General features: G+C 70.2%; 102 protein-coding genes, 2 tRNA genes and 2 pseudogenes (2 of these 106 only partly in view). 43 read left to right on the top strand and 63 right to left on the bottom strand.

Annotation, left to right across the window (positions count from 1 at the left end):
- The 3 genes from ACZ7OY_RS00930 to ACZ7OY_RS00920 form a co-directional block, all read left to right on the top strand.
- Positions 1 to 39, top strand: partial view of a Gfo/Idh/MocA family protein gene (locus ACZ7OY_RS00930; protein WP_471909413.1) — the 3' end only. 1,029 nt of this gene lie to the left of the window's left edge; only the last 39 of its 1,068 coding nucleotides appear in the window; the start codon falls outside the window, past its left edge; its stop codon occupies positions 37 to 39.
- The gene (locus ACZ7OY_RS00925) at positions 39 to 539 is read left to right on the top strand and encodes a heme-degrading domain-containing protein (RefSeq protein ID WP_471909412.1); all 501 of its coding nucleotides are present in this window, start codon (positions 39 to 41) and stop codon (positions 537 to 539) included. Before ACZ7OY_RS00930 ends, ACZ7OY_RS00925 begins: the two co-directional genes overlap by 1 nt.
- Before the next feature lie 98 nt (positions 540 to 637).
- Positions 638 to 1,522 (top strand): LLM class F420-dependent oxidoreductase, encoded by an 885-nt coding sequence (locus ACZ7OY_RS00920; RefSeq protein ID WP_471909411.1) that lies wholly within the window; start codon positions 638 to 640, stop codon positions 1,520 to 1,522.
- Positions 1,523 to 1,625: 103 nt separating this feature from the next.
- Here the strand turns inward: ACZ7OY_RS00920 and ACZ7OY_RS00915 are convergent, their stop codons facing one another.
- The 4 genes from ACZ7OY_RS00915 to ACZ7OY_RS00900 form a co-directional block, all read right to left on the bottom strand.
- Positions 1,626 to 2,495, bottom strand: coding sequence for a fumarylacetoacetate hydrolase family protein (locus ACZ7OY_RS00915; protein WP_351600300.1), 870 nt, complete (start codon positions 2,493 to 2,495; stop codon positions 1,626 to 1,628).
- A gap of 163 nt (positions 2,496 to 2,658) precedes the next feature.
- Complete coding sequence (locus ACZ7OY_RS00910; RefSeq protein WP_471909410.1) at positions 2,659 to 3,402, bottom strand: YidC/Oxa1 family membrane protein insertase; 744 nt, start codon at positions 3,400 to 3,402, stop codon at positions 2,659 to 2,661.
- A gap of 142 nt (positions 3,403 to 3,544) precedes the next feature.
- Positions 3,545 to 3,856 carry a DUF6412 domain-containing protein gene (locus ACZ7OY_RS00905; protein WP_351600304.1) on the bottom strand — a complete coding sequence of 104 codons (312 nt, stop codon included), beginning with the start codon at positions 3,854 to 3,856 and terminating at the stop codon, positions 3,545 to 3,547.
- Positions 3,857 to 4,011: 155 nt separating this feature from the next.
- Positions 4,012 to 4,584: a winged helix-turn-helix transcriptional regulator gene (locus ACZ7OY_RS00900; protein WP_471909409.1), complete on the bottom strand. Its 573-nt coding sequence runs from the start codon at positions 4,582 to 4,584 to the stop codon at positions 4,012 to 4,014.
- A gap of 126 nt (positions 4,585 to 4,710) precedes the next feature.
- Here ACZ7OY_RS00900 and ACZ7OY_RS00895 point away from each other — a divergent pair, with 126 nt between their 5' ends.
- Entirely contained in the window at positions 4,711 to 6,117 is a 1,407-nt protein-coding gene (locus tag ACZ7OY_RS00895) for an MFS transporter (protein WP_471909408.1), read from the top strand.
- Here the strand turns inward: ACZ7OY_RS00895 and ACZ7OY_RS00890 are convergent.
- The gene (locus ACZ7OY_RS00890) at positions 6,095 to 6,874 is read right to left on the bottom strand and encodes a class E sortase (RefSeq protein WP_471910339.1); all 780 of its coding nucleotides are present in this window, start codon (positions 6,872 to 6,874) and stop codon (positions 6,095 to 6,097) included. The two genes, ACZ7OY_RS00895 and ACZ7OY_RS00890, sit on opposite strands and share 23 nt — an antisense overlap.
- A 421-nt stretch (positions 6,875 to 7,295) precedes the next feature.
- Here ACZ7OY_RS00890 and ACZ7OY_RS00885 point away from each other — a divergent pair, with 421 nt between their 5' ends.
- The 8 genes from ACZ7OY_RS00885 to ACZ7OY_RS00850 all read left to right on the top strand — a co-directional run bounded on the left by ACZ7OY_RS00885 (position 7,296) and on the right by ACZ7OY_RS00850 (position 19,115).
- On the top strand, positions 7,296 to 8,546 hold the full coding sequence (locus tag ACZ7OY_RS00885) for a cytochrome P450 (protein WP_471909407.1): 1,251 nt from the start codon (positions 7,296 to 7,298) through the stop codon (positions 8,544 to 8,546).
- A gap of 182 nt (positions 8,547 to 8,728) precedes the next feature.
- Positions 8,729 to 10,204 (top strand): glycoside hydrolase, encoded by a 1,476-nt coding sequence (locus ACZ7OY_RS00880; protein ID WP_471909406.1) that lies wholly within the window; start codon positions 8,729 to 8,731, stop codon positions 10,202 to 10,204.
- A gap of 80 nt (positions 10,205 to 10,284) precedes the next feature.
- On the top strand, positions 10,285 to 11,304 hold the full coding sequence (locus tag ACZ7OY_RS00875) for a hypothetical protein (protein ID WP_471909405.1): 1,020 nt from the start codon (positions 10,285 to 10,287) through the stop codon (positions 11,302 to 11,304).
- 186 nt (positions 11,305 to 11,490) lie between these two features.
- Entirely contained in the window at positions 11,491 to 13,071 is a 1,581-nt protein-coding gene (locus tag ACZ7OY_RS00870) for an ATP-binding protein (protein ID WP_471909404.1), read from the top strand.
- 120 nt (positions 13,072 to 13,191) lie between these two features.
- Positions 13,192 to 16,080 (top strand): Z1 domain-containing protein, encoded by a 2,889-nt coding sequence (locus tag ACZ7OY_RS00865; protein ID WP_471910338.1) that lies wholly within the window; start codon positions 13,192 to 13,194, stop codon positions 16,078 to 16,080.
- Positions 16,081 to 16,134: 54 nt separating this feature from the next.
- Positions 16,135 to 16,545, top strand: coding sequence for a very short patch repair endonuclease (locus tag ACZ7OY_RS00860; RefSeq protein WP_471910337.1), 411 nt, complete (start codon positions 16,135 to 16,137; stop codon positions 16,543 to 16,545).
- Positions 16,533 to 17,516: a DNA cytosine methyltransferase gene (locus ACZ7OY_RS00855; protein ID WP_471909403.1), complete on the top strand. Its 984-nt coding sequence runs from the start codon at positions 16,533 to 16,535 to the stop codon at positions 17,514 to 17,516. Before ACZ7OY_RS00860 ends, ACZ7OY_RS00855 begins: the two co-directional genes overlap by 13 nt.
- A 45-nt stretch (positions 17,517 to 17,561) precedes the next feature.
- Positions 17,562 to 19,115: a DNA cytosine methyltransferase gene (locus ACZ7OY_RS00850; RefSeq protein WP_471909402.1), complete on the top strand. Its 1,554-nt coding sequence runs from the start codon at positions 17,562 to 17,564 to the stop codon at positions 19,113 to 19,115.
- Positions 19,116 to 19,125: 10 nt separating this feature from the next.
- Here the strand turns inward: ACZ7OY_RS00850 and ACZ7OY_RS00845 are convergent, their stop codons facing one another.
- The 3 genes from ACZ7OY_RS00845 to ACZ7OY_RS00835 are packed head-to-tail and all read right to left on the bottom strand — an operon-like array spanning position 19,126 to position 23,144.
- A complete protein-coding gene (locus tag ACZ7OY_RS00845; RefSeq protein WP_471909401.1) occupies positions 19,126 to 20,004 on the bottom strand; it encodes a DUF6339 family protein in 879 nt (292 codons plus the stop codon).
- Positions 20,001 to 20,996: a hypothetical protein gene (locus ACZ7OY_RS00840; protein WP_471909400.1), complete on the bottom strand. Its 996-nt coding sequence runs from the start codon at positions 20,994 to 20,996 to the stop codon at positions 20,001 to 20,003. Before ACZ7OY_RS00840 ends, ACZ7OY_RS00845 begins: the two co-directional genes overlap by 4 nt.
- A 3-nt stretch (positions 20,997 to 20,999) precedes the next feature.
- On the bottom strand, positions 21,000 to 23,144 hold the full coding sequence (locus tag ACZ7OY_RS00835; RefSeq protein ID WP_471909399.1) for a helix-turn-helix domain-containing protein: 2,145 nt from the start codon (positions 23,142 to 23,144) through the stop codon (positions 21,000 to 21,002).
- Between the two features lie 423 nt (positions 23,145 to 23,567).
- On the opposite strand from ACZ7OY_RS00835, the gene ACZ7OY_RS00830 reads away from it, so the two are divergent.
- From ACZ7OY_RS00830 to drmB, 5 genes are all read left to right on the top strand, one after another.
- Positions 23,568 to 23,774 (top strand): hypothetical protein, encoded by a 207-nt coding sequence (locus ACZ7OY_RS00830; RefSeq protein ID WP_471909398.1) that lies wholly within the window; start codon positions 23,568 to 23,570, stop codon positions 23,772 to 23,774.
- 149 nt (positions 23,775 to 23,923) lie between these two features.
- Positions 23,924 to 28,669 (top strand): DEAD/DEAH box helicase, encoded by a 4,746-nt coding sequence (locus ACZ7OY_RS00825; protein WP_471909397.1) that lies wholly within the window; start codon positions 23,924 to 23,926, stop codon positions 28,667 to 28,669.
- The gene (locus tag ACZ7OY_RS00820) at positions 28,666 to 30,570 is read left to right on the top strand and encodes a UvrD-helicase domain-containing protein (RefSeq protein WP_471909396.1); all 1,905 of its coding nucleotides are present in this window, start codon (positions 28,666 to 28,668) and stop codon (positions 30,568 to 30,570) included. Before ACZ7OY_RS00825 ends, ACZ7OY_RS00820 begins: the two co-directional genes overlap by 4 nt.
- On the top strand, positions 30,567 to 33,821 hold the full coding sequence (locus ACZ7OY_RS00815; RefSeq protein ID WP_471909395.1) for a helicase-related protein: 3,255 nt from the start codon (positions 30,567 to 30,569) through the stop codon (positions 33,819 to 33,821). Before ACZ7OY_RS00820 ends, ACZ7OY_RS00815 begins: the two co-directional genes overlap by 4 nt.
- Complete coding sequence (drmB, locus tag ACZ7OY_RS00810; protein WP_471909394.1) at positions 33,818 to 35,683, top strand: DrmB family protein; 1,866 nt, start codon at positions 33,818 to 33,820, stop codon at positions 35,681 to 35,683. Before ACZ7OY_RS00815 ends, drmB begins: the two co-directional genes overlap by 4 nt.
- Positions 35,684 to 35,873: 190 nt before the next feature.
- On the opposite strand, the pseudogene ACZ7OY_RS00805 reads toward drmB, so the two are convergent.
- Positions 35,874 to 36,407: pseudogene (locus tag ACZ7OY_RS00805) on the bottom strand (ATP-binding protein); the annotation flags it as partial.
- A gap of 69 nt (positions 36,408 to 36,476) precedes the next feature.
- Between ACZ7OY_RS00805 and ACZ7OY_RS00800 the strand changes: the two are divergent.
- From ACZ7OY_RS00800 to ACZ7OY_RS00780, 5 genes and pseudogenes are all read left to right on the top strand, one after another.
- Positions 36,477 to 36,995 (top strand): annotated as a pseudogene (locus tag ACZ7OY_RS00800) (DUF5753 domain-containing protein); the annotation flags it as partial.
- A 2-nt stretch (positions 36,996 to 36,997) separates the two neighbouring features.
- Positions 36,998 to 37,222 (top strand): DUF397 domain-containing protein, encoded by a 225-nt coding sequence (locus tag ACZ7OY_RS00795; protein WP_471910336.1) that lies wholly within the window; start codon positions 36,998 to 37,000, stop codon positions 37,220 to 37,222.
- 42 nt (positions 37,223 to 37,264) lie between these two features.
- On the top strand, positions 37,265 to 37,567 hold the full coding sequence (locus ACZ7OY_RS00790; protein WP_385523958.1) for a hypothetical protein: 303 nt from the start codon (positions 37,265 to 37,267) through the stop codon (positions 37,565 to 37,567).
- 230 nt (positions 37,568 to 37,797) lie between these two features.
- The gene (locus tag ACZ7OY_RS00785; protein ID WP_471909393.1) at positions 37,798 to 38,247 is read left to right on the top strand and encodes a hypothetical protein; all 450 of its coding nucleotides are present in this window, start codon (positions 37,798 to 37,800) and stop codon (positions 38,245 to 38,247) included.
- Between the two features lie 116 nt (positions 38,248 to 38,363).
- Positions 38,364 to 38,873 carry a levansucrase gene (locus ACZ7OY_RS00780; RefSeq protein ID WP_471909392.1) on the top strand — a complete coding sequence of 170 codons (510 nt, stop codon included), beginning with the start codon at positions 38,364 to 38,366 and terminating at the stop codon, positions 38,871 to 38,873.
- A 125-nt stretch (positions 38,874 to 38,998) separates the two neighbouring features.
- Here the strand turns inward: ACZ7OY_RS00780 and ACZ7OY_RS00775 are convergent, their stop codons facing one another.
- The gene (locus ACZ7OY_RS00775) at positions 38,999 to 40,351 is read right to left on the bottom strand and encodes a DUF445 domain-containing protein (RefSeq protein WP_471909391.1); all 1,353 of its coding nucleotides are present in this window, start codon (positions 40,349 to 40,351) and stop codon (positions 38,999 to 39,001) included.
- A 254-nt stretch (positions 40,352 to 40,605) separates the two neighbouring features.
- Here ACZ7OY_RS00775 and ACZ7OY_RS00770 point away from each other — a divergent pair, with 254 nt between their 5' ends.
- A complete protein-coding gene (locus ACZ7OY_RS00770; protein WP_471909390.1) occupies positions 40,606 to 41,937 on the top strand; it encodes an SGNH/GDSL hydrolase family protein in 1,332 nt (443 codons plus the stop codon).
- Between the two features lie 148 nt (positions 41,938 to 42,085).
- Here the strand turns inward: ACZ7OY_RS00770 and ACZ7OY_RS00765 are convergent, their stop codons facing one another.
- The 4 genes from ACZ7OY_RS00765 to ACZ7OY_RS00750 are packed head-to-tail and all read right to left on the bottom strand — an operon-like array spanning position 42,086 to position 45,826.
- Positions 42,086 to 42,928 (bottom strand): DUF1707 SHOCT-like domain-containing protein, encoded by an 843-nt coding sequence (locus ACZ7OY_RS00765; protein WP_471909389.1) that lies wholly within the window; start codon positions 42,926 to 42,928, stop codon positions 42,086 to 42,088.
- A 33-nt stretch (positions 42,929 to 42,961) separates the two neighbouring features.
- Positions 42,962 to 44,191 carry an ABC transporter ATP-binding protein gene (locus ACZ7OY_RS00760; protein ID WP_471909388.1) on the bottom strand — a complete coding sequence of 410 codons (1,230 nt, stop codon included), beginning with the start codon at positions 44,189 to 44,191 and terminating at the stop codon, positions 42,962 to 42,964.
- A 14-nt stretch (positions 44,192 to 44,205) separates the two neighbouring features.
- Complete coding sequence (locus tag ACZ7OY_RS00755) at positions 44,206 to 45,021, bottom strand: ABC transporter permease (protein WP_471910335.1); 816 nt, start codon at positions 45,019 to 45,021, stop codon at positions 44,206 to 44,208.
- 4 nt (positions 45,022 to 45,025) lie between these two features.
- Positions 45,026 to 45,826: an ABC transporter permease gene (locus ACZ7OY_RS00750; RefSeq protein ID WP_471909387.1), complete on the bottom strand. Its 801-nt coding sequence runs from the start codon at positions 45,824 to 45,826 to the stop codon at positions 45,026 to 45,028.
- 516 nt (positions 45,827 to 46,342) lie between these two features.
- Between ACZ7OY_RS00750 and ACZ7OY_RS00745 the strand changes: the two genes are divergently transcribed.
- Positions 46,343 to 49,054 carry a transglycosylase domain-containing protein gene (locus tag ACZ7OY_RS00745; RefSeq protein ID WP_471910334.1) on the top strand — a complete coding sequence of 904 codons (2,712 nt, stop codon included), beginning with the start codon at positions 46,343 to 46,345 and terminating at the stop codon, positions 49,052 to 49,054.
- A gap of 16 nt (positions 49,055 to 49,070) precedes the next feature.
- On the opposite strand, the gene sugE is transcribed toward ACZ7OY_RS00745, so the two are convergent.
- The 3 genes from sugE to ACZ7OY_RS00730 all read right to left on the bottom strand — a co-directional run bounded on the left by sugE (position 49,071) and on the right by ACZ7OY_RS00730 (position 50,324).
- Positions 49,071 to 49,391, bottom strand: coding sequence for a quaternary ammonium compound efflux SMR transporter SugE (gene sugE, locus ACZ7OY_RS00740; RefSeq protein WP_152892841.1), 321 nt, complete (start codon positions 49,389 to 49,391; stop codon positions 49,071 to 49,073).
- A 188-nt stretch (positions 49,392 to 49,579) separates the two neighbouring features.
- Complete coding sequence (locus ACZ7OY_RS00735) at positions 49,580 to 49,882, bottom strand: GroES family chaperonin (RefSeq protein WP_152892865.1); 303 nt, start codon at positions 49,880 to 49,882, stop codon at positions 49,580 to 49,582.
- Positions 49,883 to 49,985: 103 nt separating this feature from the next.
- On the bottom strand, positions 49,986 to 50,324 hold the full coding sequence (locus ACZ7OY_RS00730; RefSeq protein ID WP_351600346.1) for a DUF3618 domain-containing protein: 339 nt from the start codon (positions 50,322 to 50,324) through the stop codon (positions 49,986 to 49,988).
- A 95-nt stretch (positions 50,325 to 50,419) separates the two neighbouring features.
- Between ACZ7OY_RS00730 and bcp the strand changes: the two genes are divergently transcribed.
- From bcp to ACZ7OY_RS00710, 4 genes are all read left to right on the top strand, one after another.
- Positions 50,420 to 50,887: a thioredoxin-dependent thiol peroxidase gene (gene bcp, locus ACZ7OY_RS00725; RefSeq protein WP_384724442.1), complete on the top strand. Its 468-nt coding sequence runs from the start codon at positions 50,420 to 50,422 to the stop codon at positions 50,885 to 50,887.
- Between the two features lie 142 nt (positions 50,888 to 51,029).
- Positions 51,030 to 51,671 carry an HNH endonuclease signature motif containing protein gene (locus ACZ7OY_RS00720; protein ID WP_471909386.1) on the top strand — a complete coding sequence of 214 codons (642 nt, stop codon included), beginning with the start codon at positions 51,030 to 51,032 and terminating at the stop codon, positions 51,669 to 51,671.
- Positions 51,668 to 52,321, top strand: coding sequence for an HNH endonuclease signature motif containing protein (locus ACZ7OY_RS00715; RefSeq protein WP_471909385.1), 654 nt, complete (start codon positions 51,668 to 51,670; stop codon positions 52,319 to 52,321). Before ACZ7OY_RS00720 ends, ACZ7OY_RS00715 begins: the two co-directional genes overlap by 4 nt.
- Positions 52,286 to 52,358 (top strand) — tRNA-Leu (locus ACZ7OY_RS00710). The genes ACZ7OY_RS00715 and ACZ7OY_RS00710 overlap by 36 nt, the downstream gene beginning before the upstream one ends.
- A 51-nt stretch (positions 52,359 to 52,409) precedes the next feature.
- Here the strand turns inward: ACZ7OY_RS00710 and rdgB are convergent.
- The 4 genes from rdgB to ACZ7OY_RS00690 all read right to left on the bottom strand — a co-directional run bounded on the left by rdgB (position 52,410) and on the right by ACZ7OY_RS00690 (position 54,645).
- Entirely contained in the window at positions 52,410 to 53,012 is a 603-nt protein-coding gene (gene rdgB / locus ACZ7OY_RS00705; RefSeq protein ID WP_471909384.1) for an RdgB/HAM1 family non-canonical purine NTP pyrophosphatase, read from the bottom strand.
- A 34-nt stretch (positions 53,013 to 53,046) separates the two neighbouring features.
- Positions 53,047 to 53,448 (bottom strand): hypothetical protein, encoded by a 402-nt coding sequence (locus ACZ7OY_RS00700; protein ID WP_471909383.1) that lies wholly within the window; start codon positions 53,446 to 53,448, stop codon positions 53,047 to 53,049.
- A 147-nt stretch (positions 53,449 to 53,595) separates the two neighbouring features.
- On the bottom strand, positions 53,596 to 54,333 hold the full coding sequence (gene rph / locus ACZ7OY_RS00695) for a ribonuclease PH (RefSeq protein WP_351600357.1): 738 nt from the start codon (positions 54,331 to 54,333) through the stop codon (positions 53,596 to 53,598).
- 78 nt (positions 54,334 to 54,411) lie between these two features.
- A complete protein-coding gene (locus tag ACZ7OY_RS00690; protein ID WP_152892847.1) occupies positions 54,412 to 54,645 on the bottom strand; it encodes a PTS sugar transporter subunit IIB in 234 nt (77 codons plus the stop codon).
- A 177-nt stretch (positions 54,646 to 54,822) separates the two neighbouring features.
- On the opposite strand from ACZ7OY_RS00690, the gene ACZ7OY_RS00685 reads away from it, so the two are divergent.
- A complete protein-coding gene (locus ACZ7OY_RS00685; RefSeq protein ID WP_471910333.1) occupies positions 54,823 to 56,109 on the top strand; it encodes a PTS transporter subunit EIIC in 1,287 nt (428 codons plus the stop codon).
- A 204-nt stretch (positions 56,110 to 56,313) separates the two neighbouring features.
- Positions 56,314 to 57,564, top strand: coding sequence for a PTS transporter subunit EIIC (locus ACZ7OY_RS00680; protein ID WP_471909382.1), 1,251 nt, complete (start codon positions 56,314 to 56,316; stop codon positions 57,562 to 57,564).
- A gap of 124 nt (positions 57,565 to 57,688) precedes the next feature.
- On the opposite strand, the gene ACZ7OY_RS00675 is transcribed toward ACZ7OY_RS00680, so the two are convergent.
- Positions 57,689 to 58,441 (bottom strand): MBL fold metallo-hydrolase, encoded by a 753-nt coding sequence (locus ACZ7OY_RS00675; protein WP_471909381.1) that lies wholly within the window; start codon positions 58,439 to 58,441, stop codon positions 57,689 to 57,691.
- A 214-nt stretch (positions 58,442 to 58,655) separates the two neighbouring features.
- On the opposite strand from ACZ7OY_RS00675, the gene ACZ7OY_RS00670 reads away from it, so the two are divergent.
- Positions 58,656 to 59,138 carry a type II toxin-antitoxin system PemK/MazF family toxin gene (locus tag ACZ7OY_RS00670; protein WP_471909380.1) on the top strand — a complete coding sequence of 161 codons (483 nt, stop codon included), beginning with the start codon at positions 58,656 to 58,658 and terminating at the stop codon, positions 59,136 to 59,138.
- A 15-nt stretch (positions 59,139 to 59,153) separates the two neighbouring features.
- Here ACZ7OY_RS00670 and ACZ7OY_RS00665 read toward each other — a convergent pair whose 3' ends face one another.
- The 9 genes from ACZ7OY_RS00665 to clpS form a co-directional block, all read right to left on the bottom strand.
- Positions 59,154 to 59,459, bottom strand: coding sequence for a hypothetical protein (locus ACZ7OY_RS00665; protein ID WP_471909379.1), 306 nt, complete (start codon positions 59,457 to 59,459; stop codon positions 59,154 to 59,156).
- Positions 59,460 to 59,808: 349 nt separating this feature from the next.
- Entirely contained in the window at positions 59,809 to 61,890 is a 2,082-nt protein-coding gene (locus ACZ7OY_RS00660) for a putative Ig domain-containing protein (RefSeq protein WP_471909378.1), read from the bottom strand.
- Positions 61,891 to 62,217: 327 nt separating this feature from the next.
- On the bottom strand, positions 62,218 to 63,168 hold the full coding sequence (locus tag ACZ7OY_RS00655; protein WP_392610795.1) for a PLP-dependent cysteine synthase family protein: 951 nt from the start codon (positions 63,166 to 63,168) through the stop codon (positions 62,218 to 62,220).
- 17 nt (positions 63,169 to 63,185) lie between these two features.
- Positions 63,186 to 63,464: a MoaD/ThiS family protein gene (locus ACZ7OY_RS00650; RefSeq protein ID WP_471909377.1), complete on the bottom strand. Its 279-nt coding sequence runs from the start codon at positions 63,462 to 63,464 to the stop codon at positions 63,186 to 63,188.
- Positions 63,465 to 63,593: 129 nt separating this feature from the next.
- Positions 63,594 to 63,689: a winged helix-turn-helix domain-containing protein gene (locus tag ACZ7OY_RS00645; RefSeq protein WP_238427166.1), complete on the bottom strand. Its 96-nt coding sequence runs from the start codon at positions 63,687 to 63,689 to the stop codon at positions 63,594 to 63,596.
- A 79-nt stretch (positions 63,690 to 63,768) separates the two neighbouring features.
- Complete coding sequence (locus ACZ7OY_RS00640; RefSeq protein ID WP_471909376.1) at positions 63,769 to 64,191, bottom strand: M67 family metallopeptidase; 423 nt, start codon at positions 64,189 to 64,191, stop codon at positions 63,769 to 63,771.
- Positions 64,192 to 64,325: 134 nt separating this feature from the next.
- Positions 64,326 to 65,750, bottom strand: coding sequence for an amino acid permease (locus ACZ7OY_RS00635; RefSeq protein ID WP_471909375.1), 1,425 nt, complete (start codon positions 65,748 to 65,750; stop codon positions 64,326 to 64,328).
- A 348-nt stretch (positions 65,751 to 66,098) separates the two neighbouring features.
- Positions 66,099 to 66,704, bottom strand: coding sequence for a DUF2017 domain-containing protein (locus ACZ7OY_RS00630; protein WP_471909374.1), 606 nt, complete (start codon positions 66,702 to 66,704; stop codon positions 66,099 to 66,101).
- 12 nt (positions 66,705 to 66,716) lie between these two features.
- Positions 66,717 to 67,034 (bottom strand): ATP-dependent Clp protease adapter ClpS, encoded by a 318-nt coding sequence (gene clpS, locus ACZ7OY_RS00625; protein WP_152892859.1) that lies wholly within the window; start codon positions 67,032 to 67,034, stop codon positions 66,717 to 66,719.
- 96 nt (positions 67,035 to 67,130) lie between these two features.
- Here clpS and ACZ7OY_RS00620 point away from each other — a divergent pair, with 96 nt between their 5' ends.
- Positions 67,131 to 68,477, top strand: coding sequence for a nicotinate phosphoribosyltransferase (locus tag ACZ7OY_RS00620; RefSeq protein ID WP_471909373.1), 1,347 nt, complete (start codon positions 67,131 to 67,133; stop codon positions 68,475 to 68,477).
- A gap of 184 nt (positions 68,478 to 68,661) precedes the next feature.
- Positions 68,662 to 69,246 carry an isochorismatase family protein gene (locus ACZ7OY_RS00615; RefSeq protein ID WP_351600389.1) on the top strand — a complete coding sequence of 195 codons (585 nt, stop codon included), beginning with the start codon at positions 68,662 to 68,664 and terminating at the stop codon, positions 69,244 to 69,246.
- A 36-nt stretch (positions 69,247 to 69,282) separates the two neighbouring features.
- On the opposite strand, the gene ACZ7OY_RS00610 is transcribed toward ACZ7OY_RS00615, so the two are convergent.
- Positions 69,283 to 69,612: a hypothetical protein gene (locus tag ACZ7OY_RS00610; protein ID WP_351600391.1), complete on the bottom strand. Its 330-nt coding sequence runs from the start codon at positions 69,610 to 69,612 to the stop codon at positions 69,283 to 69,285.
- Between the two features lie 121 nt (positions 69,613 to 69,733).
- Positions 69,734 to 72,082 (bottom strand): immune inhibitor A domain-containing protein, encoded by a 2,349-nt coding sequence (locus ACZ7OY_RS00605; protein ID WP_471909372.1) that lies wholly within the window; start codon positions 72,080 to 72,082, stop codon positions 69,734 to 69,736.
- A 401-nt stretch (positions 72,083 to 72,483) separates the two neighbouring features.
- Between ACZ7OY_RS00605 and ACZ7OY_RS00600 the strand changes: the two genes are divergently transcribed.
- Positions 72,484 to 72,789 (top strand): hypothetical protein, encoded by a 306-nt coding sequence (locus tag ACZ7OY_RS00600; RefSeq protein ID WP_471909371.1) that lies wholly within the window; start codon positions 72,484 to 72,486, stop codon positions 72,787 to 72,789.
- A 72-nt stretch (positions 72,790 to 72,861) separates the two neighbouring features.
- On the opposite strand, the gene ACZ7OY_RS00595 is transcribed toward ACZ7OY_RS00600, so the two are convergent.
- Both ACZ7OY_RS00595 and ACZ7OY_RS00590 read right to left on the bottom strand, forming a co-directional pair.
- Positions 72,862 to 73,656: an RDD family protein gene (locus ACZ7OY_RS00595; RefSeq protein ID WP_471909370.1), complete on the bottom strand. Its 795-nt coding sequence runs from the start codon at positions 73,654 to 73,656 to the stop codon at positions 72,862 to 72,864.
- A gap of 71 nt (positions 73,657 to 73,727) precedes the next feature.
- Positions 73,728 to 75,218: an RDD family protein gene (locus ACZ7OY_RS00590; RefSeq protein WP_471909369.1), complete on the bottom strand. Its 1,491-nt coding sequence runs from the start codon at positions 75,216 to 75,218 to the stop codon at positions 73,728 to 73,730.
- A gap of 253 nt (positions 75,219 to 75,471) precedes the next feature.
- On the opposite strand from ACZ7OY_RS00590, the gene ACZ7OY_RS00585 reads away from it, so the two are divergent.
- On the top strand, positions 75,472 to 75,948 hold the full coding sequence (locus ACZ7OY_RS00585) for an SsgA family sporulation/cell division regulator (protein ID WP_384734003.1): 477 nt from the start codon (positions 75,472 to 75,474) through the stop codon (positions 75,946 to 75,948).
- Between the two features lie 38 nt (positions 75,949 to 75,986).
- Here the strand turns inward: ACZ7OY_RS00585 and ACZ7OY_RS00580 are convergent, their stop codons facing one another.
- Positions 75,987 to 77,405, bottom strand: a complete 1,419-nt coding sequence (locus ACZ7OY_RS00580; RefSeq protein ID WP_471909368.1) for an FAD-binding oxidoreductase — start codon at positions 77,403 to 77,405, stop codon at positions 75,987 to 75,989.
- A gap of 92 nt (positions 77,406 to 77,497) precedes the next feature.
- On the opposite strand from ACZ7OY_RS00580, the gene ACZ7OY_RS00575 reads away from it, so the two are divergent.
- Entirely contained in the window at positions 77,498 to 78,973 is a 1,476-nt protein-coding gene (locus tag ACZ7OY_RS00575; RefSeq protein WP_471909367.1) for a tetratricopeptide repeat protein, read from the top strand.
- Between the two features lie 106 nt (positions 78,974 to 79,079).
- On the opposite strand, the gene hppD is transcribed toward ACZ7OY_RS00575, so the two are convergent.
- Complete coding sequence (hppD, locus tag ACZ7OY_RS00570; protein ID WP_471909366.1) at positions 79,080 to 80,228, bottom strand: 4-hydroxyphenylpyruvate dioxygenase; 1,149 nt, start codon at positions 80,226 to 80,228, stop codon at positions 79,080 to 79,082.
- Positions 80,229 to 80,352: 124 nt separating this feature from the next.
- On the opposite strand from hppD, the gene ACZ7OY_RS00565 reads away from it, so the two are divergent.
- The 3 genes from ACZ7OY_RS00565 (at position 80,353) to ACZ7OY_RS00555 (ending at position 81,711) form a co-directional block, all read left to right on the top strand.
- A complete protein-coding gene (locus ACZ7OY_RS00565) occupies positions 80,353 to 80,832 on the top strand; it encodes an Lrp/AsnC family transcriptional regulator (protein ID WP_351615892.1) in 480 nt (159 codons plus the stop codon).
- A gap of 101 nt (positions 80,833 to 80,933) precedes the next feature.
- Entirely contained in the window at positions 80,934 to 81,518 is a 585-nt protein-coding gene (locus ACZ7OY_RS00560; RefSeq protein ID WP_471909365.1) for an ArsR/SmtB family transcription factor, read from the top strand.
- Positions 81,519 to 81,531: 13 nt separating this feature from the next.
- On the top strand, positions 81,532 to 81,711 hold the full coding sequence (locus ACZ7OY_RS00555) for a hypothetical protein (protein ID WP_471909364.1): 180 nt from the start codon (positions 81,532 to 81,534) through the stop codon (positions 81,709 to 81,711).
- Positions 81,712 to 81,751: 40 nt separating this feature from the next.
- Here ACZ7OY_RS00555 and ACZ7OY_RS00550 read toward each other — a convergent pair whose 3' ends face one another.
- The 4 genes from ACZ7OY_RS00550 to ACZ7OY_RS00535 form a co-directional block, all read right to left on the bottom strand.
- Positions 81,752 to 82,543, bottom strand: a complete 792-nt coding sequence (locus tag ACZ7OY_RS00550; protein WP_471909363.1) for a S16 family serine protease — start codon at positions 82,541 to 82,543, stop codon at positions 81,752 to 81,754.
- A 190-nt stretch (positions 82,544 to 82,733) separates the two neighbouring features.
- Positions 82,734 to 83,375, bottom strand: a complete 642-nt coding sequence (locus tag ACZ7OY_RS00545; protein WP_162469917.1) for a helix-turn-helix domain-containing protein — start codon at positions 83,373 to 83,375, stop codon at positions 82,734 to 82,736.
- Positions 83,376 to 83,839: 464 nt separating this feature from the next.
- The gene (locus ACZ7OY_RS00540; RefSeq protein ID WP_471909362.1) at positions 83,840 to 85,654 is read right to left on the bottom strand and encodes a DEAD/DEAH box helicase; all 1,815 of its coding nucleotides are present in this window, start codon (positions 85,652 to 85,654) and stop codon (positions 83,840 to 83,842) included.
- A 283-nt stretch (positions 85,655 to 85,937) separates the two neighbouring features.
- The gene (locus tag ACZ7OY_RS00535; RefSeq protein WP_471909361.1) at positions 85,938 to 87,371 is read right to left on the bottom strand and encodes an MFS transporter; all 1,434 of its coding nucleotides are present in this window, start codon (positions 87,369 to 87,371) and stop codon (positions 85,938 to 85,940) included.
- Between the two features lie 246 nt (positions 87,372 to 87,617).
- On the opposite strand from ACZ7OY_RS00535, the gene ACZ7OY_RS00530 reads away from it, so the two are divergent.
- Positions 87,618 to 87,689 (top strand) — tRNA-Cys (locus ACZ7OY_RS00530).
- Positions 87,690 to 88,987: 1,298 nt separating this feature from the next.
- Here the strand turns inward: ACZ7OY_RS00530 and ACZ7OY_RS00525 are convergent.
- The 16 genes from ACZ7OY_RS00525 to ACZ7OY_RS00450 all read right to left on the bottom strand — a co-directional run bounded on the left by ACZ7OY_RS00525 (position 88,988) and on the right by ACZ7OY_RS00450 (position 100,140).
- Positions 88,988 to 90,268, bottom strand: coding sequence for a tyrosine-type recombinase/integrase (locus ACZ7OY_RS00525; protein WP_471909360.1), 1,281 nt, complete (start codon positions 90,266 to 90,268; stop codon positions 88,988 to 88,990).
- Positions 90,269 to 90,277: 9 nt separating this feature from the next.
- A complete protein-coding gene (locus ACZ7OY_RS00520; RefSeq protein ID WP_471909359.1) occupies positions 90,278 to 90,523 on the bottom strand; it encodes an excisionase family DNA-binding protein in 246 nt (81 codons plus the stop codon).
- 187 nt (positions 90,524 to 90,710) lie between these two features.
- Entirely contained in the window at positions 90,711 to 91,868 is a 1,158-nt protein-coding gene (locus ACZ7OY_RS00515; RefSeq protein ID WP_471909358.1) for a DUF3631 domain-containing protein, read from the bottom strand.
- Positions 91,865 to 92,209, bottom strand: a complete 345-nt coding sequence (locus tag ACZ7OY_RS00510) for a hypothetical protein (protein WP_471909357.1) — start codon at positions 92,207 to 92,209, stop codon at positions 91,865 to 91,867. The genes ACZ7OY_RS00515 and ACZ7OY_RS00510 overlap by 4 nt, the downstream gene beginning before the upstream one ends.
- An 86-nt stretch (positions 92,210 to 92,295) precedes the next feature.
- A complete protein-coding gene (locus ACZ7OY_RS00505; protein ID WP_471909356.1) occupies positions 92,296 to 93,189 on the bottom strand; it encodes a bifunctional DNA primase/polymerase in 894 nt (297 codons plus the stop codon).
- Complete coding sequence (locus tag ACZ7OY_RS00500; RefSeq protein WP_471909355.1) at positions 93,186 to 93,938, bottom strand: DNA methylase; 753 nt, start codon at positions 93,936 to 93,938, stop codon at positions 93,186 to 93,188. The genes ACZ7OY_RS00505 and ACZ7OY_RS00500 overlap by 4 nt, the downstream gene beginning before the upstream one ends.
- An 87-nt stretch (positions 93,939 to 94,025) precedes the next feature.
- Positions 94,026 to 94,511, bottom strand: coding sequence for a hypothetical protein (locus ACZ7OY_RS00495; protein WP_471909354.1), 486 nt, complete (start codon positions 94,509 to 94,511; stop codon positions 94,026 to 94,028).
- Between the two features lie 20 nt (positions 94,512 to 94,531).
- Complete coding sequence (locus ACZ7OY_RS00490; protein WP_471909353.1) at positions 94,532 to 94,726, bottom strand: hypothetical protein; 195 nt, start codon at positions 94,724 to 94,726, stop codon at positions 94,532 to 94,534.
- A gap of 17 nt (positions 94,727 to 94,743) precedes the next feature.
- The gene (locus tag ACZ7OY_RS00485; protein ID WP_471909352.1) at positions 94,744 to 94,995 is read right to left on the bottom strand and encodes a hypothetical protein; all 252 of its coding nucleotides are present in this window, start codon (positions 94,993 to 94,995) and stop codon (positions 94,744 to 94,746) included.
- A 141-nt stretch (positions 94,996 to 95,136) separates the two neighbouring features.
- Positions 95,137 to 97,368, bottom strand: a complete 2,232-nt coding sequence (locus ACZ7OY_RS00480; RefSeq protein ID WP_471909351.1) for a cell division protein FtsK — start codon at positions 97,366 to 97,368, stop codon at positions 95,137 to 95,139.
- A gap of 81 nt (positions 97,369 to 97,449) precedes the next feature.
- Positions 97,450 to 97,788, bottom strand: a complete 339-nt coding sequence (locus ACZ7OY_RS00475) for an RRQRL motif-containing zinc-binding protein (RefSeq protein WP_471909350.1) — start codon at positions 97,786 to 97,788, stop codon at positions 97,450 to 97,452.
- Positions 97,785 to 98,405: a GGDEF domain-containing protein gene (locus tag ACZ7OY_RS00470; protein WP_471909349.1), complete on the bottom strand. Its 621-nt coding sequence runs from the start codon at positions 98,403 to 98,405 to the stop codon at positions 97,785 to 97,787. The genes ACZ7OY_RS00475 and ACZ7OY_RS00470 overlap by 4 nt, the downstream gene beginning before the upstream one ends.
- Positions 98,402 to 99,256: a protein spdB gene (locus ACZ7OY_RS00465; RefSeq protein WP_471909348.1), complete on the bottom strand. Its 855-nt coding sequence runs from the start codon at positions 99,254 to 99,256 to the stop codon at positions 98,402 to 98,404. The genes ACZ7OY_RS00470 and ACZ7OY_RS00465 overlap by 4 nt, the downstream gene beginning before the upstream one ends.
- The gene (locus ACZ7OY_RS00460; RefSeq protein WP_471909347.1) at positions 99,256 to 99,600 is read right to left on the bottom strand and encodes a hypothetical protein; all 345 of its coding nucleotides are present in this window, start codon (positions 99,598 to 99,600) and stop codon (positions 99,256 to 99,258) included. Before ACZ7OY_RS00460 ends, ACZ7OY_RS00465 begins: the two co-directional genes overlap by 1 nt.
- Positions 99,597 to 99,863 (bottom strand): DUF6284 family protein, encoded by a 267-nt coding sequence (locus tag ACZ7OY_RS00455; protein ID WP_471909346.1) that lies wholly within the window; start codon positions 99,861 to 99,863, stop codon positions 99,597 to 99,599. Before ACZ7OY_RS00455 ends, ACZ7OY_RS00460 begins: the two co-directional genes overlap by 4 nt.
- Before the next feature lie 91 nt (positions 99,864 to 99,954).
- Positions 99,955 to 100,140, bottom strand: a complete 186-nt coding sequence (locus ACZ7OY_RS00450; RefSeq protein WP_471909345.1) for a hypothetical protein — start codon at positions 100,138 to 100,140, stop codon at positions 99,955 to 99,957.
- Positions 100,141 to 100,591: 451 nt separating this feature from the next.
- Between ACZ7OY_RS00450 and ACZ7OY_RS00445 the strand changes: the two genes are divergently transcribed.
- The 3 genes from ACZ7OY_RS00445 (at position 100,592) to ACZ7OY_RS00435 (ending at position 103,630) form a co-directional block, all read left to right on the top strand.
- Positions 100,592 to 100,948 (top strand): winged helix-turn-helix domain-containing protein, encoded by a 357-nt coding sequence (locus ACZ7OY_RS00445; protein ID WP_471910332.1) that lies wholly within the window; start codon positions 100,592 to 100,594, stop codon positions 100,946 to 100,948.
- 233 nt (positions 100,949 to 101,181) lie between these two features.
- A complete protein-coding gene (locus ACZ7OY_RS00440) occupies positions 101,182 to 102,198 on the top strand; it encodes a P-loop nucleotide/nucleoside kinase family protein (protein ID WP_471909344.1) in 1,017 nt (338 codons plus the stop codon).
- 463 nt (positions 102,199 to 102,661) lie between these two features.
- Positions 102,662 to 103,630, top strand: coding sequence for an NAD(P)-dependent oxidoreductase (locus ACZ7OY_RS00435; RefSeq protein ID WP_471909343.1), 969 nt, complete (start codon positions 102,662 to 102,664; stop codon positions 103,628 to 103,630).
- Here ACZ7OY_RS00435 and ACZ7OY_RS00430 read toward each other — a convergent pair.
- The 6 genes from ACZ7OY_RS00430 to ACZ7OY_RS00405 all read right to left on the bottom strand — a co-directional run.
- The gene (locus ACZ7OY_RS00430) at positions 103,627 to 104,271 is read right to left on the bottom strand and encodes an HAD family hydrolase (protein WP_471909342.1); all 645 of its coding nucleotides are present in this window, start codon (positions 104,269 to 104,271) and stop codon (positions 103,627 to 103,629) included. The genes ACZ7OY_RS00435 and ACZ7OY_RS00430 overlap by 4 nt on opposite strands.
- 74 nt (positions 104,272 to 104,345) lie before the next feature.
- Positions 104,346 to 105,758, bottom strand: a complete 1,413-nt coding sequence (locus ACZ7OY_RS00425; RefSeq protein ID WP_471909341.1) for a hypothetical protein — start codon at positions 105,756 to 105,758, stop codon at positions 104,346 to 104,348.
- Between the two features lie 637 nt (positions 105,759 to 106,395).
- Positions 106,396 to 107,589 carry an SUKH-4 family immunity protein gene (locus ACZ7OY_RS00420; RefSeq protein WP_471910331.1) on the bottom strand — a complete coding sequence of 398 codons (1,194 nt, stop codon included), beginning with the start codon at positions 107,587 to 107,589 and terminating at the stop codon, positions 106,396 to 106,398.
- A 397-nt stretch (positions 107,590 to 107,986) separates the two neighbouring features.
- The gene (locus ACZ7OY_RS00415; RefSeq protein WP_471909340.1) at positions 107,987 to 108,121 is read right to left on the bottom strand and encodes a hypothetical protein; all 135 of its coding nucleotides are present in this window, start codon (positions 108,119 to 108,121) and stop codon (positions 107,987 to 107,989) included.
- Complete coding sequence (locus ACZ7OY_RS00410) at positions 108,118 to 110,427, bottom strand: xanthine dehydrogenase family protein molybdopterin-binding subunit (protein ID WP_471909339.1); 2,310 nt, start codon at positions 110,425 to 110,427, stop codon at positions 108,118 to 108,120. The genes ACZ7OY_RS00415 and ACZ7OY_RS00410 overlap by 4 nt, the downstream gene beginning before the upstream one ends.
- Positions 110,424 to 111,729: the 3' portion of a (2Fe-2S)-binding protein gene (locus tag ACZ7OY_RS00405; RefSeq protein WP_471909338.1), read on the bottom strand. The gene runs 233 nt beyond the window's last position; the window shows 1,306 of its 1,539 coding nt (coding positions 234-1,539); its start codon lies beyond the right edge, outside the window; it ends in the stop codon at positions 110,424 to 110,426. The genes ACZ7OY_RS00410 and ACZ7OY_RS00405 overlap by 4 nt, the downstream gene beginning before the upstream one ends.

Genomic DNA, 111,729 nt, shown 5'->3' with positions numbered 1-111,729 from the left:
CGCCGCTCGGCCCGCGACGGTGTGACGGTGAACCTGTGATGAGCGCACGCGAGATCACCCCCCGGTTCGCCCCCGAGATCACCCCGAGCGTGGAGGAACTGGAGGCGCAGGAACGCCGGCTGGTCTTCCGTCAGTTCACCCACGACGACGCCTGGTCCCTCGGCTCGCTCCTGGTGGAGCTGGCCCGGGAGCGCCAGGCCCCGGTCGCCATCGACATCCACCGCGCGGGCCAGCAGCTCTTCCACGCCGCGCTGCCGGGCTCCACCCCCGACAACGACGCGTGGATCGCCCGCAAGCGCCGGGTCGTCGAGCGCTACGGCGTGGCGTCCTACCTCGTCGGCGCCCGGTTCCGGGCCAAGGGCACCACGTTCGAGGACTCCTCCCGCCTCGACCCCGACGCGTACGCGGCGCACGGCGGCTCCTTCCCGATCAACGTCGAGGGCGTCGGCGTGATCGGCTCGGTGACGGTCTCCGGGCTGCCGCAGCTGGAGGACCACCGGTTCGTGGTGGCGACGCTGGAGCAGTTCCTCGGTCTGTAGGACCGGTCCGTACGCGGGATTACCGCGCGGCTCCCTCCGGTTGGGACGGACGTGCACGACGATCACGGCACGACACCCATCCGGAGGGAACGGACCCGATGACCGAGTCGACGAACGGCACCCCCACCGTCAAGGAAGCGATCGGCAGGTACGGCGTCTGGAGCACGGGCCTGCGCTCGGAGGACCCGGCCCGGCGCGGCGAGATCGCCGAGGCGGCCGCGGAACTGGAGGAACTCGGGTACGGGGCGGCCTGGCTGGGCGGCAGCAGCGCCCCCCGGCACGCCGGACCGCTCCTCGAGGCGACGTCCCGGCTGGTCGTGGGCACCAGCATCCAGAGCATCTGGCAGTACGAGGCCGACGAGAGCGCCGCCGGGTTCGCGGAGCTGGCGCAGTCCCACCCGGGCCGTTTCGTGCTCGGCCTGGGCGTGAGCCACGCCAGGCTCGCGGAGCAGTACCGCCGTCCGTACTCGGCACTGGTCACCTATCTGGACGCGCTGGACAAGACCGGAGTGCCCGCCGGGCGGCGCGTCCTGGCGGCCCTCGGCCCGAGGACCCTGGAGCTGTCCCGGGACCGGGCGGCGGGCGCGGTCCCCTATCTCGTCACGCCGGAGCACACCGCGAGCGCCCGCGAACTCCTCGGCGACGGGCCGCTGCTGGCCCCGGAGTTCGCGGTCGTCCCGGAGGCCGACCCGGCCCGCGCCCGCGCCCTGGCCCGTGGGCACCTGGCGCTGTATCTCTCGCTGCCCAACTACACCGGCAACTTCCTGCGCCTGGGCTTCACCGAGGACGACCTGGCCGACGGCGGCAGCGACCGTCTGGTCGACGCGCTGTACGCGTGGGGCGACGAGGAGCGGATCCGGGAGCGGGTCGAGGCCTTCCACCGGGCGGGCGCCGACCATGTGGCGATCCAGGTGGTGGACGCGGGCGCGCGGGACGACCTGCCGCGCGAGACCTGGCGAAGGCTCGCGGCCGTACTGATGTGACCGGATCCGATGTGAGCGGATCCGATGTGACCTGATCAGGTGCGAGCGGATCAGGTGCGACCCGGTCCGGGCCCGCCCCCGCGCCGTGCCCGGCGGGCCCGGCCTACGCGTCCTTCAGTTCCTGCCGCTGACGGCCGAGTCCGTCGATCTCCAGCTCCACCACGTCCCCGGCCCGCAGGAACGGCTTCGGCTCGGGCCGCCCCACGGCGACCCCGGCCGGAGTCCCGGTGTTGATGACGTCACCGGGGTACAGGGTCATGAAGTGGCTGACGTAGCGCACCACTTCGCCCACCGGGAAGATCTGCTCGGCGGTCGTCCCGTCCTGCCTCAGCTCCCCGTTGACCCACAGCCGCAGCGAGAGCTCCTGCGGGTCCCCCACCTCGTCGGCGGTGACCAGCCACGGGCCCAGCGGGTTGAACGTCTCGCAGTTCTTCCCCTTGTCCCAGGTCCCGCCCCGTTCCATCTGGAACTCGCGCTCGGACACGTCGTGCGCCACCGCGTACCCGGCGACATGGGCGAGCCCCGCCTGCGCCGACTCCAGATAGCGGGCGGTCCGTCCGATGACGACGGCCAGCTCCACCTCGTGGTCCGTCTTGGTGGAGCCACGCGGTACGAGAACCGTGTCGTTCGGCCCCACGACGGTGTCCGGCGCCTTGAAGAAGACGACGGGCTCGGTGGGCGGCTGGACCCCCATCTCCCGGGAGTGGTCGTGGTAGTTCATCCCGATGCACACGATCTTGCCGATCCGCCCCAGCGGCGGCCCGACGCGCAGCCCGGCCGGGTCCAGCACCGGCAGCCCGCCGTCGCCCTCGGAGGCTTCGGCGGCGGCGCGGATTCGGTCGAGTGCGGCGTCGTCGGCGAGCAGCGCGCCGTCGATGTCGGTCACGAGACCCGACAGGTCCCGCAGGACGCCTCCGGCGTCGAGCAGCGCGGGCCGCTCCGCGCCCGCCGTCCCCACTCGCAGCAGCTTCATGGTCACCGTCTCCTTCGCTCGCGGGCGCCCGGCCGACAGGTGCGGCCATCGAAGAACCGGTCGATCATCCAAGGTCCGCATCCAGTCCGCAAGACCGTGTTCACGGACCGGACCGAACCGGATCGAACCGGACTGAACCGAACCGGTACGGCGGGGCGGACCGTCAGCGGTACAGCACCGCCCGTTCCACCGCGCTCCAGGCCGTGCTGGTCACCATGTACAGCGCTGCCGCCAGCGGCATGACGGCCACGGTGAAGAGCGTGAGGAAGGACATGAACGGCATGACCTTGCCGACCGCGCCGAGACCGGGCAGCTGCCCGTCCGCGCCACCCCCGTCGCCGGCGCCGGCCATGGCCCCGGCACCGACCGTGGCCCCGGCCGCGGCCATCTGCTTCGTACGGCGGTAGTTGAAGGTGGCGACGGCGGCGACGACCGCGAAGAGTGCGAGGTACACGACTCCCGCCGGTCCGAACATCCCGCCGTCGGCCAGGGCGTCGGCCCAGCGGCCGCCCAGGGGCGCGGCGAACAGCCGGTGGTCCAGCAGGCCGTTGGGGGCACCGCCGATCGTCCGGTTCGAGAACAGGTGGTACAGCAGGAAGAACGCGGGCAGTTGGAGCAGGCTCGGCAGACAGCCGGACAGCGGCGACACCTTGTGCTCGGCGTGCAGTTCCAGTACCGCCTGCCGGAGCTTCTCGGGGTTCTTCGCATGCCGCCTGCGCAGTTCGGCGATCCGCGGTTGCAGTGCGGCCCGGGCCCGCCCGCCGCGGGCCGCGACCCGGGACAGGGGGTGCACGAGCAGTCGTACCAGAGCGGTGAACAGGACGATCGCGGCGGCGGCCGCGCAGGCGTGGAAGAGCGGTTCGAGCAGGTCGGCGAGCTGCTCGACGAGGTGCACGAAAACGGACATGGCTGAGCCCTCCGGGGGTCTCGTCGTGCCGGAAGCGGGTGGCTGTGCGACGGCATGACGATCCGGGCGGGGGCACGTCGGAGGGTGCGGGGTCACCGGAGGAAGGAAGTGCGGTGCCCCGGTCGTGCCCGGCCGGCGTGTCCTACGCGGAGATCGTCGGGAGGGCGGTTCCAGGGGCCCTGGGCCTGCGCCGGCCGGGGGCGTCGGGGTCGCGCTGGGGCAGGAACGCCGTACGGCGGGCCCGGTCGCGGATGGCCGTACGCACCCGGGTGGGCGGCACGGCGGGCGCGCAGCGCGCGGCGAGACGGGAGCAGAGACAAAGGGCGGACGCGGCCGCGGCGGTCGCGGCGAGCGCGACGGCGGCCGGGAGGCTGCCGGTGTCCAGCAGCGCGATCTGGAGCAGCAGGACCAGCAGCACGGCGAGCGGGCGTACGGCGGCGCGGCTGCGGATCATCGCCCCTTCTCCCCCTCGCCCTCTCGTACCCACGTATGCCCTGGCGGTCGTGCGTGTGCCCTGCCGGTCGTGCGTGTGCCCTGCCGGTCGTGCGTGTGCCCTGCCGGTCGTACGTGTGCCCTGCCGGTCGTACGCGATCCGCCGGAGGGGATCCGTCAGGCGGGATCCGCGCCGGCAGGTTGCGCACCTGCGGGTTCCGCGCCGGCGGGTTCCGTGGCGAGGGGTTCCAGCAGCCGCCTGGGCTTCAGCAGGGCCCGGCTGACCGGGTCCGCCGGGTTCGGGTCAAGATCCGGTCCCGGCACCATGAAGACGTCGGAAACCGGTACGACGGTTGCGCAGGCGGGGCATTCGCCGTACGAGCCGAGTTCCGTGCCGCACTCGACGTGCCGGAACTCGCGCAGCAGGGACCCGTCGATGTTCTCGCGCCCCCACCGGCCGAGCGAGCGCAGCACCGGCCACAGGGACAGGCCGCGCTCGGTGAGGACGTACTCGTCGCGCGGCGGCGACTCCTGGTAGCGGTGCTTCTCCAGGATCCCCTCGGCCGTCAGCGACTGCAGGCGGGAGGCGAGGACCGCGCGCGGGATGCCGAGGTGGACGAGGAAGTCGTTGTAGCGGCGTACGCCGTACAGGGCGTCGCGGACGACCAGCAGCGTCCAGCGTTCGCCGATGATCTCCAGTGCTCGGGCGATCGAGCACTCCTGCGATGCGTAGTCCTTGCCCAGTGCCATGACGTCCACTGTAGCCACTTTTCCTCTCGTTGGTTCAATGAACGAACCATGGATGTTACGGTCGGAGGCATCGGTAAGTTCAATAACCGAACTCGCACGATCGCCGCCCCTCTCCGGAAGGACGCCATGACCAGGCTCGACTCCACCGCCACGACCACCGGCACCGCGGCCGTCGCGGCCACCGGCGCGGTGCGCGGGCAGCACCCGGACCAGCCCGCACGCCCCCGCGCGACCTTGGCCCTGACCAGCGCCGCGACCGCCGTGGCGCTGATGACGTACACCGCGCCGATGGTCGCGCTCCCCGACATGGCCGCCGATCTGCACACCCCTCTCTCCGCCCAGGCCTGGCTGCTCAACGGCACCCCGCTGGGCCTGGCCGCCCTGCTCCTGGTCGCCGGCAGCCTCGCCGACGACTACGGCCGCCGCCGGATCTTCGTGGCCGGCACGCTCGCCCTCGGCCTCACCACCGCCCTCGGCGCGCTCGCCGGCTCGACCTGGCTGTTCACCCTGACCCGGGTAGCCCAGGGCGCGGCGAGCGCGGCCCTGCTCGCCAGCAGCCTGGGACTGCTCGTGCACGCCTTCCCCACCCCGCGCGGCCGGCTGCACGCGACCGGCGTGTGGGGCGCGTTCGTCAGCGGCGGCATCGCCGTCGGCCCGCTGCTCACCGGGGCGCTGCCCGACTGGCGGCTGGGCTACGCCGTCCTGGCCACCGCCGCCCTGGTCGTGGCCGGCCTCTCGGCGCGCACCCTGTCCGAGTCGCGCGCCCCGCGCGGCGGTCGCCCCGACCTGCTCGGCGCGGTGACCTTCGGGCTGGCGCTGGTCGCCCTCGTCGCGGCGCTCACCCTGGGCCGGGACGGCTGGCTGCGCGCGCCGGTCGGCCTGCTGCTGGCCGCGTTCGTGCTGCTGACCGGCGCCTTCACCCTGGTCGAACGCCGCTCCGCCACCCCGATGATCGACCTCGCGCTGCTGCGCAGGCCCCGCTTCCTCGCCTCCTCGGCGGGCGGCCTGTTCACCGGCCTCGCCGTCATCGGCCTGTTCAGCTTCCTGCCGACGCTGCTGCAGCGCTCCCTCGGGCTGTCCGCGCTGGAGACGGCGTGGCTGTTCCTGCTCTGGTCCGGGCTGTCCTTCACGGTCGCGTTGCAGGCCCGACGGCTCGCGGGCCGGATGGCGTCGCGCCACCAGCTGGTCCTCGGTTTCGTGCTGCACGCGGTCGGTGTGCTCGCCATGCTCGGCGCCATCGACGCGGGCTCCTGGCCGCGTCTGCTGCCCGGCCTGCTGATCGCGGGTGTGGGCAGCGGCCTGCTCAACGCCGCCCTGCCGCTGCTCTCGGTCGAGTCCGTACCGGCCCAGCGGGCCGCGATGGGCTCGGGGGCGCAGCAGACCTTCCGCTACATCGGCTCCTGCGCGGGCGTGGCCCTGACGATCGCGATCGCCACCTCGGCCGGCAGCCTGGCGCACGGCGCGGACATCGCCATGGTGGTGTCCGCGGTCCTCGCGGCGGTCGGCGCGGTCAGCGTGGCCGCATGGAAGTGAGCGTGCCCCACACCACCAGGCGGTAGCGGGAGGTGTACTCCGGGGTGCACGTCGTGAGGGTGATGTAGAAGCCGGGGCCACGGTAGCCGTAGCCGGACCGCACCAGGCTGCGGGGTACGGGGGCGATGACACCGGAGTCACGCGCCGAGGTCTGCGGGAGCGTCCGGTCGACGGTGTACGTGTAGACGGCGCCGGCGGTCTCCACCCGGACCTCGTCGCCCTTGCGCAGCCGGTCCAGGTGCCGGAACGGCTCGCCGTGGGTGTTGCGGTGCCCGGCGACGGCGAAGTTGCCCGCCTGGCCCGGCTGTTGGGTACCGGGGTAGTGGCCGACGTAGCCCTTGTCGAGCACGTCGCGCTTGCCGGTGCCCTCGGCGACGGGGACGCGCAGATGCAGGCGGGGGATGCCGAGGACCGCGTAGGCCTGGGACCACCGGGGTGCCGTGGCCTGCCGGGCGGCGGTGGAGCGGTGGCCGCCGGACCCGGCCGGCTCGGGGTCCGTGCGGCCGGGGGCCGCTTCGGAACCGGCGGCACCGCTGCCCGCGGACGGATCCGTCTCCGTGTCCCACTGCCGTTCCAGCGCCTGCACCTTGCGGTCGGCGCCCTGCCGGGCCTCGCGGTTGGTCCACCACAGCTGGTGGACGACGAGAAGCAGCAGCACGAGCCCTGCGGTGACGAGGAGTTCGCCCGTCCCCCACAGCGCACGCCGCAGCCGGGCACGGCGGCGCCGGGTGCTGTGCCGCACGACCCGGGAGCGCAGCCGCACGCGGGGCCAGGTCCACGCCCGCACCCGCACCCGCACCCGCAGGCGTGGACGCGTACCCGTCCGTACACGTGGACTCGTACGCACACGGGAACTCGTAGGCACACAGGAACTCGTAGGCACACGGGAACTCGTACGCATCCGCACGCCGTCACCTCCGCCCGCCGGGGCCGACCGCAGGACAGACGGCCGCAAGATAGACGGCCGCGGCCGAAGTCTCCAGGCCCATGCACCGTCGACCGCACGCCCACCCACGGTCTGCACACCTCCGCCCCCACTTCGGCGCGCACCCCCGACTCCCACGAACGGCCGCACCGGCGAGCGCCCGGCCGTGGGCTCGGGCAGGCTGGCCATGGCGGAAGCCCGAGCCGGCTGCCGGAACCTGCCGGAACCCCAGGACGCACGGGAGTGGTGTGCCATGCCCTTCGACCCCGACTCCGACCCCTCCACCGCCTCGGGCGCCGCCGCACCGCCCCCGCCCGTGAGGTTCTGGCCCGTCGACGACCTGCCCGCCCTCGATCCCGACCCCTTCCTCGACGAGCTGCTGCGCGCCGAGCCGGTCACCCGGATCAGGCTGCCGCACGGCGAGGGGCATGCCTGGCTGGTCACCCGCTACGAGGACGTCCGGTTCGTCGTCTCCGACCCGCGCTTCTCCCGCGCGCAGCTCATCGGCCGCCCGGTGACCACCATGCGGCCCACGCCGGTGGCGTCCCAGACGGCCGGGCTCCAGTACATCGACGCGCCCCGGCACACCGAGCTGCGCAGGGTCGTCGCCCGCGCGTTCACCGGCCGGAGCATGATGCGGCTGCGCCCGATGGCCGAGCGCACGGCCGCCGGGCTGCTCGACGCGATGGAGTCGGCGGGTCCCCCGGCCGACCTCATGCAGCAGTTGCACGGCCCGTTCCCGATCGCCGTGATCCGCGACTTCCTCGGGGTGGACGAGAGCGACTGGCAGAGCTGGGCGCAGACCGGCGAGGCGCTGCTGTCCGCGGGCGCGGACTCCGAGGAGCGCGCGGCGGCGGCCCGGGCGGCGACCCGCGCCCGCATCGTCGACCTTCTCGACCGCCGGCGCGAGGACCCCCGGGACGACCTGGCCGGCGTCCTCGCGCAGGCCGCCGCCACGGGCGAGATCACGGACGACGAGGCGGTGTCCCTGGCCATGGCCATCCAGGTCAGCGGGGGTCACGCCGTACGGAACAACAGCGGCTCCATGATGTACGCGCTGCTCACCTACCCCGAGCAGCTCCAGCGGCTGCGCCGCGAGCCCGAGCTGCTCCCGAAGGCGGTCGACGAGCTGTTCCGCTACGTACCCCACCGCAACGGCGTCGGCATCCCCCGCATCGCCACCGAGGACGTGACGCTCGGCGGTCATGTGATCCGGGCGGGCGAGGTGGTCTACAACGCCTATGTCGCCGCCAACCGCGACCCCGACGTCTTCCCCGACCCCGACGCCCTCGACTTCGACCGCAGCGGTGCCGGTCATGTCGCCTTCGGGCACGGCCCGCATCACTGTCTGGCCGCCATCATGGCCCGTATGGAGGCCGAGGTGATCATCAGCTCGGTGCTGGACCGCTTCCCCGGCATCCGGCTCGCCGTACCCGCGCGGGAGGTGGAGTTCCAGCTCCAGGGACTCATCCGCGGACCGCGGACGCTCCCGGTCACCTGGTGACCGCCGTCGCCCGTCCACCGGGCGTCGGACCGCCCGGAGTCCGGCTTCTTCCATAGGTTTGAGAAAGGGCTGTCAGAACGCTCGACAACCCACGCGTCACACCCGATGCTTCCTGTTGCCATGAACGGGACAGGCAGCAACACCGGTTCGACGACCGGTAGTTGAGGGAATCGGAGACGCGAATGATCCGACGCAGAACCCTGCTGGCCGCGGCGGGAGCCGGAGTCCTCGGCAGCACCCTGGCGACGGGCACCGCCCGCGCCGACGCCACGATCGCCGTGAACCCCTTGGTGGGTTACGGAACTTGGGAGGGCTGGGGCACCTCCCTGGCCTGGTGGGCCAACGTCTTCGGCGCCCGGGACGACTTCGCCGACGTCTTCTTCACCTCCAAGTCGGTGACGTACAACGGCAAGTCCCTGCCCGGCCTCGGCCTCAACATCGCCCGCTACAACCTGGGCGCGTGCAGCTGGAACAGCGTCGGCGGCGAGAGCATGACGGCCTCCGCCGGCATCCCCGCCTTCAAGCAGATCGAGGGCTACTGGCAGGACTGGAACAACGAGGACCCGACCTCCACGGCCTGGAAGTGGACGGCGGACGCGACCCAGCGGGCGATGCTGGTCAAGGCCACCGCCCGGGGCGCGACGACCGAGCTGTTCGCGAACTCCCCGATGTGGTGGATGTGCCTGAACCACAACCCGTCGGGCGCGGCCGACGGCGGCAACAACCTCCAGTCCTGGAACTACCGCCAGCACGCCTCCCACCTGGCCGCGGTGGCGCTGTACGCGAAGTCGAACTGGGGGGTGGACTTCGCGACGGTCGACCCCTTCAACGAGCCCAGCTCCAGCTGGTGGACGGCGACCGGCACCCAGGAGGGCTGCCACATGGACGCCACCGTCCAGGCGGCCGTACTGCCCTACCTGCGCAGCGAGTTGGACAAGCGCGGCCTGACGGGTACGAGGATCTCGGCGTCGGACGAGACGAGTTACGACCTGGCCCGCACGACCTGGAACTCCTTCAGCTCGACGACGAAGGGGTACGTGAACCGGGTCAACGTCCACGGCTACCAGGGCTCGGGCGGCCGCCGCGACCTCCTCTACACCGACGTGGTGACGACGGCGGGCAAGGCCCTGTGGAACTCGGAGACCGGCGACAACGACGGCACCGGCCTGACCATGGCGAGCAACCTGCTCTACGACTTCCGCTGGCTGCACCCGACCGCCTGGGTCTACTGGCAGGTCATGGACCCGTCCACGAACTGGGCGATGATCGCGTACGACGCCGGCACCCTGGCGGCAGGCTCGGTGACGACCAAGTACTACGTGATGGCCCAGTTCAGCCGGCACATCCGCCCCGGCATGAAGATCGTCGACACGGGCGTGAGCTACGCGGCCGCCGCCTACGACGCGAGCGCGAAACGCCTGGTGATCGTCGCCGCGAACACCGCCGCCTCGGCCCAGACCCTGACCTTCGACCTGTCCCGCTTCACCACCGTGACCGGCGGTTCGGGCGGTCTGGTCCCCCGCTGGAACACCCTCACCACCGGCGGCGGCGACCTCTACACCGCCCACTCGGACACGTATCTGAGCGGGAAGACGGTGAGCGTGCCGTTCGCGGCGAAGTCGGTGCAGACGCTCCAGATCGACGGCGTCACGGCGTAGTACCCGAAGCCCTCCCGGGCCCGGCGCCCTGGCCAGCAGATATCTCACCTTCCGCCGGGCCCGGCAGTACGGTGTCCACCATGCGCCCCGACACGCCTGCCGAGAACGTCGACCACACCGCCGAAGCGGCACGCCTGGAGCGGACCGCCGGCCTGTATCCCGAGGACGCCGAAGCCCTGCTGTTGCAGGCCGCGGCCCACCTGGAACTGGCCGGCGACCGCCCCGCCGCGTCCACCCTCTACGACCGTCTGCTGAGCACGTCAGACCCGTTGGACAACCCCCACCTGGTCCGCGCCCTGAAGGCCTCGAACCTCTGGGAGTACGGCCACGAGGCGGAGGCGCGGGCGATCATCGACGGCATCCGCACGGCCGCCCCGCGCGACCCGGCCCCCTGGGTGATCGTGGCGGAGTCCCTGGAGTCCCACGACGAGCTGGAGGCGGCGCAGGAGACGTTCACGGAGGGCGTACGGCTCGTCCTCACGGACACCTCGGAGCCCTCGTACGCCACCCACCCGCTGCTTTTCGGCCGCCACCGGGTACGCCGGATGCTGGGCGTGGCGCACGACGACTGGGACACCCTGGCCGACTCCCTGCACTCGTCCCCGATCCCCCTGGACGAACTCCACGACCCCAAGCGCGTCTGGTCGCTGGGCTCCGACAACCCCGAGGAGCTGGCGGCGGAGATCTCCCGCCTGCGCGCCGAACTCGGCACCTACCGCGAGGCCCTCTCCCGCCCCTTCCCGGTCGCGGTCCTGCACTGGCCGACCCAGGAACTGACCGAACTCCTCGCCGCCTATCCGCCCCTGGCCGCGGAGTACCCCTCCCACGAGGAACACCTCGCGACGATAGAGGCGTCCCTGCGCGAGCTGTCCGCGTCCGGCACCCCGAACCTGGGCATCGTCACCGGCACGGTCCCCTCCTACGAGGCCTTCGCCGCCTCGGAAGCCACCACCCCGTCCGACTCCGCCCTCCTCCCCCAGTACGCCACCACCCTGGCAGCCCGAGGCCGAGCCATCGTCTGGCCCCCGCAACGGGGCACGGCCTGCTGGTGCGGATCGGGACGGGGGTACGAGGGGTGTCACGGGATCCCGGCGCCGTGACACCGGGCGGACTCACGCTTCCTGGCCCCCCGCCCCAGGAACGCGCCGCCCGCGGACATCGAGTGCTTTTGTTCCGATCCCGTTACACCTCGCACAACCCCCTCACGATAACTTCACACGTGAACAGCTGAAACTGGCACGCCCGCACGCGCTCCGGGCATGTCCCGGCCCGCGAGGAAGACCTGCATGCCGCCCTACCAGCCGTCCTCGGACTGGCAGTTCGACGTACCCACCAGTGGAAGCAAGCGGCTCCCCCCGGCGGCCAGGTCCTTCGAATCGCTCGCGCACCAGGGCTACGGCTTCGAGGCGGCCATCGCCGACCTGATCGACAACTCGATCGACGCGAAGGCCCGCAACGTCGTCGTGAGCTTCCTGCGGGACACCGGTGAGCGCGGCGGACGGGACCGTCTCGTCGGCCTGCTCGTCATCGACGACGGCGAAGGGATGGACGAGGCGGGTCTGGACACGGCGATGACCGTCGGCGGCCGCGAGCGGTACGCCGCCGACGCTCTCGGGCACTTCGGCGCCGGCCTGAAGGCCGCCTCGCTCTCGCACGCCGACGCGCTCACCGTGATCAGCCGGACCAAGCGCAGCCCGTCGGTCGGCCGCCGCTGGCTCACCGCCCGCGCGCAGGCCGACTTCACGTGCGACATCGTCGACGCGACGTACTGTCAGAACCTGGTCGACCGCTACGACGGGATCATCGGCTGGCACGGCACGATCGTGCGCTGGGACCAGGTCCGCGCGTTCGAGACCATCGTCGCCGGCCAGACCGACCGCTACCTCAACGACGCGATCGAGCGGCTGGAGACCCACCTCGGTCTCTACCTCCATCGCTTCCTCGCCCGCGACGGCTTCCACATAGACATCGTGGTCGAGGACGTCCACACCCGGGAGGAACTGGACCACCGGGGCGTGGAGCCCATCGACCCGTTCGGCTACCGCGTTCCGGGCCGCGCCGGCTACCCGCGTACCTACCTCGCGCCCGTCGAAGGCGTCGGTGACGTGGCGCTCACCGCGCACATCTGGCCCGCCAAGTCGCCGCTGGTCGCCTACCGGGGCATCGGCCCGCTCGCCGAGCGCCAGGGCTTCTACCTCTACCGCAACGACCGTCTCGTCCAGGCCGGCGGCTGGAACGACACCCGCAGCCCGGAGGGCCACCTCGCCCTCGCCAGGATCGCCGTGGACCTGCCGCCCGAGCCCAACGACGTCTTCGCCCTGACCGTGAAGAAGGACGGCGTCCAGGTCACCCCGGCGTTCGCCCGAGGGCTGGAGCGGGCGGCCGTCCCCGACACCGGTCACACCTTCACCGAGTACGTCCACGAGGCCGACGCGGCCTACCGGGAAGCGGCCAGACGGAACACCGAGGTGAAGCGCACGGCCGTCATCCCGCCCGGCAAGGGCATCGACCCGAAGCTGAGGCGGACGCTGCGGGACGAACTTCCGCAGCTGGAGGGCGACGACCCCATCACCTTCACCTGGGCCCGGCTCGACGTGCCGCCCGGCACCGACTCCGCCGAACTGCTCTTCACGATCGACCACAAGGAGCGTCTGGTCGTCCTCAACAAGGACTACCGGCAGGCCTTCAACGGCGGCCGGCGCGGAGGTTCCAACGACGCCCCGGTCCTCAAGAGCCTCCTCTATCTGATGCTCAACGAGATCTTCCAGAAGGAACGGGTCCGGGCCAACCAGACCGACAGGATCGCCCTGTGGAACAGCGTGCTCGTCACCGCGGCACGCGCCGAACTCACCCGCGCCGCCGACTAGCCGACTCCTGCCCCACGCGTCCTCCCGCACCTCCAGAAAGGCCGCCCAGCCGCTGTGACCGCCGAGACCACACCTCTTCCCGACCACCTCACCGACCTGCACGGCGAGGTCCTCGACGCGATGAGCAGGCGCGGCCCCAAGCACTTCGCCAAACTCGCCTTCGTACTCTCCGAAGCCGACGAGCCGGCGGACACGGACGAGACCCACTTCCGGGCCCGCATCCTGGCCGCGGCCCCCGGCGACGACCTTCTCGCCCTCTGGCACCGCAAGCTCACCGCCTGGGACTTCGAGCAGTCCCCCACCTGGTCGGCCACGGCTCCCCGCACCCCCGAGCGCCGTGCCGAGATCTACGACAAGCTCGTGCTCGGCCCGGATCTGCGCAAGGCACTCGACGCGGCCGTACCGGTCCACGAAGAAGCGGGCCCGGTCACCATCAGCCGCGAGTTCCAGCCCTGGTACACCCGGGAACAGGCGGCGAACCGCTCCTTCTACTGGGCCTCGTACGAGCGTCTGCTGCGCCGCAAGGGCTGGCCCGACGCGGCGGTCGCCGGCCTGGACGAGGCCGCCCACGCGGTCGTCGAGCGGCTCGCCGACCCGACCCGTGGCGACGCCTACGGCGCGCGTGGACTGGTCGTCGGCTACGTGCAGTCGGGCAAGACCGCCAACTTCACCGGCGTCACCGCCAAGGCCATCGACGCGGGCTACCGGCTGGTCATCGTCCTGGGCGGCACGCTGAACCTGCTGCGCGGCCAGACCCAGCGCCGGCTCGACATGGAACTGATCGGCCAGGAGAACATCCTGGGCTCGGCCGACCCGGACGACCCGGACGCCCTGGTCGGCATCGACTACCAGGACGACGAGGACTGGCCCGCGAAGTTCGTCTCGTTCGGTGCCCGCCCGTCCGCCCTCGGCGCCTTCGACATCGAACGCCTCACCTCCCGCGACCGTGACTACATGTCCCTGGAACGCGGCATCAGCGCCCTGGAGTTCGAGAAGCCGGACCGCACCCGTCCGCTGTACGACCCGGCGAACCTGCACGCGGCCCGCGCCCGCGTCATGGTCGTGAAGAAGAACAAGTCCGTGCTGGAGAAGCTGGTCAAGGACCTCAAGAAGTTCGGCCCGATCCTCGGCGAGGTGCCGGCCCTGATCATCGACGACGAGTCGGACCAGGCCTCGGTGAACACCACGGACCCGAAGAAGTGGGAGGACGGCAAGGTCACCCGCACGGCGATCAACGGCCAGATCAGCGCCCTGCTCAAGCTCCTGCCCCGCGCCCAGTACGTCGGCTACACCGCCACGCCCTTCGCCAACGTCTTCATCGACCCGGGCGACGAGGAGGACCTGTTCCCGCGGGACTTCCTGATCTCCCTCCCGCGCCCGACCGACTACATGGGCGTCCAGGACTTCCACGACTTGGACACGGTCGACGACGGCGAGGGCGAGGCCGAGAAGAAGCACGTCCGAGGCATCTACGACTCCACGGGCGACCGCCTCCAGGAAGCCCTGGACGCCTTCGTCCTCACCGGTGCGCTGAAGGTCTACCGCGCCGAACACGGCGTCCCCTCCGACCCGTTCCGGCACCACACGATGCTGGTGCACGAATCGGTCCGGATGGCCGAGCACACGGCGCTCGCCCTGCGCATCAACACCATGTGGCACAACGCCGCGTACACGGGCCCGGAGGGCCACGCCCGCCTGGCGGACCTCTTCGAGAGGGACTTCCGCGCCTGCGCGGACGGCTCCCTGCCCACTCCCACGACGTACGCCGACCTCAAGCCGTACGTCGCCGAAGCCCGCCGCCTGATCAACCAGGGCGGCAGCCCCGTCATGGTCATCAACGGCGAGAGCGAGCGCGACTACGCCCAGCCCGACCTGGACTTCGACCGCACCCCCAACGTCTGGAAGATCCTCGTCGGCGGCACCAAGCTGTCCCGGGGCTTCACGGTCGAGGGTCTGACCGTCACCTACTACCGCCGTACGACCCAGCAGGCCGACACGCTGATGCAGATGGGTCGCTGGTTCGGCTTCCGCCCCGGCTACCGGGACCTGGTGCGGCTGTACATCGGCCGCGAGGAGACCCTCGGCAAGGGCCGCAGCGCCAAGACCGTCGACCTGTACGAGGCCTTCGAGGCGATCTGCCGGGACGAGGAACTCTTCCGCGCCGAGCTGGCCCGCTACGCCCCGCTGGTGGACGGCCGCCCCCAGGTCACCCCCGCCCAGATCCCGCCCCTGGTGGCCCAGCACCTGCCATGGGTGAAGCCGTCGGCCCGGAACAAGATGTTCAACGCGGAACTGGTGGAGGTGCGGTCGCCGGGCTCATGGGTGGAACCGACCGCCCATCCGGAGACCTCGGGCGGCCTGTCCCACAACACCGAATGCTGGGAGCCCGTGCTCGCCGCACTCGGGCAGGACCCGGTGCATCTGTCGGTCGGGGACGGCCCCGCGTACGAGGCACGTGTGGGAACGGTCTCCCACGAGGTGCTGACCAAGGTGCTGTGTGACCTGCGGTGGTCGATCCCGAGCCAGTTCTCGCCCCACTTGGAGTTCCTGCTGGAAGCGGGGCGGCAGCCGGGAACGATAGACGACTGGCTCGTGATCACGCCGTTGCAGACCTCGACCAAGCGCGTGGAGGCCCGCCTCCTGGGACACGGCCCGTTCACCCCGGCCCGTCGTACCCGTCGACGCGGCGCACTCTTCGGCGCTCTCAGCGAGCCCAAGCACCGCGCCGCCGCCCTGCGTATCGCGGGCGCCGTCGAGACAGCGGGAAACACATCGGTCGAGGAGTTGGCACGCCCGCGTCGAGGGGCGGTGCTCCTCTACCCGGTCGTCGAGTCCGAGCCGCGCCTCGCCGGCGACGGGACCCTGGACCCCGGTGCCGTGGTCATGGCCTTCTCCTTCGTCGCGCCGAAGTCGTCGGGGGCGACCGGTGGGCCCCTGATCCGGTTCCGTGCGATCGACTCGGGTCGGCAGGACGCGATCGTCATCGACCGTGACGACTTCCACTCCTGAGGCGCGACACCATTGGACAACGTGAAGCCCTCCTCGCCCGGCGTCTCCGCACGCATGTCGCGTCAGGCCAGCAAGGACACGAACGCCGAGCTGGCCGTACGACGCCTGCTGCACGCGGCCGGCCTGCGCTACCGCGTGGAGTACCCGGTGCCGGGCATGGCGCGGCGGCGCATCGACGTGGCGTTCACCCGGGCCAAGGTGGCCGTCCTGATCGACGGATGCTTCTGGCACGGGTGCCCGCAGCACGCCACGCAACCGAAGTCGAACGCAGAGTGGTGGCGCCAGAAGCTGGACCGGAACATGGCCCGCGACCGGGAGACGACGGAGCACCTGACCGCACAGGGGTGGACGGTCCTGCGGTTCTGGGAGCACGAGGCGCCCGTGGAAGTGGTCGTACGGGTGACGGCAACCGTGGAGCGACGTCTTACAGAACGCTCGGGCAAGGGGGAAACATGGGGGATCTGACCTTCGTCGACGTGTGCTCCGGAGCGGGCGGGCTCGCCCTCGGGCTGGAGAGTGCGGGTTTCTCGCCGGTGCTCCTGCTCGACAACAAGCCCCGAGCGTGCGAGACGCTTCTCGCCAACCGACCGGACTGGAAGGTCGTCTGCGAGGACCTGATCAGCTTCCTCCCTGAAGAGCACCCGGAGACCCTGGACGTCGACCTGCTCTCGGCGGGCCTGCCCCGCGTGAAATCCTCGGCCGCGGTCAGGCGGCCGGACAGCGAGCCGGAACTGCGACTGCTCACGGCCACGGTCTACCTGCTCCACGCCGTCCAACCCCGCGCCCTGCTGCTGGAGAACCTCCCGGCACTCGTCGACTCGCCCGCCTATGCGGAAGTGCGCGCGTTCGCCGCGGAGGAACTGGCGCACCTCGGCTACCGGTTGCGCTGGTTCGTACTGAACGCCGCGGACTTCGGCGTGCCGCAGGACCGTGAACAGGGTGTCCTGGTGGCACTCAAGGAGCCCTGGTTCGATGCCTTCGCCCCACCGGAGCCGACGGTGGGCGAGCACGTCTCGGTCGGTCAGGCATTGCGCGGCTCGATGGCAGCACGAGGCTGGCGGGAGGCCGGCGCATGGGCGGATCAGGCGAGCGCCGTGGCTCCGACCCTCGTCGGCGGCTCGGACAACCGGGGTGGCGCCGATGTCGGCCCGACCGGCACGAAGCGCGCCTGGGCGCGGATGGGGATCAACGGAAACGCCTTCGCCGACGAGGTGCCGGGACCAAACTATGTGTGGCCCCGCTCCGACGACGTGGCGCATATGCCGAAAATCACGGTGGACCAGGCCGCCATCGTCCAGGCGTTCCCCCTCGAGTGGCGGATCACCGGCCAGAAGACCGCGCGCTACCGACAGATCGGGCATGCCACGCCTCCACCGGTGGGCAGGGCACTCGGTGAGTCCATCGCGACCGCGCTTCGGTCCTCGGACCGGACGTAGCCGATGGGCGGTCGCACACCGGACAGCCGGCTAAACTTCTCGCACATGAGCCACGTCAAACACACACCCTCCGCACCTGCGGTTTTTCGCATCGTGGACTTGTTCGCGGGGCCTGGAGGGCTGGATGTGGCAGCGGAAGCCCTCGGTCACCAGGTCACCGGCATCGAATGGGACGACAACGCCTGCCGGACCCGTGAGGCCGCGGGGATGGACACCTTCGCCGGTGATGTCAGGGACTATCGGGCAGCCGACTTCCCGCACGCCCAGGTGCTGACGGGTGGGCCGCCCTGCCAGACGTTCACCGTCGCCGGACACGGGGCCGGTCGCAGGGCCCTCGATGACGTGCTGGAGTACATCGGGCGGCTGCACGACGCCGTGCGCTCGAAGGAGACGCCTTGGCCTGATGTCGAACGTACCTGGAACGAGATCTCCGAAGAACTGCGACTCAGGGCCGCCGAGGCGGACGAGGTCAAAGCTCAGAAGCGTGAGGACGAGGCGCTCCGCTCGGTCGCTCGCAGAGCGACCAGGAAGAGCCTCGCCGAGCACGGCTGCTCGCCCGAGGAGATCGAACTCGCGCTGAAGGCGACGGAGGCGCCACGTGGACTCGCCCGTCGGGACACCGACCTCAAGAACCTCTTCGACGGCCTCGTCTCCTTGGAGAAATCCCTGGACGCACACCGGGCCAGGCTGGAGGAACTGGGCGACGAACGGACCGGGCTCGTCCTCCAACCGTTGTGGTGGGTGATCGAACGCAGCCGGCGCCCTGAGCTGGAGCCCTACAGGGCCGTCGTGCTGGAACAGGTGCCCGCCGTGATGCGTGTGTGGGAGGAGTACGAGAAGGTGCTGGCCACCCTCGACTACCGGACCAAGACGCAGCTGATGCACACTGAGGCGTTCGGCGTCCCGCAGACCCGTAGGCGTGCCGTGCTCATGGCCAGGCTCGGGGACGTCGAGATCCCGGAGCTGGAGGAGACCCACCACCGCTACCGGCCGGGCGGTGTTGCCTCAGCGTCCCGTGACGCAGAGCGTGCGGACGCCCCTCTCTGGGGCGTCGACGAGGAGAACGTCAGCAGGAAGGGACCGAAGGCCTCCTGGGTGTCCATGGAGGCCGCCCTGAAGAAGGCCCGAGACATCGCGCTGGAACTGGACCTGCCGGACATCAACCTGCCGGACCGCCCTGCCTTCACCGTCGTCTCGAACTACGGGACAGGCGGTGACCCGGCCGCACGAGGACGCCGCGACCACGACGCACCCTCCTCGACTGTCACCGGGAAGGTGTCCCGCAACCGGCTCGTCCACAAGGGCACGAACACGGACCTCCCCCGATTCGAGCTCGCGGAGGCCGGGGTGCTCCAGACGTTCCCCGTCGCGTACCCCTGGCGAGGCGGCGACCGGTCCCAGCAGATCGGCAACGCGGTGCCGCCCCGGCTCGCTCTGCACGTACTCCGGCACGTGCTCGAGCCGGAGCTGAGCGAAGAGGAGGCCGACGCCAGGCTGGAGCAGGCCCTGGCGAAGCTCGAGAACTGGCGTCCGCCCAGCGAACCGGTGAAGGTCCGCCGGCGGGAGGGCCTGAAGGGCCACCCTCTCAACGGTGGGTGATCCCTCCAGCTCACCCCTGCGGCGCCCGCCCTCGGACCGGTGCCGTCTCGAAGAGGTCGGCGAAGTACTTCGTCAGTGTCTCCACGGACTCCTCGGGGACGGGCTCTTCCTCCGGTCCGGTCGGCAACTGGTGGCGGGGCACGGGAGGAGCGGTCTCGGCCTCCTCGATCCAGCGGCGCAGATCTTCGGGGTCCCGCGACTCGTCGGCGGCCATCGCGTCGTAGATCAGAGTGGCGCCGGCCGTGTTGATCGCGGCCATGAGGCCGTTGATCTCACGGCCTGTGGTGGCGATGCCGCTCTGGAGAATACGGACCAACGCCTGGGCCGTCGGACGGTGGTCGACCAGGTCCGACCGCATCACGGTGTGGATCAAGTCCTGATTGGAGCAGGCGACCACCACTGGGGCGTAGTCGCCGCCGTTGCGGAACAGTTCGGCCGCCCACCACAGGCGTGAGAAGCACTGCCGGTCGGGGGCGCCCTTGAAACGGGCCGCGGCGACACGGGGATCGGGGGTCTTCGCCGAAGGCACAGGAGGATGCCGCCACACCACGTAGTCCGGGGCGACACCGAGCGCGAGGTGGTTCCAGATCCGCCGGTCGGCGGCCTCCCGCCGTGTCAGGCGGAGAGCCGCGTGCAGACGCGGGGCCAACCAGGCGTCGGCCTCCGTCCGGTTCTCCTTGAACTGGTGCAACGCGTCGTCGATCAGTTCCCGGAGGGGTTCCACCCGCCAGCGGGGGTCCTCCTCCGGCAGAGGCTCGACGACCTTCGCCAGGTCCACGCCCCCATGCCCCTGGATCCCGCGAAGAAGATCCTCGGTCAGGAAGGGATCGGCGGCCGTCGCGGAGAGCAGACCGAGTCGCGGGGGAAGGTAGTGGGGCTGCTCGATCACGGCCGGTCCTCTCGGTTGATCTGCTGCAGCGCGCGCAGGGCGTTGGCGAGCGATTGGCGCGCACCGGCACGACGCACGGCGGCGTAGTGGACGCGGGTCTGGAGTTCCGCCCATCCCGCGTCGCCGGTCCGCCGACGATGCACCTGGCGCAGCGCCTCCTCGGCCCGGAGGCCGGGCACCACATCGGGGAGCATCTCCCGCAGCACCTCTCCCCTCCAGTCGGAGGGGAAGACGGGCGAGCCGTCGGGCTCGACCTCCAGATCACCGACCGCGCTGTGGAAGACGGCTGTCCACACGTCGGTGGCCATCTGCGAGAGCAGCAGCTCCTGAACCTTGTTCTCCATCCCGCCGGTCTCGCCGCCGAGAAGGTCAGAGAACCCCTCGACATCGGTGTTGACCATCACCACCGGAAGCCGGCCCGAGGCGTCGACGACCCAGGGTGCGTCGGCGTAGGGACGCAACCACTCCCGCGCACTCTTGGTGAAGCTCGTCTGCTTCACATCGAGGCGGAGTCCGCCGAGCGGTTCCTCGGCGGTCGTGTCGATCGTCCAGTCGGTGTCGGTCTCGGTGATCGCCCGGCCTTCCACACCGTCCACGGTGGCAACCGCGTGGACCGCCAGATCGGCACGACCGACGTGGTCGTCACGGCGCACCTCGATCGCGCCGGACCATTCCTTGCTGTCCGGGGCGTCCTGGCGGAGTTCGACCGTGGTGCGGACGTTGGTGTCGCCGTCGGTGAGCACCGCAAGGACCCGTAGGTCGCTCCACGGGGCGTCGGGGTCGGTGGCACCGGGGGGCAGGGTGGCGGACAGGCCGATCCTTGCCGACAGCCAGTCCTCGTGCTGTGCCACACCCAGGGCGACGGTCCTCTGGGGCGTCGAGAACGCCGAGGTGTCCAAGTGGTCACGGGTGCGGTCGGGCAGCCTGAGCGAGACCGACGTCACCCTCAGTCCGACCGGGCGGTTGAGTCGCTTGTACGGATAGAACTTCATGCCTCACTCCCCTGAGCCGGCACGGAGTTCGAGCGCGAGTCGCGTGAGTTCGGTGCGGACCGGATGACTGGTGGGATCGGTGGCCCCACGGAACACCGCCTTGCGGGCGCCTTGCTCGAAGTGCAGAACTCCGCCTTCCACCTGGCAGCCCTCCACTGCAACAAGCTCAGCCCAGTCGAGTCTGGGCCTGCCGCCCGAGCGGACGTCGAGGAGGACCACAGGGGTCATCGCGGGCAGTTCGTCGGCGCGTGGAAGCTTCACCTCCGCGGTGATCCGCCACTCCTTGCTCTCGCCGATCTCGGCGTCCAGCTCGACCAGTTCCGGCACCGTCGGCCCGGAACCCCGCTTGGGTGCGGCGGTCTTGCGCTGGACGGTGAGCTTCTTGCGCAGCTTGGCGCTCTCCTCGAGGCCGATGCGCTTCGGCCGGACCACCAGCTCCTTGACGGCCGCGTTGACCTCGGTGGTGAGTCGGGAGATCCGGTTGTGGGCACTGTGGGACCAACGGAGGGTCAACTCCTCGGTCTGCCCCCATCGGTCGTGCTCGGGAGGCTCAGCGGCCCGCAGGAACTCCTCGGCCTCCCCTGCGAAGGGCGCCGCCTCTCCCGCCGCGTGGCCCACCAGGAGAACGGCCTGGAACTGGGTGACGCCCAGAGGCAGACCGTGGACGGTCGACTTCTTGATGGTCATCCGGTTGCCACGCAGCGAGTGGACCTGGTTCGGTACCCCGTCCTTGTCCTCGGCCTCCGTGACCAGGAGCACCCCCTGGTGCGTGCCGAGCGTGCCCGAACGTCCCCCGGACAGAGGGAGCCTGAGCGGAACAGCACGGAGGGCCACCTGGCCGGCCTCGGTGAGCCGGTCGACGGTCGTACCCTCGTAGAACGCGCGCAACGCCCGGCTGCGCGAGGGCTGGGTGTCGGTGGGGTCGACCGTCTCCTCCTCCACGACGACCTCGCCGTTGCGATACGTGCGCACCGAGGTCTCCAACAGCGGGAGCCTGCTGCCGCCTCCGGTCATGGCCGCCCAGAAATCCCGGCCCAGCGCCTCGACCAGGCGTCGATGCATGACACGGATGTCGCGGATCCCGTCGCCGTCGCCCGTGTTGCCTTCATCGTCGTCCGAGCCCGTTGCACCCTGTTCGAGACTCGCCACGTCGTGGGCACCGACGATGAGGAAGGACGTGCCCGGCTCGTCGTTGTCGCGGGTGAGATGGAGACGTTCGACTGTCTCCTCGTCGGCCCACCAGGAGCGGACCACCTCCGCGTTGTGCGTCTCGGGATCGGGGCGACCCAGCCAGGCCGGGCCCGCATACGGAGTGCCGTCGACGGAGCGCCACGGCAGCTCCAGCCGCCCGATGACGCGACGTTCGGTGCGACCCTCGTGCGGCACGGAGAGCGTGGAGTTGATGAGCACCATGCCCAGCGCGCTGGTGGCCCAGAGCGTCGCCTTGCCGAGGCCGTAGGAACCGCCCGCGCCGCGCCCCGACTTGAGGCTTTCCAGCTGCCTACGGACCACGGCCGCGAACTTGCCGTCGCCGTAGTCGTCGCCGGTCAGGCCCGAGGCGTTGTAGTCGTCGATCCGAAGGAGGACCAGGCGACCCTTTTCGAACATGTCGCGTACACCTGCGTCCACGACGCGGCCGACCTTCTGGTCGGCGGCGGACTCGGAGACCGCCGAGTAGTGCGGTTGGAGTTCGTCCCAGAGCAGGGCTGCCCGAAACGCCTCCAGCTTCTCGCCGGTGAGCTCGTGAAGGGTGTAGCGCACCCGGACGGGGCGTCCGTTCTCCACCAGCCGCTCGTCGAGGCTGTTCTGACAGGTCTCGCGCGCGAGGACCTGGACGTCCGCGTCGAAGGCGAAGGCCGCGGCGTTCCCGCCGTCCCGCCCTCCGTCCTGGTAGCCGGGTCGGTGGTACCAGGTGACCGGGAGGCCGGCCTGCGTATCGGTGGTCCGGGTGTGCACGGTACCCAGGTCCGTACCGAGCGCCTTGGCGATCTCCCCCATGACAGTCGGGCGCGGGACGGAGCGCTTCGTGATCCACGCCGAGACCGCGGCCCTGGTCAGACCCAACTCGTCGGCCAGCTCTGCCTGCGTCTTGCCCGCGATCTTGAGCTGACGGGACAGCCAGGGCCCGAACTCCTCGCCGACCTCCATATGGCCTCCCACTCCTCGCCGTATGTCACTGTTCCCACGATCACGGACAGGCTAATTTGACGACGCGAATCCCGTCAACTACCGCTTGACGCAAGCCGATCACCCTCAACGAGCATCAGGAAGTCCACTGTGCACAGTATGTCCGGTTTGAGAATTCCGGTCGGTCATCTCTCGCGAGCCACCGAATCCCGAATGTGAACATTCACTGCAAAGCGGAGACGTCAACTCCAGTAACTAGCAAGCCAATTGGGGGTGACACGAACGGGTGACGGGTCCTAGGATCTTCGACGGCGGCATTGCCCGCCCCGCTCGGAGAACTCCCGTGCGGCAATAGGTGAGTTGTGCCGTTTTACATTCACACAGCCCCGGACGTGCTGCAGACACGGGGACCCTCGACAGAGAACCGAAGGGCGCTGAAAACCCATGGAAGACCCTCCCGAGGAGACGGACTCCCCGCACCCTTACGTCCCCCATTCACTGCGCGAAATCCACTCCGTTTCCTTACAGCTCCGCTTAGCCAGCTCCGACACAGAGAGAAAGCAGATTCTCGACTCGCTCGGTATGACGGTCGAGGAATTCGACGAACTCTTCGGCCAGAACTACAGATTCACCGGCCTGGACGACGACTGAACAAACCGGTCCCTTCTCAACGCGCACATCAGCGAGTCCACAGCTCGCCGGACCACATCACCCCAGTTCAAGCGGGTTCGGACCACTTCATGCCCGACTGTGTCGTCCCCTTTACGCCATGCCGTCCACAACAGGAGCCGTGAAGAAGCATGTCCGCTTCCCCGCTTTCGGTCATTCCCACTGTCGTCGAACAGTCGTCTCGCGTCCTGCAGACCTACGAGGTCGACCCCGGACTCGTCCCGGAACACGCCAACGGAGAACGTCGCATCACCCAAGGAGGGTATGGCGACCGGCAGCTCTTCGAACTCGTGCAGAACGCGGCCGACGAGATCGCCGCCGAGCCCGGTGGCTCCGTCCAGGTCGTTCTCACCGACACGCACCTCTACTGTGCCAACGAGGGCGCCCCGGTCACTCCCGAAGGTGCGGAGACCATCCTTCGAATGAGCATGTCGCGCAAGCGAGGAGGGCAGATCGGCCGTTTCGGCGTGGGTGTGAAATCTGTTCTGGTCGTGACAGACACCCCGCAGTTCTTCAGCAGCTCCGGCTCCTTCGGGTTCGACCGCGAATGGGCACTCGGGAAGATCCTTTCGGTTCCCGGCGTGCGGGAGCGCCTGGGTGAGCGGTTCGAGGCACCGGTGCTTCGTATGGCACGTCCCCTCGACGCGGATGCGGAGCGGGCTCAGGACCCCGTCCTCGACGAGTTGCTGGGTTGGGCCACGACCGTCGTCCGCCTGCCGTTGCTCGACGGAGCCGCCGGCCGATTGGCGCTGGACATGCACGGCGGTCGCACGACCGCCGGATCGGCTCGCGAAGAGTTCCCGCTCGGGTTCCAGCTGCTCTCCCCGCACGTGGCGAAGGTCGTCCTCGAGGACCGTCGACCTCGGCCGGCCGTCCGGCGCGTGCTGAAGAGCGAGCAGTCCGGTGACCTGCACACCGTGGTGGAGGAGAGGACGGGAAGGTCGGCTTTCAGCACCCGTTGGCGGGTCTTCTCCACCACGCACGAACCCGGTCCGGCAGCTCGGGCCGACGCCGGCGAACTGCACGATCGGCTCACTCTGGACCTCGCCTGGGCCGTTCCCGCGCTGGAGAAGGACGAGAAGAGTGGCCTCTACGTCAGCCCCCAGGCCCGGGGACGGGGACGCTTCTGGTCCTTCTTCCCGACGAAGTACGAGATGTCCCTGAGCGGCATCCTCAACGGCGCCTGGAAGACCAACGAGGACCGACAGAACCTGCTCGACTCCTCGCCGTTCAACGAGGAGATGGTCAAGGTCTCGGCGACGCTGGTGATCGACTCCCTCACACGCCTGGCTCCCGCCGAGGACCCCGCCGCGTACCTCCCGCTGCTGCCCGGCCGGGTGAAGGAGGCGATCAGCTGGGCCGACGAGTTCCTGACCCGAGAGATCTGGGAACGGGCGGCCGTCCGTCCGTCGCTGCCCGACCAGGAGGGCGTGCTGCGCGTCCCCACCGAGTTGCTCGTCGCCCCGCGCCTCGACAAGGACAAGAACGCAGGCTGGCTGCGGATGTGGCACGAGGCCCCCGGTCGCCCGTCGAACTGGCTGCACCCGAACGCCGAGGCCGACACGCTGCGTTCGGGCAAGGTCGAGCACATTCTCGGTGCGGCCGGTCACCGGCGGGCGGGCGTGCGCGAATGGCTGGAGGCTCTGGTCGCGTGCGGCGACGCCGAGGCGTCCGCCACGGCGATCCGCATTCTCGCCGACATGATCGAGAGCAGGTCGCCGTACGCCGAGGAGGCCCGCAAGGCCGAGATCGTGCTCACCGAGGAGCACGGCCTCGTCGCCCCGGTACCTGGTCAGGTGTTCCGGCGTACGGACGAAGGCGGGCTGCGTGAATCCCTGAAGTACGTGGTCGGCGAGATCGCACAGAACCCGAGGCTCGTCTCCGCCCTCGACCTGCTCGGCATCCGCGAGGCCGACGTCGAAGGCCGGTTCATCAGCGTGCTCGACCAGGGCTTCGACGGCTACGCGGACGCCGAGTGGGAGCGCTTCTGGGACCTGTTCCGACAGGCCGGCGGTCGCCGTCTGACCCACACCGTGCTCCAGCAGGTGCCGAACGCCCGCGAGACTCTGCGGGTACGGACGGCGGACGGGAAGTTCCGACCTGTGCGCGACTGCATGCTTCCGGGTGCGGTGGTCGACGCGAGGCGCGACCCCGGCATCGCTGTCGATGTGCGGTTCCACTCCGACGACCTCGCTTTCTTCCGCGAGATCGGCCTGCGTGAAAGACCGTCGGGCTCGATGCGTCCGGAGGGCGAGGCCTGGTTCGAGGAGTACCGGGAAGCCGTCCACGCTTCCTACCTGCGCGCACCGGACGCCCCTCGCGTCGGCATCAACAGGATGAAGGTGGAGGGGTCCCCGATCGGTGGTCCGCTGCACCTCTTCCGGTCGCTCTCGCAGGAATCGCGCGCGGCCTTTCTGAAGGCGCTTCCTGACGAGGCCGTGGTGGACAACTGGACGCGGCAGATCGGCGCCCAGACGAGCACCCGCAGGGCCGTGGTGTCCCCGATCCGCTGGATGCTGCGGAAGTACGGGTCCGTCTCCACCTCCCAGGGCATCAAGCCGTTGGGGGAGGCCGTCGGACCCCAGCTCGCCGCCTACCGCGATGTGCTGCCGGTCGCCGACATCTCCCCGGAGAAGGCTCGCAAGCTGCGCCTGCCCATCACGGTCGACGAGGTCCCGGCCGAGCACTGGGAGACCCTCCTGTCGGAGGTGACCCGGAGCGAGGACGACGCCTTCGTGGGCAACACCTACGTGATGCTGACCCGATTCGACGCGGCCTTCCCCGAGGACTCGCTGACCCGCTGCCGGATCGGCGACACCTGGGACACCCGCCCCGACGACGAGATCACCGTCGCGGTCGGCCCTACCGAGTACCGGGCACTGCGCGCGGAACAGCTTCCCGCCCTGCTGGTGGCGACCTCTGAGGACGCCGAGCTGATGATCGAGAAGTGGGGCATGAAGCGGTACGCCGATGCCATCACCCTGGAGACCCGCGAGGTCCCGGACGGCGACCCGGTCCCGCTCGTGGAGCTGTACCCGGCCCTGCGTCAGCGGTTGAACAACGGCAACCGGAGCACGGTGATACAGCAGTGCACCGAGTTGGAAGAGGTGACCCGGACCCTGAACGGCGTGAAGCCCCGGCCTCTCGACGCGGTACGCCAGGGCGGCACGATCAAGGTCCGCGTCCCCTTGGCCCCCGAACCCATGCTCCGTCTGATCGACCGGGAACTGGAGCTCGGTCTCGGTGCCGCCGGCTGCAGGGCAGTGTTGGACCACCAGGAACGCATGGCACGTGACGCCAGGACGAAGGCGGGCCGGCAGGCCGTGCGCGACGCCGACGACGTGGTCACCAAGATCGAGCTGCTGATCGGCGCGGAAGCCCTGCGCACCGGGCTGCCCGACGGGCTGATGGACGCCGAGCTGCAGGAGAGCGACGGCGCCGAGCCCTCGGGGCACCGGATCGCGCAGATGGCCTTCAACTCGCACGGTGACGGTGTGCTCCAGGAGCACGCCCGCGACATTCAGGCCCGCTTCCCCGACGCGCCGGTGGCCTACGCTGGTTCGCCTGCCGCCGTGGCGTTCGTGTCGGACCTGAGACTGCCGGTGGGCTTCGCCGGTTCCAGGACTCCCTCACCGCCCTCCTTCGAGACGGTGGACGGCCCGCGGGACTTTCCTCGTCTCCACGACTACCAGGAGGACCTGGTCCGCAACATCACCACCCTGCTCGACCGGCTGGCCCCGCAGCGCGCCATGCTGTCGCTGCCCACCGGCGCGGGCAAGACGCGGGTCACGTCCGAGGCCGTGATCCGCTGGGTGAAGCGGGTGGGTGACCTGGGAGGTCCGCTGCTGTGGATCGCACAGACCGAGGAGCTGTGCGAACAGGCCGTACAGAGCTGGAAGTTCGTGTGGAGCAGGGTGGGCGCGGAGCGACCGCTCACCATCAGCCGGCTCTGGAGCAGTCACGAGGTGGGGAACGTGGTCGATCATCCGCATCTGGTGATCGCCACGGACGCCAAGCTGGAGCGATGCCTGAGCACCGACCAGTACGCCTGGCTGCGAGAGGCCGCGCTGGTGATCGTGGACGAGGCCCACACCGCCATCTCCAAGCGGTACACCGGAATACTGACGCAGCTGGGGCTCACCCAGTACCAAACCGGGCGGCATCTGCTCGGGCTGACCGCCACCCCCTTCCGCAACACCAACGAGGAAGAGACGAGCAGGCTGGTCAACCGCTTCGGCAACCGTCGCCTCGATGAGGGGGTCTTCCCGTCCGGCGATCCGTACCGGGACCTCCAGGAATGGGGAATGCTCGCGCAGGTGGAGCACCGCACCCTGGAGGGTGGCCGGATCGAACTGAAGCCTGAGGAGAAGGCGCAGGCCGACCGGATGGCGACGCTCTCCCGCGCCGCCGAGCAGCGGCTCGCCGACGACCACGCACGCAGCCGCCGCATCGTCGACGAGGTCGCCGCTCTCCCGGAGAATCCGCCGACTCTGCTCTTCGCCACCTCCGTGGATCACGCCAAGTACCTGGCCGCCATGCTCAACGACCGCGGGATCCCGTCCGCCGCCGTGGACTCGACCACCAGCGCGCAGGACAGGCGTCGGCGCATCGAGGACTTCCGTGCCGGACGTATCCAGGTCCTCACCAACTACGGCGTCCTCACACAGGGGTTCGACGCTCCCTCCACGCGTGTCGTGGTGGTGGCCCGCCCGGTCTACAGCACCAACGTCTACCAGCAGATGATCGGCCGAGGCCTGCGTGGACCGAAGAACGGCGGCGAAGCCACCTGCCTGATCCTCAACGTCAGCGACAACATCGCCAACTTCGACACCCAGCTCGCCTTCACCCAGTTCGAGCACCTCTGGAGCAGAAAGTGACCGACGCCTACCTCGACAGCCCTCCGCTCACCGACGAGCAGCGGGCCGTGGTCGAACAGCCCTGGGACGCGCGTGTCCTGGTCACCGCCGGAGCGGGCGCGGGGAAGACGCACACCCTGGTGCGCCGGCTCGACGCGCTGTGCGGCGACGAGAGCCCGGACGGGGCGCTGGAGGCCGCCGAGATCCTGGTGCTCACCTTCTCCCGGGCCGCCGCCCGGGAACTGCGCGAACGGATCTCTCGGCACGGGGAACGGGCCCATCGGGTGCGGGCCCGGACCTTCGACTCCTGGGCCTACGAAGTGCTCCTCCAGACTCATCCGGACGGCGAGTGGGGATCGGTCGGATTCGACGAGCGGATAGCCGCCGCGACCCGTGCGATCGAGAAGGGCGCGCTGGAGGTCGGCGACGCCGTACCACCCGCGCATGTCGTGATCGACGAGGTCCAGGACCTGCTGGGGGCCCGTCGCGAACTGGTGGAGACCCTCCTCGACCGGTACCAGGACAGTTGCGGATTCACCGTCGTCGGGGACGCCGCCCAATCCGTGTACGGCTTCCAGATCGCGGACCTGGACGAGCGTGCCGACGAAACCGGTCGGTTCTTCGACTGGCTGCGCTGCTCCTACCTCGACGACCTGGTGGAACTGCACCTCACCCGGAATTTCCGGGCCACCACCGCCGAGGCCCGGGTGGCACTGGCGCACGGCCCCCGGCTGCAGCAGCTCACCGACCCGGACGAGGCGGGAACGCTCTACAACGAGCTGCGCGACCTCCTCCTGGACCCGGCGAACGGCATGGGCGGCCTCGACGACGGGTTCACCCTGGACGGACTGCGGGACCTCCCCGACACCTGCGCGATCCTCGCCCGTGACAACCGGCAGGCCCTCGTAGTCTCCGGCCTGCTGCACGCCCACGGCGTCGAGCACAGGCTGCGGCGCCCGCTCGAAGAGCGTCCGGTGCCGTACTGGGTCGCCGAACTGCTCCGCCGCACGGAGGCGACCGGTCTCACCGAGGACCGGTTCCGTGCCCTCCTCTCGGAGATCCCGCTCCCCTACGAACCGAACGCCGGCGCCCTCTGGACGGTGCTGCGTCGAGTTGCGCGAGGAGCCGGGCGCAATGTGCTCGACCTGGACCGGCTGCGCCGCGCGGTCGCGGACAGCCGGTTCCCCGACGAGGCAGCCGACCCGGAGACCGCCCGGATCGTCGTCTCCACCGTGCACCGGGCCAAGGGCCTGGAGTTCGACCGGGTGATCGTCCTGACCCCGCCGACCGTCGCGGACCTCCAGAAGCGCCACAAGGACGAACTCGATCTCCCCGCCGAGGCTCGCGCTCTCTACGTGGCGATGACCCGAGCCCGCCACGACCTGTACCACGCGCCCTCTCCCGAACTGCCGCATTTCAGGAATGCGGGGCATCGGCAGGGTGGTCGTCGTTTCCTCGGGACGTGGCGGTCGTACGACAGGCTCGGGATCGTCGCCGAAGCGGGCGACATGAGCCGGGACGACCCGCCCGGCCACGAGACGGACGCCGTCGCCACCCAGAGGCATCTCCTGGAACAGGTCCGCTCCGGCCAGGAAGTGGTGCTGCGCAGGCGGCACGACGTACCGATGGGCGAGACGCAGAGCCCGCCGTACGTCCTGCTGCACGACGGGCGGGAGATCGGCGAGGCCTCGCAACGGTTCCGCGAGGAGCTGTTCCAGGTACAGAAGGTGAACCGCACCTGGGACCCCTGGTGGCCCGACGAGATCCACGACCTGTGGATCGACACCCTGGAGACCGTGACGGGCAGCACCGCCGCCGGTGCCAACGCGGGGCTCGGTGACCGGGGTGTGTGGATCGCCCCACGGATCACCGGCATCGGCCGGTACCGGAGAGCCGACGACAACAAGGAGCAGAGCTCGTGACACAGACATCAGGTCGGCACTCCGAGCACTATCGGGTCCGGGACGAGGAGCTCCTGACGGGACTCCGTCGCGAGCTCCTCGGCCCCGCCGAGGACGCCGAGCCGGACGACCGGGACGAAATACTCACCCAGGACGCGCCGATCGATCGCTATCTCACCGGCGTGCTGTATCCGCGTGCCGCCGACAAAGCCGCGCAGAAGCGGAAGGACGAGGACGTCGCCGAACAGGAGGGCCTGGACGTCACGCCTCTGCTCCGCCGCGACGACGTCGAGGATTCCGGTACGGCGCAGGACGTCGGTGCCGCGGCGGACCGTCGTCCTTCCTCGATGGGCCTGACCTTCGCGGTCGACCCGGGCATAAGCGACACGATCGTGGTCTCGGCGCGCGCCGCTGTCTACGAGCCCACAGACGCGGACGGCCATCCGATCCCGGCCCACCGTGCCGAGGCCCGTACCACCGCCGACCAGCGGGAGCATTGGCGGCGCAAGGAACTCGAACTCCCGGACTTCGAGGTCGACGTCACGACGCCCGACAGCGACAGGCGCAAGGAGCTCGACGACAGGGTCCTACTGCGAGTGAACGTCCGTCGCCCCGACCCCACCACCGGCACGGTCACGATCACGGTCACTCTGATCAACACGCAGAAGGTCGGCGAGCGGGATCTCCAGGATGCGTTCTCCCTGTTCCAGTGCGGTCTGACGGTACAGGCCGCCAACGGTTCCACTGCGTTCGTCGAACGTCCTGCCCCGGCCGCCGCCCATGACCCGGAGATCGCCACCAGTCGGCTGCTGCACCGCCACGCCCCGACCTTCGCCGTCGGTCACGGCTGCTCCGCCGAATGGGACTGGACCCCGCCGCCGATCGGTGTGACCGACCCCGTTCCGGCCGCGGTCACCGAGGTGCGGAGCGAGTTCGTGCCCACCGTGGAGGTGCTGCTCACCGACTCCAATCCGGAGATCGACAGCTCGGCGCTGTCCATGCTGGGGCTGGCGGAGAGGTCCGACGCCGAGGTGCTGGCCGCCCTGGAGAAGCTGGCCATGGGCTACGACCTGTGGATCGACCGTAAAGCCATCGAGGCGGCGGCCCTGACGGGCAGTACGCACGAGAAGCCCGCTTCGATCCAGGTGGAGGCCTGCAGCGAGGCTCTCGACCGGATCCGTGAGGGCATCGAGCTGCTCCGGACCAAGCCCGACCTGATGAGGGCGTTCCGACTGGCCAACCGCGCCATGGCCGAGCAGCGCGCCCGCAGCGCCTGGGTGAAGAGCGGGCGCGTCGGCTCCCCCGATCCGGCCGCCGGCCGCTGGCGCCCCTTCCAGATCGCGTTCGTGCTCCTCTGCCTGGCCGGCATCGACGATCCCGGGCACCGCGATCGGGAGGTCTCCGACCTGTTGTGGTTCCCCACCGGTGGTGGCAAGACGGAGGCCTATCTCGGGCTGATCGCCCTCACGTCGTTCCTGCGTCGCATCCGCAAGGGCGCGCACGGCGGCGGCGTCACCGTCCTCATGCGCTACACGTTGCGTCTGCTCACCCTCCAGCAGTTCGAGCGCGCGGCGATCCTGCTCTGCGCCATGGAAGACATGCGACGCCGCACTCCCGAGCTGGGCCGGGAGGAGTTCTCCGTCGGCATGTGGGTGGGCCGTTCCGCCACCCCCAACACACTGGCCGAGGCGAGCCTGAAACTCGACGAGCTGCAGCGGACCCTCGGCAAGCGCCTCGCCACCGAGAACCCCGTCCAGTTGCACGCCTGTCCCTGGTGCGGGACCCGCCTCGACGCCCGGGACTACAACGTCGACGAGGACGCCAGGCGGATGAACATCCGCTGCCCCGGTACGGGCTGCGACTTCGCCGACGGCCTGCCCGTCCACCTGATCGACGAGGCGGTGTACGACGCCCGTCCGACGCTGGTGATCGCCACCGTCGACAAGTTCGCCTCGATGCCGTGGCGTCCGGCGACCTCGGCGCTCTTCAACCGCGACGACCCGAACGACGCCACCCCACCCCCGGAGTTGATCGTCCAGGACGAACTACACCTGATCTCAGGCCCGTTGGGAACGCTCACCGGCCTCTACGAGACCGCCGTCGACGCGCTCGCCGACCGCCCCAAGGTGATCGCGTCCACGGCGACCATCCGTCGCGCCGCCGACCAGGGTCGACATCTCTTCGCCCGCGGCGTACGGCAGTTCCCGCCTGCCGGCCTGGACGCCCGCGACTCGTGGTTCGCGGTGGAAACACCGCGCGAGGAGAAGGTGAGCCGCCGCTACGTCGGTCTCCTGGCCCCCGGCACCAGTCAGTCCACCCTGCTGATCCGCACGTACGCCACTCTGTTGCACCGGGCCAAGCATGCGAAGACCGACGACGAGGTGCGCGACGCGTACTGGAGTCTCGTCGGCTACTTCAACAGCCTCCGACTGCTCTCCGCGGCCGAACTCCAGGTGCACGACGACGTGGTGGCCTATCTGGAGCTGCTCGCCGAACGGGAGGGAGTGGAGGTCCGCTCGGTCGCCAACTACTCGGAGCTGACGAGCCGGATCGACGCCAGCGAGATCCCCACCCGTCTGAAAGGCATCGAGAAGCGACTTCCCGACGAGGACACCGTGGACGTCCTGCTCGCCACCAACATGATCGCGGTGGGGGTCGACGTGGACCGCCTCGGTCTCATGGCCGTGATGGGCCAGCCGCAGACGACCGCCGAGTACATCCAGGCCACCAGTCGGGTCGGCCGCGCGTACCCCGGTCTGGTCACGGTCATGCTCAACTCGTCCCGCTCCCGGGACCGTTCACATTACGAGAGTTTCCAGCACTTCCACTCGGCCTTGTATCGCGAGGTCGAGTCCACCTCGGTCACCCCGTTCTCCGCCCGCGCCCGCGAGCGGGGCCTGCACGCGGTGATCGTCGCTCTGGCCCGCATCATGATCCCGGCCGCCCGGCCGAACGACGGGGCCGGCAAGGTCGATTCCTACGAAGACGTGCTCCGGGGCACCATCAAGTTCGTGCTCCTGGAACGCGTCCGCGGAGTCACCCCGGAAGAGACCGAGGCCGTGTCCCAAGGCTTCGACGAGTTCGTCGACTGGTGGTGCGAGGAAGCCGACATCCACAGCGGCCTGCTCTTCGAGCCCCTCCGAGGCCGTCGCACCCCCTCGCTCCTGAAGGCGTACGACGACGAGACCGAGGATGCCCAGGCGTGGTCCACGCTCTGGAGCCTGCGCGACGTCGACGCCGAGTCCGCCCTGTTCATGGAGGGAACCCGATGACCCCACCCCCCGCCCGCCGTCGCCGGACCGGTGCGAACGGCGCCGCCCCCGCCCACAGCTTTCCCCGACGCGGCACGGTCCGCCGCGCTCAGGCGATCACCACATACGGTGTCGGATCGCTCCTTGCCGTCGACCACGAGTCCTTCGTGGTCTCGGGCCTGGACGGAGCCGACCGGAGCTGGAGCTCCGACGAATCGCCGCGGATCCACGAGAGACGCCTAGCCCGACTGCTCGACGTCAAGTACTTCAGGCTGCCGCCCGCGTCCGACGACACCAGCAAGGACGGGCTGCGGGTCCGACGATTCCCCCTGATGCACTCCTGCCCGGAGTGCACGGAGCTGCAACGGCACCAGGACTTCAACCCACCCTCCGGTCGAAGCGTGTGCGGCACGTGCGAAGTCGATCTCGTGCCCTCCCGTTTCGTCGTTGCCTGCGAGGCCGGGCACCTCGACGAGTTCCCGTACCGGCAGTGGGTGCACCGCTCCACCGAACGCGGGGCCTCGACGGTCGGGTCGTGCGGCGGGAAGCTCAGGTTGCGCTCGTCCGGGCGGACATCCTCGCTCCGCTCCATCCTCGTCTCCTGCACCTGCGGAAAGGCCTCCGAGGTCTCGATGGAGGGTTCCTTCCGTAGGAACGCGCTCAAGGATCTGGGGCTCAAGTGCCAAGGCACCCGACCTTGGCTCGGCGCCTCCGCTCCCGCCCAGGAGTGCGGGCTGCCCCTGCGGACGCTCCAGCGCGGTTCTTCGGCGGTGTGGCAGCCGGTGCTGAAGTCCGCGCTCTCCATCCCGCCGTGGAGCGACGGTCGCACAGATCCGCTCGCCGAACACTGGGAGAAGCTCCGGAAGTACGACGACCGCACGTCCGTCGGGATCTATCTCGATGCCGTTTTCCCCGAGAGGTGGCCCATTTCCCTCGATGAAGTGATGACGCTGCTCGATGCGGAACGCGAGGAGGACGCCGACGGTGAGACGGCTCCCACCTTCGACCATCGCTACCGCGCCCTGCGCAACAAGGAGTACGAGCGTCTCCGCTCGGGCAACGAAGAGAGCGAGCAGTCCCACGACGAGCAGTTCGTCTGCGAGACCCCGCTGGGCGACCAGAGTGTGCTCGGTCCGCTCGGTATCACCGGTCCGATGCTGGTCAAGAAACTCCGAGAGGTGCGCGCGCTGAAGGCGTTCACCCGACTCGCCGATCCCGACTCGACGACCGATTCGAAGGAGATGCCCCTCTCTTCGTCGCCGATGCTCTGGCTCCCGGCCATGGAGGTACGCGGTGAGGGAGTCTTCCTCCGTCTGGACGAGGACCGGCTCGGCACCTGGGAGAAGGCCGTGGCGGTGGCGGCCCGGGTCGAGCGGATGCACACCGCTCACCAGCGCGTGCTGGACCAGCGGGCCGGCGACCAGGGCCAGGCCGTGCCCTCTCCCGCCACACCTCGCCTGGTGCTGCTGCACACGTTGGCCCATATCCTCATCAACGAGTGGAGCCTTGAGGCCGGATACCCTGCCGCTTCTCTGCGCGAGCGCCTGTATGCCGACGACGACATGGCCGGAGTACTCGTCTACACGGCGACGAGCGACTCGGCAGGCAGTCTCGGCGGTCTCGTGGCGCAGGGCGAGCCGGAGCTTCTCGATCGCACGGTGCGTTCGGCCGTCCACCGCGCCGAGTGGTGTTCCTCGGACCCGCTCTGCGTGGAGACGGAGATGTCCGGCGCAGGCGGAGTCAACCTTGCCGCCTGTCACGCCTGCGTGATGCTCCCCGAGACGAGCTGCGAGCACAACAACATCCTGTTGGACCGCGCGCTGCTCGTCGGCACCCCGGAAGATCCTGACCTGGGCTTCTTCGCGGACATATCAAGTCTGTAGCGTCCAGCTGGCAAGCACGCCGAGCAAGCAGTGGCTACCGCCCTGGTGCAGGGTCACCCCTCCCAGGGCAAGGGGTCGGGCGGCCCGCGCGAGGCACTTCCGCTTGTCGCGCGCGGGCACGCCTCCAACGGAGTCCCAGGGTGAGTGCCGGGACCGACGAGACGATCAGTTCGTTTCAGCAGTCCGGCTCGGCATCGCAGCGAATCTGGGCACGGTCCAACGCCTCGTCCACGTCGCAACCGTGCGCACGGAGCCAGTGGAGGAAGTCTGCGATGACCGTCCCAGCCTTCCCGGGCCGGGCGGGAAGGGCGGCTTCGTACCTGTGTAGAACTCCATCAGTGCTTCCGCCCGTTGCACTCCGGGACCCTCCACGTGCCCGTTCGGGGACATGAGTCCCGTCGCCAGCTCGCACCAAGTGGTCTTGCGGTCGACCTGAAGCTGCACTCCCCAGCGGGCGGCGATCGCACCGACCAGGGCCATGCCCCGCCCGCCCTCCGAGTGGATGTCGGCGTCGACGAGGGTGGGCAGAGCTCGCGTGTCGGTCGATACGCAGATGCACCCCGCTCATGGAGACCGAGAGTATGGCCGGGGTTCCGGGTCCGACGTGCCGGATGACATTGGACGCCAACTCGCTCACGCAGAGCTGTGCCGCGTCCGCGATTCCATGCAGGCCCCAGATGCCCAGATGCAGCCGCACGACCCCACGCAGGGCGGCTACCTCCATCGGCTCCGCCGTGAAGGGGAGGTCCCAGCGTTTGCGCTTCATGCATGCTTCCGGCTCCACGTCAGGTTCCGCCAGTACCAGTGCGAGTTGATCCCGGGGCTCATGCAGACCCACGCCTATGCCTCCGAACTCCACAGGGCCGGTGCGCACATGGCCTTCGAGGACATCGAAAGGGCCGTACAGGTACGCATGGAGCGCCAAGCCATGCTGACGCGCCAGGACGCCCTCGAAGCCTGGTTCATCGTGTACGAGGGAGCTCTGCGCAAGGTGATCGGAGACCGGTCGTTGATGCGGGACCAGATCGAACGCGTCCTGGAAAGCGCCCGGTTGCCGGCCGTAACCCTTCAGGTCCTTCCGTTCGACTCGGGCACCTGCCCGGTGACGGGCTCCTTCACCATGCTGGGCTTTCTCGCCCCGGAGGACCCGGACCTCGTCTACCGGGACGGCATCACCGACGCCGTATACCTGGAGGGCGAGCATCATGTCCGTGAGTACGAACGAGCCTTCGACGGCCTACGGGCGGCAGCCATGAGCCCACAGCGCTCGACCCGGCTGGTCGAAACGGTCCTGAAGGAATACGCAGGTTGAGCATGGTGGCGGACAGTGGGAATCCGGTGTGGTTCGCATCGTCGTACAGCAACGGGGCGGGCGGGGAATGCGTCGAGTGCGCACTGACCGGGGACGGCACCGTCGTGCGCGACTCCAAAGATCCGGAAGGACCGGTAATGACCGTGAGCCGTGGGGCTTGGCGTGCCTTCGTGGCCGGACTGGCACGACCGCATCCGGTATGCCAGGGGGCAGGTCCGTCCAGCTGAGCTCGGGCGTTAGCCTCAGGGGGGGCAAATGAGGAGGTAATCATGGCGAAGGTTCCCAGTGCGGTGGTGGCCGCGGGTGGGCTCGTCGGTGGGTACGGGGTGGCCCGGTGGACGAAGAAGCGGCAGCTCGGTGGGGCCGTGCTGGCCGTGGCCGGGGTCGCGGCCGCCCGGCAGTGGCGGGAGCAGGCCGGCGGGGCGGCCGCGGGTGCGCTGAGCGCCGCGTACGTCGCCGCGTTCGCCGGGTCACACCCGCTGGCCAAGAAGGTGGGCGCCTGGCCCGCCGTGTTCGGAGTGGCGGGGGCCGTCGCCCTGGCGTCCTGGGCCGTCGCCGACCGGCAGGCGTGAGGCGGTACGGCCACCCTGCCTAGTGGGTACCGGACCTCGCCGACCGGCAGGCTTGAGGCTGCGCGGCCGCGGCGCCCGGCGGGTGCCGGCTGTCGCCGACCGGCAGGCGTGAGGTCGGCGGCGCGGGCACAAGCCCGGCGTCGGCCGCACGGCAGGTGCTGGCAAGAATCCGTTGATCTCTGGCACTCCCGCCACTTCTGTGCCAGTGGGGCGCCGCCTACCGTCGGGGCGTGAACAAGTTCCTGCTCGCCGTCCATGTCCTTGCCGCGATCGTCGCGATCGGGCCCGTCACCGTCGCCGCCAGCATGTTTCCGCCCGCCGCGCGCCGGGCGATGGCCGCGCCGGACGATCCGCGGGCGGTGGAGACCGTACGGCTGCTGCACCGGATATGCCGGGTGTACGCCGTCGTAGGCGTCGCCGTTCCCGTGTTCGGGTTCGCCACGGCGAGCAACATGGGGGTGCTGGGCAGTGGCTGGCTGATCGCTTCGATCGTGCTGACCGCGCTGGCCGCGCTCGTGCTGGCCGTGCTGGTGCTGCCCCGGCAGGAGGTGCTCGCCGAGGGCGGCGGGACGCGTGAGGCGACCGTGCGGCTGGCCATGTTCACGGGGATGTTCAATCTCCTGTGGGCGGCCGTGACGGTGCTGATGATCGTCCGGCCGGGGTCCACCACGGGGGTCTAGGCCAGGCCAGGCCTGGCCTCTGTCGCCCGCACCCGCTTCCCCGCCTTCCGGGGGACGCCGGGCACACCCCCGGGCCCGCTTCCCGCGGCCGGAAACGGCGTCCTAGGATCCCGCCCATGAACGCACAGCAGGAGCAGTCGGCACCAGGTGCCTATCTGACTTTCGTGGAGAGACAGTTGACCGCGGACGGATGCACGACGCGGTGGGAGGACTGGGCCGGGGTGTCCGTGCTCGTCGGGCGGCGGGCCGAGTTCAGGATGCGCTGGATGGCGACGCGGCTGCATCTGTTCACGGTGGCCGCCACCGTCCCGGAGATAACCGTGCCGGTCATCTCGGACTTCACCGACCATGTGATGCGGTACGCCAAGGACACCAAGGGCGGTCTGCCGGTCGGCATGCAGACCGGCATCGGCGCCTTCCCGCTCCTGGTCAGCGACCGGGTCGATCCGGCCGCCGTGCAGTGGGCGGAGGCGCAGCAGCGGGTCAGGTTCGCCTGCATGACTCGGCCCGTCGTGGTCGACAGTTCCCGCCGGTACGTGGGGATGTACCGCGGCAAGCCGGTCCTCGGGCGCGTCTACGCCTCGTACTTCAACGAGAAGGGCGCACTGTACTTCCACGGCCAGTGAGGACGGCGCAGTCTCAACTCCATGGCCGGTGAGGACGGCGCAGCCTCACCTCCATGGCCGGTGAGGACGGCGCAGCCTCACCTCCATGGCCGGTGAGGACGAGAAGACCGGACGGCCCGCCCGGCCTACGCTCCCAGCACCCGGGACAGCGTGTAGATCGCCAGGCCCGCCAGGGAGCCGACCACCGTGCCGTTGATCCGGATGAACTGGAGGTCGCGGCCGATGTGGGCCTCGATCTTCTTCGTGGTGTGGCGGGCGTCCCAGCCCGCGACGGTGTCCGTGATCAGGGAGGTGATCTCCTTGCGGTACGTCGTCACGACGTGCACCGCCGCGCCCTCCACCCAGCTGTCGACCTTCTCCTGCACCTTCGGCTCATGGGCCATCCGGGCGCCCAGCGTCAGCAGCGAGGCCCGCACCCGCAGCCGCAGCTCGCTGCGCTCGTCCTCCGCCGCCGCCACGATCATGGACCGTACGGCCGTCCACGCGGACGCGATCAGGTCCTGGACCTCGCCGCGGCCCAGGACCTCGCCCTTGAGCCGTTCGACCCGTGCCCGGGTGTCGGTGTCGGACTGGAGGTCGGTGGCGAAGTCGGTGAGGAAGCGGTCCAGGGCGCCGCGGGCCGGGTGGGAGGGCATGTCGCGCATCTCGGTGATGAAGCGCATCAGCTCCTTGTAGACGCGCTCGCCGACCTTCCGGTCCACGAACCGCGGGGTCCAGCCGGGCGCGCCGCCCTGCACCGCGTCCATCACGGAGTCTCCGTGCAGCACCAGCCAGTCGTGCGCGCGGGCCACCACGAGGTCCACCGCCCGGCGGTGAGCGCCGTCGCCGACGATCCGCTCCAGCAGTTTCCCGATGCCGGGCGCGATCTCCTGGGCATCGGCGCGGCGGGTGATCGCCTCGCTGACCACCGCCTGGACGTCGGAGTCGTGCAGCACGGTCAGCGCACCGCGCAGGGCGGTGGCCAGTTCGGACGTCACCCGGTCGGCGTGCTCGGGCTCCGCCAGCCAGGTGCCGAGGCGGCTGCCGATGCCCACGGCGCGCAGCCGCTGTCGTACGACGTCCTCGGAGAGGAAGTTCTCCCCGACGAACTCCCCGAGGGAGACGCCCAGCTGGTCCTTCTTGTTGGGGATGATCGCGGTGTGCGGGATGGGCAGGCCGAGGGGATGGCGGAACAGGGCGGTGACGGCGAACCAGTCGGCGAGCGCGCCGACCATGCCGGCCTCGGCGGCCGCGGCGACGTACGCCGTCCAGGCCCCGGCACCGGAGTGCCGGGCCCAGGTGGCGAGGACGTAGACGAGGGCCACGAGGAGCAGCAGACCGGTCGCGGTGAGTTTCATCCTGCGCACCCCGCGCCGCTTCTCCTCGTCGGCGGGGCTGAAAGTGGTCATCGTGCGCCGGCTCGCGGCGGGCGCCCCCGCCTCGACCCCTTCGGCCCCTTTGGTCGCTTCGTCGATTTCGCCCTGATTCGTGACGTTCATCCACTCCACCCGTTCGCTACCCCTCGGACCTATTGTCCCTTCCTCGCCCCTCAGTGACGGACTCCTGGAACGGAACAAGAGTTCCCGTCGTTCGTGTTCGAGGAGGGTTCGAGGAAACTTCGAGAAGGCTCGCGAGGGTTCAAAAAGGCTCGAGAAGGTTCGAGAAGGCTCGAAGCGCGGCGGACCTCTCCGTTCGTCATGAGCTGATCACAGCGGAGCCCCGGGCTCCCCATGCCCGAGGAGACCCGCGCCGCATGACCAGGCGTCATGGTTGTGCCCTGCTGTCCGCGATCATGGCCCTGATCGTGGCCCTGTCCGCCGCCATATACGTGGGCGTCTCGGTCGGCGACGGCCGCACCGGCGCGAAGAACGGCGGCTCCCCCGGCCGCGCCGACGCCGTCCCCGCCTCCACCGGCGTCTGGGTCGGCGCCTGGTCCGCCTCCCCGTCCGGCGCCGAACCGGACACGGAGACGGACGGCACGGCGGGCCGCTCGATACGCAACGTCGTGCACGCGGGCGTCTCCGGGACGAGTGCCCGTATCACCCTGTCCAACCTCTACGGCACCCGGCCGCTCACCGTCACCCACGCCTCGATCGCCGTCGCCGCCGGAGCGGACACCGCCGCCGCGGCCACCGGCACCATGCGCAGGCTCACCTTCGGCGGCGCAGCCTCGGTCGTCGTACCGGCGGGCGGTCAGCTGGTCAGCGACGCCGTGGCCCTCCCCGTCCCGCGCGGCGCCGACATCCTCGTCAGCACCTACTCCCCCGCCTCCTCGGGCCCGATCACCTTCCACGAGGAGGCCCGCCAGATCAGTTACGCGGCCGACGGCGACCACACGCAGGACGCGACGGGGACGCCGTACGGGCAGCGCGACGACCACTGGCGCTATCTGACCGCCCTGGACGTGCTGAGCGCCGAGGCCGACGGCACCGTCGTCGCCCTCGGCGACTCGCTGACCGACGGCGCCACCTCCACCGAGAACGCCAACCGCCGCTGGCCGGACGCCCTTTCGGACCGGCTGCGGACGGCCCTCGGCTCGGGTACGGACGCGCCCCGCTACAGCGTGGTCAACGCGGGCATCAGCGGCAACCGCGTCCTCGTGGACGGAGGGCCGGGCAACCCCGCCGGCAACATCAGCGGCCTGAAGCGCTTCGCCAGGGACGTACTGGCCCGCCCGAACGTCAAGGTCGTCGTCATCGACCTCGGCGTCAACGACATCCTGCGCAACGAGCAGCGTGCCGACCCCGACGCGATCCTCGACGGCCTGCGCGAGCTGGTACGGCAGGCGCACGCCCGGGGGATCAAGGTCGTCGGCGCGACACTGATGCCCTTCCAGGGTCACCCCCGCTACACCGGCGTCCGCGAGGAGGTCCGCCAGGAGGTCAACGCCGGGATCCGGGCCGGGACGGTGTACGACGCGGTCGTCGACTTCGACGAGGCGCTGCGCGACCCGTACAACCCCCGCGCGTTCCGCCCCGACTACGACTCCGGCGACCACCTCCACCCCAGCGACAAGGGCTACCGGGCCATGGCCGGGGCGCTCGACCTGGACGATCTGAAGGGGTCGGCTCCGGCGCGGCTGTGACCGGCAAAGCGTCGGCGGACGTCCGGCGGACGTCCGCCGCACGTCCGATGCACATCCGGCGGAGATCCAGCGGAGATCCGGCGGACAGGGCCGAGCGGACCGGGCAGGGCCCCCGGCCCCGGCCCCGGCCCGGGGCAGCGGGGACCGCTCAGTCGTCGTAGCGCCGCCGGTGCCGCTCCTCGCGGCGGGCCTCACGGCGTTCGCGCTGGGCTTCCCGGCGCTCCTCGTGGTGCGCCCGCCGCAGGTCGCGGTGGGCGTCCAGCATCTTGCGGTGCGCGCCCTCCACCTCGTCGCGGAAGGTCGAGTGCAGGTCCCTCATCTCCGCCTTGCGGTCCAGCTTCTCCTGCCGCCGCTCCTCCTTCAGGCGCAGCCGCTCGGCCCGTGTCACCTTGCGCTCGACACCCACCCCGCCCCAGAAGGCGAAGCCGCTCAGGATCACCCTCGGCGCCCCCGGGTCCCCCGGCACGCCCGCCTGGCTGTGGTCGAAACCGCCCATGATGCCGATGCCGCGCACGACCACCTCGACGCCGGGCGGCACGATGACGTTCAACCCGCCCATGACCGCGACGCAGTTGATCTCCACCTCGCGGTCGGCGAAGTTCGCCTCGCGCAGGTCGATCTCCCCGCCGCCCCAGAAGGCGAAGCAGTTGAACCGCTTCGGCATCGTCCAGCGCCCCTTGCGCTGGAAGCCCGACATCACGGCGACGGCCCACGGCGACGAACCCTCGCCGCCGACGATCCGTCCCGCCCAACTCCCGTCGCCCTCGGGCTCCTTGATCAGGGAGATGGTGGGCGGTGTGACTCCGGCCGACGGCAGGTCGCGGGTGATCGGGGCCAGTTCGCCGTACGTCCGTGCCTTGTACGTCGCCTCCAGCCGCTCCTCGAACTCCTCCATGTCGAGGCGGCCTTCGGCGACGGCGTCCCGCAGGACCTCGGCGACTCGCTCACGATCGGCGTCGGAGGCACGCAGCTCCGGGGCATCGTCGGTCATGCCTGACAGCCTACGAGTTCCCGGCTCCCGGCACTACGCGGTGGCCCGCTCCGACGGGGGGTCGAGGGTCCCCTCTCCCTGCTCCATCCCCGACGCGGTCTCCGTCGTGTCCGTTGCATCCGTTGTATCCGTCGTGTCCGTCGTGTCCGTCGTGTCCGTCGTGTCCGTCGTGTCCGTCGTGTCCGTCGTGTCCGTCGTGTCCGTCGACCACAGCATCTTGGCGATCACCGCCTCGATGTCCGGCTCCCGGACCGACAGATCGACCAGCGGGTACGACGCCGCGATCCGCGCCACCAGCGGCGCCGCCGACGCAGCCGCGGGGAAGGCCAGCCACTGCCGCGGCCCCTCCACCTTCACCACCCGCGCCCCGGGCACCTCGACCGGCGGCACCTCCCGCTCCAGGTCCACCACCAGCGTCCGCTCGCTCTCCCCCACCTCGTGCAGTCCCGCCAGCGCACCGTCGTAGACCAGCCGCCCGTGGTCGATCACCATCACCCGTGAGCACAACTGCTCGATGTCCTGGAGGTCGTGCGTGGTCAGCAGCACCGTCGTGCCGCGCTCGGCGTTCAGCTCGCGCAGGAACTCCCGCACCCTGGCCTTGGAGATCACGTCCAGGCCGATGGTCGGCTCGTCGAGGTACAGCACCTCCGGATCGTGCAGCAGGGCCGCCGCGATGTCACCGCGCATCCGCTGCCCCAGTGACAGCTGCCGTACCGGAACGTCCAGCAGGTCGCCGAGTTCGAGCAGTTCCACGCACCGGTCGAGGTTCTCCCGGTAGCGGCCGTCCGGGATGCGGTACATACGGTGTATCAACCGGTACGAGTCGATCAGCGGCAGGTCCCACCACAGCGTCGTCCGCTGCCCGAAGACCACCCCGATACGCCGTGCCAGCCGCGCGCGCTCACGGGACGGGTCGATGCCCGCGACCCGCAGCCGGCCGCCGCTGGGCGTCAGGATGCCGGTCAGCATCTTGATCGTGGTCGACTTCCCGGCGCCGTTCGGCCCGATGTAGCCCACCATCTCCCCACGCGCCACCGTGAAGGAGATCGAGTCCACCGCCCGCACCTGGCGCGACTCCCGCCGCAGGAAGCCGGTCTTCCTGCGCACGGAGAAGACCTTCTCGACCCGGTCGAGTTCGATGAGAGCGCCGCCCTCGCCGAGGACACCGCCTTCTCCGAGGGCGCCGTCCACGTCGTCCGCACCGCTCACACCGTCGCCCGTATCGCTCATGCCGTCGCCCGTATCGCTCGTGCCGTCGTCCATGCCCCGGGTCCCTCCTAACTTCCCGTACTCCGATAGGCCCGCAGCCCCGCCCGCCAGGCCAGGCCCGCCAGCGCGCAGCAGGCCACCGCCACCGCGGGACCGGCGAACGCCACCCAGCCGGGCAGCCCCAGCGGCAGCGGCCGCCCCAGCACATAGCTCGCCGGCAGCCAGTTCACGAAGGCCAGCGGCAGCACGAACGTCACCCCCCGCACCAGGTCCTGGGCGAAGACGGTCGGCGGATACTGAAGCAGCGTCGTACCGCCGTACGTGAACGCGTTCTGCACCTCCGAGGCGTCCTGCGCCACGAACTGGAAGGCCGCGCCCGCGACGAACACCGCGCAGAAGATCCCGCAGCCGCTCACCACCATCCACGGCATCAGCAGCACCCTGGCCGGGGTCCAGTCGATGTCGAGCGACGCCACCGCGTAACCCAGCACCAGCGCCCCCTGCACCACCCGGCCCAGTCTGCGCAGCCCGAACCGGTCGGCGGCCACCTGTGCGAGCACCGGCACCGGCCGCACCAGCAGGGTGTCCAGCGTTCCGTCACGCACCCGGCTGCCCAGCCGGTCCATCGACCCGATCGCCAGATCGGCCAGCCCGAACGCCATCCCGGACAGGCCGTAGAGGAACGCGACCTCCGGCAGCGACCAGCCGCCGAGCGCGTCCACCCGGGAGAACATCAGCAGGATCGCCACGAAGTCCAGCGCGGTCGCCGCGAAGTTCCCGAACGTCGTCATGACGAAGGACGCCCGGTAGGCCATCGTGGAGCGGATCCACATCCCGGCGATCAGCCGGTACGCCCGCAGGCCCTCCGTGAACCGCAACCGCATGGGCTCACCCACCCTGCACCACCACCCGCCGCGTCGCCGCCGACTGCACCAGCCGCCCCGCCCCCAGCAGCACCACCGCCCACCCCGCCTGGAAGGCGTAAGTGGACCACGGACCGGCCTCGCCCAGCAGCACGTCGGCCGGCGCCTGGAGCAGCGCGGACCACGGCAACATCCGTACGACGTCGCCCAGTTCGCCCGGGAACACGTTGAGCGGGACGATCATCCCCGAGCAGAAGACCCCCACGATCCACGACATCTGCTGCGCGCCCGCTCCGTCCATCAGCCAGAACGCGCTCAGCGCCACCAGGAAGCGCACCCCGAAGCCGACCACCATCGCCAGCACCACCGCGGCCAGGAAGGCCACCCAGGTCAGCGGGTCCTGGGGCAGCGCGGTCGGGAAGAGCAGCGCGCCGAACACGAAGGGCACCACGCCCCGTCCCAGCAGCTGGAACAGGGCCCGGCCCAAGTCGGCGGACAGCCACCACAGTTGGAGGTCGGCCGGCCGGTACAGGTCGATCGCGATGTCCCCCGTGCGGATGCGCTCCATCAACTCCGTCTCGACCCCGCCACCGCCCAGGGCGAGCGTGGACAGCAAGGCCTGTCCCAGCCACACATAGGTCACTGCCTGCGCCTGGTCGTAGCCGCCCAGGTGCGGTTTCTCGTCCCACAGTGCCAGATATGTGTAGACCAGGATCAGGCCGAAAACAGTGTTCGTGAAGACCCCCGCGGCGGTGGCCACCCGGTACGTCGCGTACCGTCGGAATCCCCCCGCCGCGACGGCCCCGTACAACCGTCCCGCGCCCACGTCCACCGCCTTCCAGGTCTCCCGGCACCGAAGCGCAGGAGCCTACTGCGCGTGTGACCGGGCACACCACGCAATTTCCGGCGGAACGCGTGCCGATTTTCGGGAACGAAACGCTTGATGCGACAGTCTTTATCTGGGGGCAGAGAAGGCGTACGAGGGCGTACGGGAACGTACGACGCGAAACAGGAGTCCGTGCACGACATGAGCGACGAGCCGCAGCCGCAGCAGCCGACCGAGGGCCCGGCCCGGAGCGCACCACAGACGGCCGACGAGCCGGGCGGCCGGCGCGACCGCGGTGGCCGGGACGGCGGCGAGGGCGGCGCGGACGAGGGCGCAGGCAACCAGCGGGCTGCCGGGACCGGCGCGGCCGCCGCGTCCGGCCGGGTCACCCCGGCCGCCGGAACCACCGGGGCCGCCGAGGCCGGCGATGCCGCCAGGACGGCCGGAGCCGCCGAAGCCGCCGCGAGTGACAAGGCCGACACGGGCGACGCCAAGGCCGGAGCGGCCGAGGCGGAGATGACCGCGCGGCTCCCCCGGGTGACGTCCGAGCCGGACGCGACCGCACAGCTCCGCCGGGTGACACCCGAACCGGACGCGACAGCGCAGCTCCGCCGGGTGACACCCGAGCCGGACGCGACCGCACAGCTCCGCCGGGTGACACCCGAGCCGGACGCGACCGCCACCCGGACCACCCGCCCCACGGTTCCCGCCCAGGGCGCCCGCCGCCCCTCCCTGCCCGCCGAGGCCGCACCGCTCGCGACGGCGGCGGCAGCAGCGGCCGCGGCAGCCCACACGCCTCACACGCCCCACACGGCGCCCGTATCGGCGCAGGCCCAGGCCGCCTACGCGCCCCAGGACCCCCGGACCGCCCAGGCCGTGCACACCGTCGAACCCGACCGGGCCTCCGAGCCCGTGAACGGCGGGAAGAAGCCCAAGCGCCCCAAGCGCACCGGCTGGCGCCGGATCTTCCCGACCTGGCGCATGGTGCTGAGCACCGTCGTCATCGGCGTCCTGCTGCTGATCGGCCTGTTCTTCCTCGGCTACTCGATGGTCAAGATCCCGCCGGCCAACGCGCTCGCCACCAAGCAGAGCAACGTCTACCTCTACGCCGACGGCTCCGAGATCGCCCGGGACGGCGAGATCAACCGCGAGAACGTCAGCCTCCCGCAGGTCTCCAAGGACGCCCAGCACGCCGTGCTCGCCGCCGAGGACCGCGACTTCTACACCGAGTCCGCGATCGACCCCAAGGCGATGCTCCGGGCCGGCTGGAACACCGCCACCGGCAAGGGCAAGCAGTCCGGCTCGACGATCACCCAGCAGTACGTCAAGAACTACTACCTCGCGCAGGAGCAGACCGCCAAGCGCAAGGTGAAGGAGTTCTTCATCTCCATCAAGCTCGACCGCACGGAGAGCAAGGACAAGATCCTCGAGGGCTACCTCAACACCAGCTACTTCGGCCGCAACGCGTACGGCATCCAGGCCGCCGCCAAGGCCTACTACGGCGTCGACGCCGTGGACCTCGACCCCGCCAAGGGCGCCTACCTCGCCGCGCTCGTCAACGCGCCCAGCGAGTACGACGTCATCGCGCACCCCGAGAACAAGGCGGCCGCCCAGGCCCGCTGGAACTACGTCCTCGACGGCATGGTCACCAAGGGCTGGCTCAGCGCCTCCGAACGCGCCGGCATGAAGTTCCCGACGCCGAAGGAGAACAGCGCCGCCTCGACCGGCATGTCCGGACAGCGCGGCTACATCGTCGACGCGATCAAGGAATACCTGAAGGACAACAAGATCGTCACCGCGGACGAGCTGGAGGCGGGCGGCTACCGCGTCACCACCACGCTCCAGAAGTCCAAGCAGGACGCCCTCGTCGACGCCGTCAACGACAACCTCATGTCCAAGCTGGACAAGAAGGGCCGCAAGGTCGACAACTCCGTCCGCGCGGGCGGCGCCTCCGTCGACCCCAAGACCGGCAAGGTCGTCGCGATGTACGGCGGCATCGACTACATCAAGCAGTACACGAACAACGCCACCCGCGGGGACTTCCAGGTCGGCTCCACCTTCAAGCCGTTCGTGTTCACCTCGGCCGTCCAGAACGGGTCGAAGACCCAGGACGGCCGCCTCATCACCCCGAACACCTACTACGACGGAACCAACAAGCGACCCGTCCAGGGCTCGAGCGGCGACGCCTACGCGCCGGCCAACGAGGACGACGTCTCCTACGGCAACATCACCGTGGGCACCGCCACCGACAAGTCCGTCAACTCCGTGTACGCGCAGATGGCCGTCGACGTCGGCCCGCAGAAGGTCAAGGACACCGCGGTCGCCCTCGGCGTCCCCGCCGCCACCAAGGACCTCAACCCCTACCCGTCCATCGCGCTGGGCACCGCCACCGCCAGTGTCCTCGACATGGCGGAGGCCTACGCGACCCTCGCCAACCACGGCAAGGCCGGCGCGTACACGATGATCGACAAGGTCACCAAGGACGGCCGGAGCATCATGGACACGCCCGAGGCGAAGACCCGCCGGGCCGTCACCCGCGAAGCCGCCGACACCACCACCTACGTCCTGCGCAGCGTCGTCCAGAACGGCACCGCCACCGCCGCCCAGGCCGCCGGCCGCCCCGCCGCCGGCAAGACCGGCACCGCCGAGAACGACACGGCCGCCTGGTTCGCCGGCTATACCCCCGAGCTGGCCACCGTCATCTCGGTCATGGGCCAGGACCCGGTCACCGCCGCCCACACCCCGCTCTACGGCGCGATGGGCCTCCCGCGCGTCAACGGCGGCGGCGCCCCGACCGAGATCTGGGCGCAGTTCACCAAGAACGCCCTCAAGGGCAAGCCGGTGACCGACTTCGACCTCCAGCTCCAGGAGGGCGCCGACCAGCCCGCGCCCCCGCTCCCCGACCCCTCCCAGAGCGCCCAGGCCCCCTCCGGCCAGAACGACGGCACCGCCACCGAGGGCACGGACGACGGCGGCAGCGACGGCTCCGACACGACCGGGAACACCGGCACGCCGACCGACGGCACCGGCGACGGCTCCACCACGGACGGCAGCGCCGACGGCTCCACCACGACCGGGAACACCGGCTCGACGACCGACGGCAGCAACGGCGACGGCTCCTCCGGAGCGACCACCGGCAGCACCACGGGGGACACCGGCAGCACCGGCAACGCGGGCACCATCGGCACCACTCTGGGCACGGGCGCCCTCGGCACCCGCAGGGAGTGACCGGCCGGCCCGCCGGTCAGTGACCCGAGGTCGCCTTCAGCCCCACCACGGCGACCAGCAGCAGACCCACGAAGAAGATCCGGGCGGCGGTCGCCGGCTCCCCCAGCAGCACCATGCCGACCACCGCCGCACCGGCCGCCCCGATCCCCACCCACACGCCGTACGCCGTGCCGATCGGCAGCGACCTCGTGGCGTACGACAGCAGCACCATGCTCGCGACGATGCCGGACCCGGTGAGCAGACTGGGCACGAGCCGGGTGAACCCGTCGGTGTACTTCATCCCCACCGACCAGCCGACCTCCAGCAGACCGGCGACGACAAGCAGAACCCAGGCCATGACAGGCACCTCCGAGACGTACGGCACTCTTGCGGGTGCGTCGTCTTTCCCTGTCACGCGGACCCGCCGACCTGCGTCGGCAGCGTGTGACCCCGGTACGGCGCGTCTCGTCGGGCTCCTTCCAAACGTAGCAAAGGCATGAAGAAAGGGCTGGTGACCATGGTCACCAGCCCTCTTCAGTCGCTGAATCAGAGATACAGCCCGGTGGAGTCCTGCGACCCCTCGAACCGGTCCGCCGCCACCGCGTGCAGGTCGCGCTCGCGCATGAGCACGTACGCCACTCCCCGCACCTCGACCTCGGCACGGTCCTCCGGGTCGTACAGCACCCGGTCGCCCGGCTCCACGCCCCGTACGTTCTGCCCCACCGCGACGACCTCGGCCCAGGCCAGCCGGCGCCCCACCGCGGCCGTGGCCGGGATGAGAATGCCGCCACCGGAACGCCGCTCGCCCTCGGCGGTGTCCTGCCGCACGAGTACGCGGTCGTGCAGCATCCGGATGGGCAGCTTGTCGTGCTGCGGACTGTTTCTGTTGGCGCTCACACCACTGAACCTACCTGCCCGACCCGGATCCGTACGCGGGTGGGTCGCACGCCGCTCAGCGCCTGCGGCGCCTGGACCCGACCACGAGCAGCCCCACCAGGCCGACCGCGACCAGCGCGACGGGCACGATCCGCTCCATCCTCGGCGCGCCCTCCTCGTCGACGAACTGCGCCTTCACATCGCTCACGGCCCGGTTCACCCCGACGTACGCCCGTCCGAGCGTGTGGTCGATGTTGGAGACGACCTTGGCCTTGGCGTCGCCGACGATGGTCTTCGGGTGCACCCGCACACCGATCTCGTCGAGAGTCTCCGCCAGAACGTCCCGGCGGCGCTTGATGTCCGCCTCGATCTGCGCCGGGCTTCTGGTGTCCGACGTTTCCGACGTGTCCGCCACCGTACGGCCTCCAAAATCTGCTGATGCGTTGTTCCGGACAGTCTGTCAGGTTCGCGCCGCGCTGCACGGCCAGGACCCCCGGTTACGCTAGGCCGATGAGCGAGCGACTCCAGCCCGGGGACACCGCCCCCGCCTTCACCCTGCCAGACGCCGACGGGAACGAGGTGTCACTGGCCGACCACAAGGGCCGCAAGGTCATCGTCTACTTCTACCCGGCGGCCCTGACCCCCGGCTGCACCAAGCAGGCGTGCGACTTCACGGACAACCTGGACCTCCTGGCCGGCGCCGGGTACGACGTCATCGGCGTCTCCCCCGACAAGCCGGAGAAGCTGGCCAAGTTCCGCGAGAAGGAGTCCCTGAAGGTCACGCTGGTCGGCGACCCCGACAAGACGGTCCTGGAGGCGTACGGCGCCTTCGGCGAGAAGATGAACTACGGCAAGACCTACATGGGCGTCATCCGCTCCACGATCGTGGTGGACGAGGACGGCAAGGTGGAACGCGCCCTGTACAACGTCCGCGCCACGGGCCACGTAGCCAAGATCATCAAGGACCTGGGCATCTGAGGTCCCACCCCCGCATCCGCGAAGCGGCCCGCCCCGGACACCCGGGCGCGGGCCGCTCTGCATTTCGGGCGTGACTGTCCGATGAGCTGCTCGTTGATCCGTACGAGTCACGAACGGGTGGCCGGGAGCGGAGGGGGTCTCGATGGGCGCGAGCGCGTACACGAGAGAACGGCTGGAGGAGGCGGCCCGGGAGGCTCGGACGCTGTCCGAGGCGCTGGAGAGGCTGGGGGTGGAGCCGGGGGGTCCGACGCGGGGATACCTCCGGGAGCGGATGCGGAAGCTCGGGGTGAATACGTCGCACTTCGAACGCGAGGGGGTGCGATGGACCAGGGAGGTGCTCCAAGCGGCGGTCTCCGTGTCGACGAACATGTGCGAGGTGCTGCGCCGTCTCGGGCTGGAGGTCGTGGGCGGGCATCACACGCACATCAGCCGCAGGATCAGGGCGTACGGGATCGACACGTCGCACTTCCAGGTACCGACGCGGCGCGGCAAGCCATGGCGGCCCCGCACCCCCGAGGGGCTGCTCGTCGAGCAGCCGGAGGGGAATGCCCGCCGCATCCCGAGCGATCGCCTGAGATGGGCGATGAAGGCCTCGGGCATGCCGGAGCGGTGCGCCCTGTGCGGGATCGAAGCACTGTGGCAGGGGCGTGCACTTCCCCTCGAGGTCGACCACATCGACGGCGACTGGCGCGACAACCGCATCGGAAACCTGCGCCTCCTGTGCCCCAACTGCCATTCGACGACCGACAGTTATCGAGGGCGCGGCAAGGGACAGGCGTCATGAGCGGCGGCGCGCGGCACGCCCGGGAGCAGTCGGCGACGGCGGCGCAGCGTTCCAACGCCGAAGAGGCCGTCACCGATGCCTCCGACACACCTCGCGGCAGGAGGGCGAAGGAGGTGCCCAGGCCGACCGCCGACGAGTTGCGCCGGGCCGTCGAGCAGTCGACGTCCCTCGCGGACGCGCTCCGCGCTCTCGGAATGGAGCCGTACAACGGCACACTGCGCGGCCTGCTCCGCCGGTGGATCGTGGAGGACGGCCTGGACACCGCTCATTTCCTGGGGCAGGCACACCAGCGAGGCAAGCCGGGCTCCGTGCCGCTCAGGCGGGCCGCGGACATCCTGGTCAAGCACGACGACGGTCGCAGGACGAGAACCCATCTGCTGCGCCGGGCCCTCCTGGAGGTGGGCGAACCGGAGGAGTGCGCCGAATGCGGCGTCGGCCCTGAGTGGCTCGGCAGGCCCATGACGCTGGAGGTCGATCACATCAACGGTGACTGGAGCGACGACCGGCGGGCGAACCTGCGGTTGTTGTGCCCTAATTGCCACGCGGTTACCGACACCTGGTGCAGAGGCGGCAGACGCCGACGCATGTCGCCCAGTAAAGTAGGCCCGACACTGGCGCCCGTACGCCAAGGGCTGAGCGGCGATCTTTAGGTGGTCGTGTCTGTCGGTTCGAATCCGACCGGGCGCACAAATCGGCCCCTCGCCTTCGTCATCGAAGACGAGGGGCCGTTGTGCGAGCTCAGCCCAGCAACTCCCGCACCACCGGCACCAGCCCCCGGAAGGCCTTGCCGCGGTGGCTGATGGCGTTCTTCTCGGCCGGGGTCAGTTCCGCGCAGGTGCGGGTCTCGCCGTCCGGCTGGAGGACCGGGTCGTAGCCGAAGCCGTTCGTGCCGGCCGGGGTGTGCCGCAGGACGCCCCGCAGCCGGCCCTCGACCACGCGTTCCGTGCCGTCGGGCAGGGCGAGGGCGGCCGCGCAGGCGAAGTGGGCGCCGCGGTGCTCCTCGGCGATGTCGGAGAGCTGGGCGAGGAGCAGGTCCAGGTTGGCCTTGTCGTCGCCGTGGCGGCCGGCCCAGCGGGCGGAGAAGATGCCGGGTGCGCCGCCCAGGACGTCGACGCACAGGCCGGAGTCGTCGGCGACGGCGGGGTGACCGGTGGCCTGGGCGAGGGCGTGGGCCTTGAGCAGGGCGTTCTCGGCGAAGGTGACGCCGGTTTCCTTGACGTCGGGGACGTCGGGGTAGGCGTCCGCGCCGACGAGGTCGTGGGGCAGTCCTGCGTCGGCGAGGATCGCCCTCAGTTCGGTGATCTTTCCGGCGTTGCGGGTGGCGAGGATCAGGCGGGTCATGGGGACCAGTATCCCGGCCGCGGCCTGGCGGTTCTTACGGTGTGCAGACCTTGGTGAGTTCGCCGGCGGCGTCGGTGACGGGGCCGAGGTCCGGGGTGGTGTCGCCCTTGTCGACGGCGGTGCGGACGTTGCCCACGGCCTTGCGGAGGTCGTCGACCGCCTTGTTGACGTCGGCGTTGTCCGTCTTGTCGCCGATCCTGTCGAGGTTGTTCTCGATGGCGGTGAGGGACTCCCCGGTCTGGGTGGGGTCGTTGGCGGCGTTCTCGACGGCCTGCTGGAGGTCGGTGACGCTGTCGGCGATGGTGTCGGCGGTCTGGACGCAGTCGAGGGCCGTGCCGACGGCGTCGCAGCCGGTGGTCAGACCGGTGGTGAGTGCGACGGCCGCGAGGGCGGTGGCGATGGTGGTGCGGCGGCCTCGGCGTCTGTTCGCGCCCATGGGTGGTTCCCTCCCCTGTCCGGGCCCGAGGGCCCCGTTCCCGTTGCGATACGGGGCGCACGGCGGTGTGCCGTGCGCCCGTACTCGTAGGGACGCTGCGGGTGAGGGGGAGGTTGCCCGGCGGAGCCGTTCTGCTTGGTGCGTCTTTTACTTTTCGAGGACGGCCTCGAGTGCCGCGCGCTGTGCGGCGGCGAGGTCGATGCAGCCGGAGACGGCGAGATCGAGGAGGGAGTCGAGTTCGTCGCGGGCGAAGGGCTGGGCCTCGGCGGTGCCCTGGACCTCGACGAAGCGGCCGTCGCCGGTGCAGACGACGTTCATGTCGGTCTCGGCGCGGACGTCTTCCTCGTAGCAGAGGTCGAGCAGGGGCACTCCGGCGACGATGCCGACGGAGACGGCGGAGACGGTTCCGGTGAGGGGCTGGCGGCCGGCCTTGACGAGCTTGCGGCCCTGGGCCCAGGTGACGGCGTCGGCGAGGGCGACGTAGGCGCCGGTGATGGCGGCGGTGCGGGTGCCGCCGTCGGCCTGGAGGACGTCGCAGTCGAGGACGATGGTGTTCTCGCCGAGGGCCTTGTAGTCGATGACCGCGCGCAGGGAGCGGCCGATGAGGCGGCTGATCTCGTGGGTGCGGCCGCCGATCTTGCCGCGGACGGACTCGCGGTCGCCGCGGGTGTTGGTGGCGCGGGGAAGCATGGAGTACTCGGCGGTGACCCAGCCTTCGCCGCTGCCCTTGCGCCAGCGGGGCACGCCTTCGGTGACGGAGGCGGTGCAGAAGACCTTGGTGTCACCGAAGGAGACGAGGACGGAGCCTTCTGCGTGCTTGCTCCAGCCGCGTTCGATGGTGACGGGGCGGAGCTGTTCGGGGGTGCGGCCGTCGATTCGAGACATGGCGCCGAGCCTAGCCGCACAACGGGAGGGGCCCCCTCCCATACCGGGAAGGGGCCCCGTCCGGGGGAGGCGGATGCCTCACATCATGTCTTCGATCTCCGCGGCGATGGGGTCGGCGTCGGTGCCGATGACGACCTGGATGGCGGTGCCCATCTTGACGACGCCGTGGGCTCCGGCGGCCTTGAGAGCGGCGTCGTCGACGAGGCTGGCGTCGGCGACCTCGGTCCGGAGCCGGGTGATGCAGCCCTCGACCTCTTCGATGTTCTCGATGCCGCCGAGCCCGGCAACGATCTTCTCAGCCTTGGTGGCCATGTTCCTTCTCCCTGTTACGAACCGCTTTGTCGCAGTAACCCACAGTTGGCCCAACTTTGCGAGCGGCCGTGTCGTGGGTGCCGAATGCTGGTGTTCCCGACAACGGAACCGTCCGCGAACTGGTCTACACCACCAGGCGGACGGCCGCCAAACCAGGCCCCCGCCGCGAGGAGCCCGATGAGCGCAGACGCCACGATCAGCCCCGCCCGGCAGCGCTGGAACGGTTTGTTCCAGGGTTTGCAGAAGATGGGCCGGAGTCTTCAGTTGCCGATCGCGGTGCTGCCCGCCGCCGGCATCCTCACCAGGCTGGGGCAGCCGGACGTGTTCGGGGACGAGGGGCTGGGCTGGACCGACGTCTCGAAGGTGATGGTGGGCGCGGGCGGGGCGCTGCTCGACAGCGCCTTCGGGCTGCCCATGCTGTTCTGCGTGGGCGTGGCCATCGGCATGGCGAAGAAGTCGGACGGGTCGACGGCGCTGGCGGCGGTCGCGGGATTCCTCGTCTACTTCAATGTGCTGCGCCAGTTCCCGGAGGACTGCGCGCCGGGGTCGAAGCCGGTCGCCACGGGCTGCCAGTTGACGGACGGTTCGGTGACGGTGTTCACGTACCAGAATCCGGGGGTGTTCGGCGGCATCGTGATGGGGCTGCTGGCGGCGTTCTTCTGGGCGCGCTATCACCGTACGAGGCTGGTGGACTGGCTGGGCTTCTTCAACGGCCGGCGGCTGGTGCCGATCGTCATGGCGTTCGTGGCGATCCTGTTCGCGGCGCTGTGTCTGTGGGTGTGGCCGCCGGTGGGTGACGCGCTGGAGAGTTTCAGCAACTGGCTGAGCGATCTGGGCTCTTACGGGGCGGGGATCTTCGGGGTCGCGAACCGGGCCCTGCTGGTGATCGGGCTGCACCAGTTCCTGAACGTGCCCCTCTGGTTCCAGTTCGGCAGCTTCACCAAGCCGGACGGCACGGTGGTGCACGGTGACATCAACATGTTCCTGGCGGGCGACCCGACCGCGGGCCAGTTCACCTCGGGCTTCTTCCCGATCATGATGTTCGCGCTGCCGGCGGCGGCGTTGGCGATCACGCACTGCGCGCGGCCGGAGCGGCGCAAGGAAGTCGGGGGCCTGATGCTGTCAGTGGCGCTGACGTCGTTCGTCACCGGGATCACGGAGCCGCTGGAGTACTCCTTCCTGTTCGTGGCGCCGCTGCTGTACGTGTTCCACGCGCTGCTGACGGGCGTGTCGATGGCGGTGACATGGGGGCTGGGGGTGCACGACGGGTTCAGCTTCTCGGCGGGACTGATCGACTACGTCATCAACTGGAGTCTGGCGACCAAGCCTTGGCTGATCGTGCCCATCGGACTGTGCTTCGCCGCCGTCTATTACGTGGTCTTCCGGTTCGCGATCACGCGGTTCGATCTGAAGACGCCTGGGCGGGAACGGGAGGATGAAGTCGAGGACGTCACAAAGGTATGAGTTATCGCTTTTGTCACAGGGCCCCCGGACCGCCGGTCCGGGGGCCCTGCGCTTTGTCCGGTGCGCGCTGGATCGGCGCGTTCGCCGCGCACCGAGGGTAGCCGTCCGGTAGCAGGAATCGCGGGTTCCTTATGCGGTCTTCATCGGCTATAACAGGTCTACACCACTCAGTGGTGTAGACCACCCCCTTGATGGAGGAACGCTATGAGCACCGCCACCGCAACGGCGGCCCCCGCAAAGAAGCGGGGATCCGGCCTGTTCCAAGGCTTGCAGAAGGTCGGTCGCAGCTTGCAGCTGCCGATCGCCGTACTGCCGGCGGCGGGCATCCTGCTGCGACTCGGCCAGCCGGATGTGTTCGGCGCTGACGGCCTCGGCTGGAACAAGGTCGCTTCCGTCTTCGCCACCGCCGGTGACGCGGTGTTCAGCAATCTGCCCCTGCTGTTCTGCGTCGGCATCGCCATCGGCTTCGCCAAGAAGGCCGACGGCTCCACCGCACTGGCCGCGCTGGTCGGCTTCCTGGTCTACAAGAACGTGCTCACCGCGTTCCCCATCACCGAGGCCAAGGTCACCAAGGGCGCGGACATCGCCGCGACATACAACGACCCGAAGGTCCTCGGCGGCATCGTCATGGGCCTGATAGCCGCCGTCACCTGGCAGCGGTTCCACCGCACCAAGCTGCCCGACTGGCTCGGCTTCTTCAACGGCCGTCGCCTGGTCCCGATCCTGATGGCCTTCATCGGCACCGCCGCCGGCGTGCTCTTCGGCCTGGTCTGGGAGCCCATCGGCGAGGTCATCACCAACTTCGGTGAGTGGATGACCGGTCTCGGCGCCGTCGGCGCGGGCATCTTCGGTGCAATCAACCGAGCGCTGCTCCCGGTCGGCATGCACCAGTTCGTCAACACGGTTGCCTGGCAGGAGATCGGCTCGTACAAGGACGCCTCGGGTGTCACGTGGCACGGCGACCTGCCGCGCTTCTTCCACGGCGACCCCACCGCCGGACAGTTCATGACCGGCTTCTTCCCCATCATGATGTTCGCGCTGCCGGCCGCCGCGCTGGCGATCACGCACACCGCCCGCCCCGAGCGCCGCAAGGTCGTCGGCGGCATGATGATCTCGCTCGCGCTCACCTCGTTCGTCACGGGCATCACCGAGCCGATCGAGTTCGCGTTCATGTTCATCGCGCCGGTCCTGTACGTGATCCACGCGGTCCTGACTGCCCTGTCGATGGCCATCACCTGGGCCCTGGGCGTGCACCACGGCTTCAGCTTCTCGGCCGGCGCGATCGACTACTTCCTGAACTGGAACCACGCGACCAAGCCCTGGATGATCATCCCGATCGGTCTGGTCTTCGCGGCGATCTACTACGGCGTCTTCCGCTTCGCCATCGTCAAGTGGAACCTCCCCACCCCGGGCCGCGAGCCCGAGGAGGAGGTCGAGGACCTCACGAAGGCGTGAGTCACCTCTGATCTGAACGACAGAACGGCGGAAGGCCCCCGGAGCACTATGGCTCCGGGGGCCTTCGTCATGTCGTGGGGCCTGCCCGGCAGTTCGTCACGCCGTGGCACCCGCGGGTGGGCACCTAGATGTCGTACGACACCCTCGGCGCCGCCAGTTCCACCGGTCCGTCGTACACCGCTCGGGCGTCGGCCAGGTTGATCGCGGGGTCCGTCCACGGCGGCACATGGGTCAGCACCAGGCGGCGCACGCCCGCGCGGGCCGCGATCTCGCCCGCCTCGCGGCCGTTGAGGTGCACGTCGGGGATGTCCTCCCGACCGTGGGTGAAGGCGGCCTCGCACAGGAACAGGTCGCTGTCCCGGGCGAGTTCCGTCAACGCGTCGCTGACTCCCGTGTCGCCCGAGTACGTCAGCGAGCGGCCGCCGTGCTCGATACGGATGGCGTACGCCTCCACCGGGTGGGCCACCCGCTCGGTGTGCACGGTGAACGGGCCGATCTCGAACGTGGACGGCTTGACCGTGTGGAAGTCGAAGACCTCGCTCATCGACGAGGCGGTGGGGGTGTCGCCGTAGGCCGTGGTGAGGCGGTGCTCGGTGCCCTCGGGCCCGTGGACCGGGATCGGGGCGCACGGGCCGCCGTCGTGGCGGTAGTAGCGCGCGACGAAATAGGCGCACATGTCGATGCAGTGGTCGGCGTGCAGATGACTCAGGAAGATCGCGTCGAGGTCGTAGAGACCGCAGTGACGCTGCAACTCTCCGAGGGCACCGTTGCCCATGTCGAGAAGCAGCCGGAAGCCGTCGGCCTCGACGAGGTAGCTCGAGCAGGCCGATTCCGCGGACGGGAACGACCCCGAGCAGCCGACGACGGTGAGCTTCATAAAGCAGAAACCTCCGCTGGCGGGAATACTGGGAAAAGGGGTGACGGGGGTCGTGCGGTCCGTCGAGCGTAAGGCGCAAAACCGTCGGTCGCTCCTCCGCCAGGGGCCGTTGTGGGCGAACTCACCCGTGGTGTCACCGGATCGGCTGGAAGCGGAGCCCGGGGGCGTGGGGGCAAGGCGCGCGGCGGGGATTGCGCGCCGGTAACGTCGTCGTATGGACACGTCATGGTGGCTGGCGCTGGCGGCGGTGGTACTGCTCGCGCTGGTCGCCGTGCTGGTCGACGGCTGGGGGCGCAGCGGCAGACCGGCCCGGCGCCGCAGCCGTCCACCGGGACGCCCGGGGCGGCCGGGACGGCCGGGACAGCCGGGGCGCGCGGGCGGTGCGGGGCGGCCGCGGCCGGCGGAGATCTGGTGGGCGAGCGTGCCGTACGAGGACCGGCCCGGAGGCAAGGACCGGCCGTGTCTGGTGCTGTCGGTGCGCGGGCGGCGGGCGACGGTCGCGAAGATCACCAGCAGGTATCACGACGAGCGGGCCGGGGTGATCCCGCTGCCGCCGGGTGCGGTCGGGGACGCGCAGGGGCGGACGAGTTTCCTGGAGACGGACGAGTTGCGGCAGGTGCCGCTGATGGACTTCCGGCGTCGGGTGGGCGTGGTGGACCCGGCCCTGTGGGACCAGGTACGGCACCTGGCCGGCTGAGGAACGCGCGCGGGCTCAGCGCACTGTCACGGTGACGGTCCATTCCTCGACGCTCTTGCAGGACATCTGGCCGGGACTGCCGTGCTGGGGGCACACCGGGCGGGAGGAGCCGAGTTTCGCGTCTCCGGTGGCCACCGCGTCGTAGGCGACGACGGCGTCGCCCGGCAGGATGACGATGCCCGGGTTCGCGGCCTTCAGCACGCCGCCGCTCGCGGTGACCGGGCTCCAGGGCCGTTCCCTGGTTCCGTCCAGGGTGAGGCGGATCTGGCCGCCCGCCGTCAGACAGACGGCGCGGCCGTTGTCGGCGGCGGTGAGTTCCACGTGGGATGTGCAGGCCGGTGACCCTGACGGGGTCGCGGACGCCGACGCGCTCGACGGCGTACTCGGAACTGTGCTCGAAGGGGTAGCCGCGGAGGGGCTGGGGGACGGGGACCCCGCGCCGTCGCCGCCCGTGCCCCCGTGCTGCGCGCCGCAGCCCATGAGGAGGAGCGTCGCCGTGGCGACCGTGGTGACCGTCGTGCGGTGGAGCGTCGTACGGCGCATGGGGTGACCGCCTTTCCGCCGGGACCGGTGCCTGGTGCAGATGTGACGTTCCACCCGCGCATCCGGATCCCGGAAGGACCCCGGCCGTGTCGCACGGCCGGGGCCCCCGCTCAGCGGTACGGGAGGGTCAGCTGGTCGTGACGGCGGTGTCGTCCACGACGAAGCTGGTCTGGAGGGAGGAGTCCTCGACACCGCTGAACTTGATGCTCACGGTGGAGCCGGCGAACGAGGACAGGTCGAAGGTCTTCTGGGTGTATCCCGTGGCCTTGTTGAGGTTCGAGTACGTCGCCAGGGTGGTCGATCCGGCGGTGACCGTCAGCTTGTCGTACGCCGAACTGGTGCTGGTCTCCGCGGTGTCGATGTGCAGCCAGAAGGTGAAGCTCGCCTTGCAGCCGGAGGGGATGGTCACCGACTGGGACAGGGTGTCGGTGTGGCTGGAGCCGTAGCCGTCCAGCCAGGCCTTGTACGAACCGCCGTGGGCCGCCTCACCGGAGTCGTTGGTGATGACTCCGCTGCTCGCGGTCCAGGTGGTGTTGCCGGACTCGAAGCCCGGGTTGCCGAGCAGTTGGGCGGAGGTGCAGGTGCCGCCGCCGGAGGTGCTGACGGTCCAGGTGAAGGAGGCCGATCCGGAGGCTCCGGTGGAGTCCTTCGCGGTGACGGTGGTGCTGTAGGTGCCCGCGGTGGACGCCGTGCCGGAGATCAGGCCGGTCGAGCTGCTGATGGACAGGCCGGTCGGCAGGCCGGTCGCGCTGTAGGTGAGGGTCGCGCCGGCGCTGTCGACGGCGGATATCTGGAGGCCGACCGAGTTGCCGGTGGCGGTCGACTGGTTGCCCGGGTTGGTGACGGTCACCGTGTTGCCGGTGCTGGTCCCGGAGGCGAAGGCGGTGGTGCCGTTGGGGGTGCCCCAGCCGGTCGGGCCGTCGTAGCCGGTGCCCGCGGTGCAGAAGTACGAGGTGGAGCAGCTCCCGTTGTTGCCGCTGGTGACGTCGTACAGGTTGGAGGTGTGGGAGTAGGGGTACTTCGCCGGGTAGTCGCTGGAGCCCGGGGTGCCGGCGAGGGCGTAGACGCCGGCGATGATCGGCGCGGAGGCGCTGGTGCCGCCGTAGACCGCCCAGCCGGAGCCGCCGTAGGTGTCGTAGACCGCCACGCCGGTGGCCGGGTCGGCGACCGCGGAGACGTCGGACTCCATGCGCTTGGTGCAGCCGGTGTCGGTCTGCCAGCTCGGCTTGGGGTCGTAGGCGGAGCAGCCGGAGCCGGTGCCCTCGCTGCTGGAGGTCTTCCACACGGACTCGGTCCAGCCGCGGCTGTTGGAGGACGTGGACAGCGCGGTGCCGCCGACGGCGGTCACGTACTGGGAGGTCGCCGGGTACTCGGCGCCGTAGTCCTCGTCGCCCGAGGAGACGGTGATGGCGACGCCCGGGTGCTTGAAGTAGGAGGTGTCCTCGCTGGTCTGGGAGGAGGACTCGCTGCCGCCCCAGCTGTTGGAGACGAACTTGGCGCCGAGCGCGACGGCTTCGTTCTCGGCGGTGCCGAGGTCGGAGTCGTTCGCGGAGGTGGCCTCGACCAGGATGATGTCGCAGTTCGGGCAGACCGCGCTGACCATGTCGATGTCGAGGGCCTCTTCACCGGCCCAGCCGGTGTCGTTGCTCGGCAGCGAGGTGGTGGAGCCGGTCTGACTGACCTGCTTGAAGCAGCCGTTGGCCTTGGTGCAGGCCGAGAGGCCGTACGTCGAGCGGTAAGTGGCCAGGTCCGACTCGGCGTTGGGGTCGTTGTAGGCGTCGACGACCGCGACGGTCAGCCCGGAGCCGCCGGTCGAGGGCAGGTTGTAGGCGCTGTGCAGGTTGGCCGGGCTCAGGCCGGAGGGCGCGGCGGCGGCGAGGGCGGCGGACAGCTGCTGCTCGATGTCGGTGCGCCGCTGGGCGAAGCAGGACGCGTGGCCGGGCTCGGCGGTGGCGCAGAGGTGCTCGGTCGGCACCTGCTGGCCGGCCTTGCCGGTCGCGTGGACGGCCTGCCGCTCGGGGGCGGTGAGGGCCTTGGCGTTCTGGGTGGTGCGGGAGGTGGCGGTCGCGGCGGGGGCCGCGGTGGTGGTCCGGGCTCCGGCCGCGGGGGCCGCCATGAGGCCGGCGACGGTGAGGGCGAGGGCCGGGACTGCTGCGGTCAGGAGTCTTCGCAGGCTCGGTCGCCGCTTGCTCGGGCGTGACTCACGCATGGGGTACTGCCTCCATCGAACGTGGGGATCTCGACTTGGGTGGCAGGCTTGTGACGCGCGTAGCGGCGGCTCAAAGCGCGGTCATGAGCATGACACTTACAACATCGACTTACGGCATCGACATGACGCTTGGAACACTTGGAACGCTTCGAACGCTTGGAACACCTTCGACGCCTCGCCCTACCCGGATGAGCTAGGCATGACAAGGCGCGGGCAGACCGTAGCCCGCCCGGGGAGGGGGCGGGCAGGCCCGGAGGAAGATCTTTGCCGCCTCATAACGCGCCTTAGCCCCCTCATGAGAGGGGGTTGGCGCATCGATGAGAAGGGCTATGCCCAGAGCTGGCCCTGGAGGGTCTCGATGGCCTGCTCGGTGGTGGCCGCGGTGTAGACGCCGGTGGAGAGGTACTTCCAGCCGCCGTCGGCCACCACGAAGACGATGTCGGCGCTCTCGCCCGCCTTGACCGCCTTGGTGCCGACGCCGATCGCGGCGTGCAGGGCGGCACCGGTGGAGACGCCCGCGAAGATGCCCTCCTGCTGGAGGAGCTCGCGGGTGCGGGTGACGGCGTCCGCGGAACCGACGGAGAAGCGGGTGGTCAGGACGGAGGCGTCGTAGAGCTCGGGGACGAAGCCCTCGTCGAGGTTGCGCAGGCCGTAGACGAGGTCGTCGTAGCGCGGTTCGGCGGCGACGATCTTGACGTCCGGCTTGTGCTCGCGCAGGAACCGGCCCACGCCCATGAGGGTGCCCGTGGTGCCGAGGCCGGCCACGAAGTGGGTGACGGAGGGCAGGTCGGCGAGGATCTCGGGGCCGGTGGTGGCGTAGTGGGCGCCCGCGTTGTCGGGGTTGCCGTACTGGTAGAGCATCACCCAGTCGGGGTGCTCGGCGGCCAGTTCCTTGGCGACGCGCACGGCGGTGTTGGAGCCGCCCGCGGCCGGGGAGGGGATGATCTCGGCGCCCCACATGCCGAGCAGGTCCCGGCGCTCCTGGGAGGTGTTCTCGGGCATGACGCAGACCATGCGGTAGCCCTTGAGCTTGGCCGCCATGGCCAGGGAGATGCCGGTGTTGCCCGAGGTGGGTTCGAGGATCGTGCAGCCGGGAGTGAGCCGGCCGTCCTTCTCGGCCTGCTCGATCATGTGCAGGGCGGGACGGTCCTTGACCGAGCCGGTGGGGTTGCGGTCCTCCAGCTTGGCCCAGATGCGGACGTCAGCGGACGGCGACAACCGCGGCAGGCGCACCAGAGGGGTGTTGCCCACCGCGGCCAGCGGGGAGTCGTAGCGCATGGGTGCCCGAAGACCGATCAGACCATGCCGCCGGCGACGGCCGGCAGGATCGTGACGTTGTCGCCGTCGGTCAGCTTGGTGTTGATGCCGTCGAGGAAGCGGACGTCCTCGTCGTTGAGGTAGACGTTGACGAAGCGGCGCAGCTCGCCGTTGTCCACGATGCGGGCCTGGATGCCCGCGTGGCGGGTGTCGAGGTCGGCGAACAGCTCGGCGAGGGTCTCCCCGTTGGCGTCGACCGCCTTCGCGCCGTCGGTGTAGGTGCGGAGGATGGTGGGGATGCGGACCTCGATGGCCATGGCTGAGGGCTCCTGTCGGGAGTGGCGGGTTCGGTGGGCGCGCGGCGGTGCCGGGCGTGGTGGCGCGGATCGGGCGCCGCGGCTCACGGGCCGTACGGCGGCAGGGGTCGGCGTCAGCAGGGGTCGGCGTCAACAGATGGCGCTGGCGAGCCTGCACAGGTCGACGTGCAGCCGCGCCACGAGCAGTGCGCCCGGCGTCTTCTCGCTCACGTCGTACAGAACCATGGGCTCATCGTATCGATTCCCGGTCCGGGTTCCGGAGTGTCATCCCACATGACGGACTTTTTTCGACCGAGGGGCGAGATCAGTAGGACTCCACGACCTTGACCTCCTCCTCCGTCACCTCTCCTTCGACGATCCGGAAGGAGCGGAACTGGAACTCTCCGGCGTCGTCGGTGTCCGCGGTGGAGACGAGGACGTAGTGGGCGCCGGGCTCGTTGGCGTAGGAGAGGTCGGTGCGGGAGGGGTAGGCCTCGGTCGCGGTGTGGGAGTGGTAGATGATCACCGGCTCCTCGTCGCGGTCGTCCATCTCCCGGTAGAGCTTGAGCAGGTCCTGCGAGTCGAACTCGTAGAACGTGGGCGAGCGGGCGGCGTTCAGCATGGGGATGAAGCGCTCGGGGCGGCCTTCGCCCACCGGGCCCGCGACGACGCCGCAGGCCTCGTCGGGGTGGTCCTGGCGCGCGTGGGCGACGATCCGGTCGTACAGGTCCTGGGTGATGGTCAGCATGCCGGTCAGGATAGACAGACGGGCCCTGCCGTACCGAAGAGTGGTACGGCAGGGCCCGTATGCCGGACGTCCTGAGCGGCTGCCACGGGGGGCGCCACGAGTGCTCCCCGCGGCCGGACGTCCTGGGAGGGTGGTCAGCCCACGTTCTCGAACTCCGGGGCGCGGCGCTCGGCGACCTGGGGGTTGCGGGCCTTGAGGACCGCCCAGCCGACGGCCAGGGCGGCGGCCCAGACGGCCATCACGTACAGGCAGATGCGGGAGTCCGCGTCGTACGCGATCAGGCCGGTGACGAAGAGCAGGAACGCGACGGCGACGTAGCTGCACTTGGCGCCGCCAGGGGCGGGGAAGGACGAGGCCGGGAGGCGGCCCGCCTCGACCGCGCGGCGGTAGAGGATGTGGCTGACCAGGATCATCAGCCAGGTCCAGATGCCGGCTCCGGTGGCCACCGAGGTGACGTACCCGAAGGCCTTCGCGGGGACGACGTAGTTGAGGACCACGCCGATGCCCATGAAGAGCACGGAGACGGTGATGCCGAGGGCGGGCGTCTTGGTCGTGGACAGCTTGGCGAAGACCTTCGGGGCCTCGCCGTTGTCGGCCAGGTTCCGCAGCATGCGGCCCGTGGAGTACATGCCCGAGTTGCAGGAGGACAGGGCGGCGGTGAGGACCACGAAGTTGACGATGCCGGCGCCGGCCGGGATGCCGATCACGGCGAACGCCTTCACGAAGGGGCTCACCCCCGGCACGAACTCGGTCCACTTCACGACGCAGAGGATGACGGTGAGGGCACCGACGTAGAAGAGGGCGATGCGCCAGGGGAGGGTGTTGATGGCCTTCGGGAGGGTCTTCTCGGGGTTCTCGGACTCGCCCGCGGTGACGCCGACGAGCTCGACGGCGAGGTAGGCGAACATGACGCCCTGGAGGGTCATCAGGGAGGAGCCGATGCCGTTGGGGAAGAAGCCGTCGAACTGCCACAGGTTGCCCACGGAGGCGGTGTCACCGGCGGAGCTGAAGCCGAAGGTGAGGACGCCGAGGCCGATCACGATCATGCCGATCAGGGCGGTGACCTTGACCATCGAGGCCCAGAACTCGATCTCGCCGAAGACCTTCACGGAGATCAGGTTGGCCACGAAGAGGATGATCAGGAAGACCAGCGCCGACACCCATTGGTGGATCGACGGGAACCAGTAGTTGATGTAGATGGCGGCGGCGGTGAGCTCGGCCATGCCGGTGACCACCCACATCAGCCAGTACGTCCAGGCCGTGAAGTAGCCGAAGAAGGGGCCGAGGAACTCGCGGGAGTACTCCGCGAAGGAGCCCGAGACCGGGCGGTAGAGCAGGAGCTCGCCGAGCGCCCGCATGATGAAGAAGATGATCACGCCCGCGAGGGCGTACATCACGATGAGGCTGGGGCCGGCCTTGGCGATGTTCGCCCCGGCGTTCAGGAAGAGGCCGACGCCGATGGCGCCGCCGATCGCGATCATCTGGACCTGACGGCTGCCGAGCCCGCGCTCGTACCCCTCTTCGGGGGTGCTGTCCTTGTCGACCTGTACCGAGGTCATGTGTGGTGCGCCTTTCTCCATGCCGACCCAGGCCTTTCGTCGGCCTCGGATCGGGTTGCGATCCCCCCGGATGTATGGAGCGAGCGGGCTCGGGGCTCTCCGAGTCCGCTCCGTGCCTGGCCGACGGTCGTCGGCTCGGTGGCGCACCCGGCGGGGGCATGGGTGGTCCTCGCCGGGCGGTCGTGAAGATTTATCACGCCCCTACTCTTGATCGTCGGGGCGATTTGTGGCGCAACGCACAGGTAGAAGCGGCCAAAGGGTGCACAAAGTGGACACAGTCGGCCGCTGGGGTAATGCGATCGTTATCCGGATTTGAGCGTCCGCTGAGCGAACGCCCGCCCGGGTGGATCAGGGCAGGAGGGTGGACACGAGCGTCTCCTGGAGCCCGCCCAGCCAGAGATAGGCCATCACCATCGGCTTGCGCGGGTCCTCGTCCGGGAGGCGGTAGAGGAGGTCGGTGTCGTCCTCGTCGGTGATCTCCAGCCGGGCGCCGATCGCCAGCCGCAGGTCGTTGAGGGCGCTCAGCCACTGCCGGGACTCGCCGGGCGACAGCTTGAGCACCGCGCCGCTGTCACCGGCGGCGGAGGTGAGCGCGTCCAGGGTCCGGATCACCGCCAGCGCGTTCTCGCGCTTGCCGGCCCGCAGGTCGTTCTCGGTGTACCGGCGGAACTCGGCGGAGTGCGCCCGCCGCTCCTCCGCCTCCTCGGGTCCCGGGGTGGCCTCCGGGTCGCCGTAGGCGTCGGGGAAGAGCCGTCTGAGGACCGGGTCGGCGGGCGGCTCGCTCGGACCCTCGGCGAACAGCTCGGCGAGCGGGTCGGCCGAGGCGTCCTCGGCGGGGCCGGGGCCGATGAGCTCCAGGAGCTGGACGGTCAGCGAGCGGATGATGGAGATCTCGACGTCGTCGAGGGCGACGGCCGCGCCGCCGCCGGGGAGCGGTTCGAAGTGTCCTGGCATGGAGGCGATTCGCTACTTCCGGTCCTGCTGGAGGGTGGCCCACAGACCGTAGCCGTGCATGGCCTGCACGTCGCGTTCCATCTCCTCGCGACTGCCGCTGGAGACGACCGCCCGGCCCTTGTGGTGGACGTCGAGCATGAGCTTGGTGGCCTTGTCCTTGGTGTAGCCGAAGTACGACTGGAAGACGTACGTCACATAGCTCATCAGGTTGACCGGGTCGTTGTGGACGATCGTCACCCAGGGGACGTCGGGCTCGGGTACAGCGAAGACCTCCTCCGCCGACTCGGTGCGTTCGATCTCCAGGGGTGCGGGTGACGTCACAGAGCCCATGCTGCCACCCGAGGGGGGTGGTCGCACAAACAGCCCGCCCGCGGCACCCCGAAACTGAAATCGTCAAACTGACGAAATGGGGGTACGATCCGGGTCATGGACGTAGCGGACCTTGGGCTGCCGGTGGACGTTCCCTCTACCGCGCTCTTCACCGACCAGTACGAACTGACCATGCTCCAGGCCGCACTCAAGGCGGGCACCGCCGAGCGGCGCAGCGTGTTCGAGGTGTTCACCCGGCGGCTGCCGGAAGGGCGGCGCTACGGCGTCGTCGCGGGCACCGGGCGCGTGCTGGACGCGATCGAGAACTTCCGCTTCGACGCGGACGTCCTCGCCTTCCTGCGCGAACGCGCCGTCGTCGACGAGGCGACCCTGGCCTGGCTCGCCGCCTTCCGGTTCTCCGGTGACGTGTGGGGCTATCCCGAGGGCGAGGTGTACTTCCCGGGCTCGCCGATCATGCGGGTCGAGGGCACCTTCGCGGAATGCGTGCTGCTGGAGACCGTGATCCTGTCCGTCCTCAACCACGACTCGGCCATCGCGGCCGCCGCCTCCCGGATGTCCTCGGCCGCCCGGGGGCGGCCGCTGATCGAGATGGGCGCCCGGCGCACCCACGAGCTGGCCGCGGTCGCCTCGGCGCGCGCCGCCTACGTGGGCGGTTTCAGCTCCACCTCCGACCTGGCGGCCGGTTTCCGCTACAACATCCCGACCGTCGGCACCTCCGCCCACGCCTTCACCCTGCTGCACGACCGGGAGCGGGACGCCTTCCAGGCGCAGGTCGCCTCGCTGGGCCGGGGCACGACCCTGCTGGTGGACACCTACGACGTCGCCGAGGCGGTCCGTACGGCGGTCGAGATCGCCGGGCCCGAGCTGGGCGCGGTGCGCATCGACTCCGGCGACCTGCTGCTGGTCGCGCACCGGGTGCGCCAGCAGCTCGACGAGCTGGGCGCCACCGACACGAAGATCATCGTGACCTCCGACCTGGACGAGTACGCGATCGCCTCGCTGGCGGCGTCGCCGGTGGACGCGTACGGCGTCGGTACGCAGCTGGTGACCGGGTCCGGGCACCCGACCTGCTCGATGGTGTACAAGCTGGTCGCCCGCGCCGGTTCGACCGACCCGAAGGCGCCGCTGCTGCCGGTGGCGAAGAAGTCCGGCGGCGGCAAGACCTCCATCGGCGGCCGCAAGTGGGCGGCGCGGCGGCTGGACGCGTACGGGGTCGCCGAGGCCGAGGTCGTAGGCACCGGAGCGGTGCCGGCCGAGCTGCTCGACCGGCGGCTGCTGGTCGATCTGGTCAAGGGCGGCGAGGTCGTCGCCCGCGAGCCCCTGGACGCCGCACGCGACCGGCACCGGGCGGCCCTGGCCGGTCTGCCGCTGTCGGCCGCCCAGCTGTCCCGGGGAGAACCCGTCCTTCCTACGGAGTACGTCCACGGACGGTCGGGTAGCTAGAGCGAGTGCTCGCACGCACGACCCCGGCCGCCCCCTCCCGTACCGCCCGCGAAGTCTCTAGGCTCGGAACTTCCCGGCCGGGTCCCTGTCCCGCACCGTCCCCCGACCGCTCCCCCGACCCCTCGCCCGTCCTCCACCGCCGTCCTCTCCCCCACCGCGATCCCACTGCCGAAGGACATCCGCCATGCGCCGCGCCTTGATCGTCGTAGATGTGCAGAACGACTTCTGCGAGGGAGGCAGCCTCGCGGTGGCCGGGGGTGCCGACGTCGCCGCCGCGATCACCGAGCTGATCGGGCAGGCGCCCGCCGGCTACCGGCACGTGGTGGCCACCCGTGACCACCACATCGCGCCCGGCGGCCATTTCGCCGACAACCCGGACTTCGTCCGCTCCTGGCCCGCGCACTGCGTCGCCGGTACGGAGGGGGTGGGCTTCCACCCGAACTTCGCGCCCGTGGTCGCCTCCGGGGCGATCGACGCCGTGTTCGACAAGGGGGCGTACGCGGCGGCGTACAGCGGCTTCGAGGGCGCCGACGAGAACGGGGTGCCGCTGGGCGACTGGCTCAGGGCGCGCGAGATCGACGAGGTGGACGTGGTGGGCATCGCCACCGACCACTGTGTACGGGCCACCGCCCTGGACGCCGTACGGCAGGGCTTCCGCACCCATGTGCTCCTCGACCTGACCGCCGGGGTGGCCGAGGAGAGCACCGGCCGGGCGCTGGAGGAGCTGCGCGCGGCGGGGGTGGAGCTGACCGGCAAGCCGGTCGTCTGAGCCGGCGGGCCCGTCAGACGGGGGCCGGCGGACCCGTCAGACGGGGGCCGTCGGCTGTCTGAGCAGGGCACGGATGGGGTGCCACAGCTCCGGCGGGGTGACCTCGCCGCAGGGCGTCTTGCGCCATATCAGGCCGTCGGGATGGTGCAGGACGGCGGTGATCTCGTCCGGTGTCGGCGGGGCCGCGTTGCCCCGCAGGTAGACGGCGCGCATTCCGAGGTTGCGCAGCCTGGTCAGGGCCCGGGCACGGTTGCGGGCGTGCACGAGCACCCGGACACCGGGCGAGCCGTCGGCGTCGGGGCTGGGCAGGTTCAGCGCCACCACCACCATGCCGTCCGGCAACTTGCAGAAACCTCCCACAGCCATGCGGTCATACCCCCGTGCGCATCGGTGTCAATAAGAAATCCACAGCACGCACCTAAACACGATCGGCGGCAACCCGCCAAGGGGTTGCCGCCGATACGCCTGTGACCTGCTAAAACGCGATCTACTTGTGGGACGGGGTGACCAGGAGCTTGATCGTCGAGCCGCTCAGCGGCTGCTGGACGATCGTGATCCGGGTGTTGGTGTCAGTGATCTTGACACCGGCGTACGGGTTCGACGCGTCGTAGTACGTCGAGCGGGCGTCGTCGAAGACCGGGACCCCGGCCTGCGACTTGATCTTGGTGGCGACGTCGGCCTTGTGCAGCGTGACGGCGTCGGTCGGGTACCAGCCGAACGGGGAGTCGTAGGCCTGGATGCGGTTGCGCATCAGCGTGCCGTCCGCCCACTTCAGCGGCTTCGGGTGCGAGTCGATCGGCAGGATCAGGCCAGTGCCCGGGTGCGCGCTGGTGTTGTCGTCGACCTGGGAGGTGTCCCACTTCCAGATCAGCAGACCGGTCTGGTAGCCGTAGTGCTCCACCCAGTCCGGACGGGTCGTCGAGAAGCCGAAGTTGTACGGACCGGTCTTCAACTGCTGGTCGTACGACACGTACTGGCGGTTCTCGGCGATGTAGTACTGGTCGTAGTCGTCCGTGACGGACGCGCCGACGCGGGTGAAGCCGGCCGCCGTCCAGGCCGCGTCCGCGGACTCGACGTTGTCGGAGAACACCGTGGCACCGTCGGCGGTCACGGTGATCTCGTCGGCCGTGAAGCCCTTCAGCGCCGCACCGCCGTCGGTCTGGTAGCGGAAGCGCAGGTCGACCTTCTTGCCCGCGTAGGCGTCGAGCGGGAACGTCAGCTTCTGGTACGCGGTCACCGAACCGGTGAGGGCGGGCTTGCCGCTGCCGTCACGCGGGATGGCGGTGCCGTCGGCCAGAGTGCCGTCGACCGGCGTCCAGTTGGCGCCGCCGTCGGTGGAGACCTCGGTGTAGAGGTAGTCGTAGTCCTGCTCGATGTCCCACCAGCCGTCGAGGGTGAGGCTCGCGGACGCCTTGCCGGTCAGATCGACCGAGCGGGTCAGGGTGTTGTGCAGGTCGTTGCCGCTGCCGCTCCACCACTGCGTGGCGCCCTGGGCCGGGGTGACGACGTCCGTGGTGACCGTCTTCTTCGGCAGCTGGACCACGAGGGCCTGCGGGTTCTTGGTGTTGTACTCCGCGACGCCCAGCGTGTGCGCGGACAGCTTGCCGGCCTTCGCCACGTCGTAGTCGAGCCAGCCGAGCTGGAGCTTGTCCCAGGCGTTCATGTCGCCGGGCAGGTCGCCGATGGCGTTCTTGCCGGTGCCGAGCCAGGAACCGGACGACATCAGCGTCCAGAAGCCGGTGGAGTTCTCGCCGCCCGCGGTGTCGTACTCGTCGGGCAGGCCGAGGTCGTGGCCGTACTCGTGGGCGTAGACGCCCAGGCCGCCGTTCTCCGGCTGGATGGTGTAGTCGCCGACCCAGATGCCGGTGTCACCGATCTGCGTGCCGCCGAGCCTGTTGGTGTCCGGGCCGGTGGAACCGGCGTCGGTGCCGAAGGCGTACCAGCGGTGCGCCCAGATCGCGTCCTCGCCCTGGGCGCCGCCGCCCGCGGACTCGTCCTCACCGGCGTGCACGATCTGGAAGTGGTCGATGTAGCCGTCGGGCTCGTTGAAGTTGCCGTCGCCGTCGTAGTCGTAGCGGTCCCACTGGTCGTACTGGGCCAGCTCGGTCCGGATCTGGGCGGCGGTGTCGCCGGCCGCCTCGCGCTGGGCGACCCAGGCGTTGACGCCGTCCTGCACCGCGTACCAGGCGCCGGTGGCGGCGTCGTTGGAGCCGTAACGGGCCTCGTTGTAGGGGACCTTGACCCAGTCGGTGACCTCGCCGTCGACCGAGTAGCGGCCCGAGGACTGCTTCTCGTAGTACTTCTTCAGCGACTCGGTGTTCTTGCCGGTGCCGAAGTACAGGTCCTGGAAGTGCGCCTGGTTGTAGTCCGCCTGCCAGGCGGTGCTGTTGTCCTTGGCGCGGTCCGGAGCGGCGATCTGGTTGTGCAGCGGGCCCGCGGTGCCGCCGTAGCGGCTGTCGACCTGGTCGCCGAACTCCACCAGGATCGTGAAGATCTTGTCGGTCTTCTCGCGGCCGAGCTCGACGTACTTGCTGCCGCCCTGCTTGCCCTTCAGCTGGACGACCTGCGAGCCGTTGCGGTCCTTGACCGTGGCCTGGCCGGATATGACCTGCTGGAGAGCCTCCTTGCGCTGCGCGTCCTGAGTCTTGCTCAGGGGGCCGTCGAAGTCGTGCTCCTTGCTCTTGACCGGCTGCGGATCGTGCCGGTCCACCACGGGGCTTCCCGCGGACGTGCTCTCCGCGGCCTGCGCCACCGCGAAGGTCGAGAACGTCACCGAGGCCGCCGCTAGGGCGACGACCGTGGCGGCCGCTCTGAAGGTCCTGGGTCTGCTGCTCACTTGATGTCCTCCCCTGACGCAACCGAACGCGCGGAAGGGGGTCCTGTTCAGGAAAGGTCCGCGCACGGTTAAACGCGTGTAGTCAAGTGACGTCATTTGACTACTGGTTTACGAGAAAAGACAGACCTTGACTTGAGCAGGACAACTGCACTATGCGAAGCAGGAGTTCGTATTACGGACATGACGCTGTAACACAACAGGCGCGCGCGACAGCCCGCTTGGCGGACTCCATGACTCCGTGCGCCCCCCGTGCATCAGCGCTGTCGGTTAGGTCACGCTTACCGTTCGTTCCGCTCGGGCATGCAGCCGATTAGAGTCGACTGGCGGAAGGCCAGGAAGTCGGCGGAATGCCAGGCCGCTACCCCTCTGACCCCACTTTCTCATCCGAGGACACGATTGCCATGCCTCGTCCGACTGCCGCACAGCTCGCCTACGGTTCCTCCACCGTGATCTTCTCGACGCTCGCCATGCTGCTGCTGTCACAGACGAGTTCGGGCCTGGGGATCGCGGTCATCGCCCTCGCGGCACTCGCGCTGGGGCTCCTGGTCTCGATGACGGTCCCGCTGCCGAAGTCACGCGCCGCCTCGGCCGGGACGCACGCGGACGCCGGAGCCCCGGTCTCGCCCGAACTCGTCGAGACCGCCCACGGCGTTCAGACCGTCGCGGCCGTCGAGGCGGTCGAGGAGCGGGTGCCGACGGCCGGTTGACACAGGAGCCACCCCAGGACGACAGGACGGCGGGCCCGCGCAAACGCGGGCCCGCCGTCCTGTCGTCCTGGGTCAACCGGTGCTGACCACCACCGTCTTGGCCGCCTTGTCGTGCAGCCCCTGCTTGTAGGGCCGGTCGAAGAAGCTCCAGCCGCCCGCGATGGCCGTCCAGATGCAGGCGCAGCAGAAGGCGAACGGGATCCACAGCACCGCCGCGCGCACCAGCGAGGTCTGGGTGGAGGGCGTCGCGCCGTCGGAGAGGTCCGCCACCCGCATGCCCAGCCACTTCTTGCCGAGGGTCTGCCCCGACCTGCTGATCAGGAAGGTGTCGTAGGCGATGTAGAGCACGGCGGCGATGAGCGACTGGGTGAAGGACCTGCCGTAGGAGATCCGGTCGGCGTCCATCCCGAACTCGTGGACCCCGATGGGCCAGGTGACCAGCCAGACGACGATGCCGACGAGGATCATGTCGATGATCCGGGCCAGGGTGCGCCTGCCGCTGTCCGCGAGCGGGGGCATGCCGGCCAGCGGGTCGGCCGGGTACGGGCCGCCGCCGTAGGGACCTCCGCCGCCGTACGGGTCACCGCCGTAGGGACCGCCGCCGGGGGGCGGGGGCTGACCGCCGTAGGGACCGCCGCCGTACGGACCACCGCCGCCGGGGGGCGGCTGACCACCGTCGTGGGGGCCACCGCCGCCCTGGGGCCACCCCCCGCCCGGCGGCGGCTGACCGCCCGGCGGCGGGGTCTGCGGGCCGCCCTGGGGCGCGTCGTACGGCGAACCGGCGCCCGGCCCGGGCGGGGGCTGCTTTCTGAACGGGTCGTCGTCCGGTGGCTGCGGTCCGGAGCCGGGGGGCGGTTCGCTGCTCATGGCCCGAGTCGACCTCGAACCGCCCGGTTCCGCATCCGGCGAGCGGCCGTCCGGAGTACGGACCGTCGTGGTCAGTCCGCCACGAAGGTGTGGGCCGCCTTGTCGTGCCAGCACTGGTGCCACGGGCGGTCGAACAGGCACCACAGGACACCCACGACGCCGAAGCCGAGCAGCCCGGGAACGCTGTAGACGAGCCAGCGGCGCAGGGCCGCGCCGAAGGCCGGGGGCTCGTGGCCCTCGATGTCCCGTACCTCGAGACCGAGCAGCTTCTTGCCCAGCGTGCGGCCCCAACGGGCGGTGGGCAGTACCTCGTAGAGGACGCCGAAGCCGAGCAGGACGGCGAGGACGATCCCGAGGTACACCGACGTCGTGCCGTCGAGCAGCCAGACCGTGACGGTCCGGCCGGACAGCTTGGCCGCGTCGATCTTCTCGTCGATGTGGTCGACCGCCTTCGTGCCGAGCGGGACCGCTGCGACGGCGGTGACCGCCGCGAGGACCAGGGTGTCGACGAACCGGGCGGCGAACCGCTTGCCGAGCCCCGCGGGCCGGGCCGCCGCCTGACGCCGGGCGGCCGCCTGGAACACGTCCTCGACCGGCGGCTTCCAGGGCGCCACGGGCCCGCCGTCCTGCGCGCCCGCCAGCCGGTGCACCTGCTGCGCCCAGGAGGGCTGTCCGCCGCCCGCCCCGCCGCCCATCGGCGTCATCGGCAGGCCGCCAGCGGCGGCAGCGGCGGGGGCCGGGGCGGGCCGGCCGAGCGGTGCGGCCTGCGGGGGGACACCGGCGGCCGCGGGAGCCTCCGCGGGGGTGCGTCCGGGCGCCTGGGCGGCCCCCGCACGGGCCGCCGCGGCCTTCCCGGCCCCGAAGCCGGGTCGTGCGGCGGCGCCGCCCGCGGGCGCCCCGACGGGCCCCTGCGGGCCCGCCCCCGGTGCGCCGTCCTGCTGCTCCGCGCGCGGGGGTACGGGCCGGAAGGTCATGGTGCCGTCGTCCCCGCCGGGGCCGCCGGGACGCGAGACGTCGCCGGGGGCCGGGCCGGCCGGGGTGCCCGGCGTCGCCGCGGGCCCGGCCGTCGGCCGACGCAGGACGAACGAGTCGTCGACGGCGCGCTCACCGGGGTCCGCGGCCGCGGCGGGCGTCGCCGTACCGTCCGCACCGGACGGGTGGCCGTCGGACGCGGGGACCCGGGGGTCGGCGCCCTGCGCGGTGCCCCAGGAGACCCGGCGGTCCTGGCCGGCGCCGAAACCGGACTGTCGGGAGGGGTCGGCGCCCCAGGCGGACGCGGGCTCGGGACGGCTGCCGTGCTGGGCTTCGGCCGGGGTGACCGGACGCGGCTGCGGGTCCTCGTCGAAGAAGTGCGGGCCGGTCTCCTCGACCGGCGCGGGCGCGGGCTGCTGCGGGGCGGCGGCCGGCGGGACGAGCGGCGCTCCGTCGGACGGGGCCGGACGGCTGGTGCCCGGTACCCAGGAGGCACCGTTCCAGTACCGGACATAGCCAGGAATGGACGGGTCCGGGTAGTAGCCCTCGCGGGGCCTGTCGTCACCGGATGCCGGGGTTGGGGCGCTCATGTCCGTCGTCCCGTATCTGCTCGGAGGTCAAATGAGGGCCTCCACATCTATCAGACGAGCGCAATCCGCACCGCCACTCCCGCCCGACCCACCTCTTTCCGGGCAACCTCGTGCATCTGCTTCACACGCTCGGAAGGAAGTGCCGGAGAAAAGTTCCGCGAACCCGCGTAATGGTTGCCTCCCGTGCCTCTCTCACCCGGGCGGGCCCATCCCGGCGGCCCCCGCACGAGAGACGAGAGAGGAACGCAGCGCCATGAAGGAGACCGTGGTCGAGCGCGAGCTGGAGCTCACGCTCATCCTGTCGCCGGAGCACAGCATCCCCGTCCCGGCCCGGCTCACCTACCGCGGAGCCGATCCGTACGCCGTCCACATCGGCTTCCACATCCATTCCGAGCACCCCGTGCACTGGACCTTCGCCCGTGAGCTGCTGGTGGAGGGGGTGTTCCGGCCGTGCGGACACGGGGACGTGCGGGTGTGGCCGACGAAGGTCGCGGGCCGGGGCGTGGTGCTGATCGCGCTCAGCGCGCCGGAGGGGGACGCGCTGCTGGAGGCCCCGGCGGCGCAGGTGTCGGCCTGGCTGGAGCGCACGCTGCGGCTGGTGCCGCCGGGGACGGAGGGCGAACAGCTCGGGCTGGACGACGGCCTGGCCGAACTCCTCACCCCGACGCCCGTGGACGAGCTGTGGCTGCGCGACCCGTGGCCGTCGGACGAGTCCCAGGACGGGGAGTGAGGCGCGAGGTCCCGGCGGGAGGGGAGCCGCGAGAGGGGTCAGAACAGCTTGCCCGGGTTCAGGATGCCCAGCGGGTCGAAGACCTGCTTGACGGCCCGCTGCATCTCCAGTCCCACCGGCCCGAGTTCACGCGCCAGCCACTCCTTCTTCAGCACGCCCACGCCGTGCTCGCCGGTGATGGTGCCGCCGAGCTCCAGGCCGAGCGCCATGATCTCGTCGAAGGACTCGCGGGCCCGCGCGGACTCGTCGGGATCCAGGGCGTCGAAGCAGACCGTCGGATGGGTGTTGCCGTCGCCCGCGTGCGCGCAGACGCCGATGGTCAGCCGGTACTTCTCGGCGATCCGCTCGACCCCCTCCAGCATCTCGCCGAGCCGTGAGCGCGGCACGCACACGTCGTCGATCATCGTCGTGCCCTTGACCGCCTCCAGCGCGACCAGCGACATCCGGCGGGCCTGGAGCAGCAGTTCGGACTCGGCGGCGTCGTCGGCCGGTACGACCTGGGTGGCACCGGCCGCCTCGCACAGGGCGGCGACGGCCGCGAGGTCGGCGGCCGGGTCGGGCGTGTCGAAGGCGGCCAGGAGCAGCGCCTCGGTGGTCTCCGGCAGGCCCATGTGGGCGAGGTCGTTGACGGCCTTCACCGTCGTACGGTCCATGAGTTCGAGGAGGGACGGCACATGGCCCCCGGCCATGATCTCGCACACCGCGTCGCACGCGGCGGCGGCGGAGGCGAACTCGGCGGCCAGCACCAGCTGCTGCGGCGGCTTCGGCCGGAGCGCCAGCACGGCCCGTACGACGATGCCGAGCGAGCCCTCGGAGCCGACGAACAGCCGGGTCAGGTCGTACCCGGCGACGCCCTTGGCGGTGCGGCGGCCGGTGGACATCAGCCGGCCGTCGGCCAGCACCACGTCCAGACCGAGGACGTACTCGGCCGTGACCCCGTACTTCACGCAGCACAGGCCGCCGGAGGCGGTGCCGATGTTGCCGCCGATCGTGCAGGTCTCCCAGCTGGAGGGGTCGGGCGGGTAGTACAGCCCGTGCTCGTCGACCGCCCGGGACAGGACGGCGTTGACGACGCCCGGCTCGACCACGGCGATCCGGTCGACCGGGCTGATCTCCAGGATCCGGTCCATCCTCGTCAGCGACAGCGCGATACAGCCCTCGGAGGTGTTGGCACCGCCGGACAGGCCGGTGCGGGCGCCCTGCGGGACGACGGGCACCCGCAGTTCGGTGGCGACCCGCATGACGTGCTGGACCTGCTCGACGGTACGCGGGAGCACGACCGCGGCCGGGACGCCGGCCGGGCAGAAGCTGGCCATGTCGTTGGCGTACGAGGCGGTGACGTCGGGGTCGGTGAGGACCGCGTCGGCGGGCAGGCCGTCCCGAAGACGGTCGAGGAGGTTTCCGGTCGGGTTTCCGGTCGCTTCGTCACGAGGCGCTTCGATACGGCTCATGATCACAGGTTCGCACTCGCGGCCATCGGTGTGAACCCCGTCCGCGGCTCCCTTCGGCTGCCGCGATGTGGTCGCCGCGCTCCCGCACAGTGAGCGCCATGGACGGAAAACCACCGACTTCCGTGACCTCGTCCCGACTGCCGGGTTCCGCCGGGCGTGTCGTCCGGCGGCTGCTGCTCGTCGCGGCCGTGGTGTGCACCACGCTGGGCGCGACGTTGCTGCTGCTGCCGACGGCGACGACGACGCGGCGGCCGGCCGTGGTGCACCCTGCTCCGGCGCTCGGGGCCCAGGCGTACGGGGCGCGGGCGCTGGCCGCGGTCAGGAGCGGGGCGCCGGCGGCGCTGCCCGATCTGACGGCGCTGATCGGGCAGCGCGAGACGTATCTGCGGGCCCACCCGAAGGACGGCGCGTCCTGGGCGGTGCTCGGGGCCGCCTATGTGCAGCGGGGACGGCGGACGGCGGAGGTCGCCTTCTACCCGCTGGCCGAGAAGGCGCTGCGCACCTCGCTGAGCACGCTGCCCAAGGGCAACACGGAGGCGCTGGACGGCCTTGCGGCGCTGGCGAACGCGCGCCGTGACTTCCCGGCCGCGCGCAAGTGGGGCGAGACGGCGCTGAAGCAGGAGCCGAAGCGGTGGACGACGTATCCGCTGCTGATCGACGCGTACACCGGGCTCGGCGACTACAAGAAGGCCCGCAGCACCCTCGACCGGCTGATGGCGCTGCACAAGGGGCCGGCCACGCTGGCCGAGGCCGCCGCGGTCTACCGGGACCGGGGCTGGCGCGAGGACGCGGCGGCCACGCTCACCGACGCGGCGGCGGGCGCGCAAAGCCCGGCGGAGCAGGCGGCGTACCAGGAGCAGGCCGGGCAGCTGGCGTGGGAGCGCGGGGACACGGCGGAGGCACTGCGGCGCTTCGAGGAAGCGGTACGGCTGGACCACGACCAGTGGGCCGCGCTGGCCGGGCGGGGGCGGGTGCTGGCGGCGCTGGGGCGGACGACGGAGGCGGTGGCCGCCTACCGGGCGGCGCTGGCCGGGCAGCCGCTGCCGCAGTACGCGCTGGAGCTGGGCGAGCTGTACGAGTCGCTGGGCCTCGCACAGAAGGCGCAGAAGCAGTACGACCTGGTGCGGGCGCGGGTCGGCGCCGCGGCCGTGGGTGGGGCGGACGAGGAGCTGGTGCTCGGGCTGTTCGAGGCGGACCACGGCGATCCGGACACCGCGGTGCGGCGGTTGCGCGCCGAGTGGCGGCGGCAGCCGGGTATCGCGGTGGCCGACGCGCTGGGGTGGGCGCTGCACCGGACCGGGGAGGACGAGGAGGCGCTGAAGTTCGCCGGGACCGCGACGGACAAGGTCCACGGGGGCGGGGTGCGCAGTGCCCTGTACGCGTATCACCGGGGGGTGATCGAGCAGCATCTGGACCGGAAGGCTTCCGCGCGCCGGCATCTCGAGGACGCGCTGCGGATCAATCCGGACTTCTCGCTGCTGGGCGCGCCGGCCGCGCGGGCGGCGCTGGCAAAGCTGGGCGAACCGGACGGGAGTCTGCCGCCGGACGTGAAGGGGCCGGGGAGCAAGAGGTAGGGGGCGGGCGGTGTGAGGGGTGCGGGCGGGCGGCCGGGGGGCGGCGCAGCCGACGGGCCGACCGGGTGCCGGTCGGCCCGTCCTCACGTGCGGTCGAAGCGGGCAGTCACAGGTTGCCGCGCTTCTCCTGCTCGCGCTCGATCGCCTCGAACAGGGCCTTGAAGTTGCCCTTGCCGAAGCCCATCGAGCCGTGCCGCTCGATCATCTCGAAGAAGACCGTCGGACGGTCCTGGACCGGCTTGGTGAAGATCTGGAGCAGGTAGCCGTCCTCGTCGCGGTCGGCGAGGATCTTCAGCTCGCGCAGGGTCTCCACGGGGACGCGGGTGTCGCCGACCCACTCGCCGAGGGTGTCGTAGTAGGAGTCGGGGGTGTCCAGGAACTCCACGCCAGCCGCGCGCATCGTCCGTACGGTGCGCACGATGTCGTTCGTGTTGAGCGCGATGTGCTGGACGCCGGCGCCGCCGTAGAACTCCAGGTACTCGTCGATCTGGGACTTCTTCTTGGCGACGGCGGGCTCGTTGATCGGGAACTTGACCTTGAGCGTGCCGTCGGCGACGACCTTCGACATCAGCGCGCTGTACTCGGTCGCGATGTCGTCGCCCACGAACTCCTTCATGTTCGTGAAGCCCATGACCTTGTTGTAGAAGCCGACCCACTCGTTCATCCGGCCGAGCTCGACGTTGCCGACGCAGTGGTCGACGGCCTGGAAGGTGCGCTGGGCGGGCGGCTCGACGATCGGGCCCGCGGTCACGAAACCGGGCAGGTAGGGGCCGTCGTAGCCGGAGCGGTCCACGAGCGTGTGGCGGGTCTCGCCGTACGTCGCGATCGCGGCCAGGACCACCGTGCCGTGCTCGTCCTTGAGCTCGTAGGGCTCGGCGACCGAGCGGGCGCCGTGCTCGATCGCGTAGGCGTACGCGCGGCGGGCGTCCGGGACCTCGATGGCGAGGTCGACGACGCCGTCGCCGTGCTCGGCCACGTGCTGGGCCAGGAAGTGACCCCAGGCGGTGGTGGGCTTGATCACGGAGGTGAGGACGAAGCGGGCCGAACCGTTCTCCAGGACGTAGCTCGCGGTCTCGCGGTTGCCGGTCTCCGGTCCGGAGTAGGCCACCCGGCGCATGCCGAAGGCGCTGGAGTAGTAGTGCGCGGCCTGCTTGGCGTTGCCCACGGCGAAGACGACCGCGTCCATTCCCTTGACCGGGAAGGGATCGTCCTGCCGGGCGGTCGTGTCGGGAGTGTGGTCTGTGGTCTGGGTCATGGCGGCAGCCTGTCCCTGCCCTGCAAGGTGCGCAATAGTTCGCGTATTCATTGGGCAATCTGTGCAGCAGAAGGCCCGGGACGGCGGACTTTCTGTACATGATGACCACCACGGAGGCGCGGGCATGGCGATCGATCGACTGGACGGCCGGATCATCGTGCTGCTGGCCCGTGAACCGCGTATCGGCGTGCTGGAGATGTCGCGGCGGCTGGGGGTCGCGCGCGGGACCGTGCAGGCGCGCCTGGATCGGCTCCAGTCGAACGGGGTCATCCGCGGGTTCGGGCCCCAGGTCGATCCGGCGGCCCTCGGCTACCCCGTCACGGCGTTCGCCACCCTCCAGATCCGGCAGGGGCAGGGGGCGGACGTACGGGCCCACCTGGCGACCGTGCCGGAGATGCTGGAGCTGCACACGACCACCGGCGGCGGGGACATGCTGTGCCGGCTGGTGGCCCGCTCCAACGCCGACCTCCAGCGCGTCATCGACCTGGTCGTCGGCTTCGAGGGGATCGTCCGGGCCTCGACCGCGATCGTGATGGAGAACGCCGTTCCGCTGCGGATCATCCCGCTGGTGGAACAGGCGGCGGAGGACCGGGACCCGGCCTGACCTGCGAGCCACGGGCCGCCCCGGCCGGGCGGCCGCACAGGGCGAAGCAAGTTGCAAAGAAATCCTTGCAAGGATTTCTTTGCAGAGCTATCTTTGTACGCATGACGGAGCACGAGGAACGGAAGCGGCGTCAACTCGACGCCCGTTCGCTGCGGGGGCTCGCACACCCGCTCCGGATGCAGCTGCTGGAGGCCCTGCGGCAGCGCGGCCCGGCGACCGCCTCCCAACTGGCCGAGCGGTTCGGCGAGTCGAGCGGCTCGACCAGCTACCACCTGCGCCAGCTCGCCGCCCACGGCTTCGTCGAGGACGCACCGCAGCAGGGCAAGGGGCGGGAGCGCTGGTGGCAGGCGGTGGACCAGGGTCTGTTCCTCGACACCACCGACTTCGACGACGCCGACCCCGGGATACGGGGAGTGGCCGAGGCGTTCCTGCACGAGATGGCGAACATGCACGCCCACGAGCTGTCCTCCTGGCTCGCCACCCGGGGCGACTGGTCCAAGGACTGGTCCGACGGCTCCGACATGAGCGACGCGACCCTACGGCTGACGCCCGCGCTGGCCGCCGAACTCATCGTCAAGATGCACGAACTGGTCGACGAATACCGGCAGTTGGGCCGCAACACGGACGGCCGGGACACCGAGACGGTACGGATCCACACGCACCTCTTCCCCATCCGCACGGACTGAGAGGAACACCGAGATGCACCTCGAAACCCAGCTCGCCGCGCACCACGCCACCGACCTCCGCGACCGGGCCGAGGCCCACCGCCTCGCCACCCGGGCCCAGCGCCCCGCCGAACTCCGTATCCGCCTGGGCTGGACCCTCGTCGAGGTCGGGCTGCGCCTGGCCAACCCGCCCCGGCCCGCGCTCGCCCACTGAGACCGGCGGGAGCGCGTGCCGCTCCCCCGCCGGGAGGGACCTAGCAGCTCGGAACCGAGCCCTTGCCCTTCTCCAGCGCCACCAGTGCGTCGACCGCGCCCTTCAGCGTGGTCACCGGAACCAGCCGCAGTCCCGCGGGCAGCTGGGACTCGGCGTCGGAGCACTCGTCCTTCGGCACCAGGAACACCGTCGCCCCGTCCCGCCGCGCGGCCTGCGTCTTCAGCGCCACTCCGCCGACCGCGCCGACCTTGCCGTCGGCGGTGATCGTCCCGGTGCCGGCCACGGCCCGGCCTCCGGTGAGGTCACCGCCGTTGCCGTTGCCGTCGAGCTTGTCGACGATCCCCAGGGAGAACAGCAGTCCCGCGCTGGGGCCGCCGACGTCGGCGAGCTTCAGCGTGACCTTCACGTTCTTGTCGGTCAGATGGAGATAGCCCAGCGCCGCCTCGGTCGCCGCGTCCTGGGACTCCTTCATCTGCTCGGTGTTGTGCTGCTCGATCTCCTTGGTGTTCCCACCGCCCGGGTAGACCGCGTCGCGCGGCATGATCGCCCGGTCCTTGGCGAACCAGCCGTCGATCACCTGGCTCAGCGAGACGTCCGTGTCCGGGCCCGTCGCCTCGATGGTCGTCATCCGCAGCTGCCCGCTCGTGCCGCGGACCGGCGCACCGGCGATGGTGATCACCGGGGTGCCCTGGTTCTTGCCGAGGACGTCGGCCGTCATACCCGGCTGCGCGATCGAGAACGGCAGCGGCGCGAAGGCCGCCGTGGCGAGCAGGGCCACGACGGGCACGGCGCAGACGGTGAGAGCCTGGAGGCGTGTGAGGCGAGAGAGCACGGGTTCAATCTAACGCGGCGGCGCCGGCGGACCGGGGGCCGGTCGCTCCCGGCCCTCCCGGACACCGCCACAGCCGCGACCGGCACCTCGCCACAGCACCTCGCCACGGCACCTCGCCACAGCACCTCGCCACAGCACCTCGCCACAGCACCTCGCCACAGCACCTCGGCGCTGCGCTGTGGCCTCGGTCTCAGCGCAGCGCCTCCGCGACCTCGCGGGCCGCGTCGACCACGCGCGGCCCGACCCGCTCCGGCACCGCGTCCGCGAGCATCACGACACCCACGCTGCCCTCGACACCGGTCACACCCAGCAGCGGCGCGGCCGCACCGCTCGCCCCGGCCTCCAGCTCGCCGTGCGTCAGGATGCACCCCGGTTCCTCCGAGGTCTGCTGCCGGGCGGAGAGGATCGCCTTGCCCGCGGCCCCGCGCTCCAGCGGATGCCGGAACCCGGCCCGGTAGGCCACGTGATAGTCCGTCCACGTCGGCTCGACCACGGCCACGGCCAGCGCCTCCGACCCGTCCACCAGGGTGAGGTGCGCCGTGGCGCCGATGTCCTCGGCCAGCGCGCGCAGGGCCGGCAACGCGGCCTCCCGGACCAGCGGATGCACCTGGCGGCCCAGCCGCAGCACACCCAGCCCGACCCGGGCTCGCCCGCCCAGGTCCCGTCGTACGAGCGCGTGCTGTTCCAGGGTGGCGAGCAACCGGTACACAACGGTCCGGTTGACGCCCAGTTTGTTGGAGAGTTCGGTGACGGTCAGCCCGTGGTCGGTGTCGGCCAACAGCTTGAGGACTCGCAGTCCCCGGTCGAGCGTCTGGGAGGTCTCCGCGGTCACGACGCCCACTCCTTAAGTGGTGAGGCCGGCGACCCCTCGCGGCGGATGCGTCATGGAGTCCCGTCCCTGACGCGCTTCAGAGGCCGCCGATCGGCAGGACGGCCCGGCAGGTCCGGGCACGGTCGCTTCACGGCTGCGCTCCGCGGCGGCGCTGCCACGGGGCGTGTGCGTAGCGGGACATTAGCGAAGCCGGTTCGCTCAGCGGAAGGCTCCGTCCAGAATCCGGTCACAGGCCTGTGGGGACTACCTGCCTTTGTCCCGGTACGTACGGCGCACACCGCACCGCTCGCGCTCCACCGCGCACCCCGCAGCCGCGGAACTGATCACGCGGCCCGGTCACACGGCACCGTCACGCGGCCCGGCGGCACGGCACGGTCACGCGTCACGCGGCCCGTCACCCGGCGCGGCCATGGCGGCCCCGGTCACCCGGCGCGACCGTGCGGCGCGACCGCGGCGGGCCGGCCTCAGCGCATCCGGGTGGCCCACTCCTGCACCTTGGCGATCCGCTGCCGCAGCTGCCCGGCCGTCGCCTCGGCGCTCGCCGGTCCGCCGCACACGCGCCGCAGCTCGGTGTGGATCACCCCGTGCGGCTTGCCGCTCTGGTGGACGTACGCGCTGACCATCGTGTTGAGCTGCTTGCGCAGCTCCATCATCTCCTTGTGGGAGACCACCGGCCGCCGCTCGGCGGGCAGTTCGAGCAGATCGGCCTCGCCGTCCGGCTTGCGGCGGCTGTGCGCGATCTGCCGGGCCTGCCGCTTCTGCAGCAGCAACTGCACCTGGTCCGGCTCCAGCAGACCAGGGATGCCGAGGTAGTCCTGCTCCTCCTCGCTGCCCGGGTGGGCCTGCATGCCGAACTCGGCACCGTCGTACAGGACCCGGTCGAAGACGGCCTCGGACTCCAGCGCCTCGAAGGAGAACTGCTCCTGCTCGCCGGTGTCCTCGTCCTGCTCCTTGTTCGCCTCGTCCATCTCCTTCTCGGACTCGGCGTAAGGATCCTCCTCGCCCTCCTTCTTCGGCTTGTCGAGGGCGTGGTCGCGCTCGACCTCCATCTCGTTGGCGAAGGTGAGCAGGTCGGGGACGGTCGGCAGGAAGACGGACGCGGTCTCGCCGCGCCGCCGGGAGCGCACGAAACGCCCGACGGCCTGGGCGAAGAACAGCGGGGTGGAGATGGTGGTGGCGTACACGCCGACCGCCAGCCGGGGCACGTCGACGCCCTCGGACACCATGCGGACGGCGACCATCCACCGGTCGGTGCTCGCGCTGAAGTCGTCGATCCGCTTCGAGGCGCCGGTGTCGTCGGACAGGACGAGCGTCGCCTTCGTCCCGGTGATCTCGCGGATCAGCTTGGCGTAGGCGCGCGCGGAGTCCTGGTCGGAGGCGATCACCAGGGCGCCCGCGTCCGGGATGCCCTTCCTGACCTCGGTGAGCCGCTGGTCGGCGGCGCGCAGCACGCTGGGCATCCACTCGCCGCGCGGGTCGAGCGCGGTGCGCCAAGCCTGCGAGACGGCGTCCTTGGTCATCGGCTCGCCGAGCCGGGCGGCGATCTCGTCGCCCGCCTTCGTACGCCAGCGCATGTTGCCGCTGTAGGAGAGGAAGATGACCGGCCGCACGACGTGGTCGGCGAGCGCGTTGCCGTAGCCGTACGTGTAGTCGGCCGAGGAGCGCCGGATGCCGTCGTTGCCCTCCTCGTACGTCACGAAGGGGATGGGGTTGGTGTCGGACCGGAACGGCGTACCGGTCAGCGCGAGCCGCCTGGTGGCCGGCTCGAACGCCTCCAGGCAGGCCTCGCCCCAGGACTTGGAGTCACCGGCGTGGTGGATCTCGTCGAGGATGACCAGGGTCTTGCGCTGCTCGACGCGGTTGCGGTGCAGCATGGGCCGCACCCCGACACCGGCGTACGTGACGGCGACGCCGTGGTACTCCCGGCTGAGCGGGCCCGCGCTGTACTCGGGGTCCAGCTTGATCCCTATCCGCGCGGCCGCCTCCGCCCACTGCTTCTTCAGGTGCTCGGTCGGCGCGACCACGGTCACCTGCTGCACGACGTGGTGGTGCAGCAGCCAGGAGGCCAGCGTCAGCGCGAAGGTCGTCTTGCCGGCGCCGGGGGTGGCGACGGCGAGGAAGTCGCGCGGCTGCTCCTGGACGTACTTCTCCATCGCCCCCTGCTGCCAGGCACGCAGCTTGCTGGCGGTACCCCAGGGGGCGCGGCCCGGGTAGGCCGGTGAGAGGTGGTGCGAGTGCGACGAACTGGACGAGCTGGAGGTGGCGGCGGCAGTAGTCACGGTCTCCGGGTGGGGGTCGATGCGGCTCGGCTACGTATGACAACCGGGCCACCCTACCGGCGCCCCGACCTCGAATAAGCGTGGACAAGCCCGCGTCACCGCCGGTTGGGACTCACCTCACAGTCCCCACGATCGACCCGGCGCCGTCACCCGGCCGGAGATCACGCCGATGACCAGGATGTACGTCATCTCCGTTGATACGGCGGCGAGATCGCCACCGGGCCGGGGCGAGAAAGGTCACGCTTTGCGCGCCGACGGCCGTCCGCCGACGCGCGGGATCACATCAGCGCTCCCGCAGCCGGGTGGTCACCCAGGCTCCCGCCATGGCAACCGCCGCCATCGGCAGGAACACGGCGGCGAAGGCGGCCGGGCGGGCCCCGGCGGCGTCGGCGACGGAGCCGCCGCCGAGCGCCGCGAAGGCGGCACCGCCAGCCGCGAGCAGCAGGGCGCTGGAGAGGCCGTCGGAGATCTGGAGGGCGGCGGAGTTGGCACCCGCCTCCTCGGGGGCGGAGAGCTGGAGCAGCAGCACACCGGTGGAGGAGATCACCGGGCCCAGCCCGAAGCAGCCGACCGCCCAGACGACGGCGACGGTCCAGACGGGCACGGAGTGGATCAGCACGCTGGGAACCACGGCGATGGCGGCCACGACCAGCACCATGCCGACCGTCGTCAGCCGCTCCCGGTACGGCTCCATCCGCGGCCGGGACTGCACCCACGAACCCAGCGCCCAGGTCACGCCGCCCGCCGCCAGGGAGAACCCGGCCGCCGTCGGCGACAGCCCCCGCTGGGTGACGAGCATCAGCGGTACGAAGGACTCGGCGGCGACGAAGGCCCCGGACGCCAGCCCGCGCAGCAGCACGACCGAGGGCAGCCCCCTGGCCGCCCGCCAGGTGCCGTGCGGCAGCAGGCCGTGGGCGGCCGGCACGAGCAGCACGACGCCCACGACGGCCGGGAGCAGCGAGCCGGGGCGCAGGTCCTGGGCGGCGTACTGGATCAGCCCGGCGCCCAGGGAGATCCCGAGGGCGAACCGGATCCGGCGCCGGTCGAAGGCCGCCGCCTCCCCTCCCACGGGCCCCGCGGCGCGCCGCCGGATCTGCGGCAGCGCGAGCGCCAGCGGGAAGACGACCAGCACGGGTATCCCGAGGAACACCCACCGCCAGCCGAGCTGCTCGGTCACCGCCCCGGCGGCCAGCGGTCCGACCACCGACGGCACGACCCAGCTCGCGGCGAACGCCGCCATGATCGCCGGGCGCAGCCGGGCCGGGTAGGCGCGGCCGACGATGACGTACAGCGCGACGATCACCAGTCCGCCGCCCAGTCCCTGCACGGCCCGCCCCGCGATGAACGGCCACATCGCCTGTGCCGTGCCGGACATCACCAGCCCGGCCGCGAAGGCGGCGATTCCACTGGTCAGCGCGCCCAGCGGCCCCTTGCGGTCGGACCACTGCCCGGCGAGCACCATGCCCAGCAGGCTGGTCGTGAAGTACCCGGAGAACGCGAACGCGTACAGCGACACCCCGTCCAGATCCCGTGCGGCCACCGGCATCGCGGTGGCCACGGCGGTCGCCTCGAAGGCGATGAGCAGGACGACGGACACCATCCCGATGCTGAGCGCCCGATAGGACCGGCTCAGCACGGTGCTCTCGTCGCCCTCGGCGGCCGGCAGGGTGGGAGCGACGTCTGCGACAGCGGTGTCGCGTGGTTCCAGGGCGGTCATGGTCGACAGAGTAAGGTCCTCGACCGAGTTTGACACCTGTCGGGGGGTTGGGAGGGTTCTGAGACCTTGGTCCTACGACCGCCGCTCCCCTCGAAGGCCCCGTTCACCTCGGCGCGAAATCCCCGTTCATGAACGGCGTATGGCAGTCCTGTTGCAGCCCCGGCGTCTCCCTTGAGCCCCTCCCCCGCCCCGCCCTACGGTCATCTCATCGAGTTCGGACCGGAGGACCAAAGCCTCCACCGACCCGGCCGTGTGCCCGAGTGGTTCAGGGGCTCGCCTGCAAAGCGAGTTACGTGGGTTCGAATCCCGCCATGGCCTCTGGTTGTCTGACCAGGCAAAACGAAAGGGCGGCACCTCTCTGAAGGTGCCGCCCTTTCGGTCATCCGTCTCAGTTCCCGTCTCGTTTACCTTCGATCAAACCGCGATCATGGGGCACGGAGTAAGGCAGTGGCCATGATCGGCGGCCACTACCTATGGGCCTACTGGGCGGTTCGTGGGACCGTGGGTCGAGCGAGGGCGCGAAGGCGAGTGGGTTCCGGCTGCGCTTCCGGTCACGGCGCGTCGGCCGCCGAGTCCGCGCGGGGAGAATGGCGCCCTTCTTGGACTGGTGAAGCGGCAAGATCCAAAGGGAGGACGTTTGAGCGCGGGACGGCCATCATCACCTCAGTGGCGAAAGCCGTCGCCACTGGGCTACGGAACTGCCGTTGAGACTGTCAACACTGTCGCCGCACCATTGCTGGCGGGTTTCGCGGTTGCCTCCATCGGCGTCGTAGGCGCAGACAGCGAAAAGTTTCGCTGGCCGGGACAGGCCTTACTGTGTCTGACCTTAGCCGCCTTGCTGTTCGTCACCTGCGTGCAATTCGGATTCCATGCCCGTCAGTACCTCTACTCGCACGCCGATATCACCGACTGGTGGGAGGACGAGGAACTCAGGCAGCGCCGCACCTTGTTGCAGGAGGAGCAAGACGCCGACTTCCGTCTATGGGACCGTTGGCGCCGCCTCGCCAACGCAGCATACAGCGGCGGCTTGGTCATGTTATGGGTGGGGGTATCGCTTGTTCTGGCGCCGAAGACGACGGGTAATCCCTCTGACATGGGCTTCCGTTGGACAGCGGCTGTTGTAGCGGCAGGTGCTGCCGCAGGAGAGGTCGTATGGAGCACCTATCCATCGGTAAGGCGCCGTATTAGGCGCCGCCGGCTCTCCAGGGGGAGCGTGTGACAAACGAGCCAGGGTCATCGTGGCTGCCAGTTCAGCCACGACCTGCGCCGCCATTGCTAGAGGAGCGATGCGTATGGGTGCCCCACCGCCGCCAAGAGACACATGTCCGAGTTGCGGTCACTCAAGTCAGCATGAGCGAGACTGTCCGCTAGCCGCATTGAGCGTGGAAGACGCCTCTCTCCTCGGGTACGAGGCTGCTCTCGCACGTATCCAAGCACGCACTGATGGCGCGGACCCAACATTGCCCAGTCCGACGACCGGCCACCTCCCCGCGTGGCTAGCCAGGCGGCTACGGCGCTGACCCAAAACACGTGTGTGCCAGTGCGATCGGCGCAACGCGCCTCGTCATCGTTTGTGACGGCTGGGCAGCAGAGGTCGGTGCCCAGCCGTCTATGTCTCAATGGATGACTACCGGGACGTCGCCGTCACCATCGTCCGGTCGGTCCTTCACGGAATTCCAGATAAGGCCGTCAACCTGCCTCGCAACGTCAGCGCGTACGGCATCCACCATGTGCTGGTAGCGGGCGGCCATGGCGGTGGTCGACCATCCCATGAGGCCCATAACGGCTCGCTCGGGGACGCCAAGGATGAGTAGGACCGTGGCAGCCGTGTGGCGCGCGTCGTGCAAACGCCCGTCCCGGACCTTCGCCTCTGTTAGGAGGGACTTCCACTCCGCCCAGTCCCTGCGGTGGGACGGGCTACGGCCGTACTCATCCGGGAAGACGAGGCCGTTGTCCTCCCAGCGCTTCCCGGCCTCCGTTCGCTCCGCTCCCTGCGCCTTGTGGTGCAAACGAAGTAGGTCAACGACCTGATCGGGAAGGCCAACCGCACGACGGCCGGCGCGCGACTTGGTGGTGGACAAGTCGGGGTTGGTTCGTCGCCTCTGGGGGCAGTACCCAGCAGCCTTGCGTCCGCAGGGCTCCGTGCACCCGTGGGCGTACTGCGGCCGGTGTCGACTGCGCCGGACCACCAGAAACCCACTGTCAAGGTCCACGTCCTCCCACCTCAGACCGAGCACTTCCCCTTGACGCAGTCCGAGAGCAAGGGCGATAGCCCAGCGTGCGGAGTTGCGGTGCTGGTCAGCCGCCTTGAGTAACCGCTGCACCTCTTGGACGCTGTAGGGCTCCACCTCGTACTCCCCCGTCTTCGGGGCCTTGGCCAACTGAACGGGGTTCTTACCGAGATGGCCGCGCCGTACGGCCTCATTGAGGGCGGTGCGGAAGGTCCGGTGCACCTGGTGAGCGGTCGCGGGCTTGCTGCCGTTGGCCTGCATTTTGGCGTAGAACGTCTCGATGTGCTCAGGCTTGAGCCTGTCGAGCCGGTGAGCGCCCAAGCCGGGGATGAGGTGCTTCCGGACCGCAACGCCGTACCCGACCATCGTGTTGTCGTTGACGGCGAGGGGCGCGACGTTCTCAACCCAGTGCGTCAGCCACGCCTTGACCGTCCACGCCTTCCCTGGCTTCCGTACGGTCTTCGCGTCGCGCTGCTTCTCCAGCTCCCGGACGGCGGCGGTCGCCTCGGCGCGGGTCTTGCGTTCAACATGGCGTCGGTCGGGCGTTCCGTCGTTGCGGATGCCGACCGTGACGCGGCCGTGCCACTTTCCGTCCTTGCCCTGATAGATGGACGACCGGCCGTTCGGCTGTCGGGTGCGCTTCTTCTCGTTCTTGTCTTCTGCCATACATGCTCCTCAGGCGGCGGAGGCGAGGGTGATCGGGACGGCGGGGCGCTGCCGAACGCGGCGGCGGGCGACGAACTCAGGGACGGCGTCGGCGGGGACGCGGCGTAGGTGGCCGACGGTGATGGACTCCAGTTCTCCGGAGCGGATCAGGGCGAAGCACGTGGTGCGTCCGACGCTGAGGCGGCGGGCGGCCTCTTCGACGGTCAGCAGTGCGAGGGTGGGGTCGACGACTTCGACGTGTCGGGCCGTGTCCATGCGCGTGGTGCTCCTTCGGGGCAGGGGAGGAGCGGGGGCTCTTCGGCCCCCTTCTGGAAAGTCCGCTACATCCGCTACGCCGCTACATCGCAGGTCAGCGGGGGTTTTTGTGTAGCGGATAGGTGCGATGTAGCGGCTACGGCCGTTTCGGGGCGCGGGGCCGTAGCCGCTACATCGAGAGTTGCCGCTACAGATTCAGGGGCTCTGAGCTGGGATGTAGCGGTGTAGCGGATGTAGCGGCCCCCGGGGGCGGGCAGTAGCGGGACCAGGCGTCTTCGAGGTCCTTGGCGAAGAAACCTTTGAGGACGCCGCCGGCGGTGCGGATGTTGCGGGAGACGACGGGGTCTCCGTCGGCGGTGACGTAGTCGCTGAGCATCCGGGAGAGTCGGCGGTTGTCGAGCGGCTTGCCGTTGAGGTCAGCCCACGGGGCGTCGTCGAGGGCGTTGAGCCGGTCGAGGATGGCGACGGTGGGCAGGCGGTCGATGCCGATGAGGACGTGGTCACGCAGGTCTGTCAGGAGGCGGATGCCGATGCTGCCTTTGTCGTTGGCACGGGAGGCTTTGACCAGGGTCTGGCAGGCTTCGCGGGCTCGGCGGGGCCAGTCGCTCCCGGCTGCGTCCGCGACGGCGAGCAGGGGTTCCCACACGTCCGCCGGTCGGTCGGTGACCCCGTCGGGCATCTCCGGAAAGGCTCCCGTGATGCGTTCCTGTACGGTCTCGGCCCATTTGGCGAGCCGGTCTCGGAGCTGGTTGCCTTCCCGTACATGAATGCGGGTGCGGAAGGCTTCCACCTTCTCGTTTCGGGCCCGGCGCCGCATGCGGATGATCACCGAGCGGGTCAGGATCGTGTCCGGCAGGGAGCCGAGCCCGGCGACCGCGACCGCGCAGTACGAGGGGAAGCCTTGTACCTGCTGGTTGGAGCCGTCCCCGACGCACCGGTACATGGGGCGTCCGCGTGCGTGACCTGCGTTGATGAAGCCGCGGAGTTGTTCGTTGTCGCCGGCCTTGGGGCCGAAGATGGTGTCGATCTCGTCGAACAGGATGGTGGGCCGGCCGCCGTCGATGCCGGACACGGACCGGAACAGCGCTGCGGCGGATGCGTCCGCAGCGGCCATGGAGCGCGGCACGAGGGTTTCGACCACATCCAACGCGCGGGACTTCCCCGAGCCCGGCTCGGGCGAGAGGAATGCGAGACGGGGGGTGGAGTCGAATGCGTCGAGCAGGTGGGCGTGCGCGTCCCACAGTGCGACAGCGACGTATGCGGCTTCGGTGGGGAAGACGTTGAAGCGGCGGTGGAAGGCTTCCACCTCGTCGAGCAGTGCGGCCCCGTCGATGGTCTCGGTCATGCGGCGGCCCTCCCTTCGGTGAGTACGGCGGGGGCTCCGGTGCAGAAGTGCTTGTGCGCGGCGTACTCGGTGACGAGCGCGGCCACGTCGGCGGCCCCGCTCGCGGTGACGCCTTCACCGCACGCGCAGGCGTAAGCGGCGCACGGGGTGCCGCCGTGCCGCTTCGACCAGCGGGCCCCGTCGTAGTGATGGCGGTAGACGGGCGGGGCGTAGATGCGGATACCGGGCCGGTCCGGCGTCGGATCGTCGCCGTGCTCGGGTGCCGCGCCGGCCTGGTGGCGGTCCGGGCGAGGAAGGACTGAAAGGACGCCCTGACGGGCGACGACTTTCGGTTCGCCCACGGCCGTCGTGTCCACCGGCTGTGGAGCGGCGTCCGGCCCATCCGGGGTGGTGGTGATGCTCTTCAGAGGGGGATGGGGTCGGGGGCTCATGCCGTCGCCCGGCGAGCCTGGTTGTGAGCGATGGACCAGTCCAGGGCGCTGCGCAGGGTGGAGCGGCACTCGGACGCGGACAGTCCGGCCGCCTCGCCCCCTGCCTGAAGAGCCTCCTCGACCACGTGCCGGGGGAGGTCGCCCCACGCGACGAACCGCCCCAACGCGCGTGCGGCCCGGAACAACTTCGCTTCCCGCTGTCCGACTTGAGCCGAAGCCACGTTCCGAGCCTCTGCGGCAAGTGCTACGTCCGCGTATCGACGGGATTGCCCCGCTACGGCCACAGAAGGGCCCTGAGAGCGCTTGGGGGCCGGTTGCAGGACGCTTTGCAGCCATGGGGGCAGAGTGGCCGTTACGGGGCTGCTCAGGGCTTCGTACGTCCCGGCAGGGGTGGTGCTGCCGGTGGCGACGACGTAGCCGCCCCACGCGCGGGTGTCGACCGAATCGGCAACCGTGCCTTGGGTGTTGGTCATCCGGATGCCGGGCGAGACGGCGAAGTACAGGTGGGTTCCGCCGCTCGCGGTCCGCACCCGGTAGGTGTCGGGGACGGCGTGCCCGGCGCGCTCGCAGAGCGCCCCAAAGGTTGCCGCGCCGTCAGGCGCGTCCGAACTGCCCTTGTGCTCGGGCGTGTCCAGGTCGACCACCAGCAGCCCGGAAGGACCAGTGGCGATACCGACGTTGAACGACGCCCCCGACCACGCGGCACGGATGCGCTCGGGGTCGGTCGTGGCGCGCTGCTCCCACTTCCGGTGCCCGTCCGCGCACGGGCCGGTGCCCGTGCAGGCGCGCTCGCCGTGCAGCGCGGGGACCTTGCGGCCGGGACGGAGAGGGAAGACGTGCCAGCCGCGTTCGGCGGCGGACAGGGCCGCGTCCAACAGGGGCCCGCTCATGCCGCCACCCCCAACCGGGGGGCGAGGGCGGTGAGGAAGGCGAGGCCGATCCATTCCGTGTAGGCGGGCGGGAGGGCTTCGCGCAGGCGGAGGTGGTGGGTGGACCAGTCGATCTCCTTGGCCGCGCGGATCTCGTCCACGGTGGCCTTGCCGCCCCCCTTGCCGTACGCGGCGACGTACGGGCCGTCCCGCCAGACGCCGTGGCGGCAGCCCCGGACGTAGCCGCGATGCCGGGGGTGGTCGGGCTGAGGGAACGCCCAGCCTCCGAGTTCGAAGTAGCGGTGCATGATCACCGCGAGCCCGAACTGTTCCCCGCACAGCCGGATGTCCTTGCGGACGTCGGAGCCGGCCACGTTCTCCATGACGTACGGCCGGCCTGTGGCTTCCAGCGCGGCGCGGGTCGGGGCGATGAGTCGGGGGTAGGTCCGGCCGATCGCGGCGTTGCGCGCCTTGTTGGTGCCCTTGGTCGGGGCGCCCTCTCCCTGGCAGGGCGGCGAGGCGTGGATGAAGTCGAATTCGTGGCCGTGGGCACGGATGTACTCGACTGCGTCGCCCTGGTGGAAGGCGTCACCGCAGTAGTCCGGCTGCGCCTGGATGTCGACGCCGGTGATGTGGCAGTTGGCGCCGAACGCACGCCGGTAGCCGGTGGTGGCGCCGCCGATGCACGAGTAGGCGTCCAGGACCCGGAACACGTCCCCGCGTCGGAGCCGTAAGGCGAGGTCTCGCCGGATGTCGGTCGGTTGGTTCATGCTGGAGGTCTCCAGTTCCTTGTTGAGTTGCTGGACAGCAAGGGCGGCCCCGGTTCTTGGCGGAATGGGGGGCCGCCCTTGGCGTAGCTAGCCGTAGATCTTGTTGCGCTTGATGACGGCTTTGCGGATGTTGACCGTGCTGCCCTTGGCGCCGTTGATGGCGCGGGCCGGGGCGCGCAGGGCAAGGACGATGACCGCGACCCACACGAGTGCTCCACCGCTGATTCCGGCGGCGGCGCTGACGATCTCGCCCACGCCGTAGCCGACGCCAGCCGCGAGGGCGCCGCCGCCGAGTCCGGCCCCCATGAAGCGTTGGGCGACGGGGTCCAGGAGCGGGAGCGGGGTCAGGTCGCGCGGCTCGGTGGCGAGCATCGGGGGCGGGGCGAGGTGCTTGGGCATGGGGACCATGCGCCCGTAGGCGTCGGGCACCCACACCACGGGCTGACGCTCGCCGTACGGGTCCAGCACCGCCGACGGGCCGGGGTCGTAGGGGTGGAGGGGGGTGGGGGTGTGGACTTGCAGGGCCGTCGTCTCGTGTCGGGCCGGGCGGCCGTACGTCGTGGGTTCGTTCACGGTGCCGGTCTCCTGTCGGGTCAGCGGCCGACGCCGGGGACGGCGTCGGTGAAGGCGGTGACGAGCTGGTTGACGGTGTGGGCCGCGCCGGTGTGGGCGAGGTAGAAGCCGAAGAGGGCGACGGCGACGGCCGCTCCGGCGCCGACTGCCTTGAACCGCAGCAGCAGCGCGACCACGACGGCGAGCAGCAGGACGAGGGGTATGGTCAGGACCACGGGTGTCTCCCGGCGGGTCAGCGGGTGCCGGCGCGGTAGGTGCGCGCGGCGCGGTTGTAGATCCAGCGGCCGATGCGTATGCGCTTGCCGGTGGCCTGGCAGCGGCGGCAGTCCTTGCCGCGCTTGGTCTTGCCCTTGCGGTCGGTGGTGAAGGCGTGGCCCATGCCGTCGCACTTGCGGCAGTCTCCGAACGGGCTCAGCCAGCACTTGACGACGTAACCAAGGGTGACTGCGAGCAGGAAGGCGGCAGCGAGCAGGGCAAGGCTCATCAGTGGCCTCTCAGAGGGGTTTTCGGGGGTTTCCGCAGGTCGGCCGCTATCTGCTAGCGGCCTGATCAGGGGCGGTTTGGGTCGCTAGCAGGGTTGCTACCGGTAGCGACGTGTGCCGCTACCGGTAGCGGGGTTCGGGACCTATCCGGCGTCCCTCTGGTTGTTGCGCTCCGTAATCGCGGTGGCGATGTCGTCGCGCTTGATGCCGCGCTTGTTGACTTGTTCGCCGTCGATGCGCCGGCTGATCTGCCCTGTGCCGATCCCGTATGGCTTGAGGGCTGCGGTGAGCGCTTCGGCCTTGGGCTTGGCGTCCAGTTCGGCCCACGGTCCGTAGACGTCGGGACGCAGGTCGGCGAGCCGGTCCACGATGGTCTCGGACCACACCTTGGCCTCGCCCTTGCCGAGGACGGCGGCGACGTCGTCGAGAATCGTCGCGGACGTCTTCGGGGCCGGGGACTCGCCGACCGCGTCGCCGGACAGCGTTCCCTCGACCTCGCGCAGGGCGGCGGCGCGGGTGAGGATGCGTTCGGCGTCGCGGCCGTCGGCGAGGTAGGTGCGCACGATCCCCGCGTCGTCGGACATGCCCTTGAGTAGACCGACGCCCTTGTGGGACTTCAGCAGCTTGGAGGCGTCCAGACCCTCCGAGTACGAACCGGCACCCAGGATCGTGTCCGAGACCTGGTAGGCGCCGACCCGCAGGGCGAACCGGGCCTGATGCTGGTCACGCAGCTCGGACGGGCACGCCTTGTCGTCCGGCTTCTGCGTCGCCGTCATCACCGACACACCCACCGCCGGGGCGACCCGGGCGAGGTAGACCAGCAGGGCCAGGATCTCCTTGCCGTGCTCGGGGTGGGTCAGGTACTCCTGCACCTCGTCCACCACGAACAGGGTCAGGGGCATGTTCAGCTTCTTGTCGCGGCTGATCTCCGGGGTGAGCTTGCCCTCGGGGCAGATGTGAAGCGGCAGTTCGGACAGCCGGTGATAGCGGTCCTCGACGTCCGCCTTCAGCTCCCGCAGCGAGGTCAGCAGATGCTGAACCGGATCGAACCCGTTCTTCGGCACGATCCCGAACCCGATCCGGTGCGCGACCAGCGCGAACTTCCGCCAGTCCGGCGACGCCTTCCCGTCGAACAGATACAGCCTGACGTACGGATCCAGCGCGGCAGCGAGCGCGATGGTGCGGGCGGAGAACGTCTTGCCCTGCCGCGGCACGGCGCCGACCAGCAGCGACAGCCACAACATCGTGGCCATGACCGGGTTGCCGCGCTCGTCCACGCCCCACGGGAACGGCTTCCAGAAGTCCACCCGCGTCGCCCCCAGCAGCGGCGACCGGCCCGACGGCACCGCGAGCGGGTCACGGTCGGCGATCCAGTACGACACCCTGCGCTCGCTCGTCTCGTCCTTGTCCAGGAAGAGCTGAGTAGCAGCGATGTCCATGCCCGATGCGACCTTGGTGTGAGCGGTGAGCGCGTCCTTGAAGGACTTGCCGTAGGGCAGGTCGACGACGACGCGCCAGCCGTCGCCGTCCCGGCCGATCGGCCGCGGGAAGCTAATGGACTGGTCCTTGCTGGTCAGCCCCGCCACCTCGTGCGCGCGGATCACGATGTCCGAGGACAGCTTGCGCTTGCGGAACGTCACCTTCGCCATGTCGATCAGCGGCCGGTCCGCCGGCGCCCCCGCCGCCCCTAAGGTCGTGGTCAGCGCGGCCACGGCCAGCATGAGCAGCCACGAGGGCGCCATGACGTACAGAGTCAGCGCGGCGGCCAGACCGATGAAACCGCCGATCGTCGCCACGATCCCCCGCAGCCGGACACGGTCGTTGCGCTGCCGCGACAGCTTCAGGTAGTCCGCCGCGTTCTCGTCGGCCACGGCCGCGAGCCGCAGCGGCTTGCCCTCGGTGTCGAACACCCACCGGCCGACCGCGGTCGACCACCGCCAGGCGCCTCGCGGCGAGTACAGGCAGATCTTCGGCGTGTAGACCAGCGGCAGCCGGACCGCGTGATAGCCGGCCACGGCGGAGTAGTGCCGCACCGCCCACTTACGCACGGCCGCGCGCTGGTCAGGGAGCTTCACCCAGTCCGGCAGCACCGGCATCCGGGCCTTGTCCTTGGCCTCCATCCACTCCGCGACCGAGGGCGGGTAGACCTCGCGCGGCGGGTCGACCGGGGCCCCGTCGCTCAGGCCGTCGTTCTCGGGGTCGTCGGTGTCGGGGAGTTCGGCCTCCCACTCACCCGGCTTGACCGCCCCCGGCTCGGGGACCGGCGCCGGGACGGGCGGGGTGGTCTTCTTCAGCGGGAACGGCAGGACATCCGCTGGCCGCTCGGTGTCGTCCGGACCGGGGACCGGCGGCAGGGAAGGGATTGTTTCCGTCACGATGTACGTACTCCTTCGGGAGTCGAAGGGTCCGGCCGGCTTGCTGTGGAAGGTCAGGCGGCCGGACCCGGATCGAGGTGTTCAGGCAACGCGCTGTTCCTCGGGATAGGCGCAGGTCACGCACGATCCGAGCGTGGGAGGAATGACGTATCCCGCGTCCCGACGGCACTCGGGGCAGGTGCGGCGGGCCCGCATCATCGCGGCATGTGCACGCCACCGGCCCGCCGTCATCGGCCGGACCGGCAAGGCGAGTTCGACGCGGTACAGGTAGGCGACCAGCGGCGGACGCCGGCGGCGCGGGCGTTCGAGGGTCGCGGCGACGTCCTGCCCGCCGGGGCGTAGTCCGCGGGTGCGGAGTTGGCGGCGGGTGGCGTAGCCGTCGGGGGCGAGGCGCCACCGGTAGACGGGCAGGGTGCTCATGCCGCACCGCGCCGACCGGGGCGGCGTCCGGCCACCGAGCCGAGCAGCCGACCGAGCCGCACCGCCCGGCGCGGCCCGGACGGGCCCGAGCGCTTGGCCGCGTACATCGCTTCGTCCGCGCGGCGTAGCAGGGCGGACAGGTCGTCGCCCGGGTGGTCGGCGGCCCGCACCCAACCCAACGACACCGTCGTGTGGACGTCGGCGGCGGTGTCGACGGGCCGGGCCAGGACGCGGCCGAGGGTGTGCAGCCGGTCGGTGGCGGTGCCGTCGCGGTCGATGAGCACGGCCGCGAACTCATCTCCACCGAGCCGTCCCGCGACACCGCCCGGGGCGGTGCCGTGGGCGAGACGGGCAGCGATCGCGGCGAGCAGGGCATCACCGGCAGCGTGACCATGCACGTCGTTGACCCGTTTGAAGTGGTCGACGTCCGCGAGCACGACCACGGCGCGGGGGTCGCGCAGCAGACGGCGGGCCCGGCGGGTGAACGCGTCCCGTGTCCACAGTCCCGTGAGTGGGTCGCGGCGGGCCGTGGTCAGCCGGCGGTGCAGCCACCGGGCGTGGACCGCCCATCCGAGAATGGGCGGCAGGGCCGGTATGAGTGTGGCGAGGGTGTTCATGCCACCCGCTTCCATGCGGCCCGTAGGCGGACCTCGGATGCGGAGTGGCCGGCCGCGCGGAAGCGGGTCGCCATCTCGCGGTAGGACAGGGCGGGGACGCGGCTGGTGCGGATCTCGTCGACGACCGCGTCGAGTTCGGCGTCGGTGAGGGCGGGCCCGGATTCCAGCGCGGTCAGTGCCTCGGTCGGTCCCCAGACGGGGAGTTCCCATCGGGGTGTGACGTCGGGTGTGACGCGGCTCGTCACGCTGGTCAGTGCCCTGCCGGTGTCTTCCCCGGAGCGGGCGGCTTCCAGCGTCGCCCACGCCGTGGACAGGCGTTTGGCGGTGTCGGCCTGGACGCGTGCGACGCGCGCGCCGGCCTGCGTCACGGCCGTCAGCCGGGTCTCCTCGGTTGCCGCTTCCGACCGCAGCCGGGCACGCGCCACGGCCGCCTCGTCGCGGGCTTCCTGCTGGATACCGGCGATCGCGGTCAGCGCGGCCGGGGTGAGTGCGGTCCGCTCCCACAACCCGTGGACCAGCCACAGGGCCTTCGCGGCGAGCGGCAGCCACGCCACCGCCAGCCACGCGCCCGTGTTCGTCGCTGCGGTCAGGGCGTGGGCGATCAGGACCCCCGTGGCGAGCAGACCGAACGACCAGCCGACCGCCGTCACCGCGGTGGCGTGGTCGCCCTGAGCGGCGAGGCGGCGTTCGTAGGCGAGGGTGGCGAGCCATCCCCCGTCGATGCCCAGACCGACCACCAGCGCGACCGGCCACGGCATCGCCGCACCCAGCCACATCACAACCACGGCCAGGGTCAGGACCAGGGACACCGCCGTCACCGCGACGGCGGGTAACGCGGTCGGGCGGGCCATCACGCCACCCCCGCCGCGAACAGCCGCGCACCGTCGGACACCTGCGTGTAGCCGGTCAGCTCGATGTCCGCGCCGCCGTACTCCGCCTGTGCGGTCAGTACGCCGGTGCGATGGTCGCCCTGCACGTGGAAGTCGACGGCGGCCGGGTCGATCCCGAGCGCCGTCCGCCACGCCTCGAATGCGGCGAACCCGCCCTGCGATGTGTGCAGTGACAGGGACAGCCGGTTGGGGTAGATCGAACTGACGTCGACCACCGGGGCTGGCAGGTCCCGGAAGTCGGCCGCCATCCACCGCAGCGCCTGCAACGGCACCCACAAGGCGCCCAACGTGGGGATCTGGCTCATGCCGCGCCTCCCGCAGGGATCGAGGTGGCGGTGCGGTTGGTCAGCTTGGCCCGTTCGGCGAGCACGCGGGCCAGGGCCCGGCGGATCCGGCGGGCGTCGACGTCGTTCGGGGTGTGGTCCATGGCGGTGATCTGTGCGTCGATCAGGTCGACGTCCGCCAGAATCAGCGGCATCTCCTGCTCGATCGCGGCAAGTTCCGCGTCGGTCGGCTCCATGAAGTCGGCGAACGCCGTGAAGGCGTCCAGAACCGTAATCTGGTTCATGGGTCGTGTTCTCCCTGATAGGTGGTACGGCCCGACAGCGGTCCCGGTGTTGGAGCACCGGGGCCGCGCGCCGTTGGGTGATGTGGGTGGGTCAGTCGCGCGTGGTGGGGTCGTTGACGTCGCGGATCCTGACGTTCTGGGCGTAGCCGTCACGCAGTCGCACGAGCGTGAACTGACCACCGCCCACGTCCGTGATCCGGTGCATCTCGCCCCGGTACTGCACATCCGTGCCGACCTGGGCGACGTTCGGGTGCTTGGGGTTGGTGATCCTTCGCAAGACCTGCTCCTCTCGTCTCGGCTCCCCGCACCCCCGCCCGTACGGCGCCCTGCGAAAAGGGGCCGGACGGGAGGGAGAGGCAACCGCCGCAGCTCACGTCGGACGTGCGCTGCGGATGAGTTGGAGTTGCGCGGGTCGTTCACCGCGCGGGCCGCCTTCTTGTCGTGAGGACAGGCGGTAGTTCCTCGGTCCACTGTTGAGTTCTCAAGCAACGCGGCTCACTTCGTACTCACCCCTGCGGGCTTTCCTCCGGGCGCTATTCGTGCAGGTCAAACAGGTCGATCAAGTGCTCCACCCTTTCGGGCCGAGCGACTCTCTCAACTCTGCCTCAGAGTGCACTGTGAGGCAGAGTGCGTCAAGGCCCCTCACGGAACAGGCAGCGTGGGGCGCTGGTTCTACCTCTGAGGCACGGGCACTATGAGGCAGAGACGGAACGAGCTTTGGGGTGCAGATGGTCGAGTGGACTGGCAAGCAATTCGCCTACCAGCAAGTAGCCGATGACCTGCGGCGACGCATCGCAGGCGGCGAGTTCGCAGAGACCGGACAGCTCCCTTCGTACGGGGATCTTCAGAGGGCTTACGGAGTCACGGTGACCGTGGCCCGCGCTGCCATCAATCAGCTGAAGTCCGACCGGCTCGTCGTCAGCCATCAAGGCAAAGGGGTGTTCCTGACTCCCGACGCCGGCCGCTCCGCCGCGCAGCTCGCCGATCCAGTCGAGGCCATGGTCGAGTTGCGCGAAGAAGTCGACAAGCTGCGGACCGAAGTTGGCGAGCTGCGCCAGCGCATCGCGGCCCTGGAAGGGAACTGACCTTCCGCCAGGCCGCGATGGGACCTGTACAGGCGCACTGTGGGGCATCCGGACCTCCTCGCTCGATGTGCCACAAGTTCACCGCCACAGCGCGAAAACCGGTATCACGTCCCGCTACCCGAGAAAGTCAAAGCGGTTTTATACATCCGCTTACACATGCGCTATCACAAATTTCCACAGCGCTAGTCGGGCCGCTACACTCGCGGCTCCGACCAGCTATCTAGGAGGGGCAGATGGCTCGGAAGCACCCGGATTGGAAGCCGGATCTCCTGCGGATGCACCGCGAGGAGATTGGACTCACTCTGGAAGACACGGGGGAGAAGCTCCGCGAGATCGCCGAGCGGCACGGCTTCAACATCGCCGCAAACTTCCAAACGATCTGGGGCCACGAAAAGGGTTCGGTATATCCCGGTCCGCATTACCGCCGGGCGTACTGCCGCCTCTATCGTCGCAATGAGGCTCAACTCGGCTTCCGTAAAGCTCTGCCCGGAGAGGATGCCTCTGTGGAATCCGTACCGGCGCCTGCTTCCGTCGAGCGAAAGCTCCCTGACCAACCGGAAGCGGTACGCAAAGCGCTGAGCAGCATCCGCGAAGGCACGGACGACGTGGACAGCGAGGCTCTGCGCAATCGCGTGGTCAACGCGTGGAGTCGCAACGCGGCAGGGGCAATCACTGACGGGCCGACCGTGATCCTGGTCGGGGGGTACGCGGGGTCGGGCAAGTCAGAGTTCGCGAAATTCCTCGGGGGACTCACCGGCTGGCCGATCCTGGACAAGGACTCACTGACGCGCCCGCTGGTGGACCAGTTCCTTGTTTCGCTGGGTGGAGAGGCACACGACCGGAGTTCAGATCTTTACCGAGAGAAGGTCCGACCGCTGGAATACCGGTGCCTCATGGAAGCCGCGTGGGACAACTTGGATTGCGGGATCTCGGCAATTCTCGATGCCCCTTTCATCACCGAATTCTCTCAGAGCGAATGGATGCAGCGCTTCCAGAATCGCTGCCGCTCAAAGCGGGTTTCGGTTGCAACCATATGGGTTGAGTGCGACCTCGAATCGATGCGCGAATACATCGAATTCCGCGGTGCAGCGCGTGACGCCTGGAAAATGGAAGCGTGGGAAGAGTACGCGTCTGGGCTCAATCTGAAGTTCCGCCCGCAGGGCCCGCACTTCGTCGTCGACAACAGCCTTGGCGCTGCCGTCGCATTGGTCGACGAAGCGCGCGACGTACTGAGCGGCGGTGCGATGTGACGTCGTCCGGCGTGATCCTGTACGGGCCGCCCGGTTCCGGCAAGGACACCATCGCCGGTGAACTTACCCGGCTTCGGCCCGAGTTCGCTCTGTTCCAGCGACTCAAGGCCGGTCCCGGGCGTACGACGGGATACCGGCTCACGACCGTAGACCACATCGAGGAGCTGTCGCGCGCGGGAGGACTCCTCTACCGCAACACTCGCTACGACGCTGAGTACGCCATCGACCGGATGGGCATCGCGGCGCTGGTCGACACGGACCGCATCCCGATTCTGCACATGGGGCAGGTCGTAGGTGCCAGCGCGGTGGCTGCCTTTCCTCTGCACTGGATTCGTGTGCTCCTGTGGTGCCCCTTGGACGTCACGGAGTCTCGTTCCATCGGCCGCGGAGACAAGGACGTAGAGGCTCGGGTAAAGGTCTGGCACGAGACCCGCGAGGATCTGTTGGCCCATGAAGCCGAGCCATGGACCCTCACCCTCCGGACCGACCAGCTCAGCCCGACCGAGTCCGCCACCGCCATCATCAGCGCCATCGCGTCCACCGTCTCAGCCGAGAGACAGAACATTCGGGAGCTTGTCGGATGACGACGCTCGGCATCCTTCACCCAGGCAGCATGGGGGCCGCCGTAGCCGCTCAGGCGCGGCGCTCCGGTGCCGAGGTTCTGTGGTGTCCGGCCGGACGCAGCGCGAGGAGCAAACTACGAGCCGCGCGATACGACCTCACGCCCGTACACGCCCTGCACGAGATGGCCGAGCGGGCAGACATCATCCTGAGCCTGTGCCCGCCGGCCGCCGCCGAAGATGTGGCACGGAACGTCGCGGCTTGCTCGTACGCCGGAATTTACGTCGATGGGAACGCCGTCTCCCCCGCAACGATGGCCAACATCAGCGCCATCGTGCAGCGCTCAGGGGCAACTGCGGTCGACGGCTCTGTGATCGGATCCCCGCCATCGGACTCAAAGAGCCCTCGCCTCTACCTGTCCGGGCCACACGACGCTCTGCATCCGGTGGGCCAGCTCTTCGAGGGGAGCGCCGTTCAAGCACGTCTCCTGTCGGGCGAGATCGGACAGGCTTCCGCGCTCAAGCTCTCGTACAGCAGCTATCAGAAGGCCAGCCGCGCTCTGGCCGCGGTCGCCTACGCCCTCGCCACTGACCACGGAGTGGAAGCGGAACTACTCGACATCGCCAAAGGCCGTACAACCAGCTACCTGGCAGAGACCGCGTACTTCCCGAAGGTCGCCGCTCGGGCATGGCGCTGGGGGCCGGAGATGATGGAAGCGGCTCACGCTCTCGAAGAGGCGGGGCTTCCCTCTGATCTGGCCAATGCCGCAGCCGCCGTGATGAAGCGATGGGAAGGCCTCAAGGACACATCACCAAATCTCGCTCTCGTACTGGAGGAGCTGCACACTGGCCCAGGGAGCGAGCCAGCCTAGACCGCTATCACCTGTAGTACCTCGATGGCCTCCGCGATGCCCGGCACGATGACGTCGGGCTTGCAGAGGCCATCGGTCCATTCAAGGCCGTTGGCCACCCAGAGTGTCCTTAGTCCTGCCGCCCTCGCCCCGTCCATGTCCGTCTGGGGGTTGTCGCCGACCATCCACCCGCTGGCGCTGAGCGACGCGCCGCATTCCGCCGCCGCCGCCTCGAAGAGACGACGCTCTGGCTTCCGTGCACCTACCTCACCCGAGACACAGATGCCGTCGAAGAGCGGGGTCAGACCGGTCGCAGCAAGCTTGGCGCGCTGGATGTCCCCCGCGCCGTTAGTCGCGATGCCGATAGTCCACCCGGCGCCACGGAGCGCTTCGAGCCCTTCCCGGGCTCCGCGGAAGCAACGTACCGAACGTGCGACGCCATCGACATACTCATGCCATAGGTCTGCCGGGTCGTCACCGAGACCGAGGACCGCTCCGAGACCCACGAAGTCCTCAGGATGCGCCCGATCGCGGAGCCGATCGCAAACGACAGCTTCCGTCTCCTGGGGCAGAGAGCGCGAGCGCACAAAACCACGAACCCAGCACTCAAGACCCGCGCGACGGTCGATCAGAGTGTTGTCGAGGTCAAAGAGTGCCAGCACACGGCGAACCTTAACAAATAATCCCCACCTTCGCGGCATCACATCAAAGCGCTTGAAATTGCATGCGGCAATCGTCACGTTACTTCGATATCTTCATCCAGGGAAATAGGGTCGCCAATTTCGAAGTGCTTGGCCAATAGGCCACTAACCCGAATCCGATCCGGCTTATCGTATGGAACGAGAAAAGCTGTAAAGAGTGTACGAACCTCATCCAGCCTCTGTGGCGCCTTGGCTTTATACATGGCCGCAAGCGCAACAACGTCATTTGGGTGCCTAGCACCATAGGCATGTAGTACTCGAACGGCGATCGTGGAGTCCTTGTGTTCGTGCAGCACATCCAGAGCGCGAAATACTTGATCTGTCGTAGCGCCCTCACTCCACACAGGAAGTGCCGTTCTTATTACTCCGTACAGGGGGCCACCCTGCGACCATCGGCTATAAAGCTCAAGCAACTCCGTCGTCGTCTTCGACGACGCGATGCTTGTTGCCAGAGTTTGGACGGTGTTATATACAGACCAGTCTGGCGTGCTTTTAATTACCGTTTCCGTGATCGATGCAGTGACTTCTATTGATCCGAATCTGATCGCGTCGTCCAGCAGGCGGATTGCGTCGACCGAGCCACGCCTATTGCGGCCCAACTTCTGCCAAAGCAATGCGGTCTCCGCGCCGCTGAAGTGGGCCGCAGCGAGCGAAAGAAGCCTTGCAGCATCATTGAATCGCTGATCCCTGTGCGCATTGAACACCTCCTCCGCCACCTCGTCGGGATTATATGGAAAGTACCGATCTGGCTGGCTGTCAAACCTTTCTCCGAGTCTTTCCTCGGCCTCCAGTAGCCGCTCTTCTAGTTGTTGGCAGCGCTCTTCCGCATCCCGTCGCAGGGCGTTCACTTCAGCCAGCTGCCGCTTCAGATCGGCCATCTCGGCTTGAAGTGATTCGGCCTCCTCTTTGATTCGCTTGTTTTCCCCAGAAAGAGAAAGGAGTGAGGCTTCAGATTGCACCCGATCCGCCACCCAATCCCCACGCAAAAGCGTTATTTGCTGCTCCGCCTCCCGCGCAGACTCCTCCTTTTGATCGAGAAGTAGCTCCAGGGCTTCTTGCTGTCGACGGAGCTGTTTGACAGCCCGATGAGACCTGTCCACCTCCTCTCGCAGGTTCTCCACCTCGTAACTCTGAGGATCGGAAACCTTTAACGCGCCCATTCGGAGGCGGTGAACCCGTGCTCGCGCTTCCTCAGTAATTGCCCGACCATGATGACGTTCCAGTTCGGCGAAAAGGCGATTGATGAAGTCTTGGTTAGCCACGCGTCGGCCATTTAGATATCGAGACACGATGCTCTTATCCATCGCCACGCGAGCCGCGTACCTCTGCTGCGGGATGTCAAGACCGTTGAAGAGAGTTGTCAACGCCGTTGCGAGTGCTGCAACCTCGGGGAGCTGGCTTACCTCTATCTCTGTTCGTCGGCCTTGTGACCTGGCAACTTCTCCCATACAACCGTGCTCCTATCGGATCAATGCTCTGCTGAGGATTGGCAACCGTTGACGACTTCAGCAACTACGGAAGGTGCCCGATGCTCTTGTCATTCGGTTGCCGTCTAACACAAGGAGTCCCAACCGCCAATGGAAACCCTGTATCACGCGATGGGGCATGCCCGAAGCATGCAGCGCGTCCTCCTCTTCGCCATCGGCATCGTCCCCATGACGCTGGTGACAGTCTCTGCTCTGCCGGCGCTGCTTGTCCTACCCTTCATGGGATCTGGTGGACTTCAGCGAGCTGAGCGACTGGTGCGGGAACTCGTCTCGTGGACCAGGGTGCTACTCCACGGAACCAGGAACAGCCGTGCTAGCGCCTAGCCTTGGGGCATGGCAGCTGGCTACTCGTTGCGGAAGCCCGTCTCAGTTTCCGTCTCGTTCGTCTCCGTTCACTGACGTCCAACACCGCGCGGGCGGCGTCAGTGATCACTTCATACGTACGGGTCTGAACGTCGGTGGACGAGCACAGATCATGCCCTGACCAGCCCGGACGAACCTGCAAAGCGAGTTACGTGGGTTCGAATCCCGCCATGGCCTCTGGTTTGCCTGACCAGGCGGAGCAGAAGGGCGGCACCCTCGGGGGTGTCGCCCTTCGTCATGCGTGCAGGACCCCGCCCGCCTCGTCGCCGAAGGCCTCCGGCCAGTAGCGGCGGCCGTCGTCCGTGGCGGTGGACGGGGTCGGGTCGCAGGCGAGGGGGTCGGCCTGGGCGAGGGTGCGGGACATCGTGTCGGCCAGCTGACCGTAGGCGTCGGTGAGGGCGTGGACCGCGTCCAGGGACTTCTCGCGGTTGATCAGCCAGAGGGTGAAGGCGAGCGTGGAGACGTCGGCGTTGAGGGGGCGCAGGGCGGCGTCGGGTTCGCTCCAGCACAGGACCGTGCCGGTGGCGCCGTCGACGACGAGGCTGGTGTCCTCCAGGAGGTGACCGAGGCGGATCAGCCGGTCGGCGTCGGCCGGGAGGCCTGCGGCGGCGGGCCCGGCGTCCTCCCGCTCGGTGGCGTGGTACTCGGCGAGGGACGCCAGCGGCACGTCCGTGTCCAGCGCGAACCAGTAGCCGTCCTCCGGCAGGCCCGCCTCCCGCAGGAAGCGGCGGGTCGGCTCGTGGGTGAGCGCGGGCGGGAAGTCGACCTCCTCGAAGCGGGCGACCCGGCCCGCGCCGAACGCCTCGTCCAGCAGGCGGGGCGGCAGGTCCAGGGCGAGACCGGACGTCGTCCCCGGGCCCGCCACCAGGGACAGGGGGCGGATCACCGCGGTCATCCGCCAGAAGGGTCCCGGGTCGCCGTCCGTGCCCTCCTCGAACAGGGCGAGCAGGTGCTGTGCGGCCTGCGCCGCCGCCCGGGGGCCGAGGCGTCCCGCGTACGAGGCGAACTGGCCGCGCAGGGCCGCCAGTTCGTCCGCCGCCGTGGCGAAGCGCACCAGCTTCTCCAGCGAGGGGGCCAGCGGGCGACTGTCCATCAGGTCGGGGCGGTCGTGCAGGAAGTACGTCGTCGAGATCGCGCCGGTCGCGCCGTCGAGCAGCAGCGACTCGGTCTCGCGGCCGTCCATGCCCAGGATCCCGCCGATGACCAGCCGGTCGCGCAGCTCCGTGGTCAGCCGGTCGGGAGCGCCCGTGGAGTCGGCGACCGTGCGCAGGCCGTCCGTGCGCAGCGCGGCGAAGGACAGCAGGTCGCCGTCGGCGGGCAGGCCGGGGCCGCTCAGCCAGCGGCGCGTCGGCGCGTGGGTGACGTAGGGATCCAGTTCGTCCTCGGTGAAGGTGATCACCGCGGTGCCGGCGGTGTCGGTCGTGCTCATCATGCCCCCGTGCGTGCAGTCGCTGTCGAAGTGCCGTTGTCCCGCAGTCCCCTGGTGGACCGGCCCCGCGGGCGCGCCGTCCCACTGCCCAGGACACTACGCGGCACCACTGACAACGGACCCGGTGAGAAAGACGCCGGGTCCCTCCCGCACGTTCCCGTCCCACCGAAATCACCCGCAACGTCTCCCCCGACGGGCGGCAGGGCGGCGGGAAGCACAACACGGCGGCCCGGCCCGCGCGGACAGCGCGGACAGCACGGACAGCACGGACAGCGCGCACAGCACGGCGGGGCCCAGCGCCTCAAGACCTCAGCGCCGCATGGCCTCAGCGCGGCAAGACCTCAGCGCCGCAAGGCCTCATGGCCTCAGCGGCCCAAGGCCTCAGCAACTCGGCGCCTCAGGTGAAGTACACGCCGCCCAGCACCACGACCACCGCGGCCAGGACGAACAGCAGGACCCACATCAGCAGTTTGCCGACACCGGGCGCCGGTTCGTAGCCGCGGGGCTCGGGCTCCTGTCCGGGGGCGGTCACTGCGCGGTCACCACCGCGGCCTGCGGGCGGATCGGCAGCCGGTTGACCGGGCGGCCCGTGGCGGCCCGTACCGCGGAGGCGATCGCCGCGGGGGACGTCACGACGGGTACCGCGCTGACGGCCTTGGCCCCGAAGGGCGCGACCACGTCCCGCTCCTCGACGAGCTTGACGATCCGGATGTCGGGCGCGTCCAGCGCGGTGGGCAGCGCGTACCCGGTGAGGTCCGGGTGGCGGACCAGGCCGCGCGGGGTGCGCAGGTTCTCGGTGAGGGCGATGCCGACGCCCTGGGTGACGCCCGCCTCGATGCGCGCCGCGAGCTGGATCGGGTTGAGGACCCGGCCCACGTCCTGGGCGACGGCCAGCTCCACGACCCGTACCGAGCCGAGTTCGATGTCGACGTCGACGACCGCGCGGATCGCGCAGAAGGCGAGACCCACGAAGGCGTCGCCCTGTCCGGACTCGTTCAGCGGCTCGGTGGGGTGGGGGCGGCACTGGGCCGTGGCCCACAGCTCCTTGCCCTCCAGGGCCTCGGTGACGGTGGTGGACAGCACCCCGTCGTACGACGTGATCTTGCCGTCGGTGATCTGGAGGAGCTCGGTGGACATGCCGAACTTGTGCGCCAGGGGCTGGAGGAGCTGCGTACGGACCATCTTGGCGGCCCGTTCGACCGCGCCGCCGGACACCCAGGTGTGCCGGCCCCGGCAGCCGGGGCCCGCGGGCGGCTGGTCGGTGTCGACCGGCGCCACGTGCACCTCGTCGATGCCGAGGGTCTCCTGGACGATCTGGCGGGCCAGGGTGGTGAAGCCCTGGCCGGACTCCACGGCCGCGCACAGCACGGTGGCCACGCCGTCGTGGACCTTCACGGTCGCGGTGGAGACCTCGTCGGCGCCCTCCGCGCCGAGCATGTGCACCATGCCGAGGCCGTAGCCCACGCCCCGGCGCACGGCGCCGGGCTCGCCCGCGCCCTCGGGGCCGCCGGGCAGCAGCCACTCGTCCTCGGGGGTGTCCTTGGGCAGCGGCGGGAGCGGGAACTCCTGTACGGCCTGGAGCAGTTCGGCGACCGGCGCCGGGCAGGTCACGCTCTGGCCGGTGGGCAGGATGTCCCCGGTGGCCAGGGCGTTGCGCAGCCGCACCTCGGCCGGGTCGAGGCCCAGCTTCTTGGCGAGCTTGTCCATCTGCGCCTCGTAGGCGGCGCACACCTGCATGGCGCCCTCGCCCCGGACGTGGCCGGAGGGCGGGTTGTTGGTGCGCACGGCCCAGCCCTCGATGAAGGCGTTCGGCACCACGTAGGGGCCGCAGGCGAAGGAGACGGCGGCGGCCAGGGCCTCGGAGGAGGTGTCGGCGTACGCGCCCGCGTCGAGCAGGATCTGCGCCTCGACCTTCACCAGCCGGCCCTCGGCGTCGGCGTGGTGGCGGTAGCGCAGCAGGGTGGGGTGACGGTGGACGTGCCCGAGGAAGGACTCCTCGCGCGTCGCCGTCAGCTTCACCGGACAGCCGGTCTTCAGCGCCAGCAGACCCAGCGGGAGCTGGAAGCCCTGGTCCTCGCGGTCGGCGGTGGCGCCGGGGACGCCGGTGACCACGATCTTGACCCGGTCGGGTTCGAGGCCGTAGCAGGCGGCGAGGGTGTCACGATCGGCGTGCGGGTCGGTGGAGGCGACGTACAGCTCGACGCCGCCGTCGGGGCGGGGCACGGCGAGGCCGGCCTCGGCGCCGATGGGGGCCGGGTCCTGGCGGCCGATGCGGTACTGGCCCTCGACGACGACCTCGCCGACCGCGTCCGCGTCGCCGTGGCGCAGCGGGATGTGGCGGATCAGGTTGCCGTCCGGGTGCAGGGGCTCCGCCTCGAACGCCAGCTCGGGGTCGATGACCGGCTCGTGCACCTCGTACTCGACGATGACGGCGGCGGCGGCCATCCGCGCGGTGTCCGGGTGGTCGGCGGCGACGGCGGCGATGGGCTCGCCGTGGTGGCGTACGACCTCGGAGGCGAACACCGGGCGGTCGGCCCTGCCGCGGCCGTACAGGGCGCTGCCGGGGACGTCCTCGTGGGTGACGACGGCCCGTACGCCTGGCATCTCGCGCGCGTGGCTGGTGTCGATGGAGACGATGCGCGCGTGCGGGTGCGGGGAGCGCAGCACGGCCGCCCACAGCAGTCCCTCGGCCCACAGGTCGGCCGCGTACGGGAACGTGCCCTCGGTCTTGGCGCGCGCGTCGGCGGGCCGCAGGGAGGCGCCGAGACCGTGCGGGATCGGCTCGGGGGCGGGGGCTGCCTCCGCGGGGGTGATCGCGGTGGCGGCTTCGTTGCTCACGCCTGGCCTCCGTCCTGGCCGTACGTACCGTCGTGCTGACCCGGGGTGCCGGGGATGCCGGGGGCGCCCGGCAGGTTGAACGCGGCCGGGTTGACGCTGCCCGCGCCCGGTCCCGCCTGGTGCGGGATGCGCGCCTCGGCGGCGTCCGGTTCGGCCTCGGCCTCGGCCGCCTCGGCGGCGGCGAGGGCCTCGCGCTCGGCGACCACCTCGTGCACGGCGGTGAGGACGCCCCGGTATCCGGAGCACCGGCACAGGTTGCCGCACAGGGCCTGGCGGGCCTCCAGGTCGGTCGGGGCCGGGTTGCCCTCCAGGAGGTCGTGCAGGGTCATCGCCATGCCGGGCACGCAGAAACCGCACTGCACGGCGCCGCACCGGGCGAGCGCCCGCTGCACGTCCGAGGGCCGTCCGTCGACGGCCAGGCCCTCGACGGTACGGACCTCGCTGCCGGCGGCGGTGACGGCGGGGACCAGGCAGGAGGCGACGAGCCGGCCGTCGACCTGGACGTTGCAGGCTCCGCACTCGCCCTGCGAGCAGCCGTCCTTGGCGCCCGCGAGGCCGAGCCGCTCACGCAGCACGTACAGCAGCGACTCGCCGATCCAGGCGCCCGCGACGGGGCGCTCGGAGCCGTTGACGCGCAGCACGTACGAGGCGAGGGGGTGGTCGTCGTGGAACGGCACGGCGAGGTCGTCGTCCGGCGCGGCGGCGCCGTCCTGCGGCGCGTCGGTCTCCGGGCGGTCCGCCGGCGCCGCGTCCGCGGGGGGTGCGTCGGCCTCGGCGGCCTCCTCGTGCACCCCAGGGGCCTCGTGGGCGCCCTCGGGTACGCCGGCGCCCTCCGGGGCCCCGGAGGGCTCGGGAGCGCCCTGGGCGGCCGCGTACGGCTCCGCGTGCGCCTCGGCGTGGGACTCGGTGCGAGGTTCGGCGTGCGGCTGCGCGAGCGCCTGCTGCCCCCACGGCTCTCCCGCCGCCCCGGTGGTGTCGGTGGCCCAGGGGGCGGGCGCGCCGCCGGGGAGGGTGGCGGGCGGGTTCCCGCCCCACTGCTCCACCAGCGCCGACGTGGTGAACTCGCCGGACTCGTCCGGGAGGTCGCCGGTGGCGACGGGGATCGACCAGCGGCCCGTCACGTCGTGCCCGGCGGCCGGAGCCGCGGCGGACTCGGCCGGTCCGGCGGCCGCGGGGTCCTCGAAGTTCCACTGGCCGGTGGAGCCGGGGTGGTACGTGAACCGGTCGCTCGCACCCGCCTGCTGGGGCATGGCGTCGGGCTCGGGCCAGCGTCCGGCGTCCGCGGGCGCCGCCCAGCCGCCG

This window comes from Streptomyces sp. NPDC107559 (assembly GCF_055657365.1).
Note: the sequence above shows the minus strand (reverse complement) of the source record. Positions and strands in the feature narration are given on the sequence as shown.

Bases quoted from the DNA above. Each gene is read 5' to 3' on its own strand.
- ACZ7OY_RS00895 (WP_471909408.1), top strand. From the start codon at position 4,711: ATGACCAGGCTCGACTCCACCGCCACGACCACCGGCACCGCGGCCGTC.
- ACZ7OY_RS00870 (WP_471909404.1), top strand. From the start codon at position 11,491: ATGCCGCCCTACCAGCCGTCCTCGGACTGGCAGTTCGACGTACCCACC.
- clpS (WP_152892859.1), bottom strand. From the start codon at position 67,034: ATGGGCTCTGTGACGTCACCCGCACCCCTGGAGATCGAACGCACCGAG.
- ACZ7OY_RS00470 (WP_471909349.1), bottom strand. From the start codon at position 98,405: ATGAACACCCTCGCCACACTCATACCGGCCCTGCCGCCCATTCTCGGA.
- ACZ7OY_RS00770 (WP_471909390.1), top strand. From the start codon at position 40,606: ATGACCAGGCGTCATGGTTGTGCCCTGCTGTCCGCGATCATGGCCCTG.
- ACZ7OY_RS00840 (WP_471909400.1), bottom strand. From the start codon at position 20,996: ATGAAGTTCTATCCGTACAAGCGACTCAACCGCCCGGTCGGACTGAGG.
- ACZ7OY_RS00445 (WP_471910332.1), top strand. From the start codon at position 100,592: ATGGTCGAGTGGACTGGCAAGCAATTCGCCTACCAGCAAGTAGCCGAT.
- ACZ7OY_RS00825 (WP_471909397.1), top strand. From the start codon at position 23,924: ATGTCCGCTTCCCCGCTTTCGGTCATTCCCACTGTCGTCGAACAGTCG.
- bcp (WP_384724442.1), top strand. From the start codon at position 50,420: ATGAGCGAGCGACTCCAGCCCGGGGACACCGCCCCCGCCTTCACCCTG.
- ACZ7OY_RS00905 (WP_351600304.1), bottom strand. From the start codon at position 3,856: ATGATCCGCAGCCGCGCCGCCGTACGCCCGCTCGCCGTGCTGCTGGTC.
- ACZ7OY_RS00585 (WP_384734003.1), top strand. From the start codon at position 75,472: ATGAAGGAGACCGTGGTCGAGCGCGAGCTGGAGCTCACGCTCATCCTG.
- ACZ7OY_RS00505 (WP_471909356.1), bottom strand. From the start codon at position 93,189: ATGAGCGGGCCCCTGTTGGACGCGGCCCTGTCCGCCGCCGAACGCGGC.
- ACZ7OY_RS00700 (WP_471909383.1), bottom strand. From the start codon at position 53,448: ATGGGCGCGAACAGACGCCGAGGCCGCCGCACCACCATCGCCACCGCC.
- ACZ7OY_RS00920 (WP_471909411.1), top strand. From the start codon at position 638: ATGACCGAGTCGACGAACGGCACCCCCACCGTCAAGGAAGCGATCGGC.
- ACZ7OY_RS00875 (WP_471909405.1), top strand. From the start codon at position 10,285: ATGCGCCCCGACACGCCTGCCGAGAACGTCGACCACACCGCCGAAGCG.
- ACZ7OY_RS00855 (WP_471909403.1), top strand. From the start codon at position 16,533: ATGGGGGATCTGACCTTCGTCGACGTGTGCTCCGGAGCGGGCGGGCTC.
- ACZ7OY_RS00775 (WP_471909391.1), bottom strand. From the start codon at position 40,351: ATGAACGTCACGAATCAGGGCGAAATCGACGAAGCGACCAAAGGGGCC.
- ACZ7OY_RS00435 (WP_471909343.1), top strand. From the start codon at position 102,662: ATGGACCCTCACCCTCCGGACCGACCAGCTCAGCCCGACCGAGTCCGC.
- ACZ7OY_RS00635 (WP_471909375.1), bottom strand. From the start codon at position 65,750: ATGACCTCGGTACAGGTCGACAAGGACAGCACCCCCGAAGAGGGGTAC.
- ACZ7OY_RS00745 (WP_471910334.1), top strand. From the start codon at position 46,343: ATGACCGCGCGGCTCCCCCGGGTGACGTCCGAGCCGGACGCGACCGCA.
- drmB (WP_471909394.1), top strand. From the start codon at position 33,818: ATGACCCCACCCCCCGCCCGCCGTCGCCGGACCGGTGCGAACGGCGCC.
- ACZ7OY_RS00630 (WP_471909374.1), bottom strand. From the start codon at position 66,704: ATGCCAGGACACTTCGAACCGCTCCCCGGCGGCGGCGCGGCCGTCGCC.
- ACZ7OY_RS00615 (WP_351600389.1), top strand. From the start codon at position 68,662: ATGCGCCGCGCCTTGATCGTCGTAGATGTGCAGAACGACTTCTGCGAG.
- ACZ7OY_RS00685 (WP_471910333.1), top strand. From the start codon at position 54,823: ATGAGCGCAGACGCCACGATCAGCCCCGCCCGGCAGCGCTGGAACGGT.
- ACZ7OY_RS00680 (WP_471909382.1), top strand. From the start codon at position 56,314: ATGAGCACCGCCACCGCAACGGCGGCCCCCGCAAAGAAGCGGGGATCC.
- ACZ7OY_RS00765 (WP_471909389.1), bottom strand. From the start codon at position 42,928: ATGACCGACGATGCCCCGGAGCTGCGTGCCTCCGACGCCGATCGTGAG.
- ACZ7OY_RS00660 (WP_471909378.1), bottom strand. From the start codon at position 61,890: ATGCGTGAGTCACGCCCGAGCAAGCGGCGACCGAGCCTGCGAAGACTC.
- ACZ7OY_RS00535 (WP_471909361.1), bottom strand. From the start codon at position 87,371: ATGACCGCCCTGGAACCACGCGACACCGCTGTCGCAGACGTCGCTCCC.
- ACZ7OY_RS00565 (WP_351615892.1), top strand. From the start codon at position 80,353: ATGGCGATCGATCGACTGGACGGCCGGATCATCGTGCTGCTGGCCCGT.
- ACZ7OY_RS00720 (WP_471909386.1), top strand. From the start codon at position 51,030: ATGGGCGCGAGCGCGTACACGAGAGAACGGCTGGAGGAGGCGGCCCGG.
- ACZ7OY_RS00910 (WP_471909410.1), bottom strand. From the start codon at position 3,402: ATGTCCGTTTTCGTGCACCTCGTCGAGCAGCTCGCCGACCTGCTCGAA.
- sugE (WP_152892841.1), bottom strand. From the start codon at position 49,391: ATGGCCTGGGTTCTGCTTGTCGTCGCCGGTCTGCTGGAGGTCGGCTGG.
- ACZ7OY_RS00900 (WP_471909409.1), bottom strand. From the start codon at position 4,584: ATGGCACTGGGCAAGGACTACGCATCGCAGGAGTGCTCGATCGCCCGA.
- hppD (WP_471909366.1), bottom strand. From the start codon at position 80,228: ATGACCCAGACCACAGACCACACTCCCGACACGACCGCCCGGCAGGAC.
- ACZ7OY_RS00500 (WP_471909355.1), bottom strand. From the start codon at position 93,938: ATGAACCAACCGACCGACATCCGGCGAGACCTCGCCTTACGGCTCCGA.
- ACZ7OY_RS00520 (WP_471909359.1), bottom strand. From the start codon at position 90,523: ATGGACACGGCCCGACACGTCGAAGTCGTCGACCCCACCCTCGCACTG.
- ACZ7OY_RS00790 (WP_385523958.1), top strand. From the start codon at position 37,265: ATGGCGAAGGTTCCCAGTGCGGTGGTGGCCGCGGGTGGGCTCGTCGGT.
- ACZ7OY_RS00915 (WP_351600300.1), bottom strand. From the start codon at position 2,495: ATGAAGCTGCTGCGAGTGGGGACGGCGGGCGCGGAGCGGCCCGCGCTG.
- ACZ7OY_RS00755 (WP_471910335.1), bottom strand. From the start codon at position 45,021: ATGCGGTTGCGGTTCACGGAGGGCCTGCGGGCGTACCGGCTGATCGCC.
- ACZ7OY_RS00555 (WP_471909364.1), top strand. From the start codon at position 81,532: ATGCACCTCGAAACCCAGCTCGCCGCGCACCACGCCACCGACCTCCGC.
- ACZ7OY_RS00760 (WP_471909388.1), bottom strand. From the start codon at position 44,191: ATGGACGACGGCACGAGCGATACGGGCGACGGCATGAGCGATACGGGC.
- ACZ7OY_RS00860 (WP_471910337.1), top strand. From the start codon at position 16,135: ATGTCGCGTCAGGCCAGCAAGGACACGAACGCCGAGCTGGCCGTACGA.
- ACZ7OY_RS00515 (WP_471909358.1), bottom strand. From the start codon at position 91,868: ATGACCGAGACCATCGACGGGGCCGCACTGCTCGACGAGGTGGAAGCC.
- ACZ7OY_RS00620 (WP_471909373.1), top strand. From the start codon at position 67,131: ATGGACGTAGCGGACCTTGGGCTGCCGGTGGACGTTCCCTCTACCGCG.
- ACZ7OY_RS00420 (WP_471910331.1), bottom strand. From the start codon at position 107,589: ATGAGCACGACCGACACCGCCGGCACCGCGGTGATCACCTTCACCGAG.
- ACZ7OY_RS00675 (WP_471909381.1), bottom strand. From the start codon at position 58,441: ATGAAGCTCACCGTCGTCGGCTGCTCGGGGTCGTTCCCGTCCGCGGAA.
- ACZ7OY_RS00455 (WP_471909346.1), bottom strand. From the start codon at position 99,863: ATGAACCAGATTACGGTTCTGGACGCCTTCACGGCGTTCGCCGACTTC.
- ACZ7OY_RS00850 (WP_471909402.1), top strand. From the start codon at position 17,562: ATGAGCCACGTCAAACACACACCCTCCGCACCTGCGGTTTTTCGCATC.
- ACZ7OY_RS00925 (WP_471909412.1), top strand. From the start codon at position 39: ATGAGCGCACGCGAGATCACCCCCCGGTTCGCCCCCGAGATCACCCCG.
- ACZ7OY_RS00465 (WP_471909348.1), bottom strand. From the start codon at position 99,256: ATGGCCCGCCCGACCGCGTTACCCGCCGTCGCGGTGACGGCGGTGTCC.
- ACZ7OY_RS00735 (WP_152892865.1), bottom strand. From the start codon at position 49,882: ATGCTGCACGACCGCGTACTCGTGCGGCAGGACACCGCCGAGGGCGAG.
- ACZ7OY_RS00885 (WP_471909407.1), top strand. From the start codon at position 7,296: ATGCCCTTCGACCCCGACTCCGACCCCTCCACCGCCTCGGGCGCCGCC.
- ACZ7OY_RS00485 (WP_471909352.1), bottom strand. From the start codon at position 94,995: ATGAGCCTTGCCCTGCTCGCTGCCGCCTTCCTGCTCGCAGTCACCCTT.
- ACZ7OY_RS00575 (WP_471909367.1), top strand. From the start codon at position 77,498: ATGGACGGAAAACCACCGACTTCCGTGACCTCGTCCCGACTGCCGGGT.
- ACZ7OY_RS00640 (WP_471909376.1), bottom strand. From the start codon at position 64,191: ATGCTGACCATCACCCAGGACCTGTACGACCGGATCGTCGCCCACGCG.
- ACZ7OY_RS00560 (WP_471909365.1), top strand. From the start codon at position 80,934: ATGACGGAGCACGAGGAACGGAAGCGGCGTCAACTCGACGCCCGTTCG.
- ACZ7OY_RS00425 (WP_471909341.1), bottom strand. From the start codon at position 105,758: ATGGGAGAAGTTGCCAGGTCACAAGGCCGACGAACAGAGATAGAGGTA.
- ACZ7OY_RS00645 (WP_238427166.1), bottom strand. From the start codon at position 63,689: ATGGTTCTGTACGACGTGAGCGAGAAGACGCCGGGCGCACTGCTCGTG.
- ACZ7OY_RS00715 (WP_471909385.1), top strand. From the start codon at position 51,668: ATGAGCGGCGGCGCGCGGCACGCCCGGGAGCAGTCGGCGACGGCGGCG.
- ACZ7OY_RS00440 (WP_471909344.1), top strand. From the start codon at position 101,182: ATGGCTCGGAAGCACCCGGATTGGAAGCCGGATCTCCTGCGGATGCAC.
- ACZ7OY_RS00690 (WP_152892847.1), bottom strand. From the start codon at position 54,645: ATGGCCACCAAGGCTGAGAAGATCGTTGCCGGGCTCGGCGGCATCGAG.
- ACZ7OY_RS00865 (WP_471910338.1), top strand. From the start codon at position 13,192: ATGAGCAGGCGCGGCCCCAAGCACTTCGCCAAACTCGCCTTCGTACTC.
- rph (WP_351600357.1), bottom strand. From the start codon at position 54,333: ATGTCTCGAATCGACGGCCGCACCCCCGAACAGCTCCGCCCCGTCACC.
- ACZ7OY_RS00655 (WP_392610795.1), bottom strand. From the start codon at position 63,168: ATGCGCTACGACTCCCCGCTGGCCGCGGTGGGCAACACCCCTCTGGTG.
- ACZ7OY_RS00880 (WP_471909406.1), top strand. From the start codon at position 8,729: ATGATCCGACGCAGAACCCTGCTGGCCGCGGCGGGAGCCGGAGTCCTC.
- ACZ7OY_RS00460 (WP_471909347.1), bottom strand. From the start codon at position 99,600: ATGAGCCAGATCCCCACGTTGGGCGCCTTGTGGGTGCCGTTGCAGGCG.
- ACZ7OY_RS00670 (WP_471909380.1), top strand. From the start codon at position 58,656: ATGGACACGTCATGGTGGCTGGCGCTGGCGGCGGTGGTACTGCTCGCG.
- ACZ7OY_RS00595 (WP_471909370.1), bottom strand. From the start codon at position 73,656: ATGAGCAGCGAACCGCCCCCCGGCTCCGGACCGCAGCCACCGGACGAC.
- ACZ7OY_RS00795 (WP_471910336.1), top strand. From the start codon at position 36,998: ATGGTGGCGGACAGTGGGAATCCGGTGTGGTTCGCATCGTCGTACAGC.
- ACZ7OY_RS00610 (WP_351600391.1), bottom strand. From the start codon at position 69,612: ATGGCTGTGGGAGGTTTCTGCAAGTTGCCGGACGGCATGGTGGTGGTG.
- ACZ7OY_RS00475 (WP_471909350.1), bottom strand. From the start codon at position 97,788: ATGAGCACCCTGCCCGTCTACCGGTGGCGCCTCGCCCCCGACGGCTAC.
- ACZ7OY_RS00525 (WP_471909360.1), bottom strand. From the start codon at position 90,268: ATGGCAGAAGACAAGAACGAGAAGAAGCGCACCCGACAGCCGAACGGC.
- ACZ7OY_RS00590 (WP_471909369.1), bottom strand. From the start codon at position 75,218: ATGAGCGCCCCAACCCCGGCATCCGGTGACGACAGGCCCCGCGAGGGC.
- ACZ7OY_RS00650 (WP_471909377.1), bottom strand. From the start codon at position 63,464: ATGGCCATCGAGGTCCGCATCCCCACCATCCTCCGCACCTACACCGAC.
- ACZ7OY_RS00600 (WP_471909371.1), top strand. From the start codon at position 72,484: ATGCCTCGTCCGACTGCCGCACAGCTCGCCTACGGTTCCTCCACCGTG.
- ACZ7OY_RS00780 (WP_471909392.1), top strand. From the start codon at position 38,364: ATGAACGCACAGCAGGAGCAGTCGGCACCAGGTGCCTATCTGACTTTC.
- rdgB (WP_471909384.1), bottom strand. From the start codon at position 53,012: ATGACCCGCCTGATCCTCGCCACCCGCAACGCCGGAAAGATCACCGAA.
- ACZ7OY_RS00830 (WP_471909398.1), top strand. From the start codon at position 23,568: ATGGAAGACCCTCCCGAGGAGACGGACTCCCCGCACCCTTACGTCCCC.
- ACZ7OY_RS00835 (WP_471909399.1), bottom strand. From the start codon at position 23,144: ATGGAGGTCGGCGAGGAGTTCGGGCCCTGGCTGTCCCGTCAGCTCAAG.